A 115,343-nucleotide genomic window follows, 5' to 3' on the forward strand; every position below is an offset into this window, starting at 1 on the left:
ATGATTTTATTTTAGGCGTTCGATTGAAAATGGAACGAATCAACGTGGACGCTGAATTAAAAGAAAATGTGCTTTCGCTTTTTTCGGGTGTGACGGATACGATTGTGAATCTATTAGGATGGGAGCAGCACGTGTCTGCTTCCTTTTTTGAGCAATTTCGGGAAGCCGAAGGCGAGTTAGCGAATGTGGTTGCCATGGTTGGTGGCGTAAAACTAACCGAGCGTGAATTGATTTATGTGAATCGCTTTCACTTTTTACGTGGCTTAGATCATGACGTATCGGAAGAAATGGATCATGCGTCGCCGGAAGCCATTACCAATACCATGATTGATCCGACAACGCCATCTGTGCTTCACCTTCATAGTGATGAAGATGACGGGTATATCTCGTTTGTGGTGGTGGATGAATGTCACCATAACATGGCCGGGAGTGAATTGTTTTATGAAGCCCAATCTCTTCCGTTTCCCGTTGAGATCGATATCAAAGCACAAGTGGAAAGTAAAACCAAAACGAAAACGAATGTCAATCTCAAAAAACAGCAATTACGGGAATCCGCGAAAGAACAGAATATGATTGGTGATGAAACGGATGCATCGGTCGCCACCAGTGATTATTTAGTGCGGCATCTCCAGGATGAGATTAAAAAAGACGACGTTCATATGATCAACTGGATCGCCGTCCTGATTGTGGATGGAAAAACGAAAAAAGCCTGTTTGAATCGTGCCAAAGCCGTTAAACGCCATATGAAATCGGCAGGTATGATTTGTCGTGTGCCTGTTGCGGATCAACTTCTATTGTTCTATCAAAGTTTGCCCGGCAAACGCCTTGATTTAACCCACCGGAATTGGCTCCAAAAAACGACCCAGGATGGGGTAGCGGAAAACTTTTTTGCGGTGAATGCGGATGTCGGTTCAAAGGTCGGATACTTCATTGGATGGATTGATCGGTTTGATAAGCATACCGATTTGGCCGCTGCGATTCAGTCGAGTCGAGACCCGATCTTTTATCACCCGTTTTTAGCGAATCAACAAGTGAAGGGCTCGAAAACGAGATCCCCCCATGTGCTGATCACAGGCGATACCGGCAATGGAAAATCGTTTTTGGCAAAGTTGCTGTTTCTCTATATCACGATGATGGACGTGAAATGTTTATATATTGACCCGAAAAAAGAGTTACGAAAATGGATACGGAAAGCGATGGTCCATCCAGACGTGAAAAAAGATTACCCGTTATTTGTGGAGCATTTGAAAACGTTCCACTTTATTACGCTTGATGCGGAAGACGAAGAAAATTGGGGCGCCTTAGATCCCATTTCCTTTTTGCCGCCGATGCAAGCGAAAGAAATGGTGGAAATGATTATTTCGCAAGTGTATAGCTTTAAGGGCAAAGATGATGTTCACACGGCGTTCTTAAAAGCGATTACGACGGTCATTGAACAAAAAGAGAAAGGCTATCAAGTTGGAACGACACACGTGATTAAAGCATTAACCGCCCATGAGGAACCGGCGGTGCGAAAGGCCGGGGCGTTTTTAGCGGAAGTGACGGCTGATTCCGTCATGAAATTATGTGTGCATGATGGATCAAACGATGCGTTATCGCTGGATAAGCGGATCAGTATCGTTGAAATTGAACATTTAGATTTGCCGGAAGCCACCGACAGTATCGAAAGCTACACGAATGCGCAATTAAAATCCAGTGCGGTGATGTATGCGCTTGGAAAGTATTGTGAACTCTTTGGGAAAACGAAAGAAGAACGAACGGCCGAGTTTATGGATGAGGCATGGATGATCACGGCGAATACCACGGGGCGGAAAGTGGAAAAGCAGATGCGACGAGTGGGGCGAAGTTACAATAATGCCTTGTTTTTCATCTCTCAAAGTACCAAGGATGCCCTACGAGAAGAAGAAAGTGGGAACTATGGGGTCGCCTTTGCCTTTGACGAACCCAACGAACGACCCGACGTTTTAACATGGATGAATATGGAGGCCACGGAAGAAAATATTGAGATGCTTGAGGACATGTACCAAGGGCAATGTTTGATGAAAGATTATTATGGGCGGACAGCGAAAATGAGTGTGGAATGTTTGTTTGATGAATGGGCTTCGGCCTTTGAAACGGTGGAAGCCTCAGCTGTTGCATCCGCTGAAGAAAAATATTTATAGCGAGAAGAGTCACGGTCCACGTGGCTCTTTTTTAAGTGATTGGTTTTAAATACTGTGATCGTGACCGTGTGTATCGCGTATGTACGGAAAACGACGGAACGAAGGTGATGGACGACGTTCATTGATGAACACGGTTGGATGAAGAAGGGAGGGATTGGGGTGTGGTCGAAAAGACGCGTGGTCCTCATGCTTATCATGGGGATCTTTTTGCTTTTTCCCTCGGTGGGGATGGCTTTTATCCCCGGATTGTTTGAGAGTGATGAAGATGCCGATGACGTGATGAATCCTCCCGACACGGTCGAAGAAGGCGGTGTGGAGGTGGAAAGTGAACGTTTCCCTATGGAATCCTATAGGGTCAACAATGAATCGAACGATGAAAACATCATGGGCATTTTTGTAAGTATAAGTAACGCTGTCATGACGTTTTCAGGGCATGTGGTCTTACTCGTGGACACGGTTTTGGATGAATTATTTTCGCTTAATCCGATTGAACGATTTGCAGGGGCGATTAATCTAATCTCCCAATCCATTTATGACACCTTACAGGAACGCTTTGGTCAATTATTGTTTCTTATCGCGATGGGATATATCACGTTTGTGATTGTCACAAAGGCATCCTTTCGAGAAGCCATCCGTCGTTTTATGTTATTTATCGGTGTGTTGATCTTTGCTGGGTTTTGGATGTTGAACAGTGGCTTTTTTATGCAGACGTTTAATGCGCTGTCTTTAGAGATGCAAGGGCACTTGATTGACGCCGGCAGTGGGATGTTTCATATGGTTGATGGCGATGGGGTGTATGACCAGTCCGGGGACATTGATGTGGAAGACCCGATGGATGGCACAATTGCCATGATGCGTAATGTCTATTTTGAACTGGCGATGAAACGCCCCTATATGATCGTTAATTATGGCGAAACGAGCGAAAATGCAGTCAATGAAAATGATGCGGCAGATACAGAAGACTATGGCGGCAGCCAGTATAATCGTTTTGATCGACTTTTAGCGTTTGATTCCACGGAAGATGGACAGGCATTAAAGCAACAATATGTCGAGGAGGAAGAGGTGGATCAAAACGAGAATTCGTCGATGGGTTCAGGGGCCGTCTTTACCCAGCTGGGGCAAGTGCTGATTGGTTTACTGGTCGCCCTTTTTCTTGGGATTCCATTTACGGTTTTGGGCTTTTTAAATTTCTTGTTGCAGTTGATCGCGTTAGCCTTGGCCTTTTTCCTTCCGTTTTCCTTGATCCTGTCGTATATTCCGCACTTTGCGTATAGCGGTTTTAAGACCTTTTTTAAATTGTTGACGGTATTTTTAGTGAAAGCCATGTTGGGGCTGATCGTCGCGTTTGTCTATGTTTTGACGTTTGTCGTGGAAACCATGGTACCGCCGGATACGTTTGGGTTGTATTTGGCGAATGTCACGGTGTTGATCTTCTTGCTTATGCTTCTCATGAAAAAGCGAGACGCTTTGGTGAAATTGATCACGGCCGGACGTGTGCAGTCGTTGGACGGCCAATTTATGAATCAAGTGAATCAACGTATGGTCAACCCTGCGATGGATAAAGTCGGAAAAACGGTGTCCGCGTTTAATCCAACCGCCGGAATGATGATCCATAAAATGAATCGAATGCGCCAACCATCAACGGAAAGGCCTACGCCCCGTTCATCGTCGAATGCGGCGTCCAGCCAAGAAACCATGGATCCGCAAAGCCAAGAGCAACGGGCTTCTCAAATGGATCAACGTTTAGAAGACGATCAACCGTCTAATCGTCAATATCATCAACCAGAAGAACGTCGCCCGCAAAAGGATCAGAAAGAGAAAAAACAGAAGAAAAAGGAAAAACGAGGCGACGAGAAGAAAAGCGATGCGTCGAAAGAAGCGTCTCGTCCCGATAACAAGAAACGGAACAAAGATGGGTCAACGAAAAGGAGACATAAGCGTCGGTCTGATTTAGAAGATCGTCCGAAAAAACGTTCATCGAAGGATCATGCGGATGTAAACCAAAAGGAAAAACGAGGCGATGAGAAGAAACAGAATGCACCGAAAGAAGCATCACGTTCCGGTAACAAGCAACGGAACAAAAAGGGTTCAACGAAAGGGAAACGTCGGTCCGATTCATCTAATCACCGGAAGAAACATGCATCGGAGCATCATGTGAACATGAACCCAAAGGAAAAACGGGGACAACCATCGCCGAAGAAAAATCAAAGCCAAAAGGGAAATGACCACCCGAAACGCACCCCGCAAGGGAGAAAGGATGAAAAGGTTGAAAAGGAACTAAAACCGGTTGATCAAAAGGACAATCATTAAGGAATGCTTACGGGCATTCCTTTTTTGGTGGTGATACATTGAAAGGGATCAATGGCCTGATGGTTGGTGTTTTTGGCGGTGCATGTTTCATTTTGATGGTGGTTGGTATGTTAGTGATGATGATGGGGTCGTTTTTGATCACGCAAGAAAATGAAGGCAATGGGGCAACCGATGAGCAAGATTTGGTTTGTGAAGGAAACCAAGTGAATGAGGATGTGGAACGTTATGAGCCTCATTTTGAACGCTATACAGAGGAAAATGGCATTGAAGATCAAGTCGATATTCTCATGGCGATGACAATGCAGGAATCAGGGGGACAATTAGCGGATGTGATGCAATCATCCGAGTCCATGGGTGACCCCGTAAATACCATTAATAGTCCTGAGAAGTCGATTGAACAAGGGGTCTCTTACTATGCGGATATGTATGAACAAGCAAACGGGGACACAGAACTGGCTATGCAGGCCTATAACATGGGGGGCGGCTACATCAACTATGTGCAAGACAATCATGATGGCGAGCATAGTAGAGATGCGGCCGATGCATTTGGTGAACAACAAGCATCGGAATTAGGGTGGGATAATTACGGGGATGAAGATTATGTGGCGCATGTGATGCAGTATTTAGAGGATTGTGAGGAACCCGAGCAAGCATCAGGCGATGGCGATTGGGACATGCCCGTTGAACAGGTGAATGTGACATCGGAATTTGGCATGCGTGATCATCCCATTCATCACGAACCACGGTTACATGCAGGCACGGATTTTGGGTGTAACATGGGTGATGCTATTTATGCCGTGGCAGATGGCACAGTTCAAACCGCCGTTCAGCAAAATACGGGACTCGGGAACAATATCAAACTTCAGCACGGGAGTGATGAATATAGCGTTTATGGTCACTTGAGTAACCTCTCCGTGAGTGAAGGCGATGAGGTACAGCAAGGGGATCAGGTTGGCGAATGTGGATCAACGGGGGATTCGACAGGTCCCCATTTGCACTTGGAACATCATACAGAACCAGAAGCGACGAATGATGAAAAAGAAGATCCTGCAGAGATTTTAGATTTATAGGGTTTCGTCAAGGAATCAATGACGGATAAGGAAGGAGAATCCATCATGAAAAAAATGATGATAGCGGTGCTTATTTTGGGGTTTGTCAGCGGCTATTTATTTTTAGAAAATTCGCATGTTAAAAATGAATTGCAAGCCTTACAACAAGCGTTGGAACAAGTCCAGGATGAAGAAAGCGAACATGAATATCACGGGCAGGCAGGGGTGGCGGCCGAACGGTTTGTAGAAGCGTATTTTACGTATGAGGGGAAACCCGTTCGTGAAAACGTTGAACCGTATGCGGCTATCCAGGTACTGGATGATTTACAGTTTGAAGAACCGGAGATGGGATATGACGATATGGAGGCTGTGCAATCAAGCGTTGATGATGTCGATGTTTATTATGGGCCGTCTACGGACGATCAGCAAAACATTGTGGTTCATTTTGATAATGACATTCGTGTGGATGGGGTTGATACGAGCACCTATTCCATATTGGATATGGATATGGTTTTATCGAATGAAACATGGAAAGTTGAAGAATTGCAGTTTTATCAGTTGCCATAGGGAAGGAGGTAACAGTTTATGAAAAAGAAAGTGGGGATGATGCTTATCTCTTTATTAATGTTAACAGCTTGTGGATCAGGGTATGATGATGTGATTGATCAAGCTGTAGAAGAATTACAGGAGGGTCCTTTAGGCGAGAGTCATGATGATGTGGATGTTCGTGAAAGATCAGACATTAGTGTGTGGGATGATGGGCGGTATGTGAGCATCCATTATTATAAACCTAATGGAAGTAATCGGGAGTATTTTTATGAAGTTTCCGGAGATGATTTTAACATGATTGGTGAAAATGAATCCAATCAAGTACGTACCGAAACTCCTGATTATCAGGAACAGTTTGGTGAAGAGATTTGATTTTTTGAATGATGAGGATGCTGAAATGCCAAAAAAAGCTGGAGGTTAGATATGTCAAACGATCATCGTGAAAGTCGAATCGATCATGACCATTTATTTAAAGAGTTGCTTCAAGAGTTTTTTTCGGAATTTATCGTATTATTTTTTCCGAATATCTACGAAGACATCGACTTTGCCCATTTGAACTTTTTAGACAAGGAATTGTTCAACGACATACAAAGACGAAAAAGCAAAGAAGTGGATATGGTTGTTGAAACCAGGCTTAAAGGCGAGGATAGCTTGATCCTCATTCATCTGGAGCAGCAGGCACAATATGAAGACGATTTTAATGAACGAATGTTTTTGTATTTCAGCCGTTTACTGGAGGAAAATCCCGGTACACGGATTCTTCCCATTGCTCTGTTCAGCTATGACGATCAAAATAAGCAGGAACCGACCACTTATGAAATGACGTTACCATTTTGTGTTGTATTAAACGGAATTTTAAGTGGACAATTAACCTTTTACACAACACAATTTATTCTTTAATTCCATTTTTTCATGCAACACAATTACTGTCGGAGTAAAATGGATTTATTTTCCTAAATATGTCCTAAAAATACAGGTATCTCGTATTAACCCCCTACAATTGTTGAGGGCTTTTCACGAAGCATGAATCAAGCCGCAAGCCAATCGTTTTCCAGCATCTCCTGCCGGTTGTGTACGGTAATCGTCGGGGTTCTGATGAATGATGACTGCTTTTCCGATCACATCGGCTGCGTTAAATTTATTGGTAAAAAAACATGTATACGCATAACCGTTATTGGAAAAGAGAACTGGGAAATCGCCGGCATGATTGCCGTGTGGTTGATTTGTCGGGTTCCAGTGCTCTCCTGCGGCTTGAAAAGGATCTTGTTGATCTCCTACTTGACAGCTGCCGTTTTCATGGAGATGAAACCCGTGCGGACCAATCGGGTCCTTGTTTCCCTGAGCAGGTCGATAAGGTGGGAGCCCGTAAATTTGCGCACAAACCATCGTTCCTCCCGGGACTTGTTGAAAAGATACGACACCCCTGATATCAGGGGCTAGAGGGCCGCCGTTAACTTCTGCGTAAACTGCCTTCACCCGGTAATTGTAATATAAATGGTTGTAAAACATGTCGAACTTCTCCTTTAGTAATCAATTCGCATTTCGATTCATTGTATGCCCCCGCCTATAAATTCGTTTTTTGAGTGATTTACATAGTGTATGGAAATGTCAATAATCCCGTATTGGATGTTTTGGCACGTCCCCTCGAAAATGGTGGAATAGGAGAAACATCATTTATTTTCTTCTTATTCCCCTTTTTCGAGAAATCAAGACTAATATGAAAAAATAGGGTTCCTTACTGTGTGTATATGAATACAAAGTAAGGAACCTGTTGTTTGGCAATTGCACGTCGATTCAGGAATCAACCTTTGCTTGTGTTTGGTTATATACATGTCAGTTCAGCATAGTATACGGTGTTGTGTCATTCGACTATTTGAATTAAAAAGACTGAAAATTTTGATATTTTATGTTTTCCACCAATTTATTGATTCAAAAATACAACATAAATAAACGTTATTGAAACATGGCAAAAACCCTTTGATGTTTTTGATAAAGAAAAATATTTATACTGAATAGTTTGAAATATACCTTTTCGAGAGGCAAGATCAGCCTATATGCCCCTTTCCCTAGTTTAATTATACCATGATTGCCTCACCATTTTTAGACTGTTTTTTATTTTTTTTAATTGTTAGTATGAATCAAGTAATGTTGCTTCTTTGACGCAGTCAGCAGCTATTAAATGGGAGGGAAAGAAATGAAGCAATATGTTCTAGAGCTTCAAGAGATTGATAAAACTAGACAAATGGAGGTCGGAGGCAAAGGGGTTAATTTAGGGGAATTATCGAAGATTCATGGAATACAAGTGCCAGAAGGATTTTGTGTTACAACAGAAGCTTATCAAAAAGCCCTCGAACAAAACGAAGCCTTCCAAACATTGTTGGATCAACTAACACCGTTAAAAGTAGAGAATAGAAGCCAAATTGGTAAAATCAGCAGGAAGATTCGACAATTCATTATGGAAGTAGAAATTCCTTCCAATGTTGTGAAAGCTGTTGCTCACTATCTCTCCGAGTTTGGCGAGAACCAAGCTTATGCAGTGCGTTCCAGTGCAACTGCTGAAGATTTACCACATGCCTCTTTTGCCGGTCAGCAAGATACCTATTTAAATATCATCGGAAAAGAAGGCATTTTGCGGCACATCAGCAAATGTTGGGCCTCCCTATTTACGGATCGTGCGGTCATCTACCGGATGAAAAACGGATTTGACCACAGCCAAGTTTATTTATCCGTTATTGTTCAAAGGATGGTTTTCCCACAGGCTTCAGGGGTTTTATTTACCGCTGACCCGATTACTTCTAACCGGAAGCTATTGTCAATCGATGCCAGTTTTGGACTTGGAGAAGCACTGGTCTCTGGCTTGGTATCTGCCGATTGCTATAAAGTACAAGATGATGAAATCATCGATAAGATGATAGCAGCCAAAAAATTGGCTATCTATGGACGAAAAGAAGGCGGAACTGAGAAACAACAGATCCAATCGGATCAGCAAGAGACACAAACACTTACTGATCAACAGATTTTACAACTGGCACGCATTGGAAGACAGGTTGAAGCTTATTTTGGCCGCCCACAAGATATCGAATGGTGTTTGGCTGATAATACATTTTATATTGTCCAGAGCCGGCCCATCACGACTTTGTACCCCATCCCTGAAGCGAATGATCAAGAAAATCACGTCTATGTATCTGTTAGTCATCAACAAATGATGACCGACGCAATGAAACCATTGGGATTGTCCTTTTTCCTGTTAACGACTCCTGCACCTATGCGTGAAGCTGGCGGAAGGTTGTTTGTTGATGTCACATCTATGCTGGCTTCACCTGCTAGCAGAAAAAAATATATAGACGTCTTGGGGGAATCCGATCCACTCATAAAAGACGCACTTATGACTATTGCAGACCGAGGAGATTTTATAAAAACATCACCAGATGATAAAAAAGTACAGAGTTCCAGTGAAAGCAATAAAGGTATGTCTTCTTCGGATTTCCAAGCACAAATCGAAAACAATCTGAACATTGTTTCTGAATCGATTAAGAGCAGTCAAACATCAATAGAAGCGTTAAAACAAAACATCCAAACGAAATCAGGATCAGATTTATTTGATTTTATTCTGGAAGATATCCCGCAATTAAAGAAGTTTTTATTTGATCCACGTATGGGTGTGATTATGGATGCTATGGACGCTTCATCATGGATCAATGAAAAAATGAATAAATGGTTTGGGGAAAAAAACGCAGCAGACACGCTTTCCCAGTCTGTACCAAACAATATTACTTCGGAAATGGGCCTTGAGCTTTTGGATGTCGCCGATGTGATTCGTCCTTATCCGAAAGTCATTGATTATTTACAACATGTAAAAGATGATCACTTTTTGGATGAAGTTGTTACGTTTGATGGTGGACAGGAAACCCAAGACGCCATAATAGCCTATCTCAACAAATACGGAATGCGATGTGCCGGAGAAATCGATATTACAAAAACTCGTTGGAGTGAAAAACCAATTACACTTGTCCCCATGATTCTAAGTAACATCAAAAACTTTAAGCCTGAAGAAAGCAAACGGATATTTGAGCAAGGGCTGCATGTTGCTTTGGAAAAAGAACAAGAGTTATTAGATCGATTGAAGCAATTACCGGATGGTGAACAAAAAGCCAAAGAAACAAAACGAATGATCGACCTCATCCGGAATTTCAGCGGGTATAGGGAATATCCAAAATACGGCATGGTTAATCGCTACTTCGTATATAAGCAGGCTTTACTGAAAGAAGCCGAACAACTCGTACAAACGGGCGTTATTCATGATAAAGAAGATATTTACTATCTCAATTTTGAAGAACTTTGCGAAGTCGTACGCACAAACAAGCTGGATTACCAAATCATCAGCAAGCGAAAAGACGATTACAAATTATATGAAAAACTAACTCCCCCACGTGTGATCACGTCTGATGGTGAAATCATTACAGGTGCATACAAACGAGAAAATCTCCCAGCAGATGCTATTTTAGGGCTTCCTGTCTCTTCCGGAGTTATAGAGGGACGCGCTCGGGTCATTTTAAACATGGAAGATGCTGATCTAGAAGATGGAGATATATTAGTCACCTCCTTTACCGACCCTAGCTGGACACCATTGTTTGTATCCATAAAAGGTCTAGTCACCGAAGTTGGTGGACTAATGACCCATGGAGCGGTTATCGCACGTGAATATGGTTTGCCAGCAGTTGTTGGAGTGGAAAATGCTATGAAGGTAATCAAGGATGGACAAAGGATTAGGGTGAACGGAGCAGATGGGTATATAGAAAAACTATAATTGATTACAATAAAATGCGTTTGAATTAGGAAAATCATTAACAATGTGTGGATTTGAGAACCTTGTCACTGGGACATATAAGGGGTACGGAAACGATTCGTGGGTTGAGGGGCCACACTGGAAATGAAGCACCAGAAAGGACTGTTCTATTTGATCCACGTTCAAAACTTGAAAAAGTCATATAAATCATTCCAGGCTGTAAAAGGGAGTAGCTTTCACGTCAAGGAAGGTGAAATTTTCGGCTTCCTTGGTCCCAATGGAGCGGGGAAAAGTACAACCATTAACATATTATCAACGATGCTCGAACCATCAAGCGGGACAGTGACGATCAATGGCTACGAGGTGACGAAACAAAAGAATCGTGTACGCGAAAGTATCGGGATTATTTTTCAGGAAAACACCCTCGATGAAAAATTAACAGCGAAAGAAAATCTCATGCTGCATTGTAAATTTTACAATGTGCCTCGCTCGAAACGGAAAGCACGCATCGCAGAAGTATTCGAAATTGTTGATCTTAAAGAGAGTGCGGGCACTCTCGTCGAAAAATTCTCCGGCGGGATGCAACGCCGTTTGGAAATTGCCAGGGGGCTGCTTCATTACCCGAAAGTACTCTTTCTCGATGAACCATCAGTCGGACTGGATCCACAAACTCGCGCGCACATTTGGGAATACATTCTCAAGCTCAAAGAAAAGGAAAACATCACGATGTTTCTAACGACGCACTATTTAGATGAGGCAGAGATTAGTGACCGCGTGGCAATTATGGATCATGGCGAAATTATTGCAATCGACACACCGAAAAATTTAAAACAACAACTCGGCGGTGACATCATTGAAATTACAACTGCAGATAATCAAGCCGCCTTACAAGAGATCGAAGACAATTTCGACGTTATCGATGTTTCTCTGAAAGACGAAGTCATTTACTGTAAAGTGGAAAACAGCGATGCGTTTGTTTCAAAGTTTATCAAATCACTGAAAACTCCGCTTACAGGGTTCGATATTCGTAAGCCAACGCTGAACGATGTTTTTCTATCCTTTACTGGGCGAGAAATCAGGGGCTAATCGCAGGTTGATGAAGCAGGAGGTATGGACGAGTGGAAGGTATGATTGCCATTTGGCAAAGAGATATTATTAAGTTTTTTAGAGACCGTACGCGTATGATGGGCTCCTTTTCCATGCCGATTTTATTTTTGATCGTTTTTGGCGTAGGGATGGGCGGTTCGATGGAATCGTTAGTAACCGCAGGAACAGATGCTGGGAGTGAGTTTAATTACGTAGAATTTATATTTCCGGGCATTGTATCCATGACGCTGCTGATGACTTCTGTTTTTTCTTCGCTTTCAGTGATTCAGGATCGGGATTTCGGTTACATGCGTGAAATTCTCGTCTCCCCGCTCTCAAGGGTAAACATTGCACTTGGGAAAATGCTCGGCTCCGCTACTGTCGCATTAATACAAGGTATTATGATGTTTATTATGATGCCTGTTTTAGGGATTACCATCGATTTCGTTTCTTTCTTACAGGTGATTCCCGTGATGTTTATGATCGCGTGCGCTTTTTCTTCGCTTGGTCTTTTGGTGGCGAGTCTGCTTACTTCGATGCAAGGGTTTCAGCTCGTCGTGCAAATTTTAGTGATGCCGATGATTTTTCTGTCAGGTGCTTTATTTCCACTCAACAATATGCCGGCGTGGGTGGAATTTCTCGTGACGCTTAATCCCGTTACTTACGGTGTTGATCTGATGAAACATATTATGATTGATGTGGAGAATCTTAGCCCGATGGTACTTGAAGAAATGGGATTAAATCTATCGTTCTTTGGAATGCCTGTGACGGCGACGGGGGAAGTCTTCTTTTTATTAGGATTTACGGCAGCGTTAATTTTGCTTGCTACCTTGAGTTTTAGAAGGGCGAATGGGTAAGTTCGTGTCATTGTGTGAGGGGTGGCAATGATATGATAAGTCTTTAGTTCTCGTTAAGAAAAGCTTTTTGTTGCTTGATTATCGCATAAATACAGTGCAGAAGCTTATTCGCACAAGCAATGACAGCCACTTTATGAGGTTTGCCTTCCTCTCGTTTGCGGTCGTAAAAGGCCTGCATTTTGAGGTTGCGGTTCTTGGTTAATCCGCATTGAACGGCGGTGTACAATGCTTGGCGTAGCCGTGTAGTACTCCGTTTTGCACTCGGATCAATGCCAGTGTAAGCCACAAGCTTATTCGGGTACTGAAATTGGTGCACATCGCCTATTTCGGAAAGAATGGTTGCCGCCGTTTTCTTCCCGACACCTGGGATGGTTTGAATCAGTGCATAATCCTTAAAGCTTTTAACTAAAACATCAATTTGAGCCTCTAACTCAGATTGGTGTTTTTGGTTTTGAAAGAGCATTTCAATGTGCTCTGTAGACTAATTAGGTGACTCTCATAAGCATCATGGTGAAAGATTAATCAAAAATTCCAAACGATTTTTCATTTTACAAATAACGTATTGACTCTTACGGTAACGTAAGGATGTATAGTAATCATGACAAATAGTGTGGAGGTTCACTATGTACAGTATTGGAGAAGTAGCAAAAAAAATGAACATAACCACTCGAACGCTTAGATATTACGAAGAGATCAATCTGTTAAAACCCTCTTATACCGCAGAATCGGGATACCGTTTCTACTCAAAAACAAATATCGTTATATTGCAGCGGATTATTGCCCTAAAGGAACTCGGCTTTCAATTAAGCAAAATTAAAACCATCCTGGATCAAAAAAATTGGGAAAACGTTTTTGGAGAACAGTTGGTGCTCATCACTAAGGAAAAAGAAAGACTCAGTTATTTAGAAAAGACGTTGCGACTGTCACAGCATTTATCCCAGATTGAGAAAGACCTTAGCTGGGAAAATATTTTCCATTTTATCAAGGAAACAGAAGAAGATCGATACAACAAACATTTATTTTTGAAGCAATATTTTGATGAACGCGAGCTAGACATTTTGAAAAACCCTAGTTTGGATTTCGGTGGAAGAGAGTCCAAAGAATTGGTTGAGTTGTTGACAACCGCCAAGGAGCAAAAGAATGAAGATCCTGAATCGCTCAAGTCACAGCATTTGGCTAATAAACTCGTATACTTTCTTGAAAATACATTTCAAGGTGATTCAGCACTTATGGAAAAGTATTGGAAGCTTCAAAGCCAACCGCCAAAAGAAGGAAATTTGTTCATTTTGGATAATGATGTCATTCAATATATTGAAAGCATCATGAATCGTTATGAAGCAAAATGGGGGAAGGTCGGAAAGAGCCAATCGCAGCATCGGGAATGAGTTGAACTAAATGAAACGATGGATTTTAAGAGGTATTGGAAATCCGTTTTAAGCAAGGAACGAATTATGGAGAAAAGAATTTACTTTTTGGATCATCTCCGCATTTTTTTACGATTACGATGGTCATTGTTTTTCTTGTGATATTTCTTTACACTAACGCGTTTGAATTTGTCTGAAACGAAGATCTTGGCAAGAGAGCTATCATTAAGTTGCTACGCTCATATTACCAAATGGAGATATTGGCTTGATTGGATGAAATATGAACTAAATGAAAAAATTAATGAGAGGTAGTTTGTGGCATGAAGAATTTAAAAAAACAAACGGGCTACTCGAGAGGATTAGCTCGAGGGTCTGCTTCAGCGAAAGAGCGTTTGCTTGCACCAGATTTAGCCCGAGGGTTTATGCTTTTGATTATCGCCATTGCCCATGCGCCGTTATTACTCGGTCGTCCAGATGGTGAGGGCATTATTGATGAAGCCGTTAATTTTGTCAGTATCTTGTTCGTGGATAATCGAGGACTTCCATTGTTTGCTATATTGTTAGGTTATGGGTTAGCCATGATGGTTAATCGTCAGCTTAATGCAGGAACGTTAGAAAGAGAATCTAAACGATTATTGCGGCGTCGTGGGTTTTTCCTTTTATTATTTGGGTTCGTCCATGCCGTTATTATTGGCGGGATTGATATTCTAGCTTTCTACGGTTTCTCCACGCTCCTTATCGGATGGATTTTATTTCGCAGAAATCGTGTACTCATTCGTGCTATGCTTATTGTTGCCCTGTTTTTTCTTTTCCTTCTTCCTGTTGTGTGGATGGGCATGGCGCATGCAATGGATGCTACCGGGATGAGCCTGGAAACACTGGGACAATCTAACTCGGAATCATATATAGAAACCACACTCTTTAATTTAATCAGTTTCCCTTTCATGATTTTGAGTCAACTTTTCATGTACCCCATGCTCTTGCCGATACTGATCGGGGTATGGGCTGCACGTAATAACTTGCTGCTTGTTGGCAACCGAAAGCATTTAGTTCGAATAGCTATCATAGGCACTTCAATCTCAATCATTGGGGGACTACCGCTTGCCCTTGACGGGGCGCAGTTATGGAGTTCTTCCCCAACGATGGAAGGGTTGTTCACGGCTCTTCAAATGATTACGGGGCTCGCCGGTGGTATTGGGTACGCAGCCATATTTGGGCTGATTGGTCCCATTGTCAGTCGTACAGGTCTCATGGTTCGATCATTGACTGCGTTAGGACAACGATCACTCACTTTTTATGTCTTTATCGAAGCTATGCTGGTCATTACCCTATCGCCAGTCGTATTTGGACTGGGTCAGGTATTGCATAGTACAGGAGCTGTTATTGTCGCTGTGTTTTTGTGGTTCACCAGTCTTCTTTTGGCTATGACGATGGAGTATAGAGGAATGCACGGCCCTGCAGATGCCTTGTTGCGTAGACTTATCTATCGAATTTAGTACCAGTCGTCCTACCCCCTGCTATGACCACAGCCCACGATAGCCAAAAGTCAATCATCAATCCCACGACACCAATTAACTCAACCCAGCCTGCTGGGGGATTTCCACTTAAAAAGAACAAGGTAGATGCAATCGCCTTGCAGTCACAAGACCGCGTAAGTGGAATCAAAAGGGACATTATACCCTTTTTACCTATTGTTAGTTAAACTATTGACAGCAGATTTAGGGGTACGGAAACGACTCGGGGATTGAGGGGCTGCGCTGGGAATATTTAACTTTATGGTGTGGCTAGTTCCCCTTATTTAGTCTTCTGTATATATAGTTTTAAAATAAAGTTTGATCAAAAATACCACACAAACCCTTATATTACCTTAAAAAGGAAAAATATGGTTAATTCAATTGGAAAAATAAAAAAGGGAGGTGTCCCATGTTTCGTTTTATTCGTCGAGGTAAACGTCGTAGGAAAATGAAAAAAGTTAAAGAGGGCGATGGTCATCTTTTGAAAAAGTACCGAATATGGAATATATTGACCCACTCATTATTTCATATAGAAATAACTAATGATACTGACGGAAAAATCACTAATTACGCTATACGATCCAGATATTTTGCAGAAGAACCTAGCGTTGATTTATACCGCGAAGGTAAACATGTTGCCTTTTCTAAGCTTCCAGCAGCTCTTCCAGTAGATAATGGCGTAATTGAAATAGCAAACGGTTCGAGCGGTATTAATCGAATTCATTATATTACAGATCAAGAAGATGCCCTTTCAGTATATCCAGATAAACGTTCGATTAGAGGTTTTCGAATGTGGGTGCATAAACGATTTCCCAAAATCAGCTCTTTTATCGGAAGGAATGGCGGTTGTCATCTTATTAGTATCAATAGCTCTATGGGTACCTCAACTAATGGAAACAATCTCTGACATTCCATGGAGTTCTGAAAATATTGGGACATTTGTATCTCCAATCACACTGTCAGTTTGGGTTAATTTTGCGATTGGTATTGCAGCGGCATTAGCTGGAACAGAACGGGCTCTTATGCTACGGAGTCATTGGTTAATCGATATCGAAACGGGTAGCAGTTTGGGTGAAGATTAATTCAGTCTCTTAAAGAGACAACCTAATTTTGGTTTAGTACTATCAAATCTCGTCTTATTCCACCTTTTCGAGGGGTTGTGCAAAAACACCCAACTTCCGAACGGGCGCGTTTGCTGAATAAAAGTAAACAACTTTATTTTTACGTAACATTTTTACCTTTAAGCAATCAGGCCAGATTGTGGAGGTATGGATTTACTTAATCAGCTAATTTATTGTAAACTAAATTCACACAGCTATTTAAACAATTTGATATAAAACAAATATTTGTTTACTAAAACAATATGAGTAAAAACAATAAGGAGAAACTAACTTGACAAAGGAAAATAAAATCAGCAATAAAAAAGAGTTGTCACCAGAACAACGTGAAGAATTACTCAAAGCATTGAAAATCCGTTTTGAAAAAAACTTGCACCGCCATGAAGGTCTTGAATGGGCCAAAGTCCAAGCAAACCTGGATGCTAATACTGAAAAGCTGTGGACGCTCAATGAAATGGAAAGAACTGGCGGTGAACCGGATGTTGTTGGTTATGATAAAAAGAAGGACGAATACACTTTTTATGATTGTTCAGCAGAAAGTCCAAAAGGTCGCAGAAGTGTTTGTTACGATCGTGAAGCACTGGAGTCAAGGAAAAAACATAAACCAGAAAATAACGCTATTGATATGGCAACTACCATGGGCATTGAACTTTTGACGGAAGAACAATATCGTGCGTTGCAGAAACTTGAAAATTTCGACAAGAAATCGTCGAGTTGGGTGCAAACACCCTCTGATATTAGAGAACTCGGCGGTGCCCTTTTTTGCGATTTTCGCTTTGGGCACGTCTTCGTGTATCATAACGGTGCAGACTCTTACTATAGTGCCAGAGGGTTCCGTGGCTCGCTAAGGGTCTAAATTTTGTACAGATAGCTAAACTTAATTTTAGAACGGATCTTAGCGAAAGGCTTTAATTGCATTCTTAAAGAAAAGGGCGCTTTAACGGAATAAGTATTGTGCTCTTTATTGGTTTATCGGGCGCTTTTGTGGAATAAAAGCTGTATCAGAATCGGGGGCAGATTGTTGAAGATCGACTTATGTGATGGGAAGGTTGTAGGAAAAGAACATGAATACAGTCAAACTTAAACAATTAGCAAATAATAATGGACTAGATATCTTGGAAGACACGACAAAAATTAATGAGTCTGGTGTTGACTTTCGAGTCGCACATGCCAAAGATTCAAACGGTAATAAATGGATATTAAGGGATGTTCAAATAAATAATTAGTCAATTATGGTAATATACACAAAAGTATCCTTTGTATATGTTTTAATGGTAGTAACAGCAACCAAAAATATAACAAAGGATACTGATACCATGATACAGAAATTATCTAACGGATTCAAAGAAATTATGATAGAAACGATCGACAAATTAAAAAGTTCCGATAAACGCATCGCTTTAGCCAAGATCGCCAAAACCTATGGAGATGGAGGACAAACAGCTGTAGCGGAAACATTTCATGTGAGTAGAGATACGATAAGAAAAGGAAGTTATGAGCTAGAATCAGGGTTTCCAATCACAGATGCTTTTCAAGCAAGGGGTAGAAAGAAAGTCGAAAAAGGCCATCTCCCTCACCTGTTAGAAGATATCCAAGCCATTGTAGATGGCCAAAGCCAAACCGACCCCAGTTTCAACACGACTCAACTGTATACAAGAATGACCATTCAAGAAGTCAGAGATCAACTCGTTCTCCAAAAAGGCTATCAAGATGCAGATTTGCCGACCAACCAGACGTTAAATACCAAACTCCATCAATTGGGCTACCACCTCAAGAAGGTGCAGAAAACAAAACCGGTCAAGAAAATCGAAGAAACCGATGCGATCTTTGAAAATCTCCACGCCACTCATGAAGCTTATCAAGGAGAAAGCAATGCGGTTCGTCTTTCCTTTGATACCAAGGATCGAGTGAAAATCGGACCGTTTTCGAGAGGTGGAAAAAGTAGAGTGCGTGTAGAGGCCGCAGATCATGATTTTGGTCAGACATTTTTATCACTATTTGGAATCCTGGATATGTCCAATGAGCATGTCGAACTCACTTTCACGGCATCGAAAGTGACAGCTGATTTAATCGCTGATCAAATCGAAGCCTATGTTCACAAGTTGCGTTCACAACAGGAGGTGGATACCCTCATCATAAATGCCGATAATGGTCCTGAAAATAACAGTCGTCGAACACAATTCATGAAAAGAATGATTGAGTTTGCGGCTACCTACGACATCAAAGTCATCTTAGCCTATTACCCGCCCTATCACAGTAAATACAACCCAATTGAAAGGGTGTGGGCAGTGCTTGAGCAACATTGGAACGGGGCCCTTTTGAACACACAAGAGATGGTTTTAGGATTCGCTGAGAGTATGACTTGGAAAAAGAAGCACCCTTCTGTCACCCTTGAAGAAAACACCTATGAGACAGGGAAAAAAGTTGAAAAGAACGTAATGGATCAATATGAAAAGATGATTGATCGAGCCAAAGGGATCGGGAAATGGTTTGTGGAGATCCACCCTCATCAGTGTAAGGCAGCGTTATATATGGGCTTAAAGACACAGTGAATAAAATTGGGGGAAAGGGGAGGTGTATGTCCACACGTTAATATTCGTTCTGTAAGCCTAAATATCAATAAATTTGACACGATGAGTGGGGTGTGAATGACAATAAATCCCTCATCATTCGGCCTCGCCCCATTATTGGCTTGTTATTTTTCTTAAATTCCCTAAAGGTTCCACGTAGACCAGAATCTATGAGAAATGCACTACAAGAAAAAGAGACGTTAGATATCATTAATAAACAGGCAAACTTCCAAGTCCCTGACTGGTCGATCTTCTCAGAAAACTTAATTGCTTATAAGCAATTAAGTGGTGTTCCTGCTGCTACTGTTGACGTTGAGCAACAAGGATATGTTTGGAGTTTTGATGAAACCAATGTACCGACTAAATATTATGACTCATTAGGAAGAATACTTGCGAATTTACACTCAATAACTCACCAAGAATTTAAAAATAGCGGTGTCGAAATTCTTGGTGTTCATGAGTTGAGAGGTTCCATGAAACAGCGAATGGAACGTGTGAAAGAACAATACGATATTAATAAAAATTTATGGGAACGGTGGCAAACATGGTTGGCTGAAGACTCTCTTTGGCCATCTTTTGTAGGGGTAAAACATGGAGACCTACATCCCGGTCATATCCTTATTGATCAGAACAATTATGTAACGGGTTTAATTGATTGGTCCGAAGTGGGGATCGCTGATGTATCTGTTGACTTCATGTCGCATCAACTGCTCTTTGGTAAAGATGGATTAACAAAGTTAATCAATGCTTATGACAATGCCGGGGGTAAAACTTGGTCAAGAATGGATGATCATATTATTGAGCTTTTAACAACAAGTGCCATCACTGTTGCCGAATACGCTCTAGCATCAGGAATGAAAGACATGCATGAGACAGCAGCACACATGCTTGCAAGCGAAAGCTAATGAACATGACTAGTCGGCTTTATTAATTAACTCAACTGTCGGACATGATTAACACATCATAACCTCTGATACGCCAATATTTGTAATACCGTTCTTAAGCAAACGAGGCGCTTATGCGTAATAAGGAACAGCGTTCGATCTTATGGAAAAAGGCCATATTGTTGAAGACTGTAACAGGGAGACACAAAAATTATGAGAATTAGGGAGTTTCAAGACTCTGATATTAGCCAGATTGTTTCTTTGTTTTACGAAACAGTGCATTCAGTAAACGCGGTAGATTACACAACAGAACAACTTAATGCCTGGGCAAGAAATAGAGGTTAAATTGGAAAACTGGAATGAATCCTTAAATAATAACATCACCTATGTTGCCGAAATAAACGGTAAAATTGTTGGTTTTAGTGATATGACACATAATGGGTACCTAGATAGACTCTATACTCACAAAGATTTTCAGGGACAAGGAATTGCAACAGCTTTGGTAAATAAGCTCGAATCCGTAGCAAGTAAAATTAGACTTTCGGAAATTTATACGGAAGCAAGTTTAACGGCTAAACCATTTTTTGAGCGTCACGGGTACCAGATAATAAGATCTCAAAATGTAGAACGCAAGGGGATTACAATACCTAATTTTCAAATGACCAAAAAGTTGGTTTCCGAGTAATTATGGCTAGTTGGTATACTGCAATCGGGCGCGCTAATTGAATAGTGCGTCCTTCTGAAAAGGGCCATTTAACAGCATATGGGAACTTTTAGGGGGAGCTTGCTGATGACATGGTTGTTCGTTTTATTTACCGTGCTTGGTGGTGCAGCATTAGCTTTACAAGCAGGCATTAACGCTCAAATCGGGAAACAAATCGGAACAATTGAAGCGTCATTTTTGGCATATGGTGTTGGTACCATTGCACTTTTAGTGGCTACTTTTGTTGTAGGAAAAGGAGACTTTGCACAAATTTCTACTCTGCCAAAATGGAATTTATTTATCGGGGTACTAGGTGCTTTGTATATATTTATTATGGTTCTTAGTGTTCCTGAAGTGGGTGCTGGAACAGCGATGATTGCAGCAATACTGGGGCAAGTGATTATTGGAATGGTTTTAGATCACTTTGGGATGTTTGGAGTAGAGGTAATGCCAATTAACTTTCAAAGAATAGCAGGTGTTTTATTAATGGGTGTGGCCTTATATTTGTTTTATAAGCCTTAATATCTTTACAGTGTTGTTCGCCTAGAAGAAGAGCGATCTTCCGTTAAAGAGGCGCTTATCCGGAATATTAGCGCCCGTATTGTATATAAAGGCTCTTTTCCTTCTTCAAGTAAAATGAGACAATAGCATTTGGGCTAAAATTTTAAAGAATAAATCAGGTAAGATTTAAAGGGTGGTTCCTAATGAAAAACCATATAAAGGTAAATGGAAAGCTTCTTCAAACAAACAAACGTTTTTCACAATTGAAAGAGAGTCAAAAAAATTGGATTGTTGCGGAGCTTTATAAACTTTATCACAATAAAATGAAGGAAAAACGAACAACAAGGAAACTCTCTCAGAATGACCGCGATACAGTTATTTCGACTCTATATGAACAGATTCGGGATAGAGAAATATGGATCCCTTATGGTGAGGTGAAAAAGTTTGCTTTCCATAAAACGACAAAGATAGTGAAGTCTTTTGAGAAACAATATCCCAAGTTGAATGAGAAAATTGAAGCTGAGCACGCTAAGAAGTAATTGAATTTTAACAGGGTGCTTATCCCGAATAAGAATAAGTGCCTTATCTGTTCGCGATTACTCAAGGAATGTACTTTTTTATATTTCGATTGTTGAATAAAGGTCATATAAAAAGACCATACTGGAATCAAATCAATTGATTCATAGTATGGGAGCGTGAAAAACTTGTTATTGTCGGAAGCATGGGAAAAATTTCAGTCTGTTAAAAGAATTGAAGGTTACTCTCCCCTGACATTGAAAATGTATGGCTTTCAATGCATTTTAAACAATTATAACACAAGGAAAATAGGGGGAATTTTTCATGAAAGTGGTAATATAGGGGTAGTACCATTTAAAATTGGCAACTAAGGTAAACCATAAGAGACTATTAATAAAGGAAAGTGATAACATGGTATACAGTTATAAGGGAAACGGTGGGCTACTGTGGAGGATTAATCATCGTGAGACAACTTTGTATGTTCAAGGTATCATTCATTTAGGTCATGAGAATTTTTATCCGCTTGCCAGTGAAATTGTAGAAGCTTATGAAAGTGCCGATGTAATTCTTCCAGAGATCAATTTAATAGAACCCAAAATAAATGAAGAAGAAATTAATAAATTGGCATTATTTCATGAAGGGGCAACATTGAAAGACGTTTTATCGGAAAGGTCAATGAAGAAAGTTTCAGATATTTTAATAGCGCATGGGTTATCTTTAGAAAATTTCACAAACTATCAACCGTGGTACATTGAGAGTGTATTAGGGGCATTTGTTAGGGAAGAGAGCGAATTAGAACCCGAGTACGGTGTAGATTTATATTTCCTTAAACGAGCTGTAGAGGATGGTAAAGAAATTATTGAACTAGAAACCGTCGAAGAACAATATAACACATTTAGTTGCTATAAAATAGATACACAGGTTCAAATGCTAGAACATTTACTACAAACGTATGAGAAGCAAGCTGATTGGATAAATCAATTGGGTCATAACTGGATACACAGTAATTGCGATAGCAATAAAAAAGCGCTAATTAACATTGTAACCAAAGACCTTGAACGTACAAATGATGAGTATCAAAAAGAGATGAATGACAATCGTAATATAAATATGGTTAACAAATTTGATAAGTTGCTACAAGATAATAGCGGTAAGACCTACTTTGTAGTAGTAGGCTCTGGACATACCCTGATAAAACCAAGTCTTCCAAGTGAGCTTAAGGAAAAAGGATACAACGTAGAATTTATTTATTAATAGTGGAGTATGTACCAAAAGTTTTTCTTATTAGACGGCTGAACCTTCAACTGACATCAACTCTACTACAAGATTTATTATTGAGGGGCCAATGCAAATTAGGCGATTTGCTCAAGCTTATTGAGATGATCTTTCCCAATCGGCGCGCTTTTGTGGAATAACGTACCACAATATTATTATTTTTTGAGTAGCTGTGGGCGGCATTTTTAATCGAAAATGCGGCTTTATGCTTTTGAAGATTGTTACTTCCCACATGATGTGACAACAAATATCGACCATTAAATATGATTTTCCATTTATATCCATAATTTTGCCGGATTTGCAGCCTGGCTGGTACTAACCCAATTAAAAGGCCAGATCGTATTATAAGGTCAATCGGAATTTATTTCTGGTTGGCCATTTGTGAAATAACCAATTGGAGGTTAATTATGAAAAGAATAGCTATTGATATGGATGAGGTTATTGCAGATGCGCTTCCCAAGCATTTAGATTTATAATGATGAAAATTTGGAGATCGATGATTTGATCGGGAAGAATCTAGAAGAATTAAGGCCTCATTATAAAGATAGAATACAACAGTATTTAAATGAGCCATCTTTCTTCAGCGATTTATCTATAATTAAAGGTAGTCAAGAAGTTATTCGGGATTTACAAATAGAATATGAGATATTTATAACTACTGCTGCTATGGAGCATCCAACCTCCTTTGAGCCTAAGTATCAATGGCTCAAAAAAAATTTTGAATTCCTAAGTGACTTAAATTTTGTCTTCTGTGGTGATAAAAGTATAATCAACGCAGATTATCTTATAGATGATAACGCAAGACATTTTAAAAAATTTCGGGGGCAAGGTATTCTATTCACGGCACCCCACAATATTAAAGAAACTTCTTATGTAAGAGTGAATGATTGGTCTGAGGTTAGAGAATATTTTTTAGGTTAACAACAACAAGCGAGGCACATTTGCGGAATAAGTATTGCGCTCATTATTGGCTTGTTGGTCCAAATGCATCTGGTCTTTTCTGAAATTATGTTCTAAAATTTATTTAGGAGTGTGAAGTGAATGAATTTATATGTTAAGCAATATGATTGGATCCGGCTCACACGAGAAGAATTGTTTCAGTATTGCGAATCAATGACTATAGAAGATTACACTTATGAACTTGATCAATTTGGCTGGGGATCTATCCGTAACTTACATGTACACGTTGCGGCATGTTATCAGTCTTGGCTTGCGAATTTCGGCCTTAAACGACCCACCTGCTAAAGCAGGTGGATTTGGACATAAATTGTCCGCGACTGAAAGTCGCATTTCAGACTGAAGTCTGCTGAAAGTCCTTAAGCTCAAGCATACTGATTTTGACTGGAACTCAATCATCAATCCTGAATATATCGTTCCTCTTCTCGCTCGTCTGGTTTTCGATATAATTTCTAATGATTTCTTCCGTCACATTCCCTACTGTTGCACAAAAATATCCTCTCGCCCATAAGTGCTGGCCCCAATATCTTTTCTTCAGGGCGGGGAATTCGTCTTGGATTAACCTTGATGATCTCCCTTTGAGATATTGCAATATCTTACTCGGTGCTATGCTCGGCGGACATGACAATAATAAGTGAATATGGTCTTTCCCTACACTTCCTTGTAGTATCGTAATTCCTCTCGCTTCACATCCTTGTCTGATTAGTTCCCTTACTCGGTGGGCAATGTCGCCACGTAACACATGATATCTATACTTTGTAACCCATATAATGTGGTATTTGATGTCATAGACCGCGTGGCTACTTCTTTTGTATTCATCCATACTCTCACCTCGGTTTAAGTATGGACATTCAAAGGCAAGGCTAAAAGCTTATACCGTCTAAAGACGGTGGAGTTAGACCACGCTTCTATAACTTAAAAAAGGGGTCACGCCGGTGACAGCTAATCTAATAAGTAATGTTCAAGATATGCGCCAAGTTTTTGAAGGGGTCGATGACCTTGTTTATGAATTTCTTGAAGAGTTTAATGGACAATGGGAATTTGGCATTAAAGGAAATGTCCCATGGCAAAAAGAAAAGGAAGAGCTAACAACCCTTTGGCTATATACACATGTAATCACTCACGAATTTCATCACAAAGGTCAGATCGTATCAATGAGTAGAAACCTGGGTTACATACCTGAAGATACAGACCTCATTGAGCCAGCAAAAGTCAATTAGAAACTGTTTGTAAGGGCTCTTTACGAGTTATGTGTTGTTCAAGAATAGGGTGCGATTGTGAAGTAATAAAAGCCTAAGTTTATTGGGCAATTAGGCTTTTTTGGGTTTTCTTAGCGTAAGATCATTTAATTAAATACTGATGTCATTAACCGGGAACGCCTCTTATCATTGGACACAAATCGGAATAATTATTTTTTCATGAAGCATCCTAAGGTGAAAAAGCAAGGTGTTTCCATGAAAGGGAATAAAGTCGATCATTTCGTTTTGCACGGTACGCTTATTGTTACAGTATCCAGTTTAGCAATTTTATTATTAAGGAAAAAATCGTCAATCAAAGATTGGTTATTGGCTTATTTATTTAATGGAATTACCAATGGGATTATAGATAACGTACTTGTTTCATACAAAATACTTCAATATCCCGTTCGTTACTTTCCGAAATTATTTGATTCAAGTGTGCTTTTTGATTTTCTTGTATATCCTACATTTACCGTTTTCTTTAACCAATGGTCGGAGAAAGATAAGCCAAAAATGATCCTTTTTAAATTGCTTATTTTAACAGTTCCATCGACGTTAGGTGAATGGTTAATAGTACAGAAAACAAATTTACATGATTGGAAAAAGGGATGGAAGTGGTACCATTCTTTTGGAAGCCTGACCTTGAAGTCTTTAACAACAAGAGTTCTTGTAGGGTTTGTAAGAAAAGTGAGTGATAAACAAAATAGCTAGTTAATAGGCAGATTCATTTTAGGATATCGTTCTATTTCTTGTAACACAATACGATCGGGCCATTTAATGGAGTAATTACAAGGAGTTTCTAATGAAAACACGTGATGAAAAAAAACTGCGATCATACTGGTAAGTATCTCATCTTTTCTTACGTTTTGGCTTGTGTTTATGTATTTAAGAGATCCTCAACAATTTATTGAGCATCGATTAGGAATTAACCCTGAGGCTTTTAATAATCAGATTGTTTGGATAATAACTTTTGTAATTGCAGTTGGATATATTATGTACACTGCTAAAGTGATTCCTTTTGTACGTGAGAACCTATTTACAATTTCATGGCTTAAAGTGATAGGTATATGGATTGCAATAGTTTCTAGTACCTTAGAAGAGATTTTATTTAGGCAACTATTGATGGATTGGCTAATGAGTTTAGATTTTTCAATAACTATACAAGTGCTAGCATCAGCCATCATTTTCGGGTTGGCACATAGCGCGTGGGTGTTACTTGGAGGAGATTTGAAGATTGCTCTTCCAGCTATATTGGCTACGACAGTCCTTGGTGGCTTACTTGCCATTTTGTATATTGTGGCGGATCGAAATATACTTGCTCCGATCGTTGCTCATGTTTTGATTAATTTATTTATAGAGCCTTGGCTGATCCTTGCGGCCGTAACTGGAAATTGGAAAAACACAGAGTAATAATTGAGCTGCAAACTAAAACATAAACTATGCCGCAATACGACGATTAAACATCAGTGCGGAAGTTTTGAGGAAGCTCTATCTTCTATCGATAAATAAGTTGAAGCTTGAGACGTAGGTTTTAGTAGCATGTGTATAGTAAATCAAATCGAATACATTTAATGAGGAAAGAAGATGTCCACGGATAAAGCGGACCATCTTCATGCCTTTTTGCTCCGCAATTTTGATATTGAATAGTCTAAGTGGCTTATGCCATTAACAGGCCATTATGCTGAATAAGACTTTCTCGCTAATGTGCACGATTGTTGAAGAAGAGAAATAAATTAATCAAATTAACTTGATTTACTTCCAGTGATTATGATACTGTTCAATTAAATCAACAATATTTGATGAAAGGGGTGGATGATTTGGACGTAGTATCACCCGTTGATGAGCTCTCAATCAATACTTTAGAGAAGTATGAACATACGTTTAAGGCCTTAGCAGATAAAAAACGATTGCATTTACTTCATCTGTTGAGCAGGAGAGGAAAGACATGTGTCTGCCACCTTACGGAAGAGTTAGATATGAGCCAATCGAAGCTGTCATACCATCTAAAGATACTGATGGATGCTAACCTTTTAGTGAGGGAAACCAAAGGTACTTGGAGTTATTATGAAATTAACGAAGTGGAAATGGATCGGGTACTCTCGGATGAATTATGTTGCGTGTTCAAACCTGGATTCAATAAGTGTTAGTAACTTTTTAAACCCAATAAATCAAAAAAAATTGATGATATATGAGATGTATGTATGACCAACGTGCACATCGGGTTAAACGTGAGAGATTTAGAGAAGAGTAAAACCTTTTATGAAAATATGCTCGGCGTTACGCCAGCAAAGGAAAAACATGATTATATTAAGTTCCTAACGGCTGATCCAAATTTTAATTTAACTTTAACACCAACAGAACAAGTGGAAGGAAATCAAATTAATCATTTTGGCGTACAATTGGAGAGCAAGGAGGAAGTGACCAAACATAAAGAAAGGCTTGAAAAAGTTGGGTTCTTTGCCCGAGAAGAAATGGATACGACATGTTGCTATGCCGTCCAAGATAAGTTTTGGGTAACAGATCCTGATGGGAACGAGTGGGAATATTTTTATACAAAGAATGATGCTGAAGAAACTAATGATGAATGTTGCGCAGGTTAATATTTGATGCAACTTTAAATGTAATAGTGAAGGCGGCCACTGGCTGCCTTTAATATGGCATATACCATGTCTTATAGAAAGAAACACTTGATTTAGTAAGGGAGAACGCATACGTTGATTTCAGTCATTTTAGCTTTTTCGATATTTATTATTACACTCGTTTTGGTCATCTGGCAGCCTAAAAATCTTGATATTGGTTGGTCTGCTTGTGGCGGTGCCATTGTTGCTTTGCTTCTCGGTGTTGTTTCTTTTGGCGATGTTATTGAAGTTACAAGCATTGTCTGGAATGCGACCTTAACGTTTGTTGCCGTTATTATTATTTCTTTAATTTTGGATGAGATAGGCTTTTTCGAATGGTCAGCTCTCCATATGACACGGGCGGCCAAAGGCAATGCCGTGCTCATGTTTGTGTATGTTTGTATTTTAGGTTCCATTGTCGCTGCATTTTTCGCCAATGACGGTGCGGCTTTAATTCTCACACCCATTGTTTTAGCCATGGTTCGTTCGTTGAATTTTAACGAAACAATGGTGTTTCCGTTTATTATTGCGAGTGGATTTATTGCCGACGCCACTTCGCTGCCGTTAATTGTAAGTAACTTGGTCAACATTGTTTCGGCGGACTTCTTTGGGATTGGATTTATTGAATATGCCACACGGATGATTGTTCCTAACTTCTTTTCATTAGTGGCCAGTATTTTTGTTTTGTATCTCTGTTTTAGAAAGAGCATTCCAAAGCGATACGATTATGAAAAATTGCAAAAGCCTGTAACAGCCATTAAAGATGAAGGAATGTTTCGGATCTCGTGGTTTGTTTTAGCAGTATTATTAATTGGTTATCTCGTTAGTGAGTTTCTACATATTCCTGTATCCATTGTTGCGGGAATGATTGCCCTTATCTTTTTAGGGATTGCCAGTAAGAGACCTGCTGTCGCTACACGTTCTGTCCTCAAAGGTGCGCCATGGAACATTGTCTTTTTCTCGGTTGGGATGTATGTCGTTGTGTTTGGGCTTCAAAATGTAGGTTTAACGGATCTTCTGGCTTCAGGGATTGAATACGTTGCACAACAAGGGGCTTTTGCGGCAACCATGGGCACGGGCTTTTTAGCAGCGATTCTGTCTTCAATCATGAACAATATGCCAACGGTCATGATCAATGCCATAGCGATTGATACAACAGCAGCAACGGGGTTGATGAAAGAAGCATTGGTTTATGCAAATGTGGTTGGTTCTGACCTAGGGCCAAAAATTACCCCGATTGGTTCGTTAGCAACACTGTTATGGCTACACGTCCTTACGCAAAAAGGCGTCAAGATTTCTTGGTGGACGTACTTTAAGACAGGCATTGTCATTACTTTACCCGTCTTATTTATTACCTTACTCGGCCTTTATCTCTGGTTAATGATCATTAGTTAAAGAAATGGAGAAAAACATCATGTCTAAAAAAACGATCTATTTTATGTGTACAGGAAACTCGTGCCGTAGCCAAATGGCCGAAGGATGGCCAAACATTATTTAGGTAAGGAATGGCATGTGTATAGTGCTGGTGTCGAAGCGCATGGTTTAAACGCAAATGCAGTAAAAGCCATGAACGAGGTCGATATTGATATTTCCAACCAAACATCAGATGTGATTGATACGGATTTATGGAACGACGTTGATATGATTGTGACCCTTTGCGCAGATGCGGCGGATTGTTGTCCAATGACACCGCCACATATTCGCCGTGAACATTGGGGTTTTGATGATCCGGCAAAAGCTGGAGGATCAAACGATGAGAAGTGGGTTGAATTCCAACGAGTACGTGATGAAATTGGCAAGCGTATTCAACAATTTGCGAAAACAACATGATAAGAAGCCGTTTATGGTCATTGAATGGAATAGGGACTACGATTTGTACTAAAATCAATTAGTTTTCATTTTCTACCCCAGTCTCTTAAAAGATAGCTAAAAGCGATCCTCCTATTGCACCGGAAAGAACAATGATCCAAGGTGGAAGTTTTAAATAAACGAGCATAAAGAACAACAGTGCAGCTAAAGCAAAGTCCATAGGGGTGAGAATAGCACTCGTCCATATGGGTTGGCAAAATGCAGAGATGAGTATTCCTACAACGGCTGCATTAACGCCCATAAATGCACCTTTAATCTTACTGTTTTCTCTCAACGAATACCAAAATGGTAATGTTCCCAATATAAGGAGAAATGCTGGGAGGAAGATCGCAACTGTTGCCATTAGTCCACCTGCCCACCCACCAATATCAGCTCCAATATAGGAAGCAAACGTAAAAAGAGGACCCGGAACAGCCTGGGCTACACCATAACCGGCAAGAAATGACTCTTCACTGATTAATCCCGTAGGAACAAATTCTCGTTCCAAAAGAGGAAGGACCACGTGTCCGCCTCCGAACACTAAGGATCCTGCACGATAAAAGCTATCGAATATGCTTATCCAAGTCATTGAACTAAAATGACTTAAAAGAGGGAGGCTCATCAATAGTCCGAAAAATAATGTTAAACAGATGCCCCCAAACCGTTTTGAAATCGGAAATGTCATGGATAGCTTTTCCTCGTTTTGATTGTTCCTAAATATAAAGTAACCTACGAGCCCTGCAATAAGAATGACACCGATTTGAGAAAGAGAATGAGGGATCATTAAAGTTGCAATGAGAGCAAATAACGCAATCGTTTTTCTTGTTAGGTCGGGCGTTAAATTTTGAGCCATACCGAGGATTGCATGAGCAACGACAGCTACGGCAACAATTTTCAAACCTTGAATAAAACCAGCATCTACAACGCCAAACTCCTGTGCGATGAATGCGAATAAGATTAGCGCAGTGACGGATGGCAATGTAAATCCAAGAAAAGAAATAAAGCCACCAAAAACGCCACCTCTCATTACCCCAATACCGATTCCTACTTGACTGCTGGCTGGTCCGGGTAAAAACTGACTTAAAGCCACTAAATCAGCATAACTTTTTTCATCCATCCACTTCCTTCTGCGAACATATTCTTCATGAAAATAACCTAAATGAGCAATAGGACCGCCAAAGGAAGTTAGTCCAAGCCTTGTAGAAACAACTAATATCTCCAAAAGTTGTTTTAAATAAGCCACTCCTGCACCTCTTTTCTAATCTTTGATTTCCTTAAAAAGTTCATAAGCCTTATTCCTGGCTTCAACTAATACTTTTTCACCTTGGTCGGTGATGGAGTAGTATTTTCGAATCTTGCCGCCAACGTTTCGATTTTCTTTCGTTAGCAATCCATCGGATTCCATTGTGTGTAGAATTGGATAGAGTGTTCCAGCACTAATATCGTATCCGTGTTCTTTTAACTCTTCGACCATCCATACACCATAAATGGGATGTTCTTTTGCATGGTGTAGAATGTGGATTTGAATAAAACCAAGAAAGAGCTTTCTGAGAATTTTTTCTTCCATGCTTAATCTCCTCTCAAAAGAGATATAAAAACGATATCGAATAACGATATCGAAATAATACATTATGAAATGTTTATATTCAAGGCTTTTTAAGGATATTTACACAATCTTTATATTTAAAATGGAGCATCAACCTTTTAAAAGACGCGATCGTGGAGGTTGTTTGGAAACCAATGCTTACGGGCAGAATAATTGCGTTTGCCACCAGGGTGATTTTTTCAGAATTTGAATTGACCATTATGGTCAGAAGAGATATCCTTGAATTGACCGAAATGGTCAAACAAGAGACAGGGGGTGAGCAGATGTGAACCAAACATTCAAAAATCTCGATAAAACAAAGCAAAAACGGATATTGAATGCGGCTATGAAAGAATTCGCCGAAAATGGGTATGAGCAAGCTTCTACCAATAAAATCATACAGAACGCTGGGATCGGCAAGGGGACGCTCTTTCATTATTTCAACAATAAAAAAGACCTTTATGAATATCTTGTCGATTATGCTCTTAACATTACCAACACCGAATATCTGCAACACATTGATATCGATGAATCGGATTTCATCGAAAGGTTGAAGCAAATCGCACGGATCAAAGCAGAGTTTCACGATAATAATCCTGATGTCAGAAATTTTATAGGAACGGTCGTTCTGAATGATGACGTGACATTGCCGGATGACTTAGAAACTCGCCTTTCCAATTTTCAAAAAACCGGCCATGCATTGTTGTATGAAAAAATTGATAAAAGCTTATTTCGTGACGATATTGATGTAGAAAAGGCTTTTCAAATTATTAGATGGGCCATTGAAGGTTATCAAAATGAGCTACTGCAACAATTTCAAGGCGAGAAGATTGCACACATCGATTTACAACCCTACTGGGATGAATTCTATGAATATCTAGATGTGCTAAATACGACATTTTACAAGGAGGATCAGACATGAGTGTGCTAGCCGTGAATAATCTAACGAAACGATTCGGGAAATTCACAGCATTAGACGGGGTGAACATTGAAGTGAATGAAGGGGAGATCTATGGTTTCATCGGTCCGAATGGTGCTGGAAAATCAACGACCATTCGTGTACTTCTCGGTATTTTAAAAGCGACACAAGGAAATGCGAAGATCTTTGGGCAAGACGCATGGTCGGATGCGGTTGAGATTCACAAGCATATCGCATATGTGCCGGGAGATGTGAACCTTTGGCCAAACTTGACGGGCGGTGAGGTGATTGATCTTTTTGTGAAACTGCGGGGAAATAACAATAAGAGCAGGCGGGAAGAATTAATCCAAAAGTACAATCTCGATCCCACCAAAAAATGCCGAACCTATTCGAAAGGCAATCGTCAGAAGGTCGCGTTAGTGGCTGCTTTCGCCTCCGATGCTGATCTTTATATATTAGACGAACCTACATCCGGCCTTGATCCGCTCATGGAACAAATCTTTCAGGAATGTGTGCTGGATGTGAAGAGCAAAGGCAAAAGCGTGTTGCTTTCCAGTCATGTCTTATCGGAAGTAGAAAAGTTATGTGATCGCGTCGGTATTATTCGCCAAGGAAAAATGATTGAATCGGGCACGTTAAGTGAATTGCGTCATTTGACACGCGTCCATATGCTTGTCGAAACGAAACAAACACTCACCGGCCTGTATGAATTAGAGGGTGTTCATGCCATAGAGGAGAAGGATCAAGCCGTATCCTTCCAGGTTGATGCCGAGGAATTGGATAACGTCATCAAGCATGTCAGTGCATTCGGCATCTTAAAATTGGAAAGCACACCGCCAACATTGGAAGATTTATTTATGCGTCATTATGAACAAAAAGATGAATCCGAGGTGGGAGGTGCATCCTGATGGCCCAATCTCTTTTTAAAAAAACCGGCTCTCTATTTCGATTTATGTTGAGACGTGATCGCCTCCGTATCCCTTTATGGTTAATCGGGATCACCTTCTTTACATTGATTGTACCTATAGCCTTTGTTGATTTGTATGCTTCCCAACATGAGAGGGACGGGTTGGCTGAAACGATGGCCAATCCCGCGGTGACGGCCATGGTAGGCCCGGGGGATTTGGAAAATTATACGATCGGTGCGATGACGTCTCATCAAATGCTGCTATTCACAGCTGTTGTGGTCGGTCTGATGAGCATTTGGCTTGTGGCTCGTCATACGCGCGCAGATGAAGAAGATGGACGAATTGAAATGATCCGCTCCCTTCCGATCGGGCGTGTATCCAACTTAAATGCAACATTGCTGGTTTTGTGTGTAACACATGTAATTTTAGCGCTCATCACTGGCTTTGGATTGTATGCTTTAGGGATTGAAAGTATGGGTCTAGAGGGTTCCCTACTTTATGGTGCTTTGTTAGGGGGAATCGGTATTTTTTTCGCTGGTGTAACAGTTGTTTTCGCTCAGCTCTCTGAGAGTTCACGTGGAACCATTGGTTTTTCCATTGCAGTGCTGCTCATCGCTTATCTTGTTCGCGCGGTTGGTGATGTAGGGAATGAAACGTTATCATGGATCTCCCCTTTTGGTTGGGTGACGCAAACGGAGGTTTACGCGAACAATCATTGGGAACCGCTGGCTTTAATGGTTGGTGTAGCAATCGTGCTGGGGGTGCTAGCCAATTATTTAAACGCGATTCGCGATTTGGAAGCCGGTTTTTTTCCGGCAAGACCGGGAAGAAAAAAGGCCTCAGCCTTTTTGCAAAGCCCGATAGGACTCGCTGTAAAACTGCAGTGCACCGGCATGATTGCCTGGGCTATTGGAATGCTCGTGATGGGTGTTGCCTATGGATCCGTACTAGGGGATTTGGAAGCTTTTTTTGAAGGCAATGAAATGATGGAACAAATGCTCGTGGCCGAGGAAGGATATACGCTGACCGAGCAATTTATTCCGTCGTTAATGGTTGTTATGGCATTACTTGCCACTGTGCCCCCTGTCATGGCAATGTTGAAACTTTATGGGGAAGAGAAAAAGAACCGCATTGATCATTTGCTTGGAAGGGCTGTCTCGTGCACAAGGTTGATGGGCAGTTATTTGATCATCTCAGTCGTGAATGGGTTTGTCATGCTTTCTCTAACGGCCATCGGTCTTTGGTCTGCGGGCGCTACCGTCATGGAAGAAGGCCTTGATTTTGGCACAATCTATGGTGCAGCGTTGGTCTATTATCCGGCCATGCTCGTGATGATCGGTCTTGCCGTTCTGTTCATCGGTGTGCTTCCAAAGTTGGGTAGTGTCATTTGGCTTTATGTCTTTTATACTTTCATTGTTCTTTATTTGGGTGGATTATTAGATTTTCCGGATTGGGTCGGGCATTTATCTCCATATGGGTATATCCCCGAACTCCCGGTTGATGAGATGGAATGGGTGCCGATAAGCATTTTGGTTATCATCGCGGTTATTCTAATGATTGCAGGGTTTATTGGGTACCATAAACGAGATATAGAGGGATAATCATTGTATACTGGTGAAACCAAAAGAAGTAGATTAGTTGATCAGTGTCAATAAAGATGTACCGCAAATGAGATCAGATTGTGGAATAAGGCGATGGTGTAAAATAGGGATTTATAATTTGATGATAAGTTAAGCGGTAATGTTATGGAACAAAGCGCCTTGAAGCTTCTTAGCAGTACCAGCAATTTGAGTTAGATTCATTTATGTTATAAGACTTATAAGGTAAGGAGGTCAGCTAATGAAAGTACTTGTGTTGGGAGGGACCCACCATGTTGGACGCGCTGTTGTTGAAGCTGCATTAGTGCGTGGAGACAAGGTTACTACCCTTAACCGTGGAATAAGCGGAGTCCCAGTAGCTGGTGTAGAAGAAATTTTCGCTGATCGGATGAACCGGGATGCTGTCAGCAAGGCTATAGGCGACCGTACATGGGATGCTGTTATTGATACATGGGCATGGGAACCACGAGTGGTTCAGGACACAGTAGAACTGCTTGCTGATCGAGTTAACCATTATGGATATGTTTCGAGGCGGGGCGTGTATCAGTGGCCATGGCCATCTAATGCGGATGAAAATGCACCATTAGTCAATGGAAACCCATTTAGCGAAAACAGCGAAAATTATGCTGAAGCTAAGCGTGGTTGTGAAATATCAGTAATCAATACCTTTAAAGAGAATGCTCTTATTGCTCGTTCAGGGATGATACTTGGACCATACGAAGATGTAGGTCGAATCCCTTGGTGGATGCGACGTCTTGAGCGCAATGGAAGAGTACTAGCCCCAGGACCCGTTGATACTCCATTGCAATATATTGACGCTCATGATTTGGCATTATGGATGCTATCATGTGCTGAACGGGATGTTGGAGGAACCTTCAATGTAGCATGTGAACCCCATTTCACGACCGTTGGAGAGCTACTTTACACAATCAAAGATGTTATTGGAAGCGATACTGAACTCGTATGGGCAGATCCTGATTTGCTTGAACGTGAGGATTTTATGCTCGGTATGGAGTTTGGATTACGATACCCAGGACTGCCGAAACCTAGTGGATTGCATGACGATAATGTTACTGCTGCACATCAAGCTGGTCTTACCATTCGCCCTTTACGTAAAACTCTAGCAGAAACATGGAAATGGCTTTATGACGAAGGAAACCCCAAGCCGCGTCCCGATTCTCCTTCACTAGATTCATTGATTGATCCTGCTAAAGAGAAAATAGTAATTAACAAGATTACTCAATTCTAATAGAAAGCCTTTAATTGAATAACGACAGGAGAAGATTTTATTAAGTATGTAAGTTTAGTTTAGTAAGGGTAGATGAAACATTTGAAGAAGAAGTTATTTTAAATGTAAGAAATAAGGGTGTTCAGTAATGAATAATCATTGTCATGATATTAAACACCATTCACTTGAACGACGTGGTGAAAAAATTCACTATTGGTTGACTAAGCATCATAGTACAGCGTCCACGGTAATTTTAACTCATGGTGCTTCACTTGATCATCGTATGTTTGATACACAGGTGAAGGTTTTACACGATGCCGGATATCGAGTATTAACATGGGATGTTCGCGGGCATGGGTTATCGAAACCTCTAGGAGAGGAATTTACTGTACAGATCGTTGTGGAAGACTTAGAGGAAATCATTCATAAACATGAGTTAGATGAGATTATTCTCGTCGGGCATTCTTTTGGTGGTTATGTTTCGCAGATGCTGACATTTCTTCGGGCAGGAAAGGTAAGGGCGATGGCTGTCATTGGATGTATGGATATTATGGAAGTTCCCTCTTTTGGCATGCGTATAGCCTACCGGAACATGTCGCGTATTTTTCGCATGATACCGGAAAGTATCTTACGGAAAAGGTTTGCTGAAGGGATGGGAATAACAGAAGCTGTACAAAACTACGCACTGAACACAAACAAACAGTTAACGCGTGATGAATTTATTGAAGTTATGGATGTCGGTGTTCGTGCTATATATGAAGATCCTCTTTTTGGGAAGGAGTACTTCATTCAGAAGCCATTTTTGTTAACTCATGGTGAGAAAGATAGTGCGGAAAGAGGAACTTTTGTCAAAAAGGCTCCAGACTGGGCAAAGCGTGAACTGTATTGCCAGTATAAAGTGATTCCGAACGCAGGGCATAATGCGAATCAAGACAACCCAGATTATTTTAATGGTGTCTTGCTTAAATTCATTGAAAATTTAAATCACAATCAAAAGTAGGGTTAGACAAAGGAGATTTTTTTATGGACTACATTCTTGATTTCCATGATATTGATCGAACTAGTCTATCTATGGTGGGAGGAAAAGGGGCGAACCTTGGGGAACTAAGCCAAGCAGGTTTTTTGGTTCCCCCTGGATTTTGTGTGACCACTGCAGGATATAAGCGACTCATTCAAGGGAAGGAAGAATTGTATGATATGGTCCGACAGCTCGATCAATTATCAACAGATCAGTTCGAAGAGATACAACGGTTGGGGCAAAGCATCCGCGACTATATTCTAAATCTTGAAGTTCCCGAACCGTTATATTCAGCAATCATGATAGCATGGAAAAACACAGGGAAAGAACATACGTATGCTATTCGTTCCAGTGCTACAGCCGAAGACCTTCCCCATGCTTCATTCGCTGGTCAACAAGACTCTTTTCTCAATGTAAAGGGGGAGGAGCAACTATTCGAATCGATTCAAAAATGTTGGGCTTCGCTTTTCACTGATCGTGCCATTGTTTACCGTGCTCAAAACGGCTTTGATCATCGATCTGTGTTTTTGTCTATTGTTGTACAACGAATGATTCGTCCTGAGGTATCTGGCATTATGTTTACCGCTGACCCAGTTAGCGGGCATCGCCATACAGTTTCCATTGATGTAGGATTTGGCTTAGGGGAGGCACTGGTTTCTGGGGAGGTCACGGCAGACTTGTATAAGGTGCGAGATGGGCAGATCACCGATAAGAAAATAGCTAAAAAAGAAAAAGGGATTTTTCCTCTTCCTGGTGGTGGAACGGAAATGAAGCCATTGCCCGTGGAGCAACAAGATCAACCAGCCCTTAATGATGCAAGGGCTCTGGAACTTGCTAATCTTGGAAAACAGATCGAAGAACATTATGGAACCGAACAAGACATTGAATGGTCCCTTGAAGAGGGGCAGCTTTATATTTTGCAAAGCCGACCGATTACTTCACTTTTTCCCATCCCTGCATCCGATGACAACAAGTACCGTATTTATTTTTCCTTAGGCCATAAGCAAATGATGACGGATTATATGAAGCCTCTTGGCCTATCCCTTTTTCAAACATTAATACCATCGGTTAAAGAAGGGGGAGAAAATCTCCTTACAAATGCCGGCGGACGGTTATTTGTGAATTATTCTTATTTATTATATATGAAATCTGTACAGAAGCAACTCAAGCAAAAGACGTATATAGATCTTGATCTTCGAGCCCTTCAAAACGTTGTGTTAAGTGAGGAATTTGAAAAAAGAATTCCTAAACGAGGAAATAAAAAGAAAGTCGTCCAACTTTATATCAAACCTATATGGCGTATAATGGGGAAGGCCATACCTAGAACCATCGCAAGTATCTACTTTGAGAATCCAACATTGGTCTTACAACGCGCCTATGCTAATTTTCATGAAGACATTCATCGTTTTCAACAAAAGATGAAACAGTATGATCATGCCGAACGGATCCGTTTGATCAAGGAACACGCCAGACACGATTTATTCCAATCCCTTACTAACCCTGTAGCCTATACGTTTGTAGGAATGATAACATTCTCCCGTATTCAAAGGTGTGTCAAAAAATGGCTGGGAGAAGACGTAAATCCCGCCATTCATCAATCTCAACCGGGGAATATTACGAGTGAAATTGGAATGAAGATTGGTGATTTGGTGGAGGCAGCAAGACCGTATCCGGAAGTGGTGGAATACCTTCATAAAGCAAACGATGAAACGTTTGTTCAAGACTTAAAAAGTGTCGAAGGAGGGGAAGTTTTTCTCACATCCCTGCATTCATTTATGGCAAATTTCGGGATGCGGGCTTCAGGTGAGATTGATATTACCAGGGTTCGCTGGCATGAAGCACCGACCATGCTTGTGCCCTCTATTCTCAGTCATATGAGAAATAACGCCCCCAATGAACATCACGAAAAATTTGCACATGGAGAACAAGAAGCTCGTGAAACGATCCAGGCGTTGTTAGAGCGTGTAAAAACGCGAAGGAGTCCAAGAAAAGCTAAAAAGCTCTCCCGCCTCCTCACCGTTTATCGGCATACGGTAGGCATACGAGAACTGCCTAAGTATGTGATTGTTTGTTATTTTGACGTTTATCGAAGGGTGATTCTAGAAGAGGCAAAATATCTTGTTCAACGAGGAGACCTTTATCAAGAAACCGACATCTACTACCTGACGTTAGATGAATTGATTGTACTATTGGAAAAGGGTTCCGAAGAGACTGTATCATCAATCCCCGATCGGAAAAATCATGAAAAGCGTTACCGAACGCTCATGCCTCCTAGTGTGATGAGCAGCGATGGAGAAATCTTCTCAGCTGTAAATCAAGATCAAGAATCTGCAAATGTATTGGTAGGAACGCCAGTATCTGCAGGTGTTGTTGAAGGGACTGTTAAAGTGGTTCGAAGTTTGGAAGAAGGGGAATTGAATAAAGGAGATATTCTCGTCGCCCCTTATACAGATCCAGGATGGACACCTTTATTTTCTTCAGCAAAAGCCCTTATAACAGAGGTTGGAGGAACCATGACACACGGATCGGTCGTGGCCAGAGAAAATGGCATACCTGCTGTTGTCAGTGTAGAGAATGCAACGAAAATCTTAAAAGATGATCAAATGATCCGGGTGGACGGAACGGGAGGGTTTGTTGAAATATTAGATGATGAGATAGACAACGCTAAGTAATTGTAGCTTTGAAATAAAGTTTGAGCAATAATACCTCGCAAACCCGTATATTACCGTAAACAGAAAGAATCCATTTGGAAAAAAGATTTATCAAAATGGATTCTTTCTTTGTGCTGTAGTGTTCAATTTTTATAAAAAAGTTTGATCACTTTCTGATGATGATATTCAGCAAAAGCTTCGATTCTTGAATAGGATAACTCGTATTAGCTGGTTTTGCTGGGGATCACCTTTTAAGTAATTCATCGCAACATTTCTGGTTTGTTCATCTGGATCGTCATATAATAGTTGTTCGGTGAACTCCCATATATCTTCTAGCCTTCTTCTTTCATGATAAAATTTTAAGGTATCAGGATTGACCGAAAAGTTCGGGTAAGTATTCAGATAAACACATAAAAATACATTGAAATAAGATATTTTTGCACGTCCCCCCGAAATAGTGGAATAAGTCTGGATTCAGATGGATCCTTTAATTGGATCTTAATGAAACATAAGAGCATTTATGTTTATTTACATCTTACAGATTAGTGTGGTAGCCATAATGAAACATAAGTTATCCTGTTTGGTATTTAACCAAATAAACATAATTTATTTTCTTCTTACTCCCCTTTATCGTTCCCGTTCCTGTTAATACGATGTAAGCGACATTCCTGATATTCCTGATTCTAATGCTGGTCTGCAAAAAGCCACCAATATAATGTACTGAGAAAGCCTAGCAAACTTGTAATGCCGATGATGATTAAACTGCTCCAACTGATGATGGTTTCTCCGGTTAAACCACTGTAGAGTGCCGGTACCGCCCATGGAAAATATTCACCGTGCCCTACAGCCGTAAGAATTTGAGAAAAAATAAGGGTAATAATGACAAAGCCTACCGGAGCTAAATACCCACGACTATAACTTGCAAAGAAAGCAACAGGCGTACTTAGAACAATCGTTAACATGGTAACGATTAGTATGACATACAGATTCTGCATCACGATGGCTGAAGACCATTGTGGAAGCCCTACGATCCACCCAATAAAAAAACCGAGAGCTACGATATATGCACTTAATACTATGTTTGTCATAAATGATGCTAAAAATTTTGATGTAACAATCACTGCTCTTGAATAAGGAAGAGTCAGTAGATCTTTTACAGTGTTATCCACGTATTCCCTTCCAAATATCCAACTTGTAACAAAACCAAAAACGAAAATACCGCCTACTCCAATCATTTGGGCATGTAAATCTAAATAGGACTGCCAATTAGCCTCTCCTGCAACTTGTGCTTGAGCTCCGACTAATCCAGCACTTTCCGCAAGTGCTGGATCTTTTAATACGAACATAAAAAAGCCAGCCATTAGTGGAGCAATGCTAAAAGCTGCTGCGATTATCCAAATGACTTTGGACTTGATGATTTTAAGTCCTTCCGTGTGCAAGGTAGCGAGAAAATATTTCATTGCAATGTTTCACCTCCTCTTTCGATGATGTTTAGAAAATGAGATTCTAAGTTTTCCTCTTTTACAGTTAATTTTGTTGGGGGAAACCCTTTGTAAACAAGCAATCGGGATATCTTATCGGGATCTTGAATTGCCCTTCTATCGGTGGTTTCAATTAATCCTTTGTTATTTATTTTTGAGATGTACCCAGCCGTTGTTAGTTGAGAAATAGCTGACTGATTATTACGAGTATCAATGACCAGCTGTTGATTGAGAAGGTCACTCAATTTAATGGATTCAATTTCTTGTATTAATCGTCCATTATGAATAATGCCAATTTTCGTTGCTATTTTAGCTACTTCACTAAGCAGATGACTGCTCATTAAAATGGTAACGCCTCTATTAAACGCTAAATCTTGAAGTAATTTTCTAATTTCTACAATTCCTGAAGGGTCTAAGCCATTCATTGGCTCATCTAAAATTAAGATTTCAGGTGAATGAAGAAGAGCCTTTGCAATTCCTAACCGTTGAGCATTCCCTAATGAAAGAGTCCCTGCCTTCTTTTGGGCATATCGTGTTAAATGAAGCTGTTCCATTACTTTTGGCACGATATCGGTGTCTGAAATCAATCTGATACGCCGAAAAATTGTTAAATTTTCTAGAACAGTAAGCTCAGGATAACAAGGGGGAGTTTCAACGATGTGTCCTACGCTTCTCCAAATACGATGATTAGTGGAAGTTATTTTTTTCCCTTTTATATAGCAAGTGCCTTCTGTTGGTTTGATCATGCCAAGTAACATTCTAATCGTTGTCGTTTTACCAGACCCATTTAATCCGATAAATCCATATATTTCTCCTTCACAAATGTTTAACGAAACATCTTTAACAGCCTGAAAACCTTTGTAGTTCTTTGATATACGGTTTGATTTAATGACTGTTCGCAATTTACTCCCCCTCCTCTTTGATAAGACCATCGACAATCAGATCAATAAACAGTTCAATTGTTTCCGTATAAACTTCTACACCAATTTCTTTTTTATGAAGTGTTAATAAAAATAAAGAACGAAGCATAGCCGCAATGATCTCGGGGTTTGCTTCAAGAAGTACTCCTTCCTTTTGCCATTTTTCGATCAAAGGGAATAATGCAGCAGAATCATTATTATAATGTTCCACGAGTTTTTCAGGCGGTAACTTTCTAAGCAATGCTTCCATATTATTTTCAAAATACAACTGACGAATCAGTGGATTTGTTTCGATTATATCGATTGTCTGAAGGAGTAATTTTTTGATTTCTTGCTTAGGTTGATTATCCTTCTGGATATCTATACTAAGGAATTGTTTCTTTATTTGCTCCTCTTCTTTTTCAAGGATCTCGAAGTACAGCTCTTCCTTTGAATTGTAAAATTTATAAAATGTTCCTGGAGCAATACCAACATTTTTAGTGATTTCATTAATGCTGGTTTTTTGAAGTCCAAATTTACTAAAAAGAACCTTTCCTTGTTCTATAAGTGAATTAGTAATAACGTGTTTTTCATAACCTTTAAAACCTTTCGGCATGTTCAGTCCTCCATTATAATAAATTTATGAATATAAAAATTATATATTCATAAATTATAATATTTTTTAGGATTAATTTCAATGGCTTTTTGCTTGTCGGATAAAGTTTTTCGATTACCCGAAGTTTATAAAGGTATACCTTTAAGGCCAGGAAGACATGGAATAGCACTTGGGTACCGGTTGTAGGAGCAGGTGTAGGAATTATTGCTGGAATAATTTATATTTTTTATGCTTTTAGTGTAACGTTGAAGATGATTATTACTGATCAAGATGTGGCATTATAACAATGATCTGCCGCAATCGTCGTAGCGCAATTGTCGAATAAATGTAGACAGTTTTAGCCTTACATTGTGTTCATATAAACAACGTGAGAGACTAATTTTTATTTTAGTCTTGATTTTACGAGGTGACAGGTAATACTATCCATTTGATAGTCGTAAACAAAAACCGTCATCCATATATGGACTTGTTCATACGTTGATACGATGATTGCAACTTAGAAGAAAGTTGTGAATGAAAGCATAAAATGGGGGGACTGGGTGAACCAAACCTCTATCTCTGGTGGATGGCACTTTTCAATAGTACAACCATCCGGTTTGAGGTGTCATTCCCCGTTGTCCCCATTCATTGACCAATTGATGAAATAAAAAGGGAAGACAATTTATAAAAACGGTGGACATGTTAAGCTGAACGTTAGAAAATAGTAAAGGAAGAAGTAACTTACGGAAAAAAAGAGGAGCATACCAAATGGGGAAGACGATGATGAAAAAAAAACGTAAACGCCGTGCACTGCTGATCAGCCTGGGATCCATTTCTGCGCTTCTCTTTCTTACGATCGGAATTTTCATGATAGCTCATATCGTCAATGAGCAGCAAATGAATCGTTTTTTAGATGGCTGGTTATCCGGTTACAGCAATGATGAAATCCCGGCCGAATACTTTCCGATATATCAAGACGCTGCCCAAGAGTATGAAATCCCCTGGCAAGTGCTAGCCGCCGTTCATCGTATTGAGACAAAATTTTCAACGATGGATCCGATGGTTTCGCCCGTCGGCGCGGAAGGGCACATGCAGTTCATGCCTTGTACCTGGCACGGTTGGAGTCACCCGAGTTGTGATGATGTCGGAGCAGGGGATATTCCCGAGGACGAGCTCACCGATCCGGCCATGATTGATACGAACGGGGGATATGGTGTGGACGCGTCAGGGAGTGGCGACGCTGACCCTGGGATGAAATAGATGCCATTTTTTCCACGGCTAATTTTTTAGCTTCCAACGGCGCTGATGTCGGGGAACTGGAAAACGCCTTGTATGCCTATAACCGTTCTGAATTGTACGTGGATGAAGTCATGACTTACTACGATATCTATCGGAACGAAGGTTATCAAGTGAAAAAATAATCATCAGGGGGAGTGCACAATTTCGTCAAATGCCCATTATAATCACGTATCTCCAGGAAAAATAGTTTCCAGGAATGAGGTCTATATTACGATTGCCACCCTCATTGGCATCACACTTGTCGTCCCTCTTGGGTTGGCTCGCTTGCTTTTTGGAGTATAGCCACGCGCCAAAAACTTCTTTATGGTGTCTTTTCTACGATCCTTTCTGTTAGTATTTAGCTTCATACATTCATACAGTAGTATGGAAGAAGATGCTTCCGTTGATGGCGGTGAAGAGGAGAGACGGAAGAAGAGCAGGGAACCGAAGATGAAGGCTTATAGATTAAAACTAAAAGATGAAAGTAATGACGTATGAATAAAAAGAGCAACGCCCCCCCATGGCAGGCTTTTTTTGATTACCAGAGAGATTTTATTACAGGGTGGGGGATTCATCATAATGTTGGGTATAAAAAGGCCTTTGACAAAAGGAATGGTATTTGCTTTACTTAAAACGTTCCAAACTTTTTTATGCCAGTAAATGTCAGGGTTCTTCTTGCTCCATACAGCAGTACATATCTATTCAAGGAGGATTAGGATGAGAAATCAATTTGTTGTCATTGGCCTTGGGAGATTTGGGCAGAGTGTAACGAAAACACTGATTGATAATGAAAATGATGTGTTAGCGATTGATAAAGATGAGCAAATCGTTCAGGAGGTCGCACCGAAAGTCACGCATGCCGTTCAAGTCGATGCGACGGATGAGTCCGCATTAGAACAATTAGGTTTACATAAATTTTCCCATGCTATTGTTGGGATCGGCGAAAATTTGCAGGCAAGCATTTTAACGACACTGATTCTAAAGGAATTAAATGTCGGTGAGGTAACGGCAAAAGCGAAAGATGATTACCACGGTAAAGTGCTCAGTAAAATCGGTGCTGATAATATCGTTTTTCCGGAACGGGATATGGGAGATCGTCTGGGAAATTTGCTAAGTTCCAGTAATCTGATTGATTATCTGGAGCTTTCATCGGAATATAACATGGTTGAAATTCGGGCGCCGAAAGCAATGGATGGATGCACGCTTCAGAAATTAAATATCAACAAGACGTATGGGTGTATTGTGATGGCGATTAAGGATAAAGATGAAGAGGTGAATATCTCCCCTCACATTGAAGATCACATTCATCACGGCGATATTCTTACGATTATTGGAAAGCATAAGGATATCCGTCGCCTTCAAAAAGATTACCGGGAGAAAAGCAGGCTAAAGTAGGTGCGTACGTATGATTTCGCCTAAAAAAACCATTCATTTCAATCCACCGCAATGGATTATTTTCGGTTTTATTATCTTGATTATCATAGGGACAATTTTGCTTGTTCTCCCGCAAGCTTCAACAGATGGCGAAAGTGTCGGTTTTTTAGATGCCTTATTCATGGCTGTTTCAGCGGTGTGTGTCACTGGCCTTGCTGTATTGGAATCTGGTGCAGACTTTTCGAGATTTGGGCAAATAGTGATGATTATTCTCGTTCAGCTAGGCGGTCTTGGTTTCATGATTTTCGGTGTCTCGGTTGCGGTTTTGGTAGGCAAGGTAATGGGGTTGAAGTACCGTCTACTTCTTCAGTCGACCACAAATACGTTTTCGGCACGGGGGCTGATTCGGATAGCCATGATCATGCTGGGCATGGCTTTGCTCCTGGAAGCCATTGTCACACTGATTCTCACGATTCACTGGAGTAGTGAACAACCATGGACAGAGGCGGCGTATTCTGCCTTCTTTCATTCAGTCATGGCCTTTAATAATGCAGGATTCTCGCTTTATGCCAACAGTATGGAAGATTATATCGGGGACCCCGTTGTCAATCTTAGCTTGTCCGTGCTTTTTATTGTTGGCGGCCTTGGTTTTATGGTGCTGGTTGACTTATACCGGCAACGATCATTACGAAAACTTTCCTTACATTCTAAACTTGCGCTTGTGACATCCGGCGGACTTTTGGTCGCAGGGTTCCTTTTCCTTTTCATCGTTGAACTTTTTAACCCGGCAACTGAAGGATTAACCATCTCCGAGCGATTATTAGCAACTTATTTTCAAAGTGTTACGCCAAGGAGTGGAGGTTTCAACACGTTTGATATTGGGAATATGCTCGTCGCCTCCCAATTTTTCATTATCGTGCTTATGTTTATTGGTGCTTCGACCGGTGGCACTGGCGGGGGCATTAAAACAAATACATTTGCCATTCTTGTGCTTGCAACGATCAATACGTTCAGGAGTGGCCATCAAGTCCACGCCTTTCATCGAAAAATTGCCTTGGAAACGGTCATGCGGGCGCTGGCGGTTGTGGTGAGTTCGTTAGCTTGGATCGTGGGAACGACATTACTATTGTCGATCACTGAAGGCATTCATGATATAAATTTTCTCACGGTATTATTCGAATCGGTTTCGGCGTTCAGTACTACGGGGCTTTCAATGGGATTAACAGAAGAACTGTCTCCGGCAGGTAAAATCATTACAATGATTACCATGTTCGTAGGGCGACTAGGGCCATTGACGCTGGCTTACGCATTAACATATAAACAAAGCCCAAGTAAAATCAATTATCCTGAAGATAAAGTGCTTATTGGCTAAAAAGGGACTGATAAAAAGTCAAACATTTTTTAAATAATTGGGTTGACATTATGTGGTTTCTGTATTAGTCTACTGAATATACAACAAAGAATTGAACTTGAATTAAGGATATTGATTAAAAAATGAATACGTGTGTGTGTTAACTGGTGGAGCCTGCTCATTTGCGGGCTCCTTTTGTCTTTTTTGAACATAAGAGCTAGGGCATTGGATGAGTATTTAATGAGAGGGGTTCTGTATGGTTAATCAACCGTTGATATCGCAAGTAAGCGCTATCCTTATTGAGCATGCACGTGAACAAGGGGTATCCGAATTGCAATTACAACGTGCTATTCGGGATGAAGACGTTGATTTTCTAAATAAGGTAAGTGGTGAGCATTTTAAATATGATGAGTTGTTCGCTCATGCATATAGGTATGGTGAGGATCTGGAAAGAGCGTTATTGCAAGGATACCAAATGAATTTTAATACGCTAGAAGGTCTGCAAATATGGCTCATGCAGAAATTTGGCTTTGAAGAAGGCGTTTCCTACCAAATCGAAAAGGGGGAGTTCAAACATATAGTAGTAAAAAACGATATTTTACAAACATTAGAAAGTAGACTTGCCACCAATTGGACAGTAGTTAAAAACGATGAAGATGAAGAGCAAAAAGAACATGACGTATCATTGCAATTAAATACTTGGTTTTGATGAAGGAGAACAGCCAGAGGATGAAGTACTATGAATTTGTTTCCCCATTTTATGCATTGATTAAAGCACAAAACGAACGAAAAGCAAGAGCTATATACAAAAAACAAGTCTGGGAAGGAGGGGGCGATCAATGGCGGGAGCGATCACGAGATTATGCCATAATGAAATTTGCAATGGCTCACGATAGCAGAAACACAGAAGTTAGATTAATGCTTACGGAATTTATGGATGATGAAAATGACGTTTTGTTATCCGATTAAAATTATGGATGGTAGCATTCGTGTGGTTTCCCAGCATTTTTCGGTGGTAAGTTTTCGGAGGGGATCTTAATTAGTGGGAAAAAGGTAGTATTATGGTCAATGTTAATATGGGTAGTTGTTTTTCCAATTAGAATTATACTGATCTTACTGCTTGTTAATAATCTACTCAATAATCCATTGTGATCATTATTTCATTATTATAGTATTTATTATAAAATTAAGGATGGTAAAAATGATGTTTTTGTTAATCGATCAAAATTGCTGAAAAGAATGATCTGATTCAAAATGAAAACTGTCTTTATGCAATGCAACCCTACAAAGGTGATCAGCCGATGAATTATAATATCGGCCTCGTTATTTGGTGATTATCATATTTCACTTCCATCTTTATTCTTCGCTAATTTTTCTCGATCTTTCGCTCCTGGCGGTTGTTCAAGCCATTGATGTTTTATCATGATATCAGCTCCACTTTTGGCAAGCTTGGCATTTTCTAACGATAATCGTTCATAATCAGTTGCAATATCGCTTCGTTGACTAGCGGCTGCAGCTGTCGCATAGTTTCCTACACCTGAGGAAATGAGCAGAGACATATTAAACATCATTAATTTGTCGGAAAACGTTGGGGTAGTAGAGTCACTGACACCTACATCTGGTATGCTTGAGACCTCAATTTCATCCTCTAAAAGCTTGTCAGTAAAAATTTTTGTGTGTTTCTTTGAGACGTCTTTTCCTCGTAGCATAAAATCTTGAACCTCTTTGCGTGGGGAGGTTTGAGCAAAGGCGATACACAATTTCATTCCTATAGAATTCGTGAGGACATTCATATATAAATGGGAAATTTCAACGGCATTTAAGGGACGTTGATCGCTAAAAGGGTTGAAACCACTCATATATGCTTTACTATCTATATAATCGCTGCTTTTAGGGACTTCAATAAAAGGGTGCCTACCAGCGATACCCTTTTCAAGCTCAATTTTGCTTGCTTGATTATAAAGCTTATTTGCTTCCGTTAAGGCTTGTGAAAAATAGGTTCGTATGTCATCCCTGTCACTCAACGAAACAAAGCCACTGTAGGAGAGCATTCCTACTTTCCCCATGTGCCTCATAAAGGATATACAAAGCGTATCTGTAAACAACCATGGCGCGTTCATGTCGACGTCTTGTTCACCAAAACCATTTGGGAATGCGTATGATTCGTCCTCAAAAATGGTGCGTAACTGCTTTAGGTGATCAGATGTAAGATCATAGGCGTACTGCACAATGGGCTTAATGTCTGCGTCTGAAATGTGTTTGAGCATAAAACGTAAGATACAGGCAGACATACTATCATTCATGTAAGCTGTCCAAAGGGAACCAATTTCTGCAGATGTTAAGTGAACATTTTTTGGCATTTTTGGGACCTCCTCCTAAATGGATATTGAGATATGTTATGTTAGATATTGAATTGACACGAAGGTTAAAGGCGCTATCCAGTAGTGACACAGTATAAGTATCACTCATGTCAATCGCATTATGCTTTCCATATATTTACTTCACTAACACCGGTTGTCGCTTTTATGCAAACGGAGCGCCTTAATGGAATAAATAAGTGCCTATTATTGGGGTCAACATCTTTGGGTCAAAGGCTACTTGTGTACAACAGTTGGAACGATCAATGATTAAACGATCCGTCAGTATATTGAAGGTCAGCAAGTTGAAGGCGACGGCATGTTTAACATCGATGAATAACCAGAGAACCGAGTTTCAGTCGGAAAACTTCAGTTGGCTTTCAGCCAAAGGTCTTTTAGCTGGCTTTAGTTGAATAGTGGGCTTTCAGCCGTGAAGGGAACCTACCGGCTTAGGCCAGTAGTCGTTTAGCAAAGGAGGCTGTCTTAGGCTCTGAGAATGACTAAAACAGCGTTTCATTTGTTCTTTTACTCCGGCTCAAGGTAAAGTCATTGCTGAAGGGACCAGCGGAGAACTGAAAGCTTCCGTCGGTTCAGGCACCTTACACGTACGATTGCTTGAACCGGAAACCCGCCCGGAGGCAGACACAGATACTGGCTGAGAAACTTGCCACTGCGATTCACCTTTCACCGATCCGTCCGCCTTTTCAGCCCGAATATCGGATACCGCATGGTATTAGGTATTGCTGCTATTGCAGGGCAGGTTCTTGGTGGTTTTATCGTAGAGGCTGATTTGGGAGGTCTAGGTTGGCGCATGATTTTCCTAATCAATGTACCCATAGGCATTTTTCCCATTATCATGGCACGGTTTATCCCTGAATCTCACGCTCCTGAACGGCCGTTGCTTGATTGGGGTGGCGTGGTGATTGTTAGTCTGGGGCTTATATTATTCCTGTATCCGCTTATTGAATCGCCAAACCATGGATGGACCATCTTATCACTTGCTGCTTCTGCATTGGTGTTACTAGGATTTTGGCGGCATCAGGAAAGACGACGAATGGCGAATCAGCAGCCGCTGGTAGACACAATGCTCTTACGTCAATCCCGGTTTAATATGGATGGCAGTCTGGTATTGCTGATTTATTCTACGTCATCTGTATTTTTCTTAACCTATGCGCTTTTAGTACAAACGGGTCGGTTTGAGCCCGCTTGCCGCAGGAAGTCTATTTGTACCTTGCAGCATCGCATTTACTGCATCTTCCATAGCAGCCGCCCGTCTTGTAGAACGTTTTGGAACCATTGTTATCTTTTGGGGAGCCGTATTCTATACGTTCTCATTTGCTGTATTAATCGGGCAAGTATGGATCGCAGGTGGTGAATTGGTTGCTATTCACCTTATCCCGGCACTTATTTTTGTAGGAATTGGGCAAGGGTTAGTTATGACACCACTCTTGAATCTTGTATTGGGCTTTGTAGAAGAGAGCAAGGCAGGGATGGCATCAGGAGTTATTGCTACTTTACAACAGGTAGGTCCAGCTATTGGTGTTGCAGCAGTAGGCATACTCTTTGGTACCGCAGTTGCTGATGCTGCCGGAGGAGACGCCCAGAGCAGTCTATATGTTTCTGCTTTTGGCAGTGCGATGATTTACAATCTTATCGCTTCTTTGATTTCAGCGTTTCTGATTTGGAAAATGGCAAAAATGAAAGCAAACTGATGGTTACCCAGTCATTTGGTCTTCAGTACATGAATATTGTCATTTTTAAGCTGGCTGGCCGAGTTATTCGTAGTCATTGCACAAATTTTTATCAGGTATGCTCTCTACTTAAATAAAGGTATAAAAATAATCGTGGATGTATTAGCTAACAAATAAATCATACCTATACCCAACTGTCTATCCATTTTCAGTTGGGTTCCTTTTTCTCAAAAAAATTTCATCAAATCTTTGGCAATTTCTAAAAACATTTGTTGAAGGATATGAAAGGGGAAATCATCGCCCACCTTTGCAGCCATTGCGAAGGGAGATGACATGCATGATCAAACCAAGTCGTACCGAATGGCAAATACGCTGTGCGTTTAACGCCTTTTGTAAACGTGTGTTAAAGAATGAAGCAACCAACATTTACAACGAGAGACGGCGACAACAAGCCAAGGAAATGACTTTTTCCGGTTTAACACCCCAAGAAGAAAATCAGCTCTATACCTTAGACAAACATGAAGAAGACGAACGAGATTTTCAAGTGGCCGGGAAAAGAATGACGTCAAGGTTAGTGGCTCAAGCCATGCACACGTTGCCAAAAGAAAAGCGTATCGCTGTCCTCTTATCCTATTTCTTTCATCAATCAGATATAGAGATCAGTCAATTGCTCGATGTTCCACGCAGTACCGTGCAGTATAGGCGGACAAGCGCATTAGAACGGTTAAAACGATTTTTGGAGGAACATGCAGATGAATGGGTTGATTAATACCGAGAACAATGAGCGTGGTTTGTTGCCGTTTCCGGTTATTTTAGCTGCAAATAAGGGTGAAGCCGAAGCCATGAAAGTCGTTATCCAGCATTATGAAAGCTATATGGCCAGCCTGTCCATGCGAAAACTTCAGGATGAGCAAGGAAACATCTATTGGGGCATGGATAAAGATACACATGATCGCTTACGATCCAAACTTATGCAGTCTGTTTTGGCTTTTGAGATTTAAGCAGAGAATGATTAGTATTCCCCTTTCGTTATAATCATTTGATCCTTGACAAACGAGCATGGAAGATAACGCCATGCCTTATAATTAGAAAAATCAGATACGTTCTGCTGATGTTGAGCTACATGATTCTTGCGCCATGACTTTCTTTGGAAACGAGCGATTATCAAGAAATCTAATGTAATCGTGGTGGATTACTGGCGATGACCCATCAGTATGGATAATGATACTCCCCTATAGTCATAGTTTGAGCGTTAGAAGCGTCGCAAAGCAATGAGTAGGGCTGGAAGAAATACTTGCAGGGGTGAAATTCCCGTGGAGCTTTACCAACAGCCGTCTGATTTTTAAAATAGGTAGTGTGGTTGATGAAATATTGGAGTTGATCGTAAATCAGCAAGGTTTTGTACGGTAAATTTTTAGGAGATCCTGGCTGAAATGGGATTTCCTATAGGGTGGGAATCGTATTTCCGTTGAGTGAAAAACATTATTTCGCAAAAAGCTTAAAACAAATGGCGTTTGTACGGTAAAATAGAAATAACGGAAATTAACACTTCATCCTCGACAAAGGTCTACGAGTGTATAGATTTTTTTCAGTGTCTATTGTCAATGGAACAGTTTGAATACTGATATTACCAAATTCAAACAGCTCAAGCTTTTTGTGAAATGATACCAATTATTGTCAGGAAATGTCACGGTGGGACTTGTTCTTCTACCCTTTGGTCTTTGAAAATTAAATAGATCCATTCCGGTACGCTCCCCGCATGAGAAGCCAGTTTGCAGATGCGCCAAGACCATCATGTGAAATGAGAGCGATGTCATCTATAGCATAAATTAAGTGGTGGTTCCACTTAGGGCGATGATCCATGTGGAGGGATAATGATACTTCCGTTCAGCCACAGCTTTACCTTATGATGGTGATTCACGCAATGGGGACGGCTCGCAGCGATCCTGGGAGAGGTGAAAATCCTATGGGCCAATCTTTAACCACTGGCCGCTGGAAGGGATATTGTTATAGTAAAACCTTCAAGTTAAAAATTTGCTTTGGTAAATTTTCAGGAGGTAACTATGGATAAAACATTATTGAAGTATAGTATGAAAATTGCCATGTTAAAACAGTTGCTCGCATTGTCCCTGATTACAGAAAAAGAATTTATTTTAGTAAAAAACCATTTAATGGAAAAATACGGAATAATATCAGAGGTGAATTTTTAATTCGCACAATGGTGAATCAACTCCAATCTTATTATACTTGTAAGTGAGAATAAGATGAAAGGAGTTTTTAAGCATGGAAAATTACGAAGTTGAAGTCATAAAAGCCAATCGAAAATTAACTAATCGGACCAATTCCGATCTTTCCGACACTTTGAAAGTAGCTCCTTATGCGCGTGTAAGCACAGATACTGAAGAACAGCTCAGCAGTTATCAATCCCAAGTACAGCATTACACAGACATGGTGGATCAACGTAGTGATTGGACATTAGTAGATATTTATGCTGATGAAGCAATTACTGGAACACAAACGGTGAAACGAGAAGATTTTCAGCGGCTTATTAATGATTGTATAGATGGAAAGATTGATATGATCATAACGAAGTCGATATCAAGGTTTGCCCGAAATACATTGGATACTTTAAAGCATGTTCGTCAATTAAAAGAGAAAAATATTGCGGTTTTGTTTGAAGATGAGAACATTAATACAATGACAATGGATGGAGAACTTTTGCTCACCATTTTAAGTTCAGTCGCACAACAGGAAGTAGAAAATATTTCTGCCAATGTGAAAAAGGGACTGCAAATGAAAATGCAGCGAGGTACTATGGTTGGTTTTCAAAGCTGTCTTGGTTATGATTATGATCCACAAACCAAAGAGATTTGCATTAATAAAGCAGAAGCTCAAATAGTACGCTACATTTTTAGACGTTATATTGAGGGAATAGGAACCGGAGTTATTACAAGGGAGCTTATGCAAGCTGGACTTAAAACCAAAAAAGGAAGTGAAATTTGGAGAGATTCGACTGTTCTTTTCATCCTAAAAAATGAAAAATATAAAGGAGATTTATTGCAAGGGAAATCATTTACGGTTGATCCCATATCTAAGAGAAGACTTGCAAATTTTGGTGAGGTCAACCAGTATTACGTTAAGAATCATCATGAACCAATTATAAGTAGAGAAGTGTTTGATAAGGCACAAGATTTTTTAAACAGAAGAAGCAAAGCGAAATTGAAAGGGAAAAGAAAACATGGAAAAACCGGTGGAAAGTATAGTAGGTTATATACATTTAGCAGCTTGTTGGAATGCGCACATTGTGGAAACATTTATAGTCGGCGTTCGTGGCATGCAGAGACTACACATAAGAAAACAGTGTGGGAATGCGTTACTAAAACTAAAAAAGGAAAGAAATATTGCCTTCATAGTAAAGCCGCAGGAGAAGCAGTTCTTGAGGAAGCTTTTGTGCAATCATATCGGAAGCTTTGTCGAAACCATAAGGAAGTATTGAATGAATTGCTTCATACAATGGAATCTTTGCTAATGGATAAAAAGCAGCAAAAAAGACTAGATAAACTCTCAAAAGAGATTAATCATATAGAACAAAAAAGTCGAAAGTTACTTGATTTATTAATGGAAGAAGAGATCGATAAAATTTCTTATGATCATAAACGAAATGAACTGCAAACAACCGAAGCTCGATTACGTGAAGAAAAAGAAAAACTGGAACGATCAATTCAACAAACAAATTCCGTAGAAGCACGGATTAAGAAGTTTCAAGAAGTGCTGACGGAAAATGATATCTTACCTGAGTTTGACCGTCATGTATTTGAAAGCATCACAGAAAAAGTGATTATGGGTGATCCTACTAAACAAAAACCTAACCAAATCACATTTATATTTAAGACAGGTGAACGTAAAATTATGGATGGAAAAAGACTTGCAGATGATCAAAAAAAGCCCGTAGAAAAAGAAAGGAGTGAGCCGCTTTCCCTTTCCTTTAACAACACATGTGGAGTGTGTGGTTTCGATACAACGGGAAATTACGTAGAAATCCTTAGTTTCAAGCTGTTTTACAAGCATGTGCACTTTATCCCAAATGGTGAAAATGGGAGAAAAAAAGTGTTAAAAAACCACATTGAAGTTTCAGCAGGAATTGATCTGGTGTGTGGGAATACAACAAAATAAAAAATCTTATCGAGATTTTAGGCGTTCAATTAACATGAACGTCTTTTTTATTACTCAAAAATGAGCAGTGAGGTGACGTATGACACCAATAACATTAGGAAGTCTATTTGACGGAATCAAAACTTATCCCATCTCGGAAAACGAGACGGGCTTGCCGGGAGTCAATGTCATTTTTTATCAAGCATCACGAATCATTGAAGAAATGAGGGGCGTTGCTGATCAGTTTAGCCTTTGGCATCTATAAAAACTTTACGGCTATCGATCAGCAAACCACACACGAAGTTGAAAAGGTGGAAACGACCATTATTGACACCAACGCCATTGAAAGCTTCACGTGAAATTTTGTGAACGCTAAATCCCCTCTTTGCCGTCATTGTGGCTTTGAAACAAAGATGCAATGCTTATAAAAATGTTGCGAAGATTTATCTCTTTGGATACGATGGTTCCAGAGGGTATTTTTACGAAAAACAATATGCAGCAATCGGGCCACTATCCGTAAGAATACACGCAACTTACATATAGCTAAATCTTAAACGTTAGATTTTCTCATGGAGGCAAAGCATGGACTATTACATCACTGCAATTATTGGTATCATAACGTTTTGTTTAGCCGTGTATTTATTACTTAAAAAAACAACGTGGTTCCACCGTTCAGAAATTGAGAAGTCAAATCAGCCGAGAGAGGGTGATTCGAATTCCACCCCTCTTTCGGTACTTGACTATTATACAGAGTGGGGGACACATTATGAACTTTTTCACCATGATGATGAAAATTATGATGAAGTAATCTTCTACCTATCATCGGGTTCAGGTGTCAAACAAGCATTTCATCTACATGTTAAACAAGGTTTTCTTAAAAAAAGTTCCCGGAGAAATGTCGCTCAAACGTTTAAACTCTTGGGTTATATAGATCGGATGATACATCCAAATGTAATTGTGAAATTTTTGAGACCAGGCGTTTCATATGTTTCATCTCTCATAAGAGGCCGGTTATTCATTGCCTATCTAATAACCACTGCACTAATGTCTATTCCATTGAATGAAAGTCTGGCATTTTTTACAGAATTCAGTGGATTTTTTATAATGCTTGGATTGTTTTTTTACGCCATATATTTTGTGAAAGAATTGATTGCTTATGTACTGCAGAACATTTATTCCTTAAAACTCGCAAAATCTTTTGGTGTCACCCAAGACGAATGTAAAATAATCTTCATATATCTTTGGTTATCATTTTTATTATTTTTAATCACACAAGTTATAAAATGGGGGATTATTGTCATTCTTATGTTCTTCATTTTAGTGTTGTATAATTAGTGTTTTATTCATAATCGATAGGAGGAGGATAATGAAACGTAAATTCGCGATCATTGAAGCGCCTTCTGTCTTGGGGCTTTATTCGAGTGGCGTTGAGAATCTTCCGGATGCACTATTGGCTGCTGGATTGGCTGATTGTCTAGGAGCAAGGAGAGTTGCTCGTGTTTTATCTCCACCTTACAATAATCGCCGCGATCCGGGAACATTGCTGCTGAACGGCGAAGGTATTGCTGATTATTCGTTCAATCTTGCCAATGTAGTCGGTGATGTTATTAACGCCGGTGAGTTTCCAGTCGTTATTGGAGGCGATTGTTCGATTCTTCTTGGTTGCCTTCTCGCGGTTAAACGCCGAGAGAGACATCACGGACTTCTATACCTCGATGGACATGCTGACTTTTATCAACCTTCAGCAGAACCAAATGGGGAAGTTGCATCAATGGTTCTGGCTTTAGCAACCGGACGTGGTCCAGCGATTCTTTCGAACTTGGAGAATAGAGGGGCGTTAGTTAAGGATGAAGACGTAGTGTTATTTGGGAACCGAGATGCTGAAGAAGTCGAACAAGAAGGAAGTCAGCGTGTGGAGGATACCTCGATAAACATCATGGACATTGAGAAGATAAGAACATCTCCTGTAGATGATTGTGCACGATTAGCTGTTGATCATCTTTCCCAAGTTGAGAATGGGTTTTGGGTGCACACGGATGCTGATGTTCTAAACGACGCTATGATGCCAGCTGTAGATTATCGAGTACCTGGTGGATTATCTTGGGATGAATTAGTGGTGACTTTAAATGAGATTGCCTCCTCTGATAAAGCCATTGGCATTAACATAACGATTTTCAACCCGAACTTAGATAAAGATGGAACGATTGCTGATGCTTTCACACACTCTCTTTGCAAGGGCTTGCTACCATGATCAACCTCTAAGTGGGGAATATAAGGGCAATTAGCGAATCGTACAACAATATATTTCTGAATATGATCGGGTGTTTAGCTTGAACAAAGCTTAGCATCCGTTTCTTTTTTAAGACAGATAAATCCTGTTAAAGAAAATACAAGCGTGCCTATCATTGAAAATGGCGCTTTTTACTTCTGTTCCGAATCCTTGGTAGTGAAACAGAGGGGATGTCAGTTTAGTCACTGTTTTCTCCTCGATTTTTTCAGGTTACATAATATTTCTTCCGTTTTAAGTAAGTACTGGCTAATGACTCTGATGAATGACTATAAAGGATACAAACATACCGTTTTATGTCTTTTCTCAATTTAACATCCAAAATTTCAAAAAAATTTTTTAATCCTGACACACTAGCTGTCAGGTTAGGTGGGTTATTCTTATATTAGTCGAAATGAAAGGAGTTGGATACAATGAATCATATGATTCAATAAAAAACGAATAGATACGGAAAAGTCTATTAACAAGGAGAGAGAGGATGAAACTTGATCGCTTGCTAGGAATTACGATGGAATTACTGACGAAAAAAAGAGTAACGGCAACGGAACTGGCTTCGCGATTTGAGGTCTCCATTCGAACAATCTATCGTGATATTGAGCTGATTAATCAATCTGGTATTCCAGTTGCCTCTTTCTCCGGAACAGATGGCGGCTTTGAGATAATGGACGGTTTCTTCTTATCAAAGCAGCACTTCTCTATTGATGACTTTTCTGTTATCTACAGCCTTTTAGAGGGGATGGAAGGTGCTGTTGGCGGAAAAACATTTACATCTTTAGTCAATAAACTTAGCAGCTTGCAACCTGCATTGTTGGATGAAGGGCTTCAGAAAAAAATTGTTTTTGATATGAGCACTTCAGAAGCAGAGAAAGAGGTTCTCCCTTCCTTATTAGCAGCAATCGATCAATCGAGAAGGATAGCATTTACCTATATCAATGCCTCTGGTCAAGTATCAGAAAGGAAAATGGAACCTTTGAACCTATTATGGGAAAAGGGAACTTGGTACCTGGATGGTTATTGTTTATTACGAAAAGATAACCGTTTGTTTCGTTGTTCAAGAATGACAAAACTTGAAGTGTTCGATGAAACGTTTAGTCCGAGATCAGAGTCTAAATCTCCGATTCATGCACCAGAACAAGGCACAAACGTTCATCTCCGATTTGATTTAACCGCACAGCCGAGAGTTTTTGAGCAATTTCCAGGAGAATACATCTTTCATGGGGACTTTGTTGATGTACAAACGATCTTTTATTCAAAGGAGTATGCCCTCTCTGTCATTTTAAGTTATGGCACTATGGTGGAAATCCTTTCCCCAGATGAATTGAAGCAAGATTTAATTGACAAATTGAAGGAGATTCGAAAGATCTATTTTTGAAGAACGTTTGATTTTCCTTATGTTAGATCGTAATTAAACAGGAATAAAATGGAGGTTATAAAATGACAGTATTAGTGACAGGTGCTACTGGAACAGTAGGAAGACATGTGGTAGAACAACTCGTGAATAAAGACGTACAAGTAAGAGCGGTATCGCGCCACCCAGAAAGAGCTAATTTGCCAGAAGGTGTCGAGGTTGTAGCGGGAGATCTTAAGTCTCCTGAGACGTTAATTCCAGCATTTCGAGGTGTTACCGCATTATACTTGATTACCTCGAGTGATCAAGCTGATGCGACGTTGGAAACCAACCCTCAAGTCGTTGAGTTGGCAGAAAAGGCTGGGGTTCAAAGCGTATCATTATTGACGGTCTACGGTGATGGCCCAGTGGAACAAGCCATTAAAAATAGTCGCCTTGAATGGGCATTTGTGCAACCTGTTGGATTTATGGCTAATGCCATTGATGACTGGCAGGAATCGATTCGAAAGGAAGGAGTCGTTCGTACGCTCGGAGGCGGAAAAAGAAGTGCCATTATCCATGAAGCTGACATTGCAGCAGTTTTTGTTGAAACACTTCTTGAGAACAGACACCATGGAAATGTTTATACACTAACCGGTCCTGAAGCTCTTTCCACGATCGAACAAGTGGAGATCATTAGTAAAGGCATTGGAAAAGAGATTAAATTTAAAGAATTAACAGAAGAAGAAGCACGCAGGGAATGGCAAGAGGTGGGTCTCGATGATGAAAGTATTGATTTTATGGTTCAAATGAGTGACAACCCGCCTGAAATTGGTTATACCGTTTTACCAACGGTCGAAGAAGTAACAGGACGTCCAGCAAAAACATTTGCTGCGTGGGTCTCTGAACATAAAAGTGCCTTTATGGAATAGATCCTGATTTCAAATAAATCCCCCGGGTTTTCGCTAGGATATTCTTAAAGAATCAAGTATAACAGTGGATAAGGAGTTATCTTAAATGCAATATGTCATAGAAGCAAGTAAACTTAAAAAATCGTATAAAGAGAACCAGGTCGTTAAAGGGATCAATTTGCAAGTAAAAAAGGGGGAGTTATTGGCTCTTCTCGGGCCAAACGGCGCGGGTAAAACCACGGTCATTCATATGCTATCAACGCTCTTAAAACCGGATGGAGGAACTGCTTTTATCCAAGGGTTAGATGTTGTGAAAGACGCTAAAAACGTTCGGAAAAAGATAAGCTTGACAGGTCAGTTTGCTGCACTCGATGAAGGATTATCGGGTTTACAAAATTTAACGTTGATTGCCAAACTGTATGGTTACTCTAATAAACAAGCCCGTTCAATAGCGAATGAATTAATACGTTCCTTTGATTTAATGGAAGCCAAAAATCGTATGGTAGCCAATTATTCTGGAGGAATGCGACGTCGCTTGGATATTGCAGCAAGTATTGTCACACAGCCAGAAATTATTTTTCTTGATGAGCCAACAACGGGATTAGATCCCCAGAGTCGCCTGCAAGTTTGGGAAATGGTCCGTGCACTTTTAAAATTAGGTACAACAGTTTTATTAACTACGCAATATTTAGAAGAAGCTGATCAGTTGGCTGATCGAATCGCCGTTATTGATAAAGGGACGATCATTGCAGAAGGGACACCAAACCACCTGAAAGCTTCGATTGGTGGGAAAACGCTATCTTTGCGATTAACCCAACCTTATGCACCCAAAAACATTCGTGAAATTTTAGTTGGCTCGTACCCGCATGCTTTCAATATTATCGAAGATGAAAATCCGCTTGTTTTCAAGATCCCTGTAACAAAAACAAAACTTGCAAATGACATCATTGACACGCTCTTGAACCACGCAATTCCCATTGAGGATTTTACATTGAGTGATCCAAGTCTGGATGAAGTGTTCCTAGCACTGACAGATACGAAACAAGAGGAGGTTACTCAATGAATTTAACGAAGAATTTAAGCGAGTCATTGTCTTACTGGAATTCACCACCCAAAAGTGCCAGTGCCTTTAAAGCGACACGAACCTTTATGTGGAGAACGGTACAAAATACGAAGAATAATCTATTTGGCTATGCGATTGAAGCTGTTCTGAGCCCTGTGGTCATGCTGCTTATCTTTGGTTACTTGTTTGGTGGGGCAATTGCCGGATCAACAACAGAATACATTCAATTCCTTTTACCGGGGATTCTTATTTTAACTGTCGTTCCATTGACCGTATACAGCGGATCAACCCTATGTCTGGACATTACAAAAGGGGTTTATAATCGATTTCGGACGATGCCTTTTTGGCAGCCTGCGTCTATACTTGGACCATTAGTGACTGACGGTATCAGATATACAGTAGCATTGCTTTCTGCACTAACTACCGGTGTTATATTGGGATTTCGTCCAGAAGGTGGAGTATTAGGAACAATACTTGCCATATTGTTTATTATTTTCTTCGCATTTAGTGTGAGTTGGATTTTTTCAACGATTGGGGTTATTGCAAAACGCCCGGAATCTGTATCGGGATCGAGTATGATAATCATTTATCCACTTATGTTTGCTAGTAATATTTTGGTAGATTCAGCTACGATGCCTAAATGGATTCAATTTATTGTTGACCTGAATCCAATCAGTATTGCGACGACCACTGTAAGAGGTCTTATGTCCGGAACAGTTACGACTGCCGAGATTGTTGGAGGGGGAGTAATATGTGTATTATTCATCCTTGTTTTTGCCCCGCTGACCATATATCTCTATCTCTCTAAGAGTAACAGGTGAACGAGTTAGTTTGTTTGGATTGAGAAAAACTATTGAGATTGTAATGGAAACTAATTAGGATGTTCATCAGATGGAAAAACAATCCGTGACATTTAAAAATGAATTGTGATCCATACTTCTCGATTATAATAGAATCATGCTGTGTTAAACATAGTCGTTGAAATGAACGATCACACAACACCTCGTAATAATTGTCAACTTACGTGCCCTGCTGTTCTCAATTCAGTAGGGTTTCTTTTTTCTCAAAAAATTCCTCAACTCTTTGGCAATTTCTAAAAACATTTGTGAAGGATATAAAAGGGAAATCTTCGTCCACCTTTGCGGCAACTGCAGACTTACATTACTCGTTTATTGCTGGGTCAACAGTCAATACTGCTCTATCCCTATATATTCTAGAATGGCGATTCCCTATGGGTTTAAAAATCGTTTACCCAATCTATTGTGGCAGTGACGTCCACAAAGCCCGTTCTTTTCACTTTGAGTTCAATACCTGAAAAAAAACAACTTCATTATATGAACCCTAAGTCTTCAAGCAGCATCCAGATGTTTACCATTGGTTGTTCAATGAAGACCCCTTCAAATACATTACTGAGAAAGAAGGGGAGACCAAACAGTGCAGTTAAAACCAAAATGATGGCATATATATTTACCACTTTTTTGCTGCCATCTTTTACATAATGTTTTACCAATAATATTAAACGGCGGACATACATGATGATAGATACAAGCATGATTAATGTACCAGCCAATGTAATATAAGGTCTAAATGTTTCCATGTATGAATAAAAATATAAGCCGATGCTGTATAACAGGAAAGTTGAAATCCAGATGGCTGTATGGTCACTCAACACTTTTTTAAACGGCCTTACTACATCGCTGAATTTTTTATTGAGAAGATAAATGACACAAATATTAATCAGCATTATCGGAATTAAAAGTAGATAGACAAATAAACCGACAAACACAAACAAGATCCCCATACTGGCATATTCCTCAAATCCTGTGGACGTTAAAAAAATAGGAATATAAGCAATATATAAGATGGGCAGTGTCACAATAAATAGGAATAAAAGTAAAGCGATATTGTTCATGACAGATAAATGGATGTTGTTCTCGATATTTATGTTTGGCCTAATAATGGAATTTTTAAAGAAAGTAAAATTATCTTTTTCATCTGATCCGGATTCATTCATATGATCACCTCTTTGAGTCAAGAAGATGGTATTAATTCCTTTCCCGTCAACAGAAGAACAGTATCCAACGAAAAAGCACGGGTTACGATGACGCTAATCAAATGGAAGAAATAGTAGTACGGCTAGAACGTACACCATGGCAATGATGATAAAGCACACAACGTAAATCAGAGAAAATTTCAGCTTATGTGCATGTCTGAAATAGAATTGCATCATACCTATACTGCCTAGTATAAACGTTACGATAAAAAGCATATATAATAATATCGCAATGACATGCAGGGAAGGGCTATTAAGATGGGTGCCTGCCAAAATACTGACGGATCCTAAGTAGAACGATATATAGCTTTGCCAACCATACATAGCTTTGCGTCCATACACTTGTATAATCGCTCAACACTTTCTGAAAGCTGCTTGGTTGGTGGCTAAATGTTTGATTAAAAAAATAGATGATGATCAAATTCAACATCAACAGTGGAAGACCATATGTGATGACATATAAAAGAAAGTATATGAAAAAACTCTATGAGGTATATCAGCGCATCATGGTCACCGTTTTGCCCCGTTCATTGCTCTAATATAGGCTCTGCTCTCATTAAAAGCCCACCGATGATCGTGAATGGTATGGCAATGAGTAAAATGAAAAGACTCCACATCCAAAACACGTATGTGTTGTTTCGAATATTAGCCGTAGGCTTTAAAAATATATGCTTTAAATATGTAAAGCAACCTATCCTCACTTCATTTTCAATATTCACGACATCAACCTTTCTTATCTTTTCATTCTATAATACAAGACTAGCAAATGGAAATATAATGTGGATAAAGGTTTAAAAAGCTTTCATCATTTAAGCGCCAGACATTTTTAGTTAGGCACCTTTTTCTAAAAAAATCCTTCACAAATAAAACCGCTACGATTACAAATGACATAACCTGTACTGATATTTGTCCAATAGTCCAGCACTGTAGCAACTGATCGTAATATTAACAGGGAGGCACTCCTTATATGGTGATTGATCGTAAAAAAACCGGCCGCAAAAAATAGTGGGAGGATGAAAGTAAAGAAGCTGAAACCTTCTGTAAACGTTACAGTCACGATGAGACCAACGCAATGGATTCTAAAGTGCTTAACCGTTCCGTCACCCATTTATGTTTTAAATAAGCCTTTTGTTAAGGGCTGTGTCATCAGCCCGTCCTGTGTTGTAATCAATACCTTCGGTATTCATGTACCTCATTTCGTGACAGAAATCGTTAAAATCATCCGCCAGTATGATCAGGTATAATGGAGATAACATACGCACTCGAGATGATTTTCATTGCTTCCGCTTCACCCCAACTTGCAGCTAAAATAGTCGGATGTGGCAGCAAACCACGCTCATCTGTCAATCTTTAACTATGAAACGTATCCAATAAACCAAAGATAAGACAGCAGTGAGCAACCATATAAGCAAACTGATGCTGGCCAGTATCGAAAATAAGTGAAGTTCTAATATAGAATGACCCAGACCAGTCTGTACAGCTATAAACAAAATGGAAGCCAGCCAAGCGATGCTGCCTGCATGTAGGAGCAGTCGCTTTCTGCCTTGCTGTTGATTCGAATGCTCCAGCAGCCAGGCCGGCAACAATAGCGTTTGCAAGGCGTGGTAGCCGATTCCATGTAGTACAATAAAATTTCCTTCAGCACCGACGAAACGGTCTTGCAAGATAATCATAATGATTCCTCCCAGATTGGCTATAAATACCGAGAGCAAAGCATAGCGAATGCCCATGATCAGTACAGGGCGCGCTAAAGGAGCTTTCATCTTCAGGAATTGAACGGCAAGTATGATACCCAAGACGACGAGCATAAGAGATACTGCACCAAATAAAGCGCCGGCAATGGTATCTACCAGACCGCCAACTTCAGAGAACCGAGGGTTCAGACCTCGAAAATTCTGAATGGTTTCGATCATATAGCCATATAAAATAGCAATAATAAACAGCCAGCGAATGACCTTCCTTTTTCGCTCTGAAAAGAATGCAAATGGTAAGATAGCAGCTATGGATAACAGAAAAATACCGATTGCTGCTGTAAACGAAAAAACGTTTTTCATATTACCCTCTGGCAGGATCACTTCTCCCTGAAAAAATAGATAGACAGCAGAAAATGCAGCAATTAAAAAGCCAAGCAGTCCAGTAATAACGAGCCCTTTTTCACGATGGAATATCGATATAGCCAATGTTATCAATTCTTTAAATATAATTTGCAAGATTAGGAACCCTCCTTATTCATTTACATATAAATCGAGACCTACAGATGGCGTAACGAATCGTTCTGCGGTTTCAGCCAAGTGATGTGAATGGACATATTCTTTCATTTTTGGAGTTTTTCATTAATGCCGCTCACCACCTGCTGATATTTTCGACGAGTGATATTCCAAATGATGATATAAACAATGATGAATACAATGATATATATCGTAAGTCCAAGTATTTTAAGCGGAAACCATCCAGCAAGTACAGCGAGTATAAACATAAAGATCATCATGGTGATGAAATGTAATATTGTCGCTGCAACCAAGCTTAAGTCTGTATGCGTGAATATCATCTTCCCAAATTGGAAAAGCAGGCCTATCAGCCCCCATATAATGACGGCAATCAAGGTTACTTGATAACTAGTCAGGTGTTCATAATATATTTCTCCCATGAAAGAACCAGGATACATGGGATAATACCCTCCCTGTCCAAGAAACCCTGAGAATATAAGTGACATAACAACCCCAATAAAAGCTCCTGTCTTAAGACCTTCTATAAAACGTTTCATAGGTTTAACCGCTCCTTTATATCTTTCAAGTATCGTCTTGATGAATAGGTGAATACCCCATTTTTTATAAAAATTTGCACATGTCCAGTATTTGTAAATGAAAGATGGTCAACGTAATCCAAGTTGACGATTTCAGATTTAGAGATTTTAATGAAAGATTTTGTGATTATCTTTTCTATCTGATATAGTCTTTGGTCAACAATATATTTCCCTTCTTTCGTTTCCATCGTCAATATTTTGTCTTCGATATAAAATCTATACACTTTATCGAGATTTATTAGATGAATGTCTTTGTCTCTTCGTCCGTTAATCTGCTTTGGTTTTGTCGTCTGTTCAATAAACTCAATAATACTTTTTAATTTGTCGTCGATTTCACTCGCTTGAATCGTGATGGATGATTCTTGAATATTTGAATCAATATCAATATGCAGTCTCATGAGCATCACCTCCTACTTCTGTATTAAAGCACGTTTTCAAAATTATAGGAAGGCAGTTTTGTTATGTGGTTCTTTATTTACGCTAAACGGTCAAACTTTCGAATTCAGCTGCAACATTCTATGTGTGTAAGCGTAAAATAATCCCCACCTAAGTGGTGAGGTGCTGGCTGGATCTTTAAAGTTGCGTAGTGGCACAGAATACTGCTTTTACAGTATACATATTACCTAGAGGGAGAGCGCATGCTCGAGTATATGATTATTTAACAGATCTACCTTCGTTTGAAACATGGCTTACTTAAATCTACCATCAGCCTATACTTCTAATAGATCCCGTGCAGGTTCGACAAGCTTTTAGTTGCACTTATGCAGGTAAGAAAATTAATTTTTACATTATTAGCGCAAAAAAGACGTTCGCTTTTTCAGCGGGGTTTTACGCTGCGCTTTCCCTCAGGAGTTTCAGTGTTTTTCCTTCGTTAGTTAGTCTATATCATAAGTTCTTTCCAAAACTCCTATTCAAATATGTACTGATTCTTTGAGGACTGGGCGGGGTCGAAAATCGCAAAAAGAGTCCTCAGCAGCCCGATCTGAGGACTGATCGGGATCAAAAAAAGGAATATGAGTCCTCAGTAGCCTGATCTGAGGACTGATCGGGGTCAAAAAAAGGAATATGAGTCCTCAACAGCCCGATCTGAGGACTGACCGGGATCAAAAAAAGGAATATGAGTCCTCAGCAGCCTGATCTGAGGACTGATCGGGATCAAAAAAAGGAATATGAGTCCTCAGTTGCCCGATCCGAGGACTGATCGGGGTCAAAATTTGCATTTTAAGTCCTCAGTTGCCGTGGCTGATCATCGTTTGGCTGGATTTTTGTGCAGGAAAGCATTTTTGAAACGTTGTACTAGCTTGTGTTAGTACCTTAACTATTCACTTATCAATGATAGATTTTAGTGAAGAGCCTGTTTTTTTCTCAAAATAAATGGCTTGATGTTGAAGAAGGTTTCTATAGCGAGTATCTGTTTCTTCATTCAAAAGCTTTAATTTAATTGGAGAGGTCCACATTCATTGTGTGCCAATACCAAGAACGAGTATAATAAAGTGTATTCTAATAATAACGCTGACCCATGTTGAGAGCCTGACGCGGTTGGTGCGGAGGTGATGGCGCCATGATTGCTATCATTCTTTTTTTCCTCATCGGTGTACTTATCGGCATTACATCCAGTTTATTCGGTTTCGGCGGAGGGCTTATCGTCGTGCCGATTCTTTATGCTTTTCTGCCTGAGACGATTCCGGCGGATTATGTGATGCATACGGCGATTGGGACGTCGCTCGCCGTAATGATCATTAATTCTCTCAATTCAACGCTTAATCATGCGAAAAAAGGGAATGTGCAATGGTCTATTTTTAAGTTTTTCTTCCTTTACATTGCTCTCGGTTCATTGCTGGGCGGTTTCCTCGCTTATTTTTTCACGAGTGATATTCTTCGTTTTGCATTTATCGCATTTTTAATATATGTCATTCTCTCAAGTGTCATTAAAAAAACATTTATCGGACAGGCAGCGGATGATTTTCAATTCCCGAGCCATCCAAAGGCAGTTACGACGGGGGTTGGCATTGGGACGGTTTCCACGCTTTTGGGCATCGGTGGCAGTGTAATGACGATTCCTTATCTTAGAAACCGGGGCCTCAGCATGCTTCATTCCGTCGCGCTTGCAACCCCTCTTGGCCTACCGATTGCTATCGTAGGCACATTTATGTATTTGGGGTTGGGGTTGCAGGTCGCGGATATGCCAGTTTCCACCATTGGTTTTATTTACTTACCGGCGGTTGTCGGATTTGTGCTCGGTGGATTTATCGGGGTCCCTCTCGGCAGAAGAATCGCGCAGAAGTTGCCTGATCCTCTGTTTTCTAAAGTGTATCTCGTTTTGCTTGTGATTGTTGTCATTATGATGATCATCGGATGAAGATGAACGCTTAATATTTTACAATCCCATCCGATATATAGAATAGATCAATTTATCCCCGCTGGTAATTATATCAGTGGGATTTTTGCGCGACGACAATGACTTGAAATTTGATGCCAAGGAGACATGATCGTGTTATTCAAGCAAAAGAACAAGGAACATATGAAATTGGATATAAGAAACAGCCAAGCCAACATTAATGTTAATAAAGGAAGTGATTTTGAAAAGCAATTTAAAATGATCGGGCTCACCTATGATGATTTAAAAGTGATCAATGCACTGCAACCTTTTGTCGTCGAAGAAATTGATACCATCGTCACTCGATTTTACGCCAACTTGGAACATGAACCATCTTTGTTAGGGATTATTCGAGATAAAAGTTCCATTGAAAAGCTGAAAAAGACATTAAAAACCCACATCATTGAAATGTTTAGCGGGATCGTCGATGATTCTTATTTGGAAAAAAGGAGAAAAATTGCACGCGTACACGTCCGTATCGGCCTGCAAACGAAATGGTATATGTGTGCATTCCAAGACTTGCTTTTATCCCTTATGGATGTGATTGAGAAGAATGTAATGCAAACAGAGGAATGCCTTCGCGCAATTAGGGCTGTATCAAAAATCCTGAACTTGGAGCAGCAATTGGTGATCGAAACCTATGCCTCTGAAGAAGAGAAGCTAAGATGGGAAGCTGAAAAGCAACAGACCAGTGTTAGGGACCAAGTAGCAAGTGCCTCCCAAAACCTTGCCGCTATTTCCGAGGAAACCAATGCCTCTCTACAACAATTGAACGCCCAGTCTGCTGAAATAACATCCTTGGCTAAAACAGGCGCGAAGTTATCTGCGCTAACCGAAGAGCGTGCTCAAAAAGGGAAAGAGCAGCTCAATGATCAAAATGAGAACATGACAAACATTGAGGGGACGGTAAATGGTATAACCCATGACGTTGAAGCGCTGCTCGAGCTCTCGAAGCAAATGCAGGAGATTGTGGATATTGTCACGTCAATTGCCGATCAAACGAACCTTTTGTCCTTAAATGCCACCATTGAAGCGGCAAGAGCAGGGGAGCATGGCCGGGGTTTTTCTGTTGTCGCCGAAGAGGTCCGTAAACTATCCGATCAAACAAAATCCTCTGTCTCGAACGTATCAGACCTTATTTCCAATAGCAACAGCCAAATCAATACGCTAACGCATTCGCTTGAAAAAATTCGGGGTGCGGTTGATAAAGGAAGAAGCGGGATGGAAGAAACGGAAGATCATTTTAAAGAAATCGTGCAAAAAATGGAAGAAACGAAAACGCAAAATAGCAATATCGAAAACGAGCTGATCTCTTTTAATAGTGCGATTGATCAATTGGGTGAAGCATTTAGCGAGGTCGCTGTCTCGGCAGAAAGCATGGCTACAGTATCGCAAGAGATGAGTGAAGCTCGATCGTGATGATGCACCGTAAAATGAAAACCCGGCGTAAATACTTCGCCGGGTTTAAGATTCTTCTTTAATAGCAATGACGAGTTTCCCTTTTGTATGGCCGCTTTCGATTTGTTCGTGCGCCTCTTGTAATCCTTTTTCTGTGAAAGGGTAGATTTTGGTGATCATGGGTTGGATAGCATTGGCTTCCATGAGCTCCCGAATTTCTTTCATTAACCGTCCGGATGGAGAGATAGACGTGAACGCTGCTGTAATTCCCGCGTTCTCGGCGGCTTGTTGGTCAGGCTGCCGCGCGATGGACACGAGGCAGCCACCCCCTTTTATAACATTGAAAAAGGACCGTTGCTGATCCCCGCCAACGCAATCAAGGACGGCATCAACCGGTTCGATACGTTTTAGAATGGATTTTTTCTTGTAATTCAACACATGATCAGCACCGAGTTTTTTCATGAGTGATTGGCTATCAGAGCCCCCAATGGCGGTAACAGTTGCGCCTAATTGTTTCGCCGATTGAATGGCAAACGTACCGACACCACCCCCGCCGCCTATGATAAGAACGTGATCGCCTTTTTTGACTCGTATTCGTTCTTTTAGGTTCTGCCAGGCCGTAAGCGCGGCCAAAGGGGTGGCGGCAGCTTCTTGAAAACTTGCCTGCAATGGAAGACGAGTAAGCAACGATTCTTCAATCGCAACTCTCTCCGCGTATGTTGCCCCCGGTATCTGTTTAGGTGTGGCAAAAACACGATCACCGATCGAAAATTGTGTAACCTCCGACCCTTTGCCAATCACGATCCCTGCGATATCGTTTCCGGGGATAACGGGAAAGTCCAGGCTTTGTTTCTTTCCTTCCCTGATTTTAAAATCAATCGGATTTACGGATGTCGCGTACATGTCAATGAGCACATCGCGTTTCCCCAGTTCAGGTTCGGCAATCTCGAGCAGTTGCAATTGCTCCCGACCGCCGAATTGCTCAATCCCAACCGCCTTCACGAGAATCACTCCTTTGTTATTATTTTACCCATTTTCCCGGGTGTAGAATCTCGAAAAATGAGGGATTTCTCCATAGATCTTTATAATAGCCTCATTGTAAAAGAAGGAGATGGTGTAGTTGTCATCCAAAGAAGAAGTTATTGAGATAAAATCGGCTATGCAACAAATTGAGCAAGGAAAAGGAGTCCCTCATAAAGAGGTAAAGGAGAAGTTTAATAATAAGACGCCATCACAGACTTGGAAATGATTTCTGAATACATCTCTATGGACTCCGAAAAGTATGCCTCCATGTTAATCAACCGCCTCAAATCTACAGTGGAATCTGTGAATCAGGAAGGGTTGTACCCGAGTTTGAAAACGAAAACGTTGGGAAAAACTATACAAAAATTATCGCATCATTTATAAGAGATATGAATATGATCGGGTAGATATTTTAAGGATCTTTCATCAAGCTCAAAATGAACATAACCTTAGATAAATATCAGAAAAATCAGCATAAATGCAAGTGCCCTGTTCGGTCGTTAGGAAATCAATCTGGAATACTAAAAAAATGAGTGTGGTCTTTGAATAAAGATCAGCACTCTTTTTCTTTTAAGCAGAGAAATACTAACAAATGCCGGGTTGGTTACACTATCTAACATTAGAAATTCCCGGAACAAAATAATAAAAGGATCATTGCCTTCCGGCAGTAATATTTGTTAGTCTAGTTGGGTTGTTCATGTTTTTTACATTTTAGGGGGTTATGTTTTGGTAAGAAAAACAGACTGGCCGGTATTTATGATTAGCGGTGGATTCTTGTTGCTTTTTGTGATCGCTTCGTTGATCCACGTTGACTTTGTCGCTGACTTGGTTGATCTGTCATTTGGGTGGGCGACTTCATATTTCGGGGCTTTTTGGCAAGTGTTCATGGTTCTTGTGTTTGCAATTGCGATCGTATTGATGGTGTCGCGATATGGGAATATTCGTTTAGGTACCCGTGATCGGCCTGACATAAATAATTTTAAGTGGATTGCGATGATTATTACGACATTAATGGCGGGCGGGGGCGTATTTTGGGCCGCTGCCGAACCGGTCTCTCATTTTCTTGAGACCCCGCCGATGTATGGAGATGTGCCATCCGGAGAGGCAGCAACAATCGCTCCGGCGTTAGCGCAATCGTTTTTGGATTGGGGATTTCTGGCTTGGGCTGTAAACGGAACCCTAACGGCTGTTGTCATTATGTATGGGCAATCAAAAGGACTGCCTATGAAGCCAAGAATCCTACTTTACCCTATTTTCGGGGAAAAAATTATGGAAAAAAATGTATTTGGGACGTTGGTCGATGCTTGTTCCATCCTCGCCGTGGCCGCCGGAACGATTGGGCCCATTGGTTTTCTTGGTTTACAGGCTGCTTACATGATGGACGATTTGTTCGGTATACCTAATACATTGATTACGCAATTGGCCGTGGTTTTAGGCCTTGTGTTAATTGCGGCAATTTCTGCAATGACTGGCATTCATAAAGGAATCCAATTTCTTAGCCGTTTTAATGTTATTTTTGCCATCGTATTAAGTGTGATTATCTTGTTGGTTGGTCCCGGCCGTTTTATCATTGACCAATTTATTGGTTCGTTTGGCATTTACGTCCAAGACTTTTTGCAACTTGCGTTTTACAGAGGGGATGAAGGCTGGCTATCGCAATGGACGTTATTCTTTTGGGGATGGTTTATAGGCTATGCGCCGATGATGGCAATGTTCATTAGCCGTGTTTCTCATGGCAGGACGCTTCGCGAATTGTTTATAGCTGTCCTCGTTATTGCACCGTTAGTCATGAATTTTTGGTTCACGGTGGTTGGCGGAACCGGTATTTTCAATGAACTTCAAAACCCTGGATCCGTCGGTGGACCTCTTGAAGAAGGTGGACAAGCGGCAGCCATTAACGCGATCGTTACCCAGCTGCCGTTTGGATTTTGGATTGCAATAGGCTTTCTGCTTGTAACGGTTGTTTTTGTAGCAACCACAGCGGATACGTTATCTTACACGATATCGATCTCCATTTCGGGAACAGATAACCCGCCAAAAGCGATGCGTGTGTTTTGGGCGATCACCATGGGTGCTGTAGGTTCGATTTTAATCGTACTCGGAGAAGGAAGCGTTGATGCCTTACAATCCTTCATTGTGGTGACCGCGGTACCCGTATCTCTCATATTGCTGCCAACGTTATGGCTGGCACCGAGAGTGGCGAAGAAAATGGCGAAAGATCAAGGGATAAAATAAAGATATGGAGCAAAAAAGCCCGCTCATCAGGTTAGTAAACCTGGTGGGGGGCTTTTTGAAAACAGAACTGATGAGTTATATTGGATTGATAGGCAATACCGTGCATATATACGAATCCTCGGGGACGATCAATACAATAAGGTTTCCCGCGGGTATTTCGTTATTTCCCGTTGGTAATTTGACATTTCCCGTGGGTATTTCATTATTTCCTGTGGGTAATTTGATATTTCCCGCGGGTAAATAAATATGAACAAGGAGTTGGTCAACGTGACGGCTAATAAAAGTCACATTCGGGAAGAGGTGTGGCAGCGGATGAATGAAGAAAAAATAGGGCGGTTTCCGTTTCCGCTCCAAAATCGCATCCCAAACTTTAAAGGTGCCGAGAAAGCGGCTGATCATGTCATGAGACTCTCCGCTTATCAAAATGCAAAAGCTGTGAAGGTTAATCCCGACGCGCCGCAGCTCCCATTGCGGGCGCAAGTGCTCATCGACGGCAAAATGTTGTTAGTCCCCACGCCCCGGTTAAAGGCAGGTTTTATTCAAGTGAAACCGGAATGGGTACCGCAAGGAGAAGAGAAGAAAGCCGCGAGCTTAACGCATATGAAACACTACGGGAAGGAACTCCCCCTTTCCGATATTCCGCGGATTGATCTTATCGTGGTCGGCTCCGTTGCGGTACATAAAGATGGGCGCCGCTTGGGAAAAGGAGAGGGGTATGCCGATCGAGAGTATGCAATACTGACAGAGCTCGGAAACCCGAGAGTCCCCGTTGTGACCACCGTTCATTCCGCCCAACTCGTTGACGCCGACATCCCCATCGAACGATATGATCTAACCGCTGACTGGATCGCGACGGAAAACGAAATCTTTTCAACAAACACGCCTTATTCGAAACCGACAGGCATTGACTGGAGTCAAGTAACCGAAGAGGAAAAAGAAGAAATGCCGGTGCTCGCGGAAATCAGTCGGCTTGTTCGCGGAGAGTAGAGGTTGAAACGTTTCAATCGCTTTGGATAATGGGTTATAATAGCGAATATGGAGAGTATGCAACTTTTGGGGGACCGACAGACATGTTCATGCCATATCGCGACCGGCTATATAAAGCAACATTCATAGAACGGCCGAACCGTTTTATCATTCGGGCGAGAAAAGAAGACGGTGAAACAGTAACCGCTCATTTGCCGGACCCGGGTCGATTAATTGAATTGCTCATCCCCGGGCGAGAGATATGGCTGCGTTATGTCGACAACCCGAAACGTAAGACGCAATGGTCGGCGGTTCTTTGTGAGAGCGAAGATGCGCGTGTATATGTTTCCCTGGACACGATGTTTCCCAATCGTTTGATAACCCAAGCCTTGAAGGAAAAACGTATTGAGTCATTAAAAAAATACAACTATATAAGGGCTGAATATCCATTCGCAGGCGCACGCTGGGATTTTTTATTGGAAAATAAAGGTCGGTCATTGCTTTTGGAAGTGAAAAGCGTGACACTTGCGGAGAATGGCATTGCTTATTTTCCCGATGCCGTTACTGCTCGTGGCAGAAAGCATGTGGAGGCTTTAACGACCATCCAAAATGAAGGAAATTGTGACACGGCCGTATTGTTTGTGGTGCAAAGGGGCGATGTCACGAGTGTCCGTCCTGCCACCCATATCGATCCAGCATTCGCGTCTGCATTGCAAAAAGCTGCGGATGCCGGCGTAGCAATGCTGGCTGTAACCACAGATGTCCGTTTGGAAGGCGTGGAACTCGGCCAGGAATTACCGGTGCAACTAAACATTCAGAAAGGACCGATAAAATGACGTTAAACGAATGGTTTGCAAAGGGGATAACCCCGGAAGCTTATATTGAAAATATGAGTCAACACAAAGAAAATCTTCAACATGTCTATGAGCAATTCAATCTTCCGGACGATGCTAGGCTGGAAGTGGCAGGCAACTCTCCTCGTGTCATTGTTCTCACCGAAGATTGGTGCGGCGACGCGATGGTAAACGTGCCGATTTTGCTTCACATCGCGGAGAAAACGAATATGGACGTATCGATGTTGTTACGGGACAGCAATTTGGAGCTTATGGACCAATACTTGACGAATGGGAAGTCTCGCTCGATTCCGATCTTTATTTTTATCGATGAAGATGGAAATGAGGTGGCAACATGGGGGCCGCGGGCATCGGAAGTACAGGCGAGGGTGGACGCTCTTTTTTCCAAACTGCCGGCAAAAGATGCGCCCGACTATGGGGAAAAATGGAAAGAAACCCTTTCGTCACTCACCCAGATATTTCGCGAAGATGAAAACGTATGGGATGAAGTGTATGAAAGCATCATGAAAACGTTGATGAAATAAGCTAAGGGGTTGCTGTCATTAAAGCAACCCCCTAATACTATTTGTTAAACAATGTATAACTATTGAAAAGAGATAAAAATTGTTTAACGTTCATGTTATTTAAATCATCTATTTTTGCATGCTTCAAGGCTTGTCGAAACTGATTTTTAGTGAAAAGAGCACGATATTCTTTGTTTACCCATTTATAAACAAACGTTTGATATTGTTCGTAGTTTTTCTTTGAAATCAAGGGCTCGTGACGTTCAAGAATGATCAATACAGAATCCACACCTGGCTTAGGATGGAAATACGTACGTGGCACTTTGGTGAGGATTTTGATATCCATTTCCACCATTAGCAGCAAGCCTAAAGCACGTTGCAGGTTTTGCAGCCTTTTCGAAAAACCTTTCTCCACGATAAGATAACTGTATTTTGCCTTGCTTTCAAAAACAATTTTTTTAACAATATCCGTACTGATATTATAGGGGATATTGCCTAATATTTTATAGTTTATTTTTTGTGGGAAGGCAAATTTTAGAATATCCGTATGGATCACTTCTACATTCTCGAAAGGCTCTACTGCTTTCTGAGTGGCTCGACATAAGTTTTTATCAATTTCTATGGCAGTCAACGACCGACTTATTTGGGCGAGCTCTTTGGTGAAATGCCCTTTTCCTGATCCGATTTCTATTACGTCGTTTTGTTTATTGATATCTGTATGATTCAATATTTCTTTTACATGTTTTTTAGAAGTAATAAAATTTTGCGTGTCTTTTGGGTTTTTCTGGTTCATTATAACCGTCTCCTTGCTGGTTATAATGAACGGACGTTAAGCGTTCATTATAACCAATTATTTTTGGTTTGGTTGATAATGAACGCTTTTAATGACAAAGATAGAAAATAAACCCATACTCTTATCTCCTTTCCATTTTTTGCATTATAAAAGAGATAAAGTAAAATCGACGACTGCTATGCTAGCACACATATGAACCCTCCAAGTTTTCTAATGTAACTGATTATATCATTTTCGTAAACAAATGCTCAAATACAGGTAGAGAAAAATTATCTTTTGCATGGTAAAATAAAGAATTGGTGGAAGGGCTGTTCGGTTAAACAGAAAAAAGGGGAGTTGGAAGTGAGTATCATTATTCGACCATATACAGAAGCGGACGTATCACACATGTTAACGATATGGAATGATATTGTGGAGGAGGGCATGAGCTTTCCACAGGAGGAACCGTTGACACTGGAAGGAGCCCAGTCTTTTTTTGCGGAACAATCCTACACAGGTGTGGCTGAAGAAAACGGTGAGATACTTGGTCTTTATATTGTACACCCGAATAGTGAAGGGCGTTGTGGCCATATTGCCAATGCATCTTATGGTGTTAAAGCCGGTCAAAGAGGTAAACGGATTGGAGAAAAAATGGTCATTGATTCCTTGGGAATAGCGGGATCATTGGGGTTTCGAATCATGCAATATAATGCGGTGGTAGTAGCCAACAAAGGAGCGATTCACCTATACAAAAAACTAGGTTTTACCTCATTAGGTGTAATCCCGGATGGGTTCAAACAAAAAGATGGGAACTATGTCGATATCGTCCCTTTTTATATTGAAATTGATACGGATCGAAAAACCATGTAAATGAGAGTAGGGATAAAGTGAAGATTGATACACCCAAGATTCCCGAAAATCTTACGGAGAAAAAATTTACGGATATTTTTTATGAAGAGGATCCGGAATTTGAAGTGTGCCTCGTTGCAGATTCTCAATTCGATAACGAATCCATAGATCGATTACGACTTTATCAAACGGTGATCAAAAACTGCAACTTAGTTAATACCGATTTTGGCCGGATTGATCTTACCGATGTGCGCTTTGAGAATTGTGACCTATCCAATGCTAATTTGCGTAATGCCTCCATGAATCGAGTTGAATTTTATAATTGCAAGTTGTTAGGCAGTGACCTCACAGAATCATACATAGGGAATACAAGGTTTGAGAAGTCGATTCTAAATATAATGATGTTCGGGCATTCAAAATTTGAAAAAGTAATTTTTGATGAGGCTTCTCTAGAAAGTGCTGACCTATATGATTGCAAGCTTAAGCAAGTTGAGTTCCTTTCCTGCAATATCAATGAAGCAAGGTTTGAAGAGACACCCTTGAAGGGCATTGATATAAGTACGTCAAACTTTGAATCTTTAATTGTGTCCATTGAAGACTTAAAAGGCTGTAAAGTATCAACGTTTCAAGCCATTCAGTTTGCCTCTTTATTAGGATTAAACATTCAGGATTAAAAATAATGATCGAGGCGCCAAATCGTTTGGATTACCAGTAATACTTGCCCTGCAGTGGTTTGATATACTGGAAATCTATCGGGGGAGTAAATCCCATCTTAATTCAAGGGACGAAATCAGGTTTTTTGTACCATTGAGAGCGGTAATCCTTGCGTTTGTGGTACAACGTCGAGCTTATTGTACCATTGGGAGCGGTAATCCTCGCGTTTGTGGTACAACGTCGAGCTTATTGTACCATTGAGAGCGGTAACCCTTGCGTTTGTGGTACAACATCGAGTTAATCGTCCCTTCGGAAACCGTTCCCCCTCCGCTTTGGGGAAAAGAATAGGTTCAAACAATACTGTGATATGAGGGATGGTTGTCGTAAAAGAAGGTAGGCCCGCAAGGGAATCAACGGAGCCCCTTCTACATCCTGGATGTTCGGTATTGCAATGCCGAGAGGCGTCACACCTCATAAATCCAAAATTCCTCGTAGCGAATCCATGCTTCTGTATCCTCATCGCCTTCGGCAATTTTCTGTTTCGTGATCGCCGATACTTCTTGCATCTGGCTTTCGTGGGCATCAATCGCTTGTAACTTTCGTTCCATTAATAAATTGCCGATGTCATAAACGATGTCAGCGTCTCCGATTTCTTCAACCGCATTGGCCGTAATGGCTTTCGTGTGCAGTTTCGGTCGCTTGCTTTCCGGGATCTTTCTCATCGCTTCAACCACGGCAGCACCGGTGGCATCATGATCCGGATGGATGCTAAGTCCCGGATAAAACGTAATGACAAGCGATGGATCGACATCGAGAATCACTTTCCGTAAATGTGAAGCGAGTGTTTGCCCGTCTTCAAATTCCAACGTTTTATCCCGATAGCCAAGATGAAGAAGCTCGTCCACGCCCATGATGTCACAGGCGTTTTGGAGTTCCTTTTGACGAATGAACGGCAGTGTTTCTCGGTTTGCCACCGGCGGGTTGCCCCAGTTTCTTCCCATTTCACCGGATGTTAAGGAAGCGACGGTCACTTTTGTCCCGTGCTCCCTTTTGTGCATCATGATCGTTCCCGCGGCTGAAAATGTTTCATCATCCGGGTGTGGAAAGAGCAATAAGATGTGCTCTTCTTTATTCATTTTATCCCTCCTTGAAACGGGATTGTACTCAGTTGCAAGGCGACGGCGAGTTTTCCTTGTTCATCGAACCCATACAAGTATAGCGATTCATTGTTTTTATAGTCAAACATCGATAAGCCTTCGGCAAAGATCCAACCATCTTCGGTTTTTAAGCCTACGCGATACGGGTCTTCACCTTTGATCTTTCCGTGCTGAATGTCCATACGCGCGTTTCGCACATACCCGCCGGCAGCATGGTGTTTGCCGTGGCGGTAGGCAGCGTAAGCGCCGTTCGTCAATTCAAAATGAACATATACGTGTTTCCCGTTAAAAAAATCCAATAATGGCTGGACAATGTCTATTTGAATCATTTCCAAAACAATCATTCCTCGTTTGCTGGGTAGTAGGTTTATAGCTTAGTTTTATTTTACCGCTTCACACATTTCTTTTAAACAAAAACGCTCGCAAGAATGATGTTAACAAAGCGGGCATATGATGGAAGGAATGAATGTACGTAGGAAACGGGGGGAGATGCAGTGGCTATTCATCCACCGTTATTACAAGCAGGGGATACGGTCGGGGTCGTGACCTTGGGTAGCCCACTTGAAGCCGGGATCATTGATGCACGGGTGCAAACATTGGAAACGATGGGGTTAAACGTCGTGCTCGGCACACATGTATACGATTGGAATGGTTTTTTGGCCGGAACGGATCAGGAGCGGGCAACGGATGTAATGGCAATGTTCGAACGGGATGATGTACGTTTGATTTTACCGACACGCGGCGGGGTTGGTGTAGCCGGAATTCTTCCATATTTGAATTATGAGCTGATTGCAAATAACCCGAAATGGATCAGTGGATACAGCGATATTACGATCCTCCTAAATGCACTTTATCAATATGCGGATGTTATCACTTTACACAGTTTGATGCTTATTGATTTTCAAGAAACGACCCCTCCTTATAATTTTGAACAGTTTTTCAGTGTTGTTTCTTCCGCATCCGTTGAGCATGCAATCGTTAATCCTCCGGAACTCGCTCCGCTAACAGGACGTGTGCCGGGGAATGTATCAGGTCCAATTGTTGGCGGGAATCTTACATCGATTGTCGGTACGTTGGGGACGGCATTTGAAATCGATACAACAGGATGCATCCTATTTTTGGAAGAAGTGAATGAGCCGATCAATACCGTGTATCGGCATATGAAGCATCTTGAGCTAGCGGGGAAATTTGATGATTGCGTGGGCATTATTCTCGGCGAATGCAGCAATTGCCAAGTTGCTTATGGGCAGGATTATGAAGACTTGATCGATAATTTTATCGTGCCGATGGGAAAACCGTTGATTACAGGGCTTGCAAGCGGGCACGGGACGTATAAAGCCGCTGTTCCGATTGGGGCTATTGCAAATCTCAACAGTGATGACGGGACAATTACGGTTATTGGCGAAGGATAACAACTGGAATGTTGCGTTTGACAGACAATCTTAATGGGAAAGTGGGGGATGGAGAAAAAAGGAGGCTAACGCATGAAGAAGTTTGGAATGCTCACATTATCCGCGGCAGTTGCTACAAGCCTTGCTGCTTGCGGTGATAATAGGGAAGAATTCGAAGATGAAACAACAAATGGAGACGCTCCGGCAGATGAGGGCGATGATAATACTGAAGTGCAAGAAGATGAAGTGACTGTCGATGATGATATGGATGACGGAGCCGATGAGGAAGAGGAAGACGAGGATGCGGATGCAGACGAAGCCTGGTACGAGGACCTAACTTATGACGAGTTTGAATTGGAAGCCGAATACAGCCACGGGGAATACGAGGCAGAATATGACTATGAAGGCGGAAATCCCGAAGCGGAAATTGAAGATACTCGGAACGGCGAAGATATAGAAATGGAAGGCGAAGAGGCATTAGAGGAACTTGCCGGCATCCTTCCGGAAATGGATATTGATGAGAACTCCGGTGACGATGACATATTGGATGCCGCGATTGATGCATTTAACCTTGATGAAGATTACAGCGAGCTGGAAGTTGAAGCAGAGTTCTTTGATGGTGGCGAAACAGAGGTTGAGGATGAATCTTAATCTTTTTCAAAATAAAGATGATAGTGGAATTTGCATCCTTCATTAAAGACGGAGTGGCATTTAAGGCAACGGTCGGTTTCCAAATACGCGCGGATGGTATGCTCATAACCGCAAACGCCGCATAAAATGGCACGCTCGCCAAATTGATCCGAAGGCCATACGGAAATGGCGTGTGCCTCAGATTCTTGATGGCATTGATAGCACGGATAGAATTTTTTGCAACAATGAAATTTGATCGCGATAATATCTTTCTCTGTGGAATAATGGATGCATCGTGTTTGGCGATCAATTTGCTTGCCGTACACGCGTTTCATATTGCTCACCCTTTATGTTGGAATCGTTGATTTCTAGTGTAACAAATGAAGCGCCACACGGATCAGAAATTTTTTTCGTATAATATTTGCTTATTGGTGTAAGCTATGGTATAGTCAATATGTCGAAAGTGATTGAATGTACGGTGTAATTGTTTTTCGGCCTGCTTTTAAGTTTAGGACGCAAAAAGGTTCACCCGGTTTCAATTATTTTTAGAATTTCTGGTTCAAGAAGGATGAATCTTTTTGGACTGCCTATTCAAAGGAGGCCATCAGCATGACTGGTAAAGTAAAATGGTTCAACGCCGAAAAAGGATTCGGTTTCATCGAGCGTGAAGAAGGAGACGATGTTTTCGTACATTTCTCCGCGATTCAAGCAGAAGGATTCAAAACGCTTGAAGACGGTCAAGACGTAGAGTTCGAAATCGTTGAAGGCGACCGCGGACCGCAAGCAGCAAACGTCGTCGGTCTGTAAAACGCGTGATACTCAGGAATAGGGGGGTATATTCCAGCGTCAATGGGAATATACCCCTTTTCTATGCAAAAGTGGATGAAGACGTAAGAAGTATGATTCGTAATTCGTATCGCCATGGCATTTCGTTAGGCGGGAACGCATGCGCTTTTGCATCTTTAATCCCAACGATCCTGAGGAAAAAGATGTATAAAGGAGCAGATGCATGAGATTTGAAGAATTGGATTTACCGCCTTATTTATTAAAAAGTATACAACAGATGGGTTTCACGGAGGCCACATCGATTCAGGAAAAAGTATTGCCCGTCGCTCGTGATGGCAGTGATGTCATCGGGCAGGCACAAACCGGAACGGGAAAAACCGCTGCTTTCGCGCTTCCCATCATCGAAAAAGTTGACCCGGAGGACCCAAACGTACAAGCGCTCATCCTCACCCCTACTCGTGAGTTGGCCGTTCAAGTGTGCGAAGAAGTGAACAGTCTTGGGCGCACTAAAAAAGTGAAAGCTGTTGCTGTGTACGGGGGTGCCGATATGGGGCGGCAAATAAGGGAATTAAAAGCCCGCCCGTCCATCATTGTCGCTACACCGGGGCGTTATATGGACCATACACGAAGAAGGACGATTCGCCCGCAGTCGATCCGTACCGTTGTGCTTGATGAAGCGGATGAAATGCTGAGCATGGGCTTCATTGAAGATATTGAAGAGATATTGGAAAAAATTCCGGAGGAACGGCAAACACTTTTGTTCTCTGCAACGATGCCGGCCCGTTTGAAAAAAGTTGCCGATCGTTTTATGACGGAACCGCAAACCGTTTCCGTTAAAGCGAAAGCAATGACGGTGTCCAATATTGAACAATTTGCGCTCAAAGTACCCGAAAAGCAGAAACTATCCGCGCTTGGCCGTCTGTTTGATTTTGAAGATCCGGATCTTGCGATAATTTTCGGTCGCACGAAACGGAGAGTGGATGAGTTATCCGAAGCGCTCGAGCAACAAGGGTATGAAGCGGCCGGCATTCATGGAGATATGAAACAAGCGCAGCGGACCAATGTGTTACGCCGTTTCAAGCAAGGGGCCGTCAAGTATTTGGTGGCTACGGATGTGGCGGCGCGGGGGATTGACGTTACGGGCGTTACCCACGTGTTTAACTTCGATATTCCGCAAGAGTCGGATAGTTATGTTCACCGGATCGGCCGGACCGGACGCGCAGGGCATTCCGGCAAAGCCTATACATTCGTCGCTCCCGTTGAAATGGACCATATGGCGATGATTGAAAAGGCAACCAAAGGAAACGTTAAACACATCGACGTTCCGAGCGACCATGAAGCGGAAGTGGCCCGACAAGAACGAGCGGCTCGAGAACTTACGCAAATCATGGAAAAACAGGAACATACCGGTCTTGAACCGATGGCGGAAAAATTGTTACAGGAGCATGAGCCGGTCACAGTAGTGGCTGCCGCGCTTTCCATGCTGCAAAAAGATACAAAAGAACCGACCAAAAAGCTCACCGGCGAACGCCCGCTCGTGAGCAAACAAAAACGAAAACCGGCAGGAAAACAAGGCCGATTTCAACAACGCCGCGGTGGCGGGGGACGTCAAAAAAACCATGATCGCAACAGGAGAAACAATCAGCGGCGGCGTTCCGGTTAATACTGCCAAGGAAACGAGTGACAGGATAATGGCCTGATTGCTCGTTTTTTGTTTTGCACTTTAAGAATGTTTAACTATGTTAAAGGATTAAGTCTGAAATAAACCTCTGATATTCGCACATTAAAAAAGGGCATGCCAAATAAACCATCTCAAAAGAAGGTTTGTGGTCAAATATGGTTAATCTGTAAAATAATCTTAAGTGGCTGGTTGTTCCTTGATTTTAAAACCTTGTGATTTTGCTAACGCTATTGCTTGCTCCACGGTGAGCTCACGACTTGCTGGAAGAACCTCGGATTTTTTATACAGCTCGGGATTGTAAGGTTCTTTTTTCTTCAAAATGTGGTAAATTGCTGTTAACAGCATTCGTGCGATAGCGATAATGGCACGTTTGTGACCGCGGCGCTTTTTGATGCTTAAATAGCGGTTTCGGATTTCAGGATGTTTATCGCTTTTGGCAACACCGTTGGCACACTGTACCAAAAGGGGTTTGATGTATACCCCTGCTCTTGAAATCTTGACTGACTTTTTCTTGCCGGCACTTTCGTTATTCGTAGGTGTTAGCCCTGCCCAGGAACAGACATGTTTTGCTGAAGGGAACTCGTCCATATTGACGCCGATTTCGGATATGATTCCGATGGCCGTAAAGATGCTCTTGATGGACGGAACCGTTAAAAGCAAATTGATTTCTTCTGTGTAGGGCTCGGCAAGAGAAAGGATTAATTGTTCAAGCTCGTCTTTACAATGCTTAAGGTACTTGTAATGGTTCAAAATGACCCTGATCTTTCCGACTTGTTCGGGGGTAATAAACCCATCAACGGCAAGTTCCAACTCAGGAATTTTATCCTTCATGGATCCGTGAATAAGCGACGGAATATCCAAATGAGGATTTTCAGGATCTTGCAATAGCTTTTGAATAATATTCATGGAACTTTTTCCAAGTGTATCCGAAACAACGGAGCCCAGTTGAATATTGGAGACGGATAAGCTGTTTTGTAGCCGATTTTTTTCACTGGCGATCATATTTGTCAATTTGGTACGATAACGCATCAGATCCCGAAGGTGTCTGATATCTGACGGTGGTATAAAGCTCCCTGGCACAAGATCATGTTTAAATAAATCGGCCATCCATTTAGCATCTTTCTTATCTGTCTTTTTCCCTTGGATCGCCTTGACGTATTTCGGATGTGCGACTGTGATATTGCAGGAATCTTCCAACATATTGAACACGGGTATCCAGTACTTCCCGGTAGATTCCATGCAAACATCCTTGCAATTGTTTTCACAAAGCCACTGTGACAGCTCTCTCAACCCTTTGGTATAGGTTGAGAAGCGATGGCGTTTGTAAGTTGTGACACCGTTGTCGGTGGAAGCAATACAGGCAACAACAAAAGTTTTGTGAACGTCAATGCCACAACAGATTGGATAAACGATTTTTAACCCCATTCGTAATCTCCTTTCTAGAATATATAGGGATAAACAGCATTGACTGATTGCCCAGCGATAAACGAGTAATGTTTATACAAAGATAAGTCTACGTGCTCTAAGTCACACTTATTTGTGCTTGAGAAGGCAATCTACACATATAAGTATGCGGTCACCCCGTTCACGGAATGGCCACTCCCCTCTGCGTGATTTGTAGTTTGCTGAGCATCCCTATAGCTCTAGAATAATACAAAAAGCGCTCAAGGCAACTTATTTCATAACGTTTTGTGCCTTGAGCGCCGCGAAAGGCATGATTATAAGTATAAGTAAAACTAAGGCTTCCGCTATAAGGACTTGGCGGAAGCCAAGTTTTTCTAAGCAGGTAAGAAGCCCTTATGGCGGTTGAGCATGTCGCCATCATCTATAATGAAAACAACTAATTTAGCGCAAAAAATATAATCGAGACATATGTTGGTTATACTGATTCGTTTGCGTTGCTCCAATTATGGTTGTTTTCATACGAACGTATAAATCAACGTTATTACCTGTATAAGTTTTCTGAATTAATCGGTCACCCAGCATCGCGCTAGTAATCCCTCTCCCGAAGATCGAGCCGCTCCGAGAGGAACAAGAGAGGGAAAGTAATCCCTCTCCCGAAGATCGAGCCGCTCCGAGAGGAACAAGAGAGAGAAAGTAATCCCTCTCCCGAAGATCGAGCTGCACCGAGAGGAACAAGAGAGAGGAAGTAATCCCTCAATCGGAGGTCGAGCCGCTCCGAGAGGAACAAAGTAAGCAATATCATCCCGACCCTCTCATATTTGGTATGACCATCGTCGGGGGAATAGGAGCTGCCAGTGTACGCCTGTTTGAGAAGTCATTCCAGTTAAAATTTGATGATTCCTCTGTTATACCTTTTTTTGGCGAGAGGTCACATTTTTCTAAAAGACATATACTCTTTATTTGGTCACTCAAAGCGTCTTTGACGAGGGCGATTCTTTTGCACTAGCTAGCGAAGAAAAAACACGGAGATTTCCGAAGAAAAGCGCAGAGGGAAGGATCAATCAATGTGCTTACCTGCATCAGTTGAACGAAGGCTTTTCGCCATAAAAGCTTGACGAAAGGCCACGTTTTCTAACGAGGAGGCCGAGCGCAAGACTACGCAACACGTCCTGGTTTGTCTGTAGCGGCTTCCATCGTTCATGATTACATCTATTTTTCAACCATATGTCCCTGTCCATGATATCACTATTTCACTAAATGAGAGAAATAGACGATTTATAACGGATTCATATTTGGTATAGTTGAACAAAATAATATGTACATCGGAGGTGATCGCTTGAATCGGTTTTTGTACATATCTTTTGCTCTATTTATGATGATCATAACGAGTGGGTGCGGGATGACGGTTCTTGATCCGGAAGGGACCGTAGGAGAACAGCAACGGGATTTAATTATCCTTTCCATTACTTTTATGCTTATTATCGTCCTCGTTGTATTAATTTTGTTGACGTATTTTCTCGTAAAGTATCGGGAAAGGGACGGACATCGAGGATACGACCCGAATATTGACGGAAGTGTCAAACTGGAAGTGATATGGACGGCTATTCCGATTGCCATCGTTACCGTTCTCTCCATACCGACGGTTTATACCATTTTCAATATTGAGGAGGTACCGGAGGCGAGCACGGAAAATGAAGAACCACTTGTTGTTCACGCGACATCTTCGAATTGGATGTGGATTTTTAGTTATCCGGAGGAGGATATCGAAACGATTAATTATCTTAATATACCGGTGGATCGCCCGGTGTTGTTTAAACTCACGTCAGCCGATTCCATGGCCTCTTTTTGGGTGCCCCAATTGGGAGGGCAACGTTATAATATGGCCGGCATGGAGACGGAACTATACTTACAGGCGGGCACAGAAGGAACGTATTATGGAAGAAATGCGAATTATACAGGAGAAGGATTTGCGGAGATGCGTTTCGATGTCAACGCCATCGAAGAATCTGCATTCAACGAATGGGTGGCGGACGTCCAAGAAGATGCACCGGAACTCACTCAAGGGATTTATGATCAATTTATGGTACCCGGCCATGTGGATGAGTACACGTTTTCGGGCACTCATTTAGAATGGGTGGATCACGCGATAGATGCGGAGTATGCTATGGAAGCCTGGGAAAGAGAAGGGTACGAGCCGATGAACCCTCATGCTTCCGACGCCCCTGATGGGGTTCCTCGGCTTGATATTGATGTGGAAGCCGGGTCTGTAGAAACGGAAGACACGCAAAATGAAGAAACACCGCAAGAACAGGATTCCCACCATCACCATTAGACGGGACGGAAAGGGGGAGAATTCACTTGAACCTCGATTGGGATGAATTCATCGTCACGGGAGAACCTTTTATACACGCTGGACAAATCTCCATCTTATTAACCACTCTTGGAATTATATTTGTCCTTACGTATTTTAAAAAATGGAAATGGCTCTGGAAAGAATGGGTTACGAGTGTGGATCACCGAAAAATCGGGATCATGTATATCATCGCTTCGGTGTTAATGTTGATTCGCGCAGGGGTAGACGCGATGATGATGCGGACACAATTGGCGGTTCCGGAAATGCCTTTCCTAGGGGAAGCCCAACACTATAATGAGATATTCACGACGCACGGCACGATTATGATCATTTTCGTGGCCACACCGTTTCTTATCGGGTTGATGAACGTGGCGACGCCGCTGCAAATAGGCGCCCGTGACGTTGCGTTCCCTTTTCTGAATAACTTAAGCTTTTGGACGTTTTTCTGGGGCGCGATGCTCTTTAATATTTCATTTGTGATCGGAGGCGCTCCTGACGCGGGTTGGTCCGCTTATATGCCTCTTGCTTCCAACGATCTTAGCCCAGGGCCGGGACAAAATTTTTATTTGCTCGGCTTACAAATTACCGGGATAGGAACGCTAGCGACTGGGATTAACTTCGTTGTTACCATTTTAAAAATGCGGGCAAAAGGCATGACACTCATGCGAATGCCGATGTTCACGTGGACGACGCTAATCACTTCGCTGATTATCATCGGTGCATTTCCGATTCTAACCGTTGCTTTGGCGATGCAAACCTTTGACCGTTTGTGGGATACGGCGTTTTTTACATTGCAAGACGGCGGCATGCCGATGATGTGGGTGAACCTTTTCTGGCTTTGGGGACATCCGGAAGTCTATATCGTTATTTTGCCGGCATTTGGCATCTTTTCGGAGATTATTACGACCTTTGCCCGTAAGCGATTATTTGGCTATACGTCAATGGTTTTCGCGATTGCTGCAATTTCAGGCTTAAGCTTTCTCGTCTGGGTCCATCACTTTTTCACGATGGGGGCCGGACCGATGGTTAACTCCTTTTTCTCCATTTCAACGATGGCTATCGCGATTCCGACCGGGGTGAAAATATTCAACTGGTTGGCAACGCTGCATCGCGGGCGGATACAATTTTCCGTACCGATGGTTTGGGCGCTCGGCTTCATTCCAAACTTTACCATTGGTGGTGTCACTGGGGTCATGCTTGCCATGGCAGCGGCTGATTATCAATATCACAACACCTATTTTCTCGTTTCACACTTTCACTATGTGTTGATTGCAGGCACGATTTTTGCCTGTTTTGCCGGAACGATTTACTGGTGGCCGAAGATGTTTGGCCTGAAATTGAATGCACGGCTCGGCCATTGGATGTTTTGGCTCTTTATGATCGGTTTTAACGTCTGTTTTTTTCCGCAATATTTTCTCGGATTGGACGGCATGCCGCGACGCATATATACGTACTTCCCGGAAGATGGATGGTTTGGTTTAAACTTTATATCCACCGTCGGAGCTTTCATGATGGGCATTGCTTTTGTGATCTTCGTGTATAACATTTATTATAGTTATCGCTATCAACCGAGAGAGACGACCGGGGATCCTTGGGGTGGTCGTGGCCGCACCCTTGAATGGGCGACGTCTTCTGCTGTCCCGCCGCATTATAACTTTGCGAAAATCCCGGAGGTCAAAGGCCAAGATGCGTTTTGGCAAATGAAACAGGATGGCATCGATCCGAATGAGATAGTAGAGTACCAAGACATCCATATGCCGAACAATACTGGTAACCCTTTTATTATGTGTGTGTTCATGTTTATCGGAGGATTTGGTCTCGTCTTCCATTGGTGGCCAATCGCGATCATAGGTGCCATTGGCATTTTCATCTGTATGATTCAACGTTCTTTTTCACGAGATAATGGACATATCGTTTCAGCTGAAGAAGTAAGAAAAGAAGAAGAAGGGATCAGGGAGGGACAAGCACATGAAAATGGATAATAAAATTGACCCCATCGAACGTGAAGACTTCCCTGGAGAAGAAACCCCATTGGAATATCAAACGGAAACCGGAGAGTATAACATTTTCGGTTTCTGGATGTTCCTGGGAGCGGAAATCGTTCTCTTCTCCACCCTTTTCGGGACGTATTTTGTGCTTATTTACCGCACGGCATCAAGTATTCCTCCTACTGAAGTTTTCAGTATGGGATTGGTGCTTGTAATGACCTTCACCCTGCTGACGAGCAGTTTTACAAGCGGGCTCGCGATTCATGAAATGCGCCTTGGAAATGTGACGCGCATGCTGATTTGGATAGGGATCACGCTAGTGCTGGGACTTGGTTTTTTGGGAATGGAAATTTATGAGTTTGTGGAGTATGCCAGTGAAGGAGCAACCTTGGCTACGAGCGCTTATTGGTCCTCCTTTTTCCTTCTTCTCGGAACTCACGGTTTGCACGTTGCTATGGGTGTGGCTTGGTTCATCATTATCCTGATTCAAATTAAAATGCGGGGATTAACTCCGGCGACCGCCAATAAAACGTTCATTGCCAGCCTTTATTGGCACTTTCTCGATGTCATCTGGATTTTCATATTTACGGGCGTATACTTGTTAAGGTTGGTGATCGCATGAGTAACGGAACAACAGTCACAAAAAAAGGGCATTTCCCGTGGAAACACGTCGTCGGCTTTATCAGCTCCATTGTATTAACGTTGGTCGCTTTATGGATTGCTTTTTATTCAGCGTTCAGTGTCCGGACGATCGTTATATTGATCTTTTCGCTTGCCTTTATTCAAGCTGCCTTGCAATTGCTGATGTTCATGCATATGGCCGAGAGCAGTAATGGCAGAATTCAAGTGGGACATATTCTCTTTTCCGCGTTTGTTGCTATTGTTGTTGCCGTTGGGTCGTATTGGGTGATGGAATTTGGTATTCACCTTGAGCATCATATGTAATCGCCAATTATTCTGCGGAACGATAAAAATCCCAGCCTACGCAGACTGGGATTTCTTACTTAATCAGTTGCGAAACGTTTCCACCATTCCGGTTTTACATATAGAATAATCGCGCCCACATGGGCCAGAAGTACGTTAAACGAAAACAAAATCATAAAAAACGTATGCGCGGCAGGTGTTAGCATATTGGCAACATAAAACCCGGACATGATCCACATCACAATTAAGAGCGGCAAACTGGCGAGGGCCAACCAACGTTTCTCTTTCCAAAGGAAGAGCGGGGTGGCACTGGCAATAAACAAATATAAAAAGAAGACTCCCATTTCCCCACCTCCTAGATTCACATTCTCATCACAATTATTGTAACAAATTATTGACGATTTTACACTAAGGCAAAAAGAAAAGAATTAGAATGTTAGGAAAAGATAACCGCAGATAAGGTGAAAAAACATTTATTAAACAGGCGATGAGCGTTCAACAGGGATTATTAAGACAATAAAAGCACCCAAAAGCCGTTTGCTTGTGAATGATTGAGCATATAAAGTAGATAGTGGGACAACAAAATTTAATAAATCAAGGAGTGTTCAACGTTGCGTACTGATTTGTATCCTTCACGAGTAGGAAAAGATGCAGAACTAATGAAGCGAACAGATCCAGTTATTCATAATCGGGGCAAAATGGATGGCCCGTTAGCTTCGAACCAGCTTGATTCTTACGAGAACAATGGCTACCTGATGCTCGATGACGTATTTAGCGACGAAGAAGTCAACATCATGTCTGAACACCTCAATGACACATTAGAGGCACAAAGAGGACAAAAATCGGATACTGTCGTTCTTGAACCTGAAGGAGACGAAGTAAGATCGATTTTTGAAGTTCACAAACATAACGATTTTTTCAGCCGGCTTGCTGCAAATGAACACCTCGTCAAAGCAGCGCAGCAATTGCTCGGAAGTGACGTCTACATTACGCAGTCCCGCATTAACTTTAAACCCGGCTTTAGCGGAAAGGAATTTTATTGGCATTCCGATTTTGAAACGTGGCACGTGGAAGACGGCATGCCGAGCCCGCGTGCGGTTAGTTGCTCGATTATTCTGACTGATAATTACGAATACAACGGTCCGTTAATGCTGATTCCCGGCTCCCATCAATGGTTTGTGTCTTGTCCGGGGGAGACGCCGGACGCGAATTACGAACAGTCCCTTCAAAAACAAGAGCTCGGGGTTCCCGATCCGGAAAGTTTAAACAAACTATTTGAAAAAGCCGGAAAACGCATCGATCGCGCAACCGGCAAAGCCGGAATGGTCCTGTTCTTCGAAAGCAATATCATGCACGGTTCCAGCGGCAATATTTCACCATTGCCGAGAAGCAACGCCTTTTTCGTCTACAATTCGACTGAAAACCAACTGGAAGAACCGTTTGGAAATGCGAAACCCAGACCTGAATTTCTCGCCAATCGCGCTCAGATTAAACCGATTCAGCCGCAACCGACGTTCAGAGAAAAAGCAGGATCGAAATAAACCTATGCGCTCGTTTGCACGGTGTGTGCAAGCGGGCGTTTTTATTGTTTTTTAATTTAAAAAAGAAATAGTGTAATCATGATCGATAGTAACAGCTACGGAAAAACACGATGCTTTCCATGGACTTGCGCTCAGCCTCCTAGAAAAAAGAAATTCGTTTTTTTCTGCGGGGTTTTCTCACTGCGCTTTCGTTCATATCAGTCTCCGTGTTTTTCCTCTGCTGGCTAGTGCAAGGTGGCTTAATTACCCGATCATCGGTCGTCAACAACTGTTGTTTCTGGTCCCTGACTCGGACAATTGACCGCCTTATGGCAACCGGAAAAGCGGTCGGTTTTCGTTTTCGGTCGCCATGACCGCTTTATGATGACCGTAATGGCCTGAATCAAAAGAGTTCGGTAACCATAGCAGTTTCATGGTAACCGAAAAGGCTTGTCTTTAAAGCGTTCGGTCGTCATGGCTGCCTCATGGCGCCCGAATGAGCGATTGACTTTTGTTTTCGGTCGCCATGACCGTTTCTTGAAAACCGGGAGTCCTGCTTCGAGGGAAGATATTCGGTCATTGACGAGAGTATTTGATACCTTGACTCGGGCAGTGACAGTTTACCCGGTCGATAGCCCTGGTTTGAAATCCCAATCCGGACTTCCGGTAGTCGGTGTGATCTTTATTTCAGCCTTCTGCACTAGTGTTATTGCCATCATTTACTGAAAACAACTATAGATTTTGGTGAAAGGCCAAAAAAAATTTAAACAAAACACTTGAAAGTCAAAGAAAGTCAAACTATAATAGAAGTATGCAAAGGTCAAATATAGTCAAAGTCAATTTAGGCGCAAACACTAACGTATACAAACAATCAAAAATAAAACGGAACAAGGAGGAAACAGATCGATGAGATGTGATCATTGCCAACAAAACGAAGCGCGAATTCAAATGAGAATCAATGTAAACGGGAAGCAACAGCAAATGAATCTTTGCAAGCAGTGCTATCGGGACATTCGCAATCACATGGGACAGCCTACCGGCATGAGTGGCCAATCGCAATTTGATCAAATGATGAACGCGATGGGCGGCCAGCAGCAAGGTCAACAATATACGAATGCCCAGACGCATCAAGGCGCCGGTCAAGGCGGCGGCTTACTCGACGAGCTCGGGCGAAACCTTTCCGACAGTGCCAATAACGGAGAAATCGATCCGATTATTGGCCGGGACCAAGAAGTGGAACGCGTCATTGAAACGCTAAACCGCCGAAACAAAAATAACCCGGTATTGATCGGGGAAGCAGGTGTCGGAAAGACTGCAATCGCGGAAGGTTTGGCCCTTCGTATTGTACAAAATCAAGTACCGAACAAGTTGAAAAATAAACAGATCTATTTGCTGGACGTTTCGTCACTCGTCGCCAACACAGGCGTACGTGGCCAATTTGAAGAACGGATGAAGCAGTTGATCTCGGAGTTGCAACAACGGGACGATGTCATCGTATTCGTAGATGAGGTGCATCAAATCGTCGGTGCCGGTTCCGCAGAAGGGTCGGCAGATGCCGGTAATATCATGAAACCCGCGCTTGCTCGCGGTGAGTTGCAATTAATCGGCGCGACCACATTGGCGGAATATCGTAAAATCGAAAAAGATGCCGCCCTCGAACGCCGTTTCCAACCGGTCATGGTTGATGAACCGTCCCTTGAAGACGCGAAGAAAATTCTTGCGGGCATCCAGCCGAACTATGAAAAGTATCACGAGGTCACCTACACGGAAGATGCTATTGAAGCATCTGTCGCCCTATCCGATCGCTATATTCAAGACCGGTTTTTGCCGGATAAAGCGATTGACCTTATGGACGAAGCCGGTTCGAAAGTGAACTTGCTCATCAGTGACATGGACGATGGTGAAATCGCCAAACGTTTGGAAGAAATCAAAATTGAAAAAGAAGATGCAACGAGCCAAGAAGATTATGAACGCGCGGCTAAGCTTCGCACTGAAGAATTGCAATTACAAGAGAAACAACAAGAAGCAAAGTCCGAATACAAACATGAATCTGTCGTGGATGTGGCCCGCATTCAAGCGCTCGTAGAAGCCAAAACAGGCATTCCGGTTCGCCGTCTCCAAGAAGACGAACAGAAAAAAATGCGCGACTTGCCGGAACGCTTGAACAGTCAAGTGATCGGCCAAGAAACAGCCGTTGAAAAAGTGGCGAAATCGATTCGCCGTAATCGTGCCGGCCTTCGCCGCGGAACACGACCGATCGGTTCATTCTTGTTCATCGGACCAACGGGCGTCGGGAAAACCGAACTATCCAAAACATTAGCTGAAGAAATGTTCGGTGACCGTGAAGCGATGATCCGAATGGACATGAGTGAGTATATGGAAAAACACTCCGTATCCAAACTCATTGGTTCCCCGCCGGGATATGTGGGACACGACGAAGCCGGTCAGTTGACGGAACGAGTGCGCCGCAAGCCATACAGCATTATTTTGCTGGATGAAATTGAAAAGGCGCATCCGGATGTGCAGCACATGTTCTTGCAGATCATGGAAGACGGTCGCCTCACGGATAGCCAAGGCCGCACGGTTAGTTTTAAAGATACGGTTCTCATCATGACTTCCAACGCGGGAAGTGCGTTTAAAAAAACGACGGTAGGTTTTGGTGCTGATGATGAGGAGCCAAACCCCATGGAAGGGTTGACCGATTACTTCAAACCGGAATTTCTCAACCGTTTCGACGGGATCGTCCGCTTCAATGAATTGTCTCGCGAGCACCTCGTGACGATCGTGGATCTTATGCTCGAGGATCTAAAAGACGCTGCGACAGAACAAGGACTTACCATTGAAGTAACGAGAGATGCCAAACAAAAAATGGCGGAACTCGGCTACGACCCGACCTTCGGTGCACGCCCACTCCGCCGTGTCATCGAGGAATACGTCGAAGACGGAATCGCCGATGTGATGTTGGAAAACGAAGAAGTAAAAAATATAGCGGTGAACGTACGAGACGAAAAACTGAATGTGTCCGCGAAATAAGGAAAGCAGCCCGAAGGGGCTGCTTTTTTTAGCGAAGGGCTGTGTTCCATGGTCAAGCAGCGAAACATATGGACTTAACAAACATTTGAGCTAAACTATATTTAAGGTGGTGATCGCCATGGAATATATTTCGCGTGATCAGTTTAATCAAATGTTTTGTAATAAGGATGAACTTGAAGCAGATGATCTCGTCTATGTTTTAGAGGAACACTTCGGCTATAACGTCTCTTGTAAGAAGAAATCGGGGCTATCCGCAGCCCAAAGACGAAAAGCATTACAAAATCAGGATTATGTGACAGATGATGAAGGAGCTTTAAAAATCATTCATGAGGCTCAAGGTGGGAAATAAACATTTTCGTGTGATGTGAGGGAAAACAGCCTTTTAACAGCTCGGTAAACTGTTTAATATTGACTATGCTAAGGTTTACAATCGTTCCAAATTTCTATTAAGCCTCTATGAATATCAATATACAAGACACGGGTCTTGAGGTGATTCCATTGACTCTATAACCAAAAAATCTTTCCCGACATTCAACCCGTTCGTTGGGGAGTTGGCATGTGATGGACAGAAGAAACAGTTTTATGACGACCAAACATCGGGAAAGTTTCGTGTTTCGGTTCTCATGAAAGCGTTATGGTTCCTGTACGAGAAGGAATCGATACATTTCGGTCGCCATGAAAGGCTCATGGAACCCGAAAACCGAAAAAACTACTCGTTACAGGCCTCATGAGAGGGTTATGGTGCCCGAAAAATGAAAATTCATTGGGCGGGAGGCATCATGAAAGCTCATATGATGGATGTGTTGATCGAACCGAATTTTGAACAGAAAACCCCCATGGTGTTCGGCAGATCACCATGGGGGTTTTTGCATTATTCGATCGGCTCGTCCGTAATCGCACCTTTTGATGCGGATGAGACGAGACGGGCATATTTGGCAAGGACGCCGGATTTAAATCGAAGCTCGGGCGTTTTCCAATCTTTGGCACGAGCCTTCATCTCTGCTTCATCGATATCGACAGCCAATAGCTGTTCATCGCTGTCGATCGTGACCGTATCGCCTTCTTGCAGATAGGCGAGGGGTCCGCCGACTTGCGCTTCCGGTGCCACGTGACCGATCACAAATCCGTGGGATCCGCCCGAAAAGCGACCGTCGGTTAAGAGTGCGACACCCCCACCGAGACCTTTGCCGACGAGCATTGCTGTAACCGAGAGCATCTCCGGCATACCCGGCCCGCCCTTAGGGCCGACGTAGCGGATAACGAGCACGTCGCCTTTTTTAATTTCATCGTTCATGATTGCTTGGGTGGCACTTTCTTCACTATCGAAAACCCGTGCCGGACCACTGAAACGGCTGATGTCTTGGCCGGACATTTTTGCTACGGCACCTTCCGGCGCAAGGTTGCCGCGCAACACGACGAGCGGGCCGTTTTCTTTTTTCGGATTGGAGAATGGCAAGATCACTTCTTGTCCCTCGTGGAGATGTTCTGCTTCTTGCAAGTTCTCCCTTAACGTTTTGCCGGTGACGGTTAACGCATCGCCGTGAAGCAAACCTTCTTCAAGAAGGAGTTTCATGACCGCAGGCACCCCGCCGACGTTATTCAAGTCTTGCATGACGTATTTGCCGCTCGGTTTCAAATCGGCAAGGTGCGGCACACGTTCACGAACGGCCTCAAAATCATCAAGGGTTAAATCCACATCTGCCGCGTGCGCCATCGCTGTCAAGTGCAAGAATGCATTGGTAGAGCCGCCTAGAGCCATCACGACGGTGATCGCGTTCTCGAACGCTTCTTTTGTCATGATGTCACGCGGATAGATGCCTTTTTGCAACAATTCATGGACCAATGCGCCGGCACGTTCACATTCATCTTCTTTGGCTCCTGCAATCGCGGGTGTTGAGGAGGATCCCGGCAAGCTCATGCCCATCGCTTCCACGGCCGCTGCCATCGTGTTGGCGGTGTACATACCGCCGCAAGCGCCCGCGCCCGGGCAGGCGTTGCATTCGACCCGATGCAATTGTTTGTCATCGATTTGGCCGACTTGGTGTTGACCGACCGCTTCAAAAGCGGAGACGAGGTCAATGTCTTTGCCGTCTAGTTTTCCGGGTTGAATGGTTCCGCCATACACGTAGACCGATGGAATATTGAGACGAGCCATCGAGATTAAACAGCCTGGTGTATTTTTGTCACAACTGCCAATGGAAACGAGGCCATCAAAACGCTCCGCCTGTGAAACGGTTTCAATGGAATCGGCAATCACTTCCCGGCTTGGAAGCGAATAAAACATCCCTTCATGCCCCATCCCAATTCCGTCGGATACGGTAATGGTGTTAAAAATCAAAGGAGCACTGTTCGCCGCGGCGCCGTTTTTGGCACTGATCGCCAGCTTGTCCAGATGCATATTGCAAGGCGTCACTTCACTCCAGGCGCTCGCGATCCCAACCATTGGTTTTTTAAAATCGTCGTCTTCAAAACCGACCGCGCGGAGCATGGCTCGATTCGGTGCACGATTCGGACTTTCGCTAATAACTTTTGAGCGGATTCGCAAGTCTTTTTCTTCGTCTGACATTTCTTTCATCCTTCCTCATTGATATGCAGAAAAAAACTATTAATAAAAGAATAGCATACTTTGCGTACTTTCGCCCATCAAGAAAACAAAAACCGACGAGAAAAAATATTGACAGAAAAATATTTTTGTATACAATTATAATAAGAAACGATATACGAATCTTGGAAGTGTGGTGATACGCTTCATTTTAGAAAAAGGAGAATGTACGCGTGTACGAAAAGCGAATGTCGGCTGCTGATTTGGCCTATGAACAATTGAAAACAAACATCATCGAGTGGGTATACGCGCCGTCTGCTCCTTTGCGGGAGGAACATCTTTCCAAGGATTTGCAGATTAGCCGGACCCCATTGCGCCAGGCTCTTTACCGGCTGGAACTGGAAGGGTTTGTCGTCAAGCAGTCGAATGGCCGTATGATGGTCGCGCCAATCACGTTGCAGGAAGCGAGGGACGTTTTTCAGGTTAGGGAAATGCTGGAGAGTCTTGTCGCTCGCGAAGCAGCGGAAAATATGACAGAAGAACATCTCTATCGACTCGAAGACGTCGTCGAACTCATGCACCGAGCGGTGAAAACAAACCGAAGCGATGAGATTGTGAAGCACGGCGAGCATTTCCATCAAATTTTACATGCTTTAAGCACCAATGAAACAAACAAACGCTTTTTGCAGCAATTGCAAAACAAAATTGATCGATATCGCCGGATCGGGGGCTATAAAAATCCAGGCTACTCGTTGCAAACACCGGTAGACGAACATGAAAAAATTTTACAGCTTTTAAAAGCAAAAAAAACGGGAAAAGAGATTGAAGAGGCTATGCGCGCGCACATTAGGCGCAGCCTCGTGACCATCGAGGAAACGCTCGAGCCGTACGTAAACGAAATGGACAAATAAGCAGCATAAAAAGAAGAAATGAGGTGCTTTTAAATGGGAGAGCAGCAAGTGAAAGCCGGACTTGACGGTGTTATTGCGACAGACACGGAAATTTCATATTTGGATGTGGAGAACGAGGAAATTGTCCTTAAAGGCTATGACCTCATCGAGCTTGCCGAAAAGAAAAACTATCTCGATCTTGTCCACCTTTTGTTTGAAGGGTCTTTGCCGGATCAACAAGGGCGGCTGTCCATCGAAAGCGCGTTAAAAAAAGAATATGCCCTTCCGGAAAATTTCTTCAATTTGTTTTCCATGCTTCCAAAAGAAACGCACGCCATGGATGCGATGCGGACAGGTATTTCCGCTTTGGCGGGTTATGATTCGCAGATTGATGATCGGTCCACGGCGGCGAATCGGGACAAAGCGCTGAAAGTATTGGCGAAAATACCAAATATTGTTGCCAACAGCTACCACACGTTGCAAGGGGAAAATCCTGTTCCCGCTAATCCGGACTTGCCGTACAGCACGAACTTTCTTTATATGATTACGGGAAAAGAACCGACCAATTTGGAAGCGGAAACATTCGACCAATCGCTCATGGTATACAGCGAGCATGAGATGCCGAACTCAACGTTTACGGCACGGGTGATTGCTTCCACGAATGCTGATATTTACGGGGCTATGACCGGAGCGGTTTCTTCATTGAAAGGGAATCTGCACGGCGGCGCGAACGAAGCGGTCATGCACATGCTTCTTGAAGCGGAAACCGTCGACGGCATGTCAAAGCTGTTGCATGAAAAATTACGCAATAAAGAACGGGTCATGGGCTTTGGCCATCGCGTGTACATGAAGAAAATGGACCCGCGAGCGTTACTCATGAAAAAAGCCTTGTATAAATTGGCGGTGGAACGAGGTCGGGAAGACCTTTATGAGATGTGTGAACGCGGGGAAGATATCATCCGTGAAGAAAAAGGCTTGTATCCAAACCTTGATTATTACGCGGCACCAGTCTATTATTTATTGAATATCCCGATCCCGCTTTACACACCGATTTTCTTCGCAGCCCGCGTGGTCGGACTCGGTGCACACGTGATCGAGCAACATGATAACAACCGTCTTTATCGCCCGCGTGTCCATTACACAGGTCCGCGTGGATTACACCCTTAAAAAATGAAAGCGAGGCATCTTGCCAATGAGTACAAAAGCAAATGAAAAACCAACCACTGATGAAGTGCTATTAGACATTGCAGACTACGCAGTAAACGGGGAAATCCAAAGCGAAGAAGCGTTGAAAACAGCCAGGTATGTTTTGCTTGATACGATCGGTTGCGGTTTATTGGCCCTTCGGTATCCGGAATGCACGAAACACCTAGGGCCGATCGTTCCGGGAACGACGGTTCCGAATGGCGTACGGGTTCCGGGAACGCAATTTGAACTTGACCCCGTACAAGGCGCGTTTAATATCGGGACGATCATTCGCTGGCTCGATTACAATGACACGTGGCTGGCCGCCGAATGGGGGCATCCGTCCGACAATCTTGGCGGTATTTTGGCGACTGCAGATTATGTGAGCCGCAAGCGGTTAGCCAATGGGGAAAAGCCGCTCACGATGGAGGATGTACTGGTCGCAACGGTGAAAGCCCATGAAATCCAAGGCGTGCTTGCCCTTGAAAATAGCATGAACCGCCAAGGATTGGACCATGTCCTATTTGTAAAAGTTGCGTCAACTGCAGTCGTGACCGCCATGTTGGGCGGCAACAAGGAGCAGGTCGCCGATGCGGTATCCCAAGCATGGGTGGACAACTCCAGCCTCCGTACGTATCGTCACGCCCCGAATGCAGGGTCGCGTAAATCGTGGGCCGCAGGAGACGCGACAAGTCGGGCGGTGCGCCTGGCTCTCATGACGATGAAAGGCGAAATGGGTTACGCAAGCGCGCTTACAGCACCGAATTGGGGCTTCCAGGACGTGCTGTTTGGAGGAGAAACGATCAATCTGGCTCGCCCGCTCGGTTCTTACGTTATGGAAAACGTGCTTTTCAAAGTTTCTTATCCAGCGGAATTCCACGCGCAAACGGCAGCGGAAGCGGCGATAAAATTGCATGATGAAGTCGCGTGGCGATTGGATGAGATCGCGGAAGTCAAGATTACGACCCATGAGTCTGCCATCCGCATCATCGATAAAACAGGGCCGCTCCATAATCCGGCTGACCGCGATCATTCTTTGCAATATATCACGGCAATTGGTTTAATTTACGGCGAATTGACAGCCGATCACTATGAAGATGAGATAGCGCAGAACCCGGAGATTGACGAACTGCGCCAGAAAATGTATACCGAAGAAAACAAGCAATACACGGCTGATTATCTCGACCCTGATAAACGTTCGATTGCCAATGCCGTACAGGTGACGTTTAAAGACGGCTCCAAAACGGAAAATGTAGCGGTCGAATACCCGCTCGGACACCGTCGCCGCCGGGAAGAAAGCATCCCACTGCTTGAAGAAAAATATCACGAAAACCTAAAAACGAGATTTCCTGCCGGACAAGCAGACGATCTCTTGGATTTAGGCGTTAATGCCGAGCGGTTGAAAAACACAACAGTCAATGATTATATGGCAAGCTTCATCATCTAGGAGGAACGAAAATGAGTTGGATTGTAACGGAAAAATCCAGTCAGAAAGAACGCTATCAAGCATTTTTGGATTTGATTAACGATCGAGAACAAATATTGCAAATGCCCGGTGCCCACGACGGCATGTCGGCCCTCGTGGCAAAAGAAACAGGCTTTCAAGCCCTGTATTTATCGGGCGGGGCTTATACGGCCAGCCGCGGGTTGCCGGATGTGGGGCTCATTTACTCCAACGAGATCGCCGAACGGGCGCAAGACATCATCCGCGCGTCTGACCTTCCGGTGCTCGTTGACATTGACACAGGCTTCGGCGGCGTGCTCAATGTCGCGCGAACGGCAACAGAAATGGTCGAAGCGGGTGTAGCTGCTGTACAAATCGAAGATCAAGCGTTGCCGAAAAAATGTGGCCATTTAAACGGAAAACAGCTCGTAAGCACAGAGGAGATGGCCGCCAAGGTGCAAACGATTAAGAAAGTCGCGCCGACGCTCGCTGTCGTTGCACGGACGGACGCGAAGGCTGTGGAAGGGGCCGACGCCGCTGTCGATCGCGCCCGCGCTTATGTCGATGCCGGCGCGGACGCTATTTTTCCTGAAGCGTTAACGAACGAGGAAGATTTTCGTTATTTTGCCGACCGCATTGATGCCCCTTTGCTCGCGAATATGACCGAGTTTGGAAAAACACCATATTTTACGGCGGAAGAATTTTCTTCTTTTGGTTTTCAAATGGTTATTTACCCGGTGACATCTATGCGTGTCGCGGCGAAAGCGTACGCGGAAGTTTTTCAGGAAATCCTGGAAAAAGGCACGCAAAAAGACCAATTGGACCGCATGCAATCACGGGCGGAACTGTATGAAACGATTTCGTACTATGACTATGAAGCGCTCGATGAGCAAGTCGCGAAAACAATTCTTCCCGAGGAAGGGAAAGAACGGCGTTAACAGTGTATGTGCAATAAAGTCGGCTAGCCCCCTTTGGATATGGCTATTCAAAGGGGGTCATTATTTTGGTATGTAAGAGTGCCTCGTGGCGTCTGCGTATGCCGCCACCTCCATCATGGAAATAGTTATTTGCTCAAAGTGAGACCGTTGTCGACTGTATTATATTTTGGCAACTACAAAACGCACCCACGATCATGGCGCCCGAACCCGAGTGCCGCCGAGAAATTCGGTCGCCATGCCCGCGTCATGAAGCCCGAACTCGAGTGCTGCCGGTAATTTCGGTCGCCATGCCCGCGCCATGATGCCCGAATCCAAGTGCTGCCGAGAAATTCGGTCGCCATGCCCGCGTCATGATGCCCAAATCCGAGTGTCGCCGGTAATTTCGGTCGCCATGCCCGCGCCATGATGCCCAAATCCAAGTGTCGCTGAGAAATTCGGTCTCTATGAAGGATCATTTTCGTACAAAAGTATAAATCAACTTTCTTACCTACATAAGTTGGGCTAAGGCTTTTCGCTATAAAAGCTTGGCGAAAAGTCAAGTTTCTAAATAGGTAAGAGCGCCTCATGGCGTCTGCGTATGCCGCCACCCTCCATCATGGAAATAGTTATTTGCTCAAAATGAGCGTTTGTCCTTCAGAGATAGGCACGATGCTCTGTAGAAAAAATGATTGATCGACTAAAGCAGGAGTTATAAAGGGAAGAATAGAATTAATCTATTAGGTGATGAAGGAAATCCATTATCTTAAAGGATCTCAAGAGACGAATAAAGAAGTTCGTTATTTGGGTCCGGAAACGAGTATTAACAATATCGAGGAGGCGCTACTATGGATCAAAAAATGTACGAAACGTTTGCTGAATCGCTTCTAAACACTCATCAAACTCCAGGAGCAATAATCTCATTGAACAATCAACGTTACGAGCAAACATTTGGCTACCGCGATCAGGAAAATCTATTACCCGTTACACCTGACACCATGTTTGGGATTGGCAGTATCGCAAAGGCAATGACCTGTATCGCGGTACTTCAATTACAAGAAGCTGGCGAACTATCCATTCATGACACGATTAAAACATATATACCCGAAGTTACGTTTCAAGGGAGTAATGATATAACCCTTCATCACCTGATGACTCATTCATCCGGTATCCCTCCGTTAAATACGCTTTTTTATGCGAATAAGCAATCGATGGAGAGGGATGGTTCCTTCGATTTGCAAATTAAACTGGGCGCCCCTCTTGACCGGGAGCAAGATAGCATCGATACATACGATGATCTTATAAACCATTTAAATACCATTCCATTTAACCTCCTTGATCGGCCTGGACGATCATTCAGCTATTCAAACGACGGCTATGCGCTTCTCGGTACTATTATTGAGCGTCTGAGCGGGCAACCGTATGAACGTTATATAGAGACAAATATCTTTCAACCCCTGGATATGAAAAATAGTTTCTTTAATCCCGATCGATTGGATCATCGGGCGGCACGCCTGTACATTGTTGATCCAACTGCCGATACGCCAGTGGTTGAACACTCACCAGAATGGTGGGATGCACCGGCGATGTGGGCCGCCGGCTATGTCAAATCGACAGCCAATGATATGCTTCGCTTCGGAGATGTTTTTTTGAACGATGGTAATGGCATTTTAACTCCGGAAAGTCTCGATGCGTTAACGTCCCAACATATTGAAGTAGAGCCCGGTCTGCATTATGGGTACGGCGTTATCGTCATGCCTGACTTTTTTGGAACAACACTCATTGAACATGGCGGAAGTATTAAGGGTGTGACGGCACATTTTGGGGTATTGCCCGATCGAGACATGGCTGCCATTTGTTTAACGAACATTGCAGGTGCCCCTGCTGAATCGCTTTTAAAAGGGGCTGTACAAAGCGAAATGGGTATTGAACCGGACAAGGCAGCCATCAAATATGAAGATTACGAACTTACTGAAGCAGAACGCCATGCGATCATTGGTACGTATCAGTCTAATGAGGGCCAAACGATCAAAGTCTATGAAAAAAATGCAGCCATTTTTGTCGGGTATCTAGGAACCGAAATTCCAACCCGTTCCGTCGGGAGCAGGGCTGTCACAATTGCAATGCATGGGACTGAGTACTTGTTACAGTTTACAGAAAACCGCCTTCATTTTGGGTTTAGGCAGCTCATGAAAAGTGAAAATGAATAAATAATGGAGATTCGTCAGGGTGCCCTGGCGATAAGTCGAGTTTTTCTAAGGTATGAACAGATAAGGGAAGTTAGTTCTGAAGTTCTGCAATAGACACAAATAAAGGAGTGAATCTGTATGAATAGAATTAATCTGATCACTTTAGGTGTAAAAGATATTGGAAATTCGCTTAAATTTTATCGTGACATCGGTTTTGAAGCATCGGTCACGGGAGATGAGGAAAAACCCGTTATAGTATTCTTTAAAAATGAAGGATCAAAGTTAGAGTTATTTCCTATTGAAGAATTGGCAAAAGATATCAATGAAGAGCATCCTCCCGAATTATCAAAAGGAGGATTCTCAGGCATCACGCTTGCTTATAATGCGAAATCTGAAACTGAAGTTGATGAAATTCTTCAATCCGTTAAAAAAGTCGGTGCCGAGGTTGTTAAAGAGCCGAAAACATTGTCATGGGGCGGATACGGAGGATATTTCATCGATCCTGATGGTTATTATTGGGAGGTTGCTTACGGCTCGAATTGGGAATTTGATGACTCAAACATGTTGATCATAAAAGGTTAGAAGTAAAAAATACCATATACCCAATCGAGAATGGAACCAATCAGTTTAATAAAAGGGTCAACACTAAAATCTATGGTCGCAAATGGGTCATGGCACTATGATAGTCGCTACGGAAAAACACGACGCTTTCCGTGGGCTTGCGCTCAGCCTCCTCGTCAGAAAAGACTTTCGCTTTATTCTAGCGGGGTCTTCCCATTACGCTTTCCCACAGGAGTCTCCGTGCTCCGCTAGCTTGTCTCGCCACCATAATTATCCACAGATATCAACGATAGATTTTGATGAAGAGCCCAATAAAATTCAAAAATTCAACCGAATTTAGCTGATTCGAAAGCTATGATAAAACTTATAGGGCAACATATTCATAAATAAAAAGTGAAGAAAAGAAGAGTACATGTAGCTAAGCATGACAGAGACCCCCCGCTTGCTGCGATGGAGGATTATGGGTAACACTGAACCGAACCTTCGAGTTGCACAAAAGATACCGTCATTATGACGATTGATGATGTGCCAGTTTCTACCGTTACAGAGGTAGAGTATATCCTACAGTAAAAATTGTAAATGACAGCCAAGGTCTTTTGGACCGCATGCAATCCAAGTTGCAAACACAATGCTTTTCGAGGAAAGAAAAAACGGCGTTAACACTGAAATAATTTCACCCCTTTGGATAGGCTTAACCAAAGGGGTGTCGTTATAGGGGTCGTTCATTGTCACCCCTCTACTGGATCAGAAGCAACTTTTTCCGAGCCGCTTTTTTGTCTCAGAAATAAATAGATCCCGACTAAAATAAGCGCACCACCGATGACTTCTACTCCGGTTATCATTTCATTCAAGAATAACATGGCTAAGATAGATGCCCCGACTGGTTCTCCGAGTGTGGTCATTGAAACAGTTGTTGTATTGATATAGTTTAATAACATATTATAAATGATATGCGCTGCCGAAGGGAACACGGCAAGGAGTAGGAATACACCCCAATCGTTAGCTGTATAACCTGTCATCGGTATGTTAGCCATTAAATTATAAACGAACATCGTTAAACCGGCGATGAAAAAGACGAGGAAGCTGTAAACCCAATGATTAAGGAATTTTACGTTTCTCTGCCCGATGAGTAAATAGAAAACGACAGAAAAGACGGCAAGGAATGATAATACATTTCCCAATAGGACATCTTGCCCTAAATTTAGATTCCCTCCCCCTACAATCAACACACCAATAAATGCAATGCCTATAGTAAGAAGTGTTTTTAACTGGATATTCTCTTTGAAGAAAAACAAACCGCCAATGAGTGCTATTGCAGGTTGCAATGCCAAAATTAACGTAGAACTGGCCACAGTCGTGTGGTTTAGCGATTCAAACCATAAACCAAAATGACCACCCAAAAAGATACCTGCAAAAATTAATGCGAACCATTCCGGTTTTTTTATCTGAGGGATCGTTTTTATATGTTTTAAAACAAAAGGTAAAAGCAAAGCGCAACCGAGGAACATGCGATACATGACCATTATCGTTGATGGTGCATCCGATAATCGAACGAAAATGGCAGATAACGATATACAGATGATTGTTACAATGAGAAGTATATTGATCGTGCTTTGTTTCATAAAAACCTCCCGCTTTAAAAATTGATCTTTTTTAACACAATTGATATATTACATATCAAATGCACTTTTGTAAATAAGTCTGCTCATATTAGAAGGAGGCCGCTGATGTCTTTACAAGGTCAAAAAATTAATCGTGTGTCCATGCGTAACAATGCGTATGAAAGGATAAAGAATGCCATTATTTCAGGGGAATTAAAACCTGAAGAGAGGTTGAGAGACAAAGAACTCTCTGAACAATTGGGGATTAGTCGAACCCCTGTCAGAGAGGCAATGCTGAGGTTGGAAGATGAGGAATTCATCATAAGTAAACCGAATAGCTATACAATGGTTGCTCCTATAGATGTCATTGAAGTCAAAGAAATTTATAGCATTGTTATTGCATTGGAAACGCTCGCTTTAGAAGAAGCCATAAAAAATCCTCAGTTGCAAGATGTGGAAGACTTGATAAGTATAAATCAAGATTATAAAGCTGCAATAAAACAAGGTGACCCAAAACTTTGCTTGGAAAATGACAGGAAATTTCACGCTCATATTGTGAAAATGTCAGGAAATAACGAATTGGAAAAATTACTAACAAGTGTTAAGGAAAAAATATTAAGAGTAGAATCTTATTATTTTCATAATTCAGTGCCTAAAGATGAATCTTTGCAACAACACAACGTCATTATCGAATGTATTAAAAATAATGAACTTGAACAGGCAACGAACATGCTAAAAGAGAATTGGATGAATAGTTTAAGCAATATAATAAATTTCTGAAATCTGGATAAATAGTGCACAAAAATTTTAAAATGATTCGCTGCAATCGGATTAAGATCTAAGGGAATTACAGTTAAGACCGTTCATCCCAGTATTATTCAAACAGAAATGGCATAGCGCTTATTCAGGTCTTTTTTTGAATACAACGTTGAAAGTATCGATGTAAAGACATTTTTTCCGGTAAGGAAGTTGGTTATATCCGTCGTCTCTTCCGTTCCCTGCGACGTTCGTTAGGCAAAAAGAAGGATCAGAGCCAAACGGGCTATGTACAGGGATGTATATAGCCCATTTTTTGTTTGCGTGTGAGATTAATGTTTATGATAAACTAAGAGTTGGGCTTCCATTTATAATTATAAAGAAAATTAGAAGGAGGAGGCTGTCAGATGAACAAGCTACAAGGAAAAACAGCGATCGTTACCGGTGCCAGCACCGGAATTGGGGCTACTATTGCTAAGGAATTAGCACTGGAAGGAGCAAACGTCGCTCTGGCTGCCCGTCGATTGGACAAATTAAACGAAGTAAAAAGTGAAATTACAGACATAACGAATGGCGAAGTGAAGGTCATGTCTGTCCAGGTAGACATGTCAAATAGAGAAGACGTTAATCAACTCGCTGAAAAGGCACAAGCCGAATTAGGCGATGTGGATATTTTTGTCAATAACGCTGGACAAATGCTAGCAGGAACCGTCCGATCCGGCAAGGTGGAAGAATGGGATAAAATGGTTGATGTTAATATAAAAGGCGTGCTTTACGGCATTGACGCTGTATTGCCGTCGATGCTGAGCCGGTCAACGGGCCATCTTATCAATGTTGCGTCAGTTTCCGGGCTTGAGGTAACGAAAACCAGTACCGTTTATAGCGCTACAAAGCACGCGGTACGAGCCATTTCCATGGGATTGGAAAAGGAACTGGCCAGAACAGGCGTAAGGATGACGAATATCTCGCCCGGGATGGTAGATACAGACTTGGTTGGTAACGGTGCCTGGAATGATCGAAAGATGCTTGAAACAAAGGATATTGCAAAAGCTGTTGTCTATGCCGTCACCCAGCCTGATTATGTGAATGTCAATGAAGTTACCGTCCGTCCGGTTTAACCGGAAGGGATGTCCAGGAAGTAAGTGATGACTGCTTTCTGGATATTTTCTGTGAAAGGAATTGTAATTTGGATTCGGTTGGTATCGCAAAACTGTTTTATTCGGAACGCTTCCACGATTATTCGGAATTGAACCGTAAATCCGGTTCGTAATGTTGAGGGGTACAAAGTAGGTGTTCACTTGGATACATTCATATTTGTCGTTATTATTTTGGTTGCTTCTATCCTTCAAACGAGCACAGGGTTTGGTTTTTCCATTTTGGCAACGCCATTTCTTCTAATCATATTTGATCCGATCGAAGCCATCCAAATCAATCTCATTTTATCCATAATGATCTCTTTGGCTTTATTAAAACAAATAAAAAAAGATATGGACATTAAAATTTTAAAGCGATTTGTAATTGGAAGTTTGTTCGGCCTTCCTACCGGGATTATGACGATTATGGTTTTAAATATCGATGCGTTAAAGTTGGGAATCGGCCTCATGATTCTACTATTAACGATGATGTTAATCCTGAAGTTCCGTCTCAGCCAAACGCAAGGAAGAGATTTATTTGTTGGTGGATTATCGGGTTCTTTAACGAGCAGTATTGGTATGCCGGGTCCCCCTATCATGCTTTATTTTTCAGGTGCAGATATTAAAAAGGAAAAGTTAAGAGGTACAACGCTGGCGTTTTATTTATTTATCTACACAATAAGTTTATTCACTCAAATCATTGTTTTGGGGACTAATGAGGTTATTTGGTTTTCAAGTGGTCTTGCTGTGCCACTGGTTTTGATAGGATTGTATTTGGGGCAACTTTTATTTAAATGGATTCATCCCCGCCTTTTTCAAGTAGTAATCTATATCCTTTTACTTTTTACAGCTATTTATTTGTTGATCGATGTTATGCCCCGCTTTTTCCATTCTCCGTGAAAAACAAACGAAAATCTGTTACGATTGTCACTGGTAAAAGAATCATGTTTCGGAGGGAACCGTTATGGATAGTCAAAAAGATTATCGCATTTTACTTTATTATAAATATGTACCGATGCCGGATTATGAAGAATTCGCAGAGACGCACCTGCAATATTGTAAGGACATGGGGTTACGCGGCCGGATCATTGTCGCCCCTGAAGGCCTAAATGGAACGGTTTCCGGAACGGTCGAACAAACCGACGCCTATATGGAATATGTCAAATCCGATCCTAGATTTAGCGATATGTGGTTTAAGATCGATGAGGCTGATGAGCATGCCTTTAAAAAGATGTTCGTCCGTCCAAAGCAAGAAATTGTGACGTGGCGTCTTGACGAGGACGTGTGGCCGGATGATGATGGCGGTCTTTATTTAACGCCAAAAGAATTTCACGAAGCCATTCAAGAAGAAGGCACCGTCGTATTGGACGGTCGCAATGATTACGAATACGAAATCGGCCATTTTCGCAATGCCATCAAGCCGGAAGTAAGCACGTCCCGTGAATTCCCGGAGTGGATTGATGAAAACATTGATCAACTGAAAGGAAAAAAAGTGCTCACCTATTGCACCGGCGGCATTCGCTGTGAGAAACTAACGGGGCTTCTCAAGCAAAAGGGTGTTGACGACGTCTATCAACTGCATGGAGGCATCGTCAATTACAGTCAGGACGAAGAGGTGCAAGGCCATCTGTTTGACGGGAAATGCTATGTGTTTGATGAACGTATATCTGTCAAAGCCAATCATACCGATGAAGATGTCGTCGTTGCCAACTGCCATCACTGCGGCAAGACGGAGGATCGCTATATCAATTGTTCCAACCCCGAATGCAATCTCCAATATGTCTGTTGCTCCGATTGTGAGGAAAAACACCAAGCCGCTTGCTGCGAAGAATGTCGTGTTCATCCGCGTAACCGCTGGCCGGAAATCAGGACAACGTATGCCACATCAGCCGAATAATGAGGAGAGAAACCGATGGAAACGTTAGAAGTGATACGAACAAGAAGAAGCAACGGAAAAGTTTATCCCGATGAACCGGTGGACAAGGCACTGATCGAAACAATATTGGAAGCGGGAACGTGGGCGCCAAACCATCATCATACGGAACCGTGGAAATTTTTTGTTCAACAAGGCGAGGGGCGCCGCCCGCTCGGGAAAACATTGCGCAAAATAGCGATGGAAGATATGGGCGGCAAAGAAGAATCATTAGACGATAAGGAAGCACAGAAGGTGGCGAAAAAAGAGGAAAAACCGTTTCGCGCACCTGTTGTCATCACCGTCGTCGCAGAGCCGGCAACAAAAGATAAGGTGATCGACATCGAAGAATTTGCAGCAGCCCATGCCGCTGTGCAAAACATGTTGCTCGCTGCCCATTCCCTTGGTCTCGGGGCGATTTGGCGCAGCGGTGCACCCACATACCACCCGGAGATGCGCCGTCTGTATAATGTGTCTGAACGCGGGGGCGTCGTAGGCTTTATTTATCTTGGCTGGCCGGCTTCAAACAAAAAGAAGGAACAGCAACGCCAAGGCATTGAGGAAAAAACGACATGGATGAATGAAGACATTGAGTAATGCCGCTACAGAATTGTAGCGACTATTTTCATCCTATTCTCCATAATGACGGCGAACTTCAGCGACGTAATCATCCGTCAATGGCGTGGATTCATCATAGTCGGGAGCACTTTCCACGATATCGCGATCGGTAAACCGAGTGTAGGCGTGCTCTTCCACCGGAACGAATTCCCGGAACCATTCCACGGGAACGAGATATTTATTTTTAGCGAGCAAACCGGCAGTGTCCACCTCCATAAAACATACTTGCCAGTTGTTCGTATCAAAAACGACATCCGAGACGGTTCCTATTTTGTCCTCGGTCGCATAGACCGAATACCCTCGCAAATCCTTCGTGCTTTGCAAGTAAAAGTCTTTCTCATTCACCTTTTTCTGTTGTTCGCGTTTAACTGCCTTTTTTACCATATCCGAACTGACGCCTGCTTCCGTATTTTCGCCCAAAGTCGCGCCGGGCGTGAACGGGGAGACAGGGCCGCCCCCAGGGAGCATCGGTGCCGGCCCCGGGCCGTAATTGGGCGCTGCCCAGTAATAGCCTAATCCGTAGTGATCGAGGATCGAGGCTTCATACGCCCGGGAAATGGGTTCATGTTCCTTTGGTTGCGGACTATCCTTGATTTGATCTTTCGTCGCTTCGAAATCCACTTCCTGAGCTTCAATATCCAAACGATTAACAAGCTCGGGGCTCAGCAAAACTTTCCCGCCGATGAACCAAGGTCGTGTATCGGCAACAAGAAAACGGACTTTCCATTCACCGGCTGAATCAAAATAAACATCCGTTACTGATCCAAACGTTTCGTCCGCTGCTGATAAGGAAAACGATTGAAAGTCGTGAGTACGGATCAGCATGAAAGAACCTCCTTTTGAATAGCATTTATCCCGTATTATCCTGTTTCCGCTATGGGATTTTTTGAAACAAAAAATTAGCGCCGCATTCCCCTTCAAAATCTTCGATTTAGTGGGGTTAGGCGCTAAGGTCTTGGTCTGGTTATTTTTAAAATCATTTTGGATAAGTATAGAATTAGATTTTCCATAAAGGATAAGGTATAATAGAATCGAACTTATGTTTTGTTATATAATCTCGGAAAACTTTCAGGAGGGTTTGATGATGAACATAGCCAAAACGTTATCGCATAAAATCACAAATCATTCACGCATTTTTGACGCAACGCTAGACATCTACAACAACGCACTGGCTTTTATTATCGAAGTGATAGATACAGAATTCGATAACCTTGATGAGATGAGGACGAAATCTATCGTTCCTGCGGTGGAACGGCTCATTCATGCGACTAAATCAAACCCTTCTCCAAAGTACCGGGCATTTAACGCTCGTTTTTATAAGTTTCCTTCGTATTTTCGAAGAAGCGCCATTGCTTCGGCTTTTGGGAAAGTGAAAAGTTATCGCTCTAATCTGCGTAACTGGGAAGAAGAGAAGGAAATTGCGTTTTCCGAGGGGAAAAGTTTAAAAAGAGCCCTCCAAGGTTGCAATTAAAACACAAGGAATTCCCGGTGTTTTATCGAGGTAATATGTTCAACCGAACCTCGGAATCAACGGCTCAAATCAAAATCTTTCATAATAATGATTGGGTATGGGTAGATATCACCTTCAAAGAACAAGACTTATATAAGCGCGGGGTTTGGGATTGGAAAGAAAACAACCCTAAACTTGTTAAGGTTGGGAAAAAGTATTCTCTTAATTTTAGTTATCAATCAAAAGTGACATTAAATAAAACAAAAATCAACGACCAAAAAATATGTGCGATAGACCTTGGCATCAACAACTCTGCGGTTTGTTCGGTCATGGATATAAAAGGCACTGTCTTGGCTCGTAAGTTTGTCAATCAGCCCAAAGAAAAAGACCGGTTATATACGTTGACGAACAAACTACGCAAAGCGCAACGGACGTCGGGTTGGATTGCTGCACCGAATTTTTGGCGTCGTATCTATGGGATTCAAAAACACATCGTGAATGATACGTCACATGAAATTGTGACATTTGCAAGTGAGAATGATTGCGATGTCATTGTTTTCGAATACCTAGATAAAATGAAAACGCCGAAAGGGTTTTGGGGCGCAAGGAAGCTTCGTTTCAAATTACGTTACTGGCGAAAGAAAGGGATTCAGAACAAAGTAACGGAAATGGCGCATTATCAAGGCACACGTATATCAAGAGTGAATGCTCGGAATACGAGCAAGTTGGCATTTGATGGCTCCGGAGAAGTCGAGCGAGATGGAAAAAAGATCTCGCCACATTTACAACAGGAAAAGTCTATCATGCCGATTTATCTGCTTCGTATAATATTGGCGCGCGATATTTTGTTCGTGGCATCCAAAAATCCATGTCGGAAACGACATGGTTGTCCCTTCAGGCAAAAGTACCTGATGTGGCAAAAAGGACATACACGACCTTGTCTTCATTGATTAGCCTTACGAAAGCATTAGAGGCGCCGGAGGCGTCTTAGCCGCTTTTGTTTGCGCTGTATTTAAGATAAGGGATGCTCCATCAAAATCTTCGATTTAGGTGGAGAGGTTCACACCGGAAGTTTGACTTTCCGGCGATGAAATTATATAATTGAAAACTGTTTGGTTTTATATAATACTCATAAGTTATAATAATATAAAGTAGTGATCGGATTGAAAGAGCAAATTATGGAAAAGGCATTGCAAAGCTTTGCGATTGACGGTTATTATTCCACGTCTATGCAGCAGATCGCTGAAAGTTGCGGCATTTCCAAAGCCTCATTGTACAAATATTTTTCTTCAAAAGAGACGTTATTGCTGAAATCTTTGGAGTATAACCTTGACCAATGGTTGACGAAAACGACAAATATCAATCTTACGCAAACGTTAGCTCCGAAAGATGAACTGCAAGAAAAAATCGTTCTTGAATTGGAAGCGATGAAAAATAATCGCTCTCTCGTCCATTCCCTCATGCGCGCTGTCCCCATCACAAAAAATGCGGAAATGATGCGGATGTTAAAACGAACAAGAGTCGCGTTAATGAATTGGCACCGCGACAGTCTTATAAACGCGTATGGAGAAGAGAAATTACGTCCTTTTCTTTGGGATTGGGTCGCGCTCTTTCAGGGAACGATGAGAGAGTATGTTGTGCTCATGGGGGATGAGCACAAAGCATTGCCTATTCGTGATGTGGCAGCTTTAATCATTTCACATCTTGATGCGTTGATAGAGTCAAAGCCCACTGTAAATCCGGTTTTGACATCAGACGTGATGCACGATTACGAAATGTACCAAGAAGATATGAAACCGGCGAGTGTTCAAGGAGAGATTGATGAAGTTCGCTATATCCTTCGGGAAAAAGTGAAAAATCAAGCAGATACCGATCAACAACCCGATGTGGATCGTGCACTGGAGGCGCTGTACCAAGAAACGGAAACCGAGTATCCGCGCACCTATTTGTTGGATGCACTGACGCTCTACTTGCAGCAATGGGCACCGATTGAAAACGAACGGAAAAAACTTTATGACTTACTGGAGTTGCGAAATAGAGAAACCAAGTGAATATCAACGAACGATAAAAGAAGGTATATAGAATGACGACTAGTTCAAATTCATCAGGAACGAAAAATGTAAAAACAATCGCAGCCATACTATTGACAGGTGCTTTCATGGCCATCCTAAACCAAACGTTGCTTGCCACTGCCTTGCCGCATATTATGCACGACTTTGGCATAAGCGCTGATTTGGGCCAATGGGTGAATTCTGTTTTTATGCTCGTGAACGGAGTGATGATCCCCATCACTGCTTTTCTCATTGAAAAGTTTACGACTCGTCGCCTGTTTTTTACCGCGATGGGCTTGTTTGCGTTAGGAACGTTAATATGCGCACTTGCGCCTACGTATGGGTTGCTTATTGGCGGGCGGGTTACCCAAGCCGCGGGTGCCGGAATTATGATGCCGCTCATGCAAACTGTCCTTCTTTTAGTGTTTCCGATTGAACGCAGAGGTTTTGCCATGGGGATGGTCGGTTTAGTTATTGCATTTGCTCCAGCGATCGGACCGACGTTGTCCGGCTACCTTGTGCAAGACTTTCATTGGTCGATTTTATTTTGGATCATCTTTCCGTTAGCTGTATTGAATATGATTGTCGCTTATTGGACGTTGAAAAATGTGTCGTTTGCCCGTAATCCGAAACTGGATATTTTGTCTGTAATGTTATCAACGCTTGGTTTCGGCGGGTTGCTCTACGGGTTTAGTTTTGCGGGAACCTATGGATGGACCGACGTGCATGTGATCCTTCCCATGATTATTGGCCTCATCACCTTGGGTCTTTTTGTGTGGCGGCAACTGATTCTTCCGCAACCGATTCTCGAGGTGCGCGTTTTCAAGTACGGGGTTTTTACGATTGCCACGGTCATTGGCATGATTATTTTTATGTCTATGATTGGCTCGCAAACGATTTTGCCGATTTATATGCAGGATATGAATGATTTTACAGCCCTTGAAACCGGGTTGATGCTTTTGCCGGGAGCTGTGGCGATGGGCTTAATGTCGCCGATTACCGGCCGGATTTTTGATAAGTTTGGCGCGCGAAAGTTAGCGATCTTAGGTTTGTTCACCGTTTCCGTGACGACATTTATGTTTACCCAACTAACCGCAGAAACATCCTTTGCTTATTTGGCGATTGTCAATACGTTTCGGATGTTCGGGATGGCTTTCGTCATGATGCCGGTCACAACGGCGGCGATTAATTCTTTGCCTAATGTATTGATTCCGCATGGAACAGCGATGAATAATACAGTGCGACAGGTAGCCGGTTCAATCGGAACGGCTGCCCTCGTGACAGTTATGTCGTCGATGGCCCTGGCACCGGAACAAGCGCCCAATATGGATGAAGCAATGGTTCACGGGGTGAATATGTCCTTTTGGTTGGCAACGATCCTCACGTTTATCGGCTTTATCCTTTCTTTCTTTGTTCCGAAAGGAAAAGGGACGCCACCGGATACGATCAATGAACCTAAAGCAATGGATGAAAAAAATAATAATGAAGCGAGGCCACAAGAGGGATGAGGCGAGGGATTAAGCGCTCATCTCCTTGTGGTTTTTCCGTTTAATCCACGAGAACGCCAAAAGCAAAAAAGGGATAGGTGCAAAAATGAGCGCGTTTGTATACAGCATCGTGAAATACTCGATGCGAAGATGGTTATTCGCGATGTAAAGGGCCAAACCGCCGGTGAGCAATCCCAACCCTAAAAACACTCCTCGCCTGACCCATCGGTGCTGTTCTTTATGGGGGACGAGTTGATCGTAAGCCAGAAAGAAAAATAATGCACTTCGTATGTAACAGCCAAATGTCATAAGGATCAATCCGTAGATGTCAAAGCGGTCAATAAATCCCAATGTGAGGATGCGAACGGTTTCCAGTGCAGGATAGTTGAAACTGTCTGTTTGCCCCATGCCAAAAACCATTATGGTTCCAGTCATGGTTGAGATCATCGTAAAAAAAATACCTAGGCCTCCGATCATCCAAAATCTTAGAAAACGCTCCCGACGGATATTCTGCAATGGAAGGAAGAGCAAAAAGATAAGCTCTGCCCACACGCTAATCAATGCGATTGTTCCCCAAATGACGGGAGCAAATCCAAATTCCAAAAGCGGCAAGATATGGTTAAATTCTTTTTCAGACACGTCGATAAATGAGATAGAATGCCCGGTGAAAAGGGCGAA

General features: G+C 42.1%; 108 protein-coding genes and 4 pseudogenes (2 of these 112 running past the window's edge). 87 read left to right on the forward strand and 25 right to left on the reverse strand.

Annotated features, from left to right (window positions below; all coding sequences use genetic code 11):
• From HUG15_RS07250 to HUG15_RS07275, 6 genes are all read left to right on the forward strand, one after another.
• Positions 1-2,162: the 3' portion of an ATP-binding protein gene (locus HUG15_RS07250; protein WP_200128049.1), read on the forward strand. The gene continues 337 nt to the left of window position 1, outside the view; 2,162 of the gene's 2,499 nt are visible here — the last part of the coding sequence; the start codon falls outside the window, past its left edge; it ends in the stop codon at positions 2,160-2,162.
• A gap of 159 nt (positions 2,163-2,321) precedes the next feature.
• Positions 2,322-4,472, forward strand: coding sequence for a CD3337/EF1877 family mobilome membrane protein (locus HUG15_RS07255; protein ID WP_200128050.1), 2,151 nt, complete (start codon positions 2,322-2,324; stop codon positions 4,470-4,472).
• 38 nt (positions 4,473-4,510) lie between these two features.
• Positions 4,511-5,542, forward strand: a complete 1,032-nt coding sequence (locus tag HUG15_RS07260) for a lysozyme family protein (RefSeq protein WP_200128051.1) — start codon at positions 4,511-4,513, stop codon at positions 5,540-5,542.
• 45 nt (positions 5,543-5,587) lie between these two features.
• On the forward strand, positions 5,588-6,088 hold the full coding sequence (locus tag HUG15_RS07265) for a hypothetical protein (protein WP_200128052.1): 501 nt from the start codon (positions 5,588-5,590) through the stop codon (positions 6,086-6,088).
• Positions 6,089-6,106: 18 nt separating this feature from the next.
• Entirely contained in the window at positions 6,107-6,442 is a 336-nt protein-coding gene (locus HUG15_RS07270; protein WP_200128053.1) for a DUF4467 domain-containing protein, read from the forward strand.
• A 51-nt stretch (positions 6,443-6,493) separates the two neighbouring features.
• On the forward strand, positions 6,494-6,970 hold the full coding sequence (locus tag HUG15_RS07275) for an RpnC/YadD family protein (protein ID WP_200128054.1): 477 nt from the start codon (positions 6,494-6,496) through the stop codon (positions 6,968-6,970).
• Between the two features lie 114 nt (positions 6,971-7,084).
• On the opposite strand, the gene HUG15_RS07280 is transcribed toward HUG15_RS07275, so the two are convergent.
• A complete protein-coding gene (locus tag HUG15_RS07280; RefSeq protein ID WP_200128055.1) occupies positions 7,085-7,579 on the reverse strand; it encodes a superoxide dismutase family protein in 495 nt (164 codons plus the stop codon).
• A 685-nt stretch (positions 7,580-8,264) separates the two neighbouring features.
• Here HUG15_RS07280 and ppsA point away from each other — a divergent pair.
• From ppsA to HUG15_RS07295, 3 genes are all read left to right on the forward strand, one after another.
• Positions 8,265-10,877 (forward strand): phosphoenolpyruvate synthase, encoded by a 2,613-nt coding sequence (gene ppsA, locus HUG15_RS07285; protein ID WP_200128056.1) that lies wholly within the window; start codon positions 8,265-8,267, stop codon positions 10,875-10,877.
• A gap of 123 nt (positions 10,878-11,000) precedes the next feature.
• Positions 11,001-11,942 (forward strand): ATP-binding cassette domain-containing protein, encoded by a 942-nt coding sequence (locus HUG15_RS07290; protein ID WP_246516536.1) that lies wholly within the window; start codon positions 11,001-11,003, stop codon positions 11,940-11,942.
• Positions 11,943-11,974: 32 nt separating this feature from the next.
• A complete protein-coding gene (locus tag HUG15_RS07295; protein ID WP_200128057.1) occupies positions 11,975-12,799 on the forward strand; it encodes an ABC transporter permease in 825 nt (274 codons plus the stop codon).
• Positions 12,800-12,842: 43 nt separating this feature from the next.
• Here HUG15_RS07295 and HUG15_RS07300 read toward each other — a convergent pair whose 3' ends face one another.
• A complete protein-coding gene (locus HUG15_RS07300; RefSeq protein ID WP_200128058.1) occupies positions 12,843-13,262 on the reverse strand; it encodes a transposase in 420 nt (139 codons plus the stop codon).
• Positions 13,263-13,422: 160 nt separating this feature from the next.
• On the opposite strand from HUG15_RS07300, the gene HUG15_RS07305 reads away from it, so the two are divergent.
• From HUG15_RS07305 to HUG15_RS22930, 13 genes and pseudogenes are all read left to right on the forward strand, one after another.
• Positions 13,423-14,184 carry a MerR family transcriptional regulator gene (locus HUG15_RS07305; protein ID WP_200128059.1) on the forward strand — a complete coding sequence of 254 codons (762 nt, stop codon included), beginning with the start codon at positions 13,423-13,425 and terminating at the stop codon, positions 14,182-14,184.
• Between the two features lie 299 nt (positions 14,185-14,483).
• A complete protein-coding gene (locus HUG15_RS07310; protein ID WP_200128060.1) occupies positions 14,484-15,659 on the forward strand; it encodes a DUF418 domain-containing protein in 1,176 nt (391 codons plus the stop codon).
• 427 nt (positions 15,660-16,086) lie between these two features.
• The gene (locus HUG15_RS07315) at positions 16,087-16,584 is read left to right on the forward strand and encodes a hypothetical protein (RefSeq protein WP_246516537.1); all 498 of its coding nucleotides are present in this window, start codon (positions 16,087-16,089) and stop codon (positions 16,582-16,584) included.
• Between the two features lie 485 nt (positions 16,585-17,069).
• Positions 17,070-17,651, forward strand: coding sequence for a DUF4256 domain-containing protein (locus tag HUG15_RS07320; RefSeq protein ID WP_200128061.1), 582 nt, complete (start codon positions 17,070-17,072; stop codon positions 17,649-17,651).
• A 208-nt stretch (positions 17,652-17,859) separates the two neighbouring features.
• Positions 17,860-18,000, forward strand: a pseudogene (locus HUG15_RS07325) (macrolide 2'-phosphotransferase); the annotation flags it as partial.
• Between the two features lie 111 nt (positions 18,001-18,111).
• Complete coding sequence (locus HUG15_RS07330; protein WP_200124195.1) at positions 18,112-19,347, forward strand: ISAzo13 family transposase; 1,236 nt, start codon at positions 18,112-18,114, stop codon at positions 19,345-19,347.
• A gap of 161 nt (positions 19,348-19,508) precedes the next feature.
• Positions 19,509-20,270: pseudogene (locus HUG15_RS07335) on the forward strand (macrolide 2'-phosphotransferase); the annotation flags it as partial.
• Positions 20,271-20,462: 192 nt separating this feature from the next.
• Positions 20,463-20,934 (forward strand): annotated as a pseudogene (locus HUG15_RS07340) (GNAT family N-acetyltransferase).
• A gap of 105 nt (positions 20,935-21,039) precedes the next feature.
• Positions 21,040-21,474: a DMT family transporter gene (locus HUG15_RS07345; protein WP_200128063.1), complete on the forward strand. Its 435-nt coding sequence runs from the start codon at positions 21,040-21,042 to the stop codon at positions 21,472-21,474.
• Between the two features lie 182 nt (positions 21,475-21,656).
• Complete coding sequence (locus tag HUG15_RS07350) at positions 21,657-21,992, forward strand: hypothetical protein (RefSeq protein ID WP_200128064.1); 336 nt, start codon at positions 21,657-21,659, stop codon at positions 21,990-21,992.
• A 388-nt stretch (positions 21,993-22,380) separates the two neighbouring features.
• The gene (locus HUG15_RS07355) at positions 22,381-23,223 is read left to right on the forward strand and encodes a TraB/GumN family protein (protein WP_200128878.1); all 843 of its coding nucleotides are present in this window, start codon (positions 22,381-22,383) and stop codon (positions 23,221-23,223) included.
• A 522-nt stretch (positions 23,224-23,745) separates the two neighbouring features.
• Positions 23,746-24,165 (forward strand): 5' nucleotidase, NT5C type, encoded by a 420-nt coding sequence (locus tag HUG15_RS07360; RefSeq protein ID WP_246516538.1) that lies wholly within the window; start codon positions 23,746-23,748, stop codon positions 24,163-24,165.
• Between the two features lie 192 nt (positions 24,166-24,357).
• Positions 24,358-24,489, forward strand: coding sequence for a hypothetical protein (locus HUG15_RS22930; protein WP_246516623.1), 132 nt, complete (start codon positions 24,358-24,360; stop codon positions 24,487-24,489).
• Between the two features lie 103 nt (positions 24,490-24,592).
• On the opposite strand, the gene tnpA is transcribed toward HUG15_RS22930, so the two are convergent.
• A complete protein-coding gene (tnpA, locus tag HUG15_RS07370; protein WP_200125374.1) occupies positions 24,593-25,024 on the reverse strand; it encodes an IS200/IS605 family transposase in 432 nt (143 codons plus the stop codon).
• Positions 25,025-25,136: 112 nt separating this feature from the next.
• Between tnpA and HUG15_RS07375 the strand changes: the two genes are divergently transcribed.
• The 7 genes and pseudogenes from HUG15_RS07375 to arsC all read left to right on the forward strand — a co-directional run bounded on the left by HUG15_RS07375 (position 25,137) and on the right by arsC (position 29,887).
• Complete coding sequence (locus HUG15_RS07375) at positions 25,137-25,421, forward strand: DinB family protein (RefSeq protein WP_246516539.1); 285 nt, start codon at positions 25,137-25,139, stop codon at positions 25,419-25,421.
• Between the two features lie 213 nt (positions 25,422-25,634).
• A complete protein-coding gene (locus tag HUG15_RS07380) occupies positions 25,635-26,150 on the forward strand; it encodes a CBO0543 family protein (protein ID WP_246516540.1) in 516 nt (171 codons plus the stop codon).
• A gap of 168 nt (positions 26,151-26,318) precedes the next feature.
• Positions 26,319-26,849, forward strand: coding sequence for a CPBP family intramembrane glutamic endopeptidase (locus tag HUG15_RS07385; RefSeq protein WP_200128066.1), 531 nt, complete (start codon positions 26,319-26,321; stop codon positions 26,847-26,849).
• A 407-nt stretch (positions 26,850-27,256) separates the two neighbouring features.
• A complete protein-coding gene (locus HUG15_RS07390) occupies positions 27,257-27,586 on the forward strand; it encodes an ArsR/SmtB family transcription factor (RefSeq protein WP_281393603.1) in 330 nt (109 codons plus the stop codon).
• Positions 27,587-27,640: 54 nt separating this feature from the next.
• Positions 27,641-28,039: an ArsI/CadI family heavy metal resistance metalloenzyme gene (locus HUG15_RS07395; protein ID WP_200128068.1), complete on the forward strand. Its 399-nt coding sequence runs from the start codon at positions 27,641-27,643 to the stop codon at positions 28,037-28,039.
• Positions 28,040-28,153: 114 nt separating this feature from the next.
• Positions 28,154-29,452: an arsenic transporter gene (locus HUG15_RS07400; protein WP_200128069.1), complete on the forward strand. Its 1,299-nt coding sequence runs from the start codon at positions 28,154-28,156 to the stop codon at positions 29,450-29,452.
• Between the two features lie 19 nt (positions 29,453-29,471).
• Positions 29,472-29,887, forward strand: a pseudogene (gene arsC / locus HUG15_RS07405) (arsenate reductase (thioredoxin)).
• 85 nt (positions 29,888-29,972) lie between these two features.
• On the opposite strand, the gene chrA reads toward arsC, so the two are convergent.
• Complete coding sequence (chrA, locus tag HUG15_RS07410; protein WP_200128070.1) at positions 29,973-31,148, reverse strand: chromate efflux transporter; 1,176 nt, start codon at positions 31,146-31,148, stop codon at positions 29,973-29,975.
• 15 nt (positions 31,149-31,163) lie between these two features.
• Complete coding sequence (locus HUG15_RS07415; RefSeq protein ID WP_200128071.1) at positions 31,164-31,472, reverse strand: PadR family transcriptional regulator; 309 nt, start codon at positions 31,470-31,472, stop codon at positions 31,164-31,166.
• A gap of 304 nt (positions 31,473-31,776) precedes the next feature.
• On the opposite strand from HUG15_RS07415, the gene HUG15_RS07425 reads away from it, so the two are divergent.
• From HUG15_RS07425 to HUG15_RS07450, 6 genes are all read left to right on the forward strand, one after another.
• Entirely contained in the window at positions 31,777-32,412 is a 636-nt protein-coding gene (locus HUG15_RS07425) for a TetR/AcrR family transcriptional regulator (RefSeq protein WP_246516541.1), read from the forward strand.
• Complete coding sequence (locus HUG15_RS07430) at positions 32,409-33,317, forward strand: ABC transporter ATP-binding protein (protein WP_090398962.1); 909 nt, start codon at positions 32,409-32,411, stop codon at positions 33,315-33,317. The genes HUG15_RS07425 and HUG15_RS07430 overlap by 4 nt, the downstream gene beginning before the upstream one ends.
• Positions 33,317-34,918 carry an ABC transporter permease gene (locus HUG15_RS07435; protein ID WP_200128073.1) on the forward strand — a complete coding sequence of 534 codons (1,602 nt, stop codon included), beginning with the start codon at positions 33,317-33,319 and terminating at the stop codon, positions 34,916-34,918. Before HUG15_RS07430 ends, HUG15_RS07435 begins: the two co-directional genes overlap by 1 nt.
• A 238-nt stretch (positions 34,919-35,156) precedes the next feature.
• A complete protein-coding gene (locus HUG15_RS07440; RefSeq protein ID WP_200128074.1) occupies positions 35,157-36,164 on the forward strand; it encodes an NAD-dependent epimerase/dehydratase family protein in 1,008 nt (335 codons plus the stop codon).
• A gap of 127 nt (positions 36,165-36,291) precedes the next feature.
• Positions 36,292-37,143 carry an alpha/beta fold hydrolase gene (locus HUG15_RS07445; protein WP_200128075.1) on the forward strand — a complete coding sequence of 284 codons (852 nt, stop codon included), beginning with the start codon at positions 36,292-36,294 and terminating at the stop codon, positions 37,141-37,143.
• 23 nt (positions 37,144-37,166) lie between these two features.
• On the forward strand, positions 37,167-39,833 hold the full coding sequence (locus HUG15_RS07450; RefSeq protein ID WP_200128076.1) for a phosphoenolpyruvate synthase: 2,667 nt from the start codon (positions 37,167-37,169) through the stop codon (positions 39,831-39,833).
• Positions 39,834-40,495: 662 nt separating this feature from the next.
• On the opposite strand, the gene HUG15_RS07455 is transcribed toward HUG15_RS07450, so the two are convergent.
• The 3 genes from HUG15_RS07455 to HUG15_RS07465 are packed head-to-tail and all read right to left on the reverse strand — an operon-like array spanning position 40,496 to position 42,808.
• Positions 40,496-41,272: an ABC transporter permease gene (locus HUG15_RS07455; RefSeq protein ID WP_090398967.1), complete on the reverse strand. Its 777-nt coding sequence runs from the start codon at positions 41,270-41,272 to the stop codon at positions 40,496-40,498.
• Positions 41,269-42,195: an ABC transporter ATP-binding protein gene (locus HUG15_RS07460; RefSeq protein ID WP_246516542.1), complete on the reverse strand. Its 927-nt coding sequence runs from the start codon at positions 42,193-42,195 to the stop codon at positions 41,269-41,271. The genes HUG15_RS07455 and HUG15_RS07460 overlap by 4 nt, the downstream gene beginning before the upstream one ends.
• A 1-nt stretch (position 42,196) precedes the next feature.
• Complete coding sequence (locus HUG15_RS07465; protein ID WP_090398969.1) at positions 42,197-42,808, reverse strand: TetR/AcrR family transcriptional regulator; 612 nt, start codon at positions 42,806-42,808, stop codon at positions 42,197-42,199.
• Positions 42,809-43,555: 747 nt separating this feature from the next.
• Between HUG15_RS07465 and HUG15_RS07470 the strand changes: the two genes are divergently transcribed.
• From HUG15_RS07470 to HUG15_RS07490, 5 genes are all read left to right on the forward strand, one after another.
• Positions 43,556-44,047 carry a transglycosylase SLT domain-containing protein gene (locus HUG15_RS07470; protein ID WP_246516543.1) on the forward strand — a complete coding sequence of 164 codons (492 nt, stop codon included), beginning with the start codon at positions 43,556-43,558 and terminating at the stop codon, positions 44,045-44,047.
• Between the two features lie 735 nt (positions 44,048-44,782).
• Positions 44,783-45,460, forward strand: a complete 678-nt coding sequence (locus tag HUG15_RS07475; protein WP_090398971.1) for a potassium channel family protein — start codon at positions 44,783-44,785, stop codon at positions 45,458-45,460.
• Positions 45,461-45,470: 10 nt separating this feature from the next.
• On the forward strand, positions 45,471-46,811 hold the full coding sequence (locus HUG15_RS07480; RefSeq protein WP_090398972.1) for a TrkH family potassium uptake protein: 1,341 nt from the start codon (positions 45,471-45,473) through the stop codon (positions 46,809-46,811).
• A gap of 235 nt (positions 46,812-47,046) precedes the next feature.
• Positions 47,047-47,499, forward strand: a complete 453-nt coding sequence (locus tag HUG15_RS07485) for a hypothetical protein (protein ID WP_090398973.1) — start codon at positions 47,047-47,049, stop codon at positions 47,497-47,499.
• Between the two features lie 20 nt (positions 47,500-47,519).
• A complete protein-coding gene (locus HUG15_RS07490; protein ID WP_090398974.1) occupies positions 47,520-47,759 on the forward strand; it encodes a hypothetical protein in 240 nt (79 codons plus the stop codon).
• Positions 47,760-48,127: 368 nt separating this feature from the next.
• Here the strand turns inward: HUG15_RS07490 and HUG15_RS07495 are convergent, their stop codons facing one another.
• Entirely contained in the window at positions 48,128-49,150 is a 1,023-nt protein-coding gene (locus tag HUG15_RS07495; RefSeq protein WP_200128078.1) for a DUF3231 family protein, read from the reverse strand.
• A 1,193-nt stretch (positions 49,151-50,343) separates the two neighbouring features.
• On the opposite strand from HUG15_RS07495, the gene HUG15_RS07500 reads away from it, so the two are divergent.
• The 12 genes from HUG15_RS07500 (at position 50,344) to HUG15_RS07555 (ending at position 61,399) form a co-directional block, all read left to right on the forward strand.
• Positions 50,344-50,859, forward strand: coding sequence for an MFS transporter (locus HUG15_RS07500; RefSeq protein ID WP_143018907.1), 516 nt, complete (start codon positions 50,344-50,346; stop codon positions 50,857-50,859).
• A gap of 316 nt (positions 50,860-51,175) precedes the next feature.
• Positions 51,176-51,607, forward strand: a complete 432-nt coding sequence (locus HUG15_RS07505) for an RNA polymerase sigma factor (RefSeq protein WP_200128079.1) — start codon at positions 51,176-51,178, stop codon at positions 51,605-51,607.
• Positions 51,591-51,839, forward strand: a complete 249-nt coding sequence (locus HUG15_RS07510; RefSeq protein WP_200128080.1) for a helix-turn-helix domain-containing protein — start codon at positions 51,591-51,593, stop codon at positions 51,837-51,839. Before HUG15_RS07505 ends, HUG15_RS07510 begins: the two co-directional genes overlap by 17 nt.
• A 1,062-nt stretch (positions 51,840-52,901) precedes the next feature.
• Positions 52,902-53,048: an SHOCT domain-containing protein gene (locus HUG15_RS07515; protein ID WP_090398980.1), complete on the forward strand. Its 147-nt coding sequence runs from the start codon at positions 52,902-52,904 to the stop codon at positions 53,046-53,048.
• A 73-nt stretch (positions 53,049-53,121) separates the two neighbouring features.
• The gene (locus HUG15_RS07520; protein WP_200128081.1) at positions 53,122-55,011 is read left to right on the forward strand and encodes a recombinase family protein; all 1,890 of its coding nucleotides are present in this window, start codon (positions 53,122-53,124) and stop codon (positions 55,009-55,011) included.
• Between the two features lie 79 nt (positions 55,012-55,090).
• Positions 55,091-55,255, forward strand: a complete 165-nt coding sequence (locus HUG15_RS22730; RefSeq protein ID WP_211202361.1) for a hypothetical protein — start codon at positions 55,091-55,093, stop codon at positions 55,253-55,255.
• 317 nt (positions 55,256-55,572) lie between these two features.
• Entirely contained in the window at positions 55,573-56,325 is a 753-nt protein-coding gene (locus HUG15_RS07530; RefSeq protein ID WP_200128082.1) for a hypothetical protein, read from the forward strand.
• Positions 56,326-56,356: 31 nt separating this feature from the next.
• Entirely contained in the window at positions 56,357-57,241 is an 885-nt protein-coding gene (locus HUG15_RS07535) for an arginase family protein (RefSeq protein ID WP_200128083.1), read from the forward strand.
• Positions 57,242-57,755: 514 nt separating this feature from the next.
• Positions 57,756-58,649 carry a helix-turn-helix transcriptional regulator gene (locus tag HUG15_RS07540; protein WP_200128084.1) on the forward strand — a complete coding sequence of 298 codons (894 nt, stop codon included), beginning with the start codon at positions 57,756-57,758 and terminating at the stop codon, positions 58,647-58,649.
• Positions 58,650-58,711: 62 nt separating this feature from the next.
• A complete protein-coding gene (locus tag HUG15_RS07545) occupies positions 58,712-59,536 on the forward strand; it encodes an NAD(P)H-binding protein (RefSeq protein ID WP_200128085.1) in 825 nt (274 codons plus the stop codon).
• 85 nt (positions 59,537-59,621) lie between these two features.
• Positions 59,622-60,578 (forward strand): ATP-binding cassette domain-containing protein, encoded by a 957-nt coding sequence (locus HUG15_RS07550; protein ID WP_200128086.1) that lies wholly within the window; start codon positions 59,622-59,624, stop codon positions 60,576-60,578.
• Complete coding sequence (locus HUG15_RS07555; protein ID WP_200128087.1) at positions 60,575-61,399, forward strand: ABC transporter permease; 825 nt, start codon at positions 60,575-60,577, stop codon at positions 61,397-61,399. The genes HUG15_RS07550 and HUG15_RS07555 overlap by 4 nt, the downstream gene beginning before the upstream one ends.
• A gap of 509 nt (positions 61,400-61,908) precedes the next feature.
• Here the strand turns inward: HUG15_RS07555 and HUG15_RS07560 are convergent.
• The 4 genes from HUG15_RS07560 to HUG15_RS07575 form a co-directional block, all read right to left on the reverse strand.
• On the reverse strand, positions 61,909-62,592 hold the full coding sequence (locus HUG15_RS07560; RefSeq protein WP_200128088.1) for a hypothetical protein: 684 nt from the start codon (positions 62,590-62,592) through the stop codon (positions 61,909-61,911).
• Between the two features lie 1,382 nt (positions 62,593-63,974).
• The gene (locus tag HUG15_RS07565; RefSeq protein WP_200128089.1) at positions 63,975-64,841 is read right to left on the reverse strand and encodes a hypothetical protein; all 867 of its coding nucleotides are present in this window, start codon (positions 64,839-64,841) and stop codon (positions 63,975-63,977) included.
• 104 nt (positions 64,842-64,945) lie between these two features.
• Positions 64,946-65,395 (reverse strand): DUF3021 domain-containing protein, encoded by a 450-nt coding sequence (locus HUG15_RS07570; protein ID WP_200128090.1) that lies wholly within the window; start codon positions 65,393-65,395, stop codon positions 64,946-64,948.
• Positions 65,392-65,832 (reverse strand): LytTR family DNA-binding domain-containing protein, encoded by a 441-nt coding sequence (locus HUG15_RS07575; RefSeq protein ID WP_200128091.1) that lies wholly within the window; start codon positions 65,830-65,832, stop codon positions 65,392-65,394. Before HUG15_RS07575 ends, HUG15_RS07570 begins: the two co-directional genes overlap by 4 nt.
• Positions 65,833-66,995: 1,163 nt before the next feature.
• Between HUG15_RS07575 and HUG15_RS07580 the strand changes: the two genes are divergently transcribed.
• A complete protein-coding gene (locus HUG15_RS07580) occupies positions 66,996-67,793 on the forward strand; it encodes a sulfite exporter TauE/SafE family protein (protein ID WP_200128092.1) in 798 nt (265 codons plus the stop codon).
• A gap of 126 nt (positions 67,794-67,919) precedes the next feature.
• On the forward strand, positions 67,920-69,230 hold the full coding sequence (locus HUG15_RS07585; RefSeq protein WP_246516544.1) for a globin-coupled sensor protein: 1,311 nt from the start codon (positions 67,920-67,922) through the stop codon (positions 69,228-69,230).
• Positions 69,231-69,275: 45 nt separating this feature from the next.
• On the opposite strand, the gene HUG15_RS07590 is transcribed toward HUG15_RS07585, so the two are convergent.
• Complete coding sequence (locus HUG15_RS07590) at positions 69,276-70,211, reverse strand: NADP-dependent oxidoreductase (RefSeq protein ID WP_200128094.1); 936 nt, start codon at positions 70,209-70,211, stop codon at positions 69,276-69,278.
• A gap of 118 nt (positions 70,212-70,329) precedes the next feature.
• Between HUG15_RS07590 and HUG15_RS23345 the strand changes: the two genes are divergently transcribed.
• The 5 genes from HUG15_RS23345 to HUG15_RS07610 all read left to right on the forward strand — a co-directional run bounded on the left by HUG15_RS23345 (position 70,330) and on the right by HUG15_RS07610 (position 74,811).
• Positions 70,330-70,458: a hypothetical protein gene (locus HUG15_RS23345; RefSeq protein WP_281393604.1), complete on the forward strand. Its 129-nt coding sequence runs from the start codon at positions 70,330-70,332 to the stop codon at positions 70,456-70,458.
• Between the two features lie 530 nt (positions 70,459-70,988).
• Positions 70,989-72,467: a BCCT family transporter gene (locus tag HUG15_RS07595; protein WP_200128882.1), complete on the forward strand. Its 1,479-nt coding sequence runs from the start codon at positions 70,989-70,991 to the stop codon at positions 72,465-72,467.
• 267 nt (positions 72,468-72,734) lie between these two features.
• Positions 72,735-73,454, forward strand: a complete 720-nt coding sequence (locus HUG15_RS07600) for a 5-formyltetrahydrofolate cyclo-ligase (protein ID WP_343073152.1) — start codon at positions 72,735-72,737, stop codon at positions 73,452-73,454.
• A gap of 83 nt (positions 73,455-73,537) precedes the next feature.
• On the forward strand, positions 73,538-74,269 hold the full coding sequence (gene sfsA / locus HUG15_RS07605; RefSeq protein WP_200128883.1) for a DNA/RNA nuclease SfsA: 732 nt from the start codon (positions 73,538-73,540) through the stop codon (positions 74,267-74,269).
• Positions 74,266-74,811 (forward strand): thioredoxin family protein, encoded by a 546-nt coding sequence (locus HUG15_RS07610; RefSeq protein WP_200128096.1) that lies wholly within the window; start codon positions 74,266-74,268, stop codon positions 74,809-74,811. The genes sfsA and HUG15_RS07610 overlap by 4 nt, the downstream gene beginning before the upstream one ends.
• 37 nt (positions 74,812-74,848) lie before the next feature.
• Here HUG15_RS07610 and erm read toward each other — a convergent pair whose 3' ends face one another.
• Positions 74,849-75,583 carry a 23S ribosomal RNA methyltransferase Erm gene (gene erm, locus HUG15_RS07615; protein ID WP_200128097.1) on the reverse strand — a complete coding sequence of 245 codons (735 nt, stop codon included), beginning with the start codon at positions 75,581-75,583 and terminating at the stop codon, positions 74,849-74,851.
• A 57-nt stretch (positions 75,584-75,640) separates the two neighbouring features.
• Positions 75,641-75,700, reverse strand: coding sequence for an erythromycin resistance leader peptide (locus tag HUG15_RS23615; RefSeq protein WP_200128884.1), 60 nt, complete (start codon positions 75,698-75,700; stop codon positions 75,641-75,643).
• A gap of 225 nt (positions 75,701-75,925) precedes the next feature.
• Here HUG15_RS23615 and HUG15_RS07625 point away from each other — a divergent pair, with 225 nt between their 5' ends.
• A complete protein-coding gene (locus tag HUG15_RS07625; protein WP_246516545.1) occupies positions 75,926-76,432 on the forward strand; it encodes a GNAT family N-acetyltransferase in 507 nt (168 codons plus the stop codon).
• A gap of 17 nt (positions 76,433-76,449) precedes the next feature.
• Positions 76,450-77,085, forward strand: a complete 636-nt coding sequence (locus tag HUG15_RS07630; protein ID WP_200128098.1) for a pentapeptide repeat-containing protein — start codon at positions 76,450-76,452, stop codon at positions 77,083-77,085.
• 444 nt (positions 77,086-77,529) lie between these two features.
• On the opposite strand, the gene bshB2 is transcribed toward HUG15_RS07630, so the two are convergent.
• Together bshB2 and HUG15_RS07640 are read right to left on the reverse strand one after the other, a co-directional pair.
• Complete coding sequence (gene bshB2 / locus HUG15_RS07635) at positions 77,530-78,201, reverse strand: bacillithiol biosynthesis deacetylase BshB2 (RefSeq protein ID WP_200128099.1); 672 nt, start codon at positions 78,199-78,201, stop codon at positions 77,530-77,532.
• Positions 78,198-78,551, reverse strand: a complete 354-nt coding sequence (locus HUG15_RS07640; RefSeq protein ID WP_200128886.1) for a DUF1806 family protein — start codon at positions 78,549-78,551, stop codon at positions 78,198-78,200. Before HUG15_RS07640 ends, bshB2 begins: the two co-directional genes overlap by 4 nt.
• Before the next feature lie 165 nt (positions 78,552-78,716).
• Here HUG15_RS07640 and HUG15_RS07645 point away from each other — a divergent pair, with 165 nt between their 5' ends.
• Together HUG15_RS07645 and HUG15_RS07650 are read left to right on the forward strand one after the other, a co-directional pair.
• Complete coding sequence (locus HUG15_RS07645) at positions 78,717-79,634, forward strand: S66 peptidase family protein (protein WP_200128100.1); 918 nt, start codon at positions 78,717-78,719, stop codon at positions 79,632-79,634.
• 72 nt (positions 79,635-79,706) lie between these two features.
• Positions 79,707-80,264 carry a YusW family protein gene (locus HUG15_RS07650; RefSeq protein WP_200128101.1) on the forward strand — a complete coding sequence of 186 codons (558 nt, stop codon included), beginning with the start codon at positions 79,707-79,709 and terminating at the stop codon, positions 80,262-80,264.
• On the opposite strand, the gene HUG15_RS07655 is transcribed toward HUG15_RS07650, so the two are convergent.
• On the reverse strand, positions 80,261-80,578 hold the full coding sequence (locus HUG15_RS07655) for a CHY zinc finger protein (RefSeq protein WP_200128102.1): 318 nt from the start codon (positions 80,576-80,578) through the stop codon (positions 80,261-80,263). The genes HUG15_RS07650 and HUG15_RS07655 overlap by 4 nt on opposite strands.
• A gap of 274 nt (positions 80,579-80,852) precedes the next feature.
• On the opposite strand from HUG15_RS07655, the gene HUG15_RS07660 reads away from it, so the two are divergent.
• Together HUG15_RS07660 and HUG15_RS07665 are read left to right on the forward strand one after the other, a co-directional pair.
• Entirely contained in the window at positions 80,853-81,050 is a 198-nt protein-coding gene (locus HUG15_RS07660) for a cold shock domain-containing protein (RefSeq protein WP_200088909.1), read from the forward strand.
• Positions 81,051-81,252: 202 nt separating this feature from the next.
• The gene (locus HUG15_RS07665) at positions 81,253-82,692 is read left to right on the forward strand and encodes a DEAD/DEAH box helicase (protein WP_200128103.1); all 1,440 of its coding nucleotides are present in this window, start codon (positions 81,253-81,255) and stop codon (positions 82,690-82,692) included.
• 195 nt (positions 82,693-82,887) lie between these two features.
• Here the strand turns inward: HUG15_RS07665 and HUG15_RS07670 are convergent, their stop codons facing one another.
• Positions 82,888-84,135 carry an IS110 family RNA-guided transposase gene (locus HUG15_RS07670; RefSeq protein ID WP_200128104.1) on the reverse strand — a complete coding sequence of 416 codons (1,248 nt, stop codon included), beginning with the start codon at positions 84,133-84,135 and terminating at the stop codon, positions 82,888-82,890.
• A 1,351-nt stretch (positions 84,136-85,486) separates the two neighbouring features.
• Between HUG15_RS07670 and qoxA the strand changes: the two genes are divergently transcribed.
• The 4 genes from qoxA to qoxD are packed head-to-tail and all read left to right on the forward strand — an operon-like array spanning position 85,487 to position 89,400.
• Positions 85,487-86,446 (forward strand): cytochrome aa3 quinol oxidase subunit II, encoded by a 960-nt coding sequence (qoxA, locus tag HUG15_RS07675; protein WP_246516626.1) that lies wholly within the window; start codon positions 85,487-85,489, stop codon positions 86,444-86,446.
• Between the two features lie 26 nt (positions 86,447-86,472).
• Complete coding sequence (gene qoxB / locus HUG15_RS07680; RefSeq protein WP_200128106.1) at positions 86,473-88,449, forward strand: cytochrome aa3 quinol oxidase subunit I; 1,977 nt, start codon at positions 86,473-86,475, stop codon at positions 88,447-88,449.
• A 13-nt stretch (positions 88,450-88,462) separates the two neighbouring features.
• Positions 88,463-89,077, forward strand: coding sequence for a cytochrome aa3 quinol oxidase subunit III (qoxC, locus tag HUG15_RS07685; protein ID WP_425504049.1), 615 nt, complete (start codon positions 88,463-88,465; stop codon positions 89,075-89,077).
• Positions 89,074-89,400, forward strand: coding sequence for a cytochrome aa3 quinol oxidase subunit IV (gene qoxD / locus HUG15_RS07690; RefSeq protein ID WP_200128108.1), 327 nt, complete (start codon positions 89,074-89,076; stop codon positions 89,398-89,400). The genes qoxC and qoxD overlap by 4 nt, the downstream gene beginning before the upstream one ends.
• A gap of 59 nt (positions 89,401-89,459) precedes the next feature.
• Here qoxD and HUG15_RS07695 read toward each other — a convergent pair whose 3' ends face one another.
• Positions 89,460-89,723: a spore morphogenesis/germination protein YwcE gene (locus tag HUG15_RS07695; protein ID WP_200128109.1), complete on the reverse strand. Its 264-nt coding sequence runs from the start codon at positions 89,721-89,723 to the stop codon at positions 89,460-89,462.
• A 267-nt stretch (positions 89,724-89,990) separates the two neighbouring features.
• Between HUG15_RS07695 and thpD the strand changes: the two genes are divergently transcribed.
• From thpD to HUG15_RS07715, 3 genes are all read left to right on the forward strand, one after another.
• The gene (thpD, locus tag HUG15_RS07700; RefSeq protein WP_281393605.1) at positions 89,991-90,920 is read left to right on the forward strand and encodes an ectoine hydroxylase; all 930 of its coding nucleotides are present in this window, start codon (positions 89,991-89,993) and stop codon (positions 90,918-90,920) included.
• Between the two features lie 885 nt (positions 90,921-91,805).
• Positions 91,806-93,932: an ATP-dependent Clp protease ATP-binding subunit gene (locus HUG15_RS07710; RefSeq protein ID WP_200128112.1), complete on the forward strand. Its 2,127-nt coding sequence runs from the start codon at positions 91,806-91,808 to the stop codon at positions 93,930-93,932.
• Positions 93,933-94,050: 118 nt separating this feature from the next.
• Positions 94,051-94,281 (forward strand): hypothetical protein, encoded by a 231-nt coding sequence (locus HUG15_RS07715; RefSeq protein WP_200128113.1) that lies wholly within the window; start codon positions 94,051-94,053, stop codon positions 94,279-94,281.
• A 522-nt stretch (positions 94,282-94,803) separates the two neighbouring features.
• Here HUG15_RS07715 and ilvD read toward each other — a convergent pair.
• A complete protein-coding gene (ilvD, locus tag HUG15_RS07720) occupies positions 94,804-96,498 on the reverse strand; it encodes a dihydroxy-acid dehydratase (RefSeq protein ID WP_200128114.1) in 1,695 nt (564 codons plus the stop codon).
• A 209-nt stretch (positions 96,499-96,707) separates the two neighbouring features.
• Here ilvD and HUG15_RS07725 point away from each other — a divergent pair, with 209 nt between their 5' ends.
• From HUG15_RS07725 to HUG15_RS07755, 6 genes are all read left to right on the forward strand, one after another.
• Positions 96,708-97,385, forward strand: coding sequence for a GntR family transcriptional regulator (locus tag HUG15_RS07725; RefSeq protein ID WP_246516546.1), 678 nt, complete (start codon positions 96,708-96,710; stop codon positions 97,383-97,385).
• A gap of 33 nt (positions 97,386-97,418) precedes the next feature.
• On the forward strand, positions 97,419-98,531 hold the full coding sequence (gene mmgD / locus HUG15_RS07730) for a citrate synthase (protein WP_200128115.1): 1,113 nt from the start codon (positions 97,419-97,421) through the stop codon (positions 98,529-98,531).
• 25 nt (positions 98,532-98,556) lie between these two features.
• Positions 98,557-99,996: a bifunctional 2-methylcitrate dehydratase/aconitate hydratase gene (locus HUG15_RS07735; protein WP_200128116.1), complete on the forward strand. Its 1,440-nt coding sequence runs from the start codon at positions 98,557-98,559 to the stop codon at positions 99,994-99,996.
• Between the two features lie 11 nt (positions 99,997-100,007).
• Positions 100,008-100,931: a methylisocitrate lyase gene (gene prpB / locus HUG15_RS07740; protein ID WP_200128117.1), complete on the forward strand. Its 924-nt coding sequence runs from the start codon at positions 100,008-100,010 to the stop codon at positions 100,929-100,931.
• Between the two features lie 824 nt (positions 100,932-101,755).
• A complete protein-coding gene (locus HUG15_RS07750; RefSeq protein ID WP_200128119.1) occupies positions 101,756-103,117 on the forward strand; it encodes a serine hydrolase domain-containing protein in 1,362 nt (453 codons plus the stop codon).
• Between the two features lie 117 nt (positions 103,118-103,234).
• Positions 103,235-103,678 carry a VOC family protein gene (locus tag HUG15_RS07755; protein WP_200128120.1) on the forward strand — a complete coding sequence of 148 codons (444 nt, stop codon included), beginning with the start codon at positions 103,235-103,237 and terminating at the stop codon, positions 103,676-103,678.
• 707 nt (positions 103,679-104,385) lie between these two features.
• Here the strand turns inward: HUG15_RS07755 and HUG15_RS07760 are convergent.
• Complete coding sequence (locus HUG15_RS07760) at positions 104,386-105,279, reverse strand: DMT family transporter (protein ID WP_200128121.1); 894 nt, start codon at positions 105,277-105,279, stop codon at positions 104,386-104,388.
• A gap of 105 nt (positions 105,280-105,384) precedes the next feature.
• Between HUG15_RS07760 and HUG15_RS07765 the strand changes: the two genes are divergently transcribed.
• The 5 genes from HUG15_RS07765 (at position 105,385) to HUG15_RS07785 (ending at position 109,656) form a co-directional block, all read left to right on the forward strand.
• A complete protein-coding gene (locus HUG15_RS07765; protein ID WP_200128122.1) occupies positions 105,385-106,038 on the forward strand; it encodes a GntR family transcriptional regulator in 654 nt (217 codons plus the stop codon).
• 383 nt (positions 106,039-106,421) lie between these two features.
• Entirely contained in the window at positions 106,422-107,132 is a 711-nt protein-coding gene (locus HUG15_RS07770) for an SDR family oxidoreductase (protein ID WP_200128123.1), read from the forward strand.
• Between the two features lie 180 nt (positions 107,133-107,312).
• On the forward strand, positions 107,313-108,047 hold the full coding sequence (locus tag HUG15_RS07775; protein WP_200128124.1) for a sulfite exporter TauE/SafE family protein: 735 nt from the start codon (positions 107,313-107,315) through the stop codon (positions 108,045-108,047).
• Positions 108,048-108,111: 64 nt separating this feature from the next.
• Positions 108,112-109,044: an oxygen-dependent tRNA uridine(34) hydroxylase TrhO gene (trhO, locus tag HUG15_RS07780; RefSeq protein WP_200128125.1), complete on the forward strand. Its 933-nt coding sequence runs from the start codon at positions 108,112-108,114 to the stop codon at positions 109,042-109,044.
• Between the two features lie 15 nt (positions 109,045-109,059).
• Positions 109,060-109,656: a nitroreductase family protein gene (locus HUG15_RS07785; RefSeq protein WP_200128126.1), complete on the forward strand. Its 597-nt coding sequence runs from the start codon at positions 109,060-109,062 to the stop codon at positions 109,654-109,656.
• A 33-nt stretch (positions 109,657-109,689) separates the two neighbouring features.
• On the opposite strand, the gene HUG15_RS07790 is transcribed toward HUG15_RS07785, so the two are convergent.
• Positions 109,690-110,502, reverse strand: a complete 813-nt coding sequence (locus HUG15_RS07790) for a PRC-barrel domain-containing protein (RefSeq protein ID WP_200128127.1) — start codon at positions 110,500-110,502, stop codon at positions 109,690-109,692.
• 259 nt (positions 110,503-110,761) lie between these two features.
• On the opposite strand from HUG15_RS07790, the gene HUG15_RS22940 reads away from it, so the two are divergent.
• The 4 genes from HUG15_RS22940 to HUG15_RS07805 all read left to right on the forward strand — a co-directional run bounded on the left by HUG15_RS22940 (position 110,762) and on the right by HUG15_RS07805 (position 114,686).
• Positions 110,762-111,148, forward strand: a complete 387-nt coding sequence (locus HUG15_RS22940; protein WP_246516547.1) for a hypothetical protein — start codon at positions 110,762-110,764, stop codon at positions 111,146-111,148.
• Entirely contained in the window at positions 111,139-112,077 is a 939-nt protein-coding gene (locus HUG15_RS07795) for a hypothetical protein (RefSeq protein ID WP_246516548.1), read from the forward strand. Before HUG15_RS22940 ends, HUG15_RS07795 begins: the two co-directional genes overlap by 10 nt.
• Positions 112,078-112,290: 213 nt before the next feature.
• Positions 112,291-113,178 carry a TetR/AcrR family transcriptional regulator gene (locus HUG15_RS07800; protein WP_200128128.1) on the forward strand — a complete coding sequence of 296 codons (888 nt, stop codon included), beginning with the start codon at positions 112,291-112,293 and terminating at the stop codon, positions 113,176-113,178.
• A 32-nt stretch (positions 113,179-113,210) separates the two neighbouring features.
• Positions 113,211-114,686 (forward strand): MDR family MFS transporter, encoded by a 1,476-nt coding sequence (locus HUG15_RS07805; RefSeq protein WP_200128129.1) that lies wholly within the window; start codon positions 113,211-113,213, stop codon positions 114,684-114,686.
• A 9-nt stretch (positions 114,687-114,695) separates the two neighbouring features.
• On the opposite strand, the gene HUG15_RS07810 is transcribed toward HUG15_RS07805, so the two are convergent.
• A protein-coding gene (locus tag HUG15_RS07810) for a GerAB/ArcD/ProY family transporter (protein ID WP_200128130.1) crosses the window boundary here: on the reverse strand, positions 114,696-115,343 show its 3' portion. It continues 435 nt past the right edge of the window; only the last 648 of its 1,083 coding nucleotides appear in the window; its start codon lies beyond the right edge, outside the window; its stop codon occupies positions 114,696-114,698.

The sequence above is a fragment of the Salicibibacter cibarius genome, assembly GCF_016495725.1.
In the GTDB taxonomy this organism is placed as follows: domain Bacteria; phylum Bacillota; class Bacilli; order Bacillales; family Marinococcaceae; genus Salicibibacter; species Salicibibacter cibarius.

Bases quoted from the DNA above. Each gene is read 5' to 3' on its own strand.
- HUG15_RS07265 (WP_200128052.1), top strand. From the start codon at position 5,588: ATGAAAAAAATGATGATAGCGGTGCTTATTTTGGGGTTTGTCAGCGGC.
- HUG15_RS07270 (WP_200128053.1), top strand. From the start codon at position 6,107: ATGAAAAAGAAAGTGGGGATGATGCTTATCTCTTTATTAATGTTAACA.
- HUG15_RS07275 (WP_200128054.1), top strand. From the start codon at position 6,494: ATGTCAAACGATCATCGTGAAAGTCGAATCGATCATGACCATTTATTT.
- HUG15_RS07280 (WP_200128055.1), bottom strand. From the start codon at position 7,579: ATGTTTTACAACCATTTATATTACAATTACCGGGTGAAGGCAGTTTAC.
- ppsA (WP_200128056.1), top strand. From the start codon at position 8,265: ATGAAGCAATATGTTCTAGAGCTTCAAGAGATTGATAAAACTAGACAA.
- HUG15_RS07290 (WP_246516536.1), top strand. From the start codon at position 11,001: ATGAAGCACCAGAAAGGACTGTTCTATTTGATCCACGTTCAAAACTTG.
- HUG15_RS07300 (WP_200128058.1), bottom strand. From the start codon at position 13,262: ATGCTCTTTCAAAACCAAAAACACCAATCTGAGTTAGAGGCTCAAATT.
- HUG15_RS07305 (WP_200128059.1), top strand. From the start codon at position 13,423: ATGTACAGTATTGGAGAAGTAGCAAAAAAAATGAACATAACCACTCGA.
- HUG15_RS07310 (WP_200128060.1), top strand. From the start codon at position 14,484: ATGAAGAATTTAAAAAAACAAACGGGCTACTCGAGAGGATTAGCTCGA.
- HUG15_RS07315 (WP_246516537.1), top strand. From the start codon at position 16,087: ATGTTTCGTTTTATTCGTCGAGGTAAACGTCGTAGGAAAATGAAAAAA.
- HUG15_RS07330 (WP_200124195.1), top strand. From the start codon at position 18,112: ATGATACAGAAATTATCTAACGGATTCAAAGAAATTATGATAGAAACG.
- HUG15_RS07345 (WP_200128063.1), top strand. From the start codon at position 21,040: ATGACATGGTTGTTCGTTTTATTTACCGTGCTTGGTGGTGCAGCATTA.
- HUG15_RS07350 (WP_200128064.1), top strand. From the start codon at position 21,657: ATGAAAAACCATATAAAGGTAAATGGAAAGCTTCTTCAAACAAACAAA.
- HUG15_RS07355 (WP_200128878.1), top strand. From the start codon at position 22,381: ATGGTATACAGTTATAAGGGAAACGGTGGGCTACTGTGGAGGATTAAT.
- HUG15_RS22930 (WP_246516623.1), top strand. From the start codon at position 24,358: ATGACTATAGAAGATTACACTTATGAACTTGATCAATTTGGCTGGGGA.
- tnpA (WP_200125374.1), bottom strand. From the start codon at position 25,024: ATGGATGAATACAAAAGAAGTAGCCACGCGGTCTATGACATCAAATAC.
- HUG15_RS07385 (WP_200128066.1), top strand. From the start codon at position 26,319: ATGTATTTAAGAGATCCTCAACAATTTATTGAGCATCGATTAGGAATT.
- HUG15_RS07395 (WP_200128068.1), top strand. From the start codon at position 27,641: ATGACCAACGTGCACATCGGGTTAAACGTGAGAGATTTAGAGAAGAGT.
- HUG15_RS07415 (WP_200128071.1), bottom strand. From the start codon at position 31,472: ATGGAAGAAAAAATTCTCAGAAAGCTCTTTCTTGGTTTTATTCAAATC.
- HUG15_RS07430 (WP_090398962.1), top strand. From the start codon at position 32,409: ATGAGTGTGCTAGCCGTGAATAATCTAACGAAACGATTCGGGAAATTC.
- HUG15_RS07435 (WP_200128073.1), top strand. From the start codon at position 33,317: ATGGCCCAATCTCTTTTTAAAAAAACCGGCTCTCTATTTCGATTTATG.
- HUG15_RS07440 (WP_200128074.1), top strand. From the start codon at position 35,157: ATGAAAGTACTTGTGTTGGGAGGGACCCACCATGTTGGACGCGCTGTT.
- HUG15_RS07445 (WP_200128075.1), top strand. From the start codon at position 36,292: ATGAATAATCATTGTCATGATATTAAACACCATTCACTTGAACGACGT.
- HUG15_RS07450 (WP_200128076.1), top strand. From the start codon at position 37,167: ATGGACTACATTCTTGATTTCCATGATATTGATCGAACTAGTCTATCT.
- HUG15_RS07455 (WP_090398967.1), bottom strand. From the start codon at position 41,272: ATGAAATATTTTCTCGCTACCTTGCACACGGAAGGACTTAAAATCATC.
- HUG15_RS07465 (WP_090398969.1), bottom strand. From the start codon at position 42,808: ATGCCGAAAGGTTTTAAAGGTTATGAAAAACACGTTATTACTAATTCA.
- HUG15_RS07470 (WP_246516543.1), top strand. From the start codon at position 43,556: ATGGGGAAGACGATGATGAAAAAAAAACGTAAACGCCGTGCACTGCTG.
- HUG15_RS07475 (WP_090398971.1), top strand. From the start codon at position 44,783: ATGAGAAATCAATTTGTTGTCATTGGCCTTGGGAGATTTGGGCAGAGT.
- HUG15_RS07480 (WP_090398972.1), top strand. From the start codon at position 45,471: ATGATTTCGCCTAAAAAAACCATTCATTTCAATCCACCGCAATGGATT.
- HUG15_RS07485 (WP_090398973.1), top strand. From the start codon at position 47,047: ATGGTTAATCAACCGTTGATATCGCAAGTAAGCGCTATCCTTATTGAG.
- HUG15_RS07490 (WP_090398974.1), top strand. From the start codon at position 47,520: ATGAAGTACTATGAATTTGTTTCCCCATTTTATGCATTGATTAAAGCA.
- HUG15_RS07495 (WP_200128078.1), bottom strand. From the start codon at position 49,150: ATGCCAAAAAATGTTCACTTAACATCTGCAGAAATTGGTTCCCTTTGG.
- HUG15_RS07505 (WP_200128079.1), top strand. From the start codon at position 51,176: ATGATCAAACCAAGTCGTACCGAATGGCAAATACGCTGTGCGTTTAAC.
- HUG15_RS07510 (WP_200128080.1), top strand. From the start codon at position 51,591: ATGAATGGGTTGATTAATACCGAGAACAATGAGCGTGGTTTGTTGCCG.
- HUG15_RS07515 (WP_090398980.1), top strand. From the start codon at position 52,902: ATGGATAAAACATTATTGAAGTATAGTATGAAAATTGCCATGTTAAAA.
- HUG15_RS07520 (WP_200128081.1), top strand. From the start codon at position 53,122: ATGGAAAATTACGAAGTTGAAGTCATAAAAGCCAATCGAAAATTAACT.
- HUG15_RS22730 (WP_211202361.1), top strand. From the start codon at position 55,091: ATGACACCAATAACATTAGGAAGTCTATTTGACGGAATCAAAACTTAT.
- HUG15_RS07530 (WP_200128082.1), top strand. From the start codon at position 55,573: ATGGACTATTACATCACTGCAATTATTGGTATCATAACGTTTTGTTTA.
- HUG15_RS07535 (WP_200128083.1), top strand. From the start codon at position 56,357: ATGAAACGTAAATTCGCGATCATTGAAGCGCCTTCTGTCTTGGGGCTT.
- HUG15_RS07540 (WP_200128084.1), top strand. From the start codon at position 57,756: ATGAAACTTGATCGCTTGCTAGGAATTACGATGGAATTACTGACGAAA.
- HUG15_RS07545 (WP_200128085.1), top strand. From the start codon at position 58,712: ATGACAGTATTAGTGACAGGTGCTACTGGAACAGTAGGAAGACATGTG.
- HUG15_RS07550 (WP_200128086.1), top strand. From the start codon at position 59,622: ATGCAATATGTCATAGAAGCAAGTAAACTTAAAAAATCGTATAAAGAG.
- HUG15_RS07555 (WP_200128087.1), top strand. From the start codon at position 60,575: ATGAATTTAACGAAGAATTTAAGCGAGTCATTGTCTTACTGGAATTCA.
- HUG15_RS07560 (WP_200128088.1), bottom strand. From the start codon at position 62,592: ATGAATGAATCCGGATCAGATGAAAAAGATAATTTTACTTTCTTTAAA.
- HUG15_RS07570 (WP_200128090.1), bottom strand. From the start codon at position 65,395: ATGAAACGTTTTATAGAAGGTCTTAAGACAGGAGCTTTTATTGGGGTT.
- HUG15_RS07575 (WP_200128091.1), bottom strand. From the start codon at position 65,832: ATGAGACTGCATATTGATATTGATTCAAATATTCAAGAATCATCCATC.
- HUG15_RS07580 (WP_200128092.1), top strand. From the start codon at position 66,996: ATGATTGCTATCATTCTTTTTTTCCTCATCGGTGTACTTATCGGCATT.
- HUG15_RS07585 (WP_246516544.1), top strand. From the start codon at position 67,920: ATGATCGTGTTATTCAAGCAAAAGAACAAGGAACATATGAAATTGGAT.
- HUG15_RS07595 (WP_200128882.1), top strand. From the start codon at position 70,989: ATGATTAGCGGTGGATTCTTGTTGCTTTTTGTGATCGCTTCGTTGATC.
- sfsA (WP_200128883.1), top strand. From the start codon at position 73,538: ATGTTCATGCCATATCGCGACCGGCTATATAAAGCAACATTCATAGAA.
- HUG15_RS07610 (WP_200128096.1), top strand. From the start codon at position 74,266: ATGACGTTAAACGAATGGTTTGCAAAGGGGATAACCCCGGAAGCTTAT.
- erm (WP_200128097.1), bottom strand. From the start codon at position 75,583: ATGAACCAGAAAAACCCAAAAGACACGCAAAATTTTATTACTTCTAAA.
- bshB2 (WP_200128099.1), bottom strand. From the start codon at position 78,201: ATGAATAAAGAAGAGCACATCTTATTGCTCTTTCCACACCCGGATGAT.
- HUG15_RS07640 (WP_200128886.1), bottom strand. From the start codon at position 78,551: ATGATTCAAATAGACATTGTCCAGCCATTATTGGATTTTTTTAACGGG.
- HUG15_RS07650 (WP_200128101.1), top strand. From the start codon at position 79,707: ATGAAGAAGTTTGGAATGCTCACATTATCCGCGGCAGTTGCTACAAGC.
- HUG15_RS07655 (WP_200128102.1), bottom strand. From the start codon at position 80,578: ATGAAACGCGTGTACGGCAAGCAAATTGATCGCCAAACACGATGCATC.
- HUG15_RS07660 (WP_200088909.1), top strand. From the start codon at position 80,853: ATGACTGGTAAAGTAAAATGGTTCAACGCCGAAAAAGGATTCGGTTTC.
- HUG15_RS07665 (WP_200128103.1), top strand. From the start codon at position 81,253: ATGAGATTTGAAGAATTGGATTTACCGCCTTATTTATTAAAAAGTATA.
- HUG15_RS07670 (WP_200128104.1), bottom strand. From the start codon at position 84,135: ATGGGGTTAAAAATCGTTTATCCAATCTGTTGTGGCATTGACGTTCAC.
- qoxA (WP_246516626.1), top strand. From the start codon at position 85,487: ATGATGATCATAACGAGTGGGTGCGGGATGACGGTTCTTGATCCGGAA.
- qoxD (WP_200128108.1), top strand. From the start codon at position 89,074: ATGAGTAACGGAACAACAGTCACAAAAAAAGGGCATTTCCCGTGGAAA.
- HUG15_RS07695 (WP_200128109.1), bottom strand. From the start codon at position 89,723: ATGGGAGTCTTCTTTTTATATTTGTTTATTGCCAGTGCCACCCCGCTC.
- HUG15_RS07710 (WP_200128112.1), top strand. From the start codon at position 91,806: ATGAGATGTGATCATTGCCAACAAAACGAAGCGCGAATTCAAATGAGA.
- HUG15_RS07715 (WP_200128113.1), top strand. From the start codon at position 94,051: ATGGAATATATTTCGCGTGATCAGTTTAATCAAATGTTTTGTAATAAG.
- ilvD (WP_200128114.1), bottom strand. From the start codon at position 96,498: ATGTCAGACGAAGAAAAAGACTTGCGAATCCGCTCAAAAGTTATTAGC.
- mmgD (WP_200128115.1), top strand. From the start codon at position 97,419: ATGGGAGAGCAGCAAGTGAAAGCCGGACTTGACGGTGTTATTGCGACA.
- HUG15_RS07735 (WP_200128116.1), top strand. From the start codon at position 98,557: ATGAGTACAAAAGCAAATGAAAAACCAACCACTGATGAAGTGCTATTA.
- prpB (WP_200128117.1), top strand. From the start codon at position 100,008: ATGAGTTGGATTGTAACGGAAAAATCCAGTCAGAAAGAACGCTATCAA.
- HUG15_RS07750 (WP_200128119.1), top strand. From the start codon at position 101,756: ATGGATCAAAAAATGTACGAAACGTTTGCTGAATCGCTTCTAAACACT.
- HUG15_RS07755 (WP_200128120.1), top strand. From the start codon at position 103,235: ATGAATAGAATTAATCTGATCACTTTAGGTGTAAAAGATATTGGAAAT.
- HUG15_RS07760 (WP_200128121.1), bottom strand. From the start codon at position 105,279: ATGAAACAAAGCACGATCAATATACTTCTCATTGTAACAATCATCTGT.
- HUG15_RS07765 (WP_200128122.1), top strand. From the start codon at position 105,385: ATGTCTTTACAAGGTCAAAAAATTAATCGTGTGTCCATGCGTAACAAT.
- HUG15_RS07770 (WP_200128123.1), top strand. From the start codon at position 106,422: ATGAACAAGCTACAAGGAAAAACAGCGATCGTTACCGGTGCCAGCACC.
- trhO (WP_200128125.1), top strand. From the start codon at position 108,112: ATGGATAGTCAAAAAGATTATCGCATTTTACTTTATTATAAATATGTA.
- HUG15_RS07785 (WP_200128126.1), top strand. From the start codon at position 109,060: ATGGAAACGTTAGAAGTGATACGAACAAGAAGAAGCAACGGAAAAGTT.
- HUG15_RS07790 (WP_200128127.1), bottom strand. From the start codon at position 110,502: ATGCTGATCCGTACTCACGACTTTCAATCGTTTTCCTTATCAGCAGCG.
- HUG15_RS22940 (WP_246516547.1), top strand. From the start codon at position 110,762: ATGAACATAGCCAAAACGTTATCGCATAAAATCACAAATCATTCACGC.
- HUG15_RS07805 (WP_200128129.1), top strand. From the start codon at position 113,211: ATGACGACTAGTTCAAATTCATCAGGAACGAAAAATGTAAAAACAATC.